This window comes from Bacillus sp. DX4.1, from assembly GCF_030348195.1.
Lineage (GTDB): Bacteria > Bacillota > Bacilli > Bacillales > Bacillaceae_G > Bacillus_A.
Map to the genome: position 1 here is coordinate 330,001 of NZ_JAUCFT010000008.1, position 115,343 is coordinate 445,343.

103 protein-coding genes, 2 rRNA genes, 6 pseudogenes and 2 riboswitches (1 of these 113 running past the window's edge) are annotated in these 115,343 nt (G+C 36.1%); of the genes and pseudogenes, 83 read left to right on the top strand and 28 right to left on the bottom strand.

The window, feature by feature from the left end; translation table 11 throughout:
* The 14 genes from QUF99_RS05115 to purD form a co-directional block, all read left to right on the top strand.
* Window positions 1-1,342, top strand: a 23S ribosomal RNA gene (locus QUF99_RS05115); it begins 1,580 nt to the left of the window's first position.
* Between the two features lie 50 nt (window positions 1,343-1,392).
* A 5S ribosomal RNA gene (gene rrf, locus QUF99_RS05120) occupies window positions 1,393-1,508 on the top strand.
* Window positions 1,509-2,011: 503 nt separating this feature from the next.
* Window positions 2,012-2,113, top strand: a riboswitch (purine riboswitch).
* A 110-nt stretch (window positions 2,114-2,223) separates the two neighbouring features.
* Window positions 2,224-2,709, top strand: a complete 486-nt coding sequence (gene purE, locus QUF99_RS05125) for a 5-(carboxyamino)imidazole ribonucleotide mutase (protein WP_286123259.1) — start codon at window positions 2,224-2,226, stop codon at window positions 2,707-2,709.
* Entirely contained in the window at window positions 2,706-3,857 is a 1,152-nt protein-coding gene (gene purK / locus QUF99_RS05130) for a 5-(carboxyamino)imidazole ribonucleotide synthase (protein ID WP_289368885.1), read from the top strand. The genes purE and purK overlap by 4 nt, the downstream gene beginning before the upstream one ends.
* Window positions 3,854-5,155 carry an adenylosuccinate lyase gene (purB, locus tag QUF99_RS05135; RefSeq protein ID WP_289368886.1) on the top strand — a complete coding sequence of 434 codons (1,302 nt, stop codon included), beginning with the start codon at window positions 3,854-3,856 and terminating at the stop codon, window positions 5,153-5,155. The genes purK and purB overlap by 4 nt, the downstream gene beginning before the upstream one ends.
* Window positions 5,156-5,244: 89 nt before the next feature.
* A complete protein-coding gene (purC, locus tag QUF99_RS05140) occupies window positions 5,245-5,964 on the top strand; it encodes a phosphoribosylaminoimidazolesuccinocarboxamide synthase (RefSeq protein ID WP_289368887.1) in 720 nt (239 codons plus the stop codon).
* The gene (purS, locus tag QUF99_RS05145; RefSeq protein WP_286123263.1) at window positions 5,957-6,211 is read left to right on the top strand and encodes a phosphoribosylformylglycinamidine synthase subunit PurS; all 255 of its coding nucleotides are present in this window, start codon (window positions 5,957-5,959) and stop codon (window positions 6,209-6,211) included. The genes purC and purS overlap by 8 nt, the downstream gene beginning before the upstream one ends.
* The gene (purQ, locus tag QUF99_RS05150; protein ID WP_286123264.1) at window positions 6,208-6,891 is read left to right on the top strand and encodes a phosphoribosylformylglycinamidine synthase subunit PurQ; all 684 of its coding nucleotides are present in this window, start codon (window positions 6,208-6,210) and stop codon (window positions 6,889-6,891) included. The genes purS and purQ overlap by 4 nt, the downstream gene beginning before the upstream one ends.
* A complete protein-coding gene (purL, locus tag QUF99_RS05155; RefSeq protein ID WP_289368888.1) occupies window positions 6,875-9,094 on the top strand; it encodes a phosphoribosylformylglycinamidine synthase II in 2,220 nt (739 codons plus the stop codon). The genes purQ and purL overlap by 17 nt, the downstream gene beginning before the upstream one ends.
* Window positions 9,079-10,494, top strand: a complete 1,416-nt coding sequence (purF, locus tag QUF99_RS05160) for an amidophosphoribosyltransferase (protein ID WP_289368889.1) — start codon at window positions 9,079-9,081, stop codon at window positions 10,492-10,494. The genes purL and purF overlap by 16 nt, the downstream gene beginning before the upstream one ends.
* 140 nt (window positions 10,495-10,634) lie before the next feature.
* A complete protein-coding gene (purM, locus tag QUF99_RS05165) occupies window positions 10,635-11,675 on the top strand; it encodes a phosphoribosylformylglycinamidine cyclo-ligase (RefSeq protein ID WP_289368890.1) in 1,041 nt (346 codons plus the stop codon).
* On the top strand, window positions 11,672-12,259 hold the full coding sequence (gene purN / locus QUF99_RS05170; RefSeq protein ID WP_289368891.1) for a phosphoribosylglycinamide formyltransferase: 588 nt from the start codon (window positions 11,672-11,674) through the stop codon (window positions 12,257-12,259). Before purM ends, purN begins: the two co-directional genes overlap by 4 nt.
* Window positions 12,260-12,283: 24 nt before the next feature.
* On the top strand, window positions 12,284-13,819 hold the full coding sequence (purH, locus tag QUF99_RS05175; protein ID WP_289368892.1) for a bifunctional phosphoribosylaminoimidazolecarboxamide formyltransferase/IMP cyclohydrolase: 1,536 nt from the start codon (window positions 12,284-12,286) through the stop codon (window positions 13,817-13,819).
* 376 nt (window positions 13,820-14,195) lie between these two features.
* Window positions 14,196-15,461, top strand: coding sequence for a phosphoribosylamine--glycine ligase (gene purD / locus QUF99_RS05180; protein ID WP_289368893.1), 1,266 nt, complete (start codon window positions 14,196-14,198; stop codon window positions 15,459-15,461).
* 611 nt (window positions 15,462-16,072) lie between these two features.
* Here purD and QUF99_RS05185 read toward each other — a convergent pair.
* Window positions 16,073-17,089 carry a LacI family DNA-binding transcriptional regulator gene (locus tag QUF99_RS05185; protein WP_289368894.1) on the bottom strand — a complete coding sequence of 339 codons (1,017 nt, stop codon included), beginning with the start codon at window positions 17,087-17,089 and terminating at the stop codon, window positions 16,073-16,075.
* A gap of 475 nt (window positions 17,090-17,564) precedes the next feature.
* Between QUF99_RS05185 and QUF99_RS05190 the strand changes: the two genes are divergently transcribed.
* The 13 genes from QUF99_RS05190 to QUF99_RS05250 all read left to right on the top strand — a co-directional run bounded on the left by QUF99_RS05190 (window position 17,565) and on the right by QUF99_RS05250 (window position 32,586).
* On the top strand, window positions 17,565-18,839 hold the full coding sequence (locus QUF99_RS05190; protein WP_289368895.1) for an ABC transporter substrate-binding protein: 1,275 nt from the start codon (window positions 17,565-17,567) through the stop codon (window positions 18,837-18,839).
* 58 nt (window positions 18,840-18,897) lie between these two features.
* On the top strand, window positions 18,898-19,833 hold the full coding sequence (locus QUF99_RS05195) for a carbohydrate ABC transporter permease (protein ID WP_289368896.1): 936 nt from the start codon (window positions 18,898-18,900) through the stop codon (window positions 19,831-19,833).
* 12 nt (window positions 19,834-19,845) lie between these two features.
* Window positions 19,846-20,757: a carbohydrate ABC transporter permease gene (locus QUF99_RS05200; protein ID WP_289368897.1), complete on the top strand. Its 912-nt coding sequence runs from the start codon at window positions 19,846-19,848 to the stop codon at window positions 20,755-20,757.
* A 12-nt stretch (window positions 20,758-20,769) separates the two neighbouring features.
* Window positions 20,770-21,510, top strand: a complete 741-nt coding sequence (locus QUF99_RS05205; protein ID WP_289368898.1) for a hypothetical protein — start codon at window positions 20,770-20,772, stop codon at window positions 21,508-21,510.
* Window positions 21,497-22,585 (top strand): ABC transporter ATP-binding protein, encoded by a 1,089-nt coding sequence (locus tag QUF99_RS05210; RefSeq protein WP_289368899.1) that lies wholly within the window; start codon window positions 21,497-21,499, stop codon window positions 22,583-22,585. Before QUF99_RS05205 ends, QUF99_RS05210 begins: the two co-directional genes overlap by 14 nt.
* Window positions 22,586-23,066: 481 nt before the next feature.
* On the top strand, window positions 23,067-24,011 hold the full coding sequence (locus QUF99_RS05215; RefSeq protein WP_289368900.1) for an MTP-1 family protein: 945 nt from the start codon (window positions 23,067-23,069) through the stop codon (window positions 24,009-24,011).
* Window positions 24,012-24,448: 437 nt separating this feature from the next.
* Entirely contained in the window at window positions 24,449-25,453 is a 1,005-nt protein-coding gene (locus QUF99_RS05220; protein WP_353958388.1) for an MFS transporter, read from the top strand.
* Window positions 25,454-25,482: 29 nt separating this feature from the next.
* Window positions 25,483-26,436 carry a mannose-6-phosphate isomerase, class I gene (gene manA, locus QUF99_RS05225; protein WP_289368901.1) on the top strand — a complete coding sequence of 318 codons (954 nt, stop codon included), beginning with the start codon at window positions 25,483-25,485 and terminating at the stop codon, window positions 26,434-26,436.
* 65 nt (window positions 26,437-26,501) lie between these two features.
* Window positions 26,502-27,563, top strand: coding sequence for a BtaManbiosPhlase (locus QUF99_RS05230; RefSeq protein ID WP_289368902.1), 1,062 nt, complete (start codon window positions 26,502-26,504; stop codon window positions 27,561-27,563).
* 78 nt (window positions 27,564-27,641) lie between these two features.
* Complete coding sequence (locus QUF99_RS05235) at window positions 27,642-30,149, top strand: beta-mannosidase (RefSeq protein WP_289368903.1); 2,508 nt, start codon at window positions 27,642-27,644, stop codon at window positions 30,147-30,149.
* A gap of 141 nt (window positions 30,150-30,290) precedes the next feature.
* Window positions 30,291-31,310: a zinc-dependent alcohol dehydrogenase family protein gene (locus QUF99_RS05240; protein ID WP_289368904.1), complete on the top strand. Its 1,020-nt coding sequence runs from the start codon at window positions 30,291-30,293 to the stop codon at window positions 31,308-31,310.
* A 38-nt stretch (window positions 31,311-31,348) separates the two neighbouring features.
* Window positions 31,349-32,224 (top strand): ROK family protein, encoded by an 876-nt coding sequence (locus QUF99_RS05245; RefSeq protein ID WP_289368905.1) that lies wholly within the window; start codon window positions 31,349-31,351, stop codon window positions 32,222-32,224.
* Between the two features lie 161 nt (window positions 32,225-32,385).
* Window positions 32,386-32,586, top strand: a complete 201-nt coding sequence (locus QUF99_RS05250; protein ID WP_289374783.1) for a hypothetical protein — start codon at window positions 32,386-32,388, stop codon at window positions 32,584-32,586.
* Between the two features lie 436 nt (window positions 32,587-33,022).
* On the opposite strand, the gene QUF99_RS05255 is transcribed toward QUF99_RS05250, so the two are convergent.
* The 3 genes from QUF99_RS05255 to QUF99_RS05265 all read right to left on the bottom strand — a co-directional run bounded on the left by QUF99_RS05255 (window position 33,023) and on the right by QUF99_RS05265 (window position 34,922).
* Window positions 33,023-33,757 (bottom strand): anti-sigma factor, encoded by a 735-nt coding sequence (locus QUF99_RS05255; RefSeq protein WP_289368906.1) that lies wholly within the window; start codon window positions 33,755-33,757, stop codon window positions 33,023-33,025.
* Between the two features lie 12 nt (window positions 33,758-33,769).
* On the bottom strand, window positions 33,770-34,321 hold the full coding sequence (locus tag QUF99_RS05260) for an RNA polymerase sigma factor (protein WP_286123284.1): 552 nt from the start codon (window positions 34,319-34,321) through the stop codon (window positions 33,770-33,772).
* Between the two features lie 121 nt (window positions 34,322-34,442).
* Window positions 34,443-34,922, bottom strand: a complete 480-nt coding sequence (locus tag QUF99_RS05265) for a COG4315 family predicted lipoprotein (RefSeq protein ID WP_289368907.1) — start codon at window positions 34,920-34,922, stop codon at window positions 34,443-34,445.
* 602 nt (window positions 34,923-35,524) lie between these two features.
* Between QUF99_RS05265 and QUF99_RS05270 the strand changes: the two genes are divergently transcribed.
* Complete coding sequence (locus QUF99_RS05270; protein WP_289368908.1) at window positions 35,525-36,892, top strand: beta-propeller fold lactonase family protein; 1,368 nt, start codon at window positions 35,525-35,527, stop codon at window positions 36,890-36,892.
* Window positions 36,893-37,159: 267 nt separating this feature from the next.
* Here QUF99_RS05270 and QUF99_RS28480 read toward each other — a convergent pair whose 3' ends face one another.
* On the bottom strand, window positions 37,160-37,315 hold the full coding sequence (locus tag QUF99_RS28480; RefSeq protein WP_353958389.1) for a helix-turn-helix domain-containing protein: 156 nt from the start codon (window positions 37,313-37,315) through the stop codon (window positions 37,160-37,162).
* 29 nt (window positions 37,316-37,344) lie between these two features.
* Window positions 37,345-38,541, bottom strand: a complete 1,197-nt coding sequence (locus QUF99_RS05275; protein ID WP_289368909.1) for a YbfB/YjiJ family MFS transporter — start codon at window positions 38,539-38,541, stop codon at window positions 37,345-37,347.
* A gap of 154 nt (window positions 38,542-38,695) precedes the next feature.
* Between QUF99_RS05275 and QUF99_RS05280 the strand changes: the two genes are divergently transcribed.
* A complete protein-coding gene (locus QUF99_RS05280) occupies window positions 38,696-39,580 on the top strand; it encodes a LysR family transcriptional regulator (protein ID WP_289368910.1) in 885 nt (294 codons plus the stop codon).
* Between the two features lie 314 nt (window positions 39,581-39,894).
* Here the strand turns inward: QUF99_RS05280 and QUF99_RS05285 are convergent.
* Window positions 39,895-40,515, bottom strand: a pseudogene (locus tag QUF99_RS05285) (DUF4003 family protein); the annotation flags it as partial.
* Here QUF99_RS05285 and QUF99_RS05290 point away from each other — a divergent pair.
* Both QUF99_RS05290 and QUF99_RS05295 read left to right on the top strand, forming a co-directional pair.
* Entirely contained in the window at window positions 40,487-40,996 is a 510-nt protein-coding gene (locus QUF99_RS05290; protein ID WP_289368911.1) for a hypothetical protein, read from the top strand. The pseudogene QUF99_RS05285 and the gene QUF99_RS05290 overlap by 29 nt on opposite strands.
* A gap of 2 nt (window positions 40,997-40,998) precedes the next feature.
* On the top strand, window positions 40,999-41,418 hold the full coding sequence (locus tag QUF99_RS05295) for a hypothetical protein (RefSeq protein WP_289368912.1): 420 nt from the start codon (window positions 40,999-41,001) through the stop codon (window positions 41,416-41,418).
* A 231-nt stretch (window positions 41,419-41,649) separates the two neighbouring features.
* Here the strand turns inward: QUF99_RS05295 and QUF99_RS05300 are convergent, their stop codons facing one another.
* Window positions 41,650-42,183: a helix-turn-helix transcriptional regulator gene (locus QUF99_RS05300; protein WP_289368913.1), complete on the bottom strand. Its 534-nt coding sequence runs from the start codon at window positions 42,181-42,183 to the stop codon at window positions 41,650-41,652.
* A 426-nt stretch (window positions 42,184-42,609) separates the two neighbouring features.
* On the opposite strand from QUF99_RS05300, the gene QUF99_RS05305 reads away from it, so the two are divergent.
* The 10 genes from QUF99_RS05305 to QUF99_RS05350 all read left to right on the top strand — a co-directional run bounded on the left by QUF99_RS05305 (window position 42,610) and on the right by QUF99_RS05350 (window position 48,832).
* Entirely contained in the window at window positions 42,610-43,089 is a 480-nt protein-coding gene (locus QUF99_RS05305; protein WP_289368914.1) for a DUF2247 family protein, read from the top strand.
* A 490-nt stretch (window positions 43,090-43,579) separates the two neighbouring features.
* A complete protein-coding gene (locus QUF99_RS05310; protein WP_289368915.1) occupies window positions 43,580-43,939 on the top strand; it encodes a hypothetical protein in 360 nt (119 codons plus the stop codon).
* Complete coding sequence (locus tag QUF99_RS05315; RefSeq protein ID WP_289368916.1) at window positions 43,932-44,489, top strand: RNA 2'-phosphotransferase; 558 nt, start codon at window positions 43,932-43,934, stop codon at window positions 44,487-44,489. The genes QUF99_RS05310 and QUF99_RS05315 overlap by 8 nt, the downstream gene beginning before the upstream one ends.
* Window positions 44,490-44,811: 322 nt before the next feature.
* Entirely contained in the window at window positions 44,812-45,174 is a 363-nt protein-coding gene (locus tag QUF99_RS05320) for a hypothetical protein (RefSeq protein WP_289368917.1), read from the top strand.
* Between the two features lie 254 nt (window positions 45,175-45,428).
* Window positions 45,429-45,740 carry a contact-dependent growth inhibition system immunity protein gene (locus tag QUF99_RS05325; RefSeq protein ID WP_289368918.1) on the top strand — a complete coding sequence of 104 codons (312 nt, stop codon included), beginning with the start codon at window positions 45,429-45,431 and terminating at the stop codon, window positions 45,738-45,740.
* A 106-nt stretch (window positions 45,741-45,846) separates the two neighbouring features.
* Window positions 45,847-46,203 (top strand): hypothetical protein, encoded by a 357-nt coding sequence (locus QUF99_RS05330; protein WP_289368919.1) that lies wholly within the window; start codon window positions 45,847-45,849, stop codon window positions 46,201-46,203.
* 286 nt (window positions 46,204-46,489) lie between these two features.
* Entirely contained in the window at window positions 46,490-46,900 is a 411-nt protein-coding gene (locus tag QUF99_RS05335; RefSeq protein WP_289368920.1) for an NUDIX hydrolase, read from the top strand.
* Window positions 46,901-47,040: 140 nt separating this feature from the next.
* Window positions 47,041-47,583 carry a DJ-1/PfpI family protein gene (locus QUF99_RS05340; RefSeq protein WP_289368921.1) on the top strand — a complete coding sequence of 181 codons (543 nt, stop codon included), beginning with the start codon at window positions 47,041-47,043 and terminating at the stop codon, window positions 47,581-47,583.
* Between the two features lie 221 nt (window positions 47,584-47,804).
* Window positions 47,805-48,332 (top strand): DUF3916 domain-containing protein, encoded by a 528-nt coding sequence (locus QUF99_RS05345; protein WP_289368922.1) that lies wholly within the window; start codon window positions 47,805-47,807, stop codon window positions 48,330-48,332.
* A 245-nt stretch (window positions 48,333-48,577) separates the two neighbouring features.
* A complete protein-coding gene (locus QUF99_RS05350; RefSeq protein WP_289368923.1) occupies window positions 48,578-48,832 on the top strand; it encodes a SunI/YnzG family protein in 255 nt (84 codons plus the stop codon).
* Window positions 48,833-49,187: 355 nt separating this feature from the next.
* On the opposite strand, the gene QUF99_RS05355 is transcribed toward QUF99_RS05350, so the two are convergent.
* From QUF99_RS05355 to QUF99_RS05365, 3 genes are all read right to left on the bottom strand, one after another.
* A complete protein-coding gene (locus QUF99_RS05355) occupies window positions 49,188-49,352 on the bottom strand; it encodes a type II toxin-antitoxin system antitoxin (protein WP_003194620.1) in 165 nt (54 codons plus the stop codon).
* A 15-nt stretch (window positions 49,353-49,367) separates the two neighbouring features.
* A complete protein-coding gene (locus QUF99_RS05360; protein ID WP_289368924.1) occupies window positions 49,368-50,213 on the bottom strand; it encodes an SPFH domain-containing protein in 846 nt (281 codons plus the stop codon).
* A 500-nt stretch (window positions 50,214-50,713) separates the two neighbouring features.
* Entirely contained in the window at window positions 50,714-51,094 is a 381-nt protein-coding gene (locus QUF99_RS05365; protein ID WP_289368925.1) for a YgaP family membrane protein, read from the bottom strand.
* A 254-nt stretch (window positions 51,095-51,348) separates the two neighbouring features.
* Here QUF99_RS05365 and pcrB point away from each other — a divergent pair, with 254 nt between their 5' ends.
* The 7 genes from pcrB (at window position 51,349) to QUF99_RS05400 (ending at window position 61,530) form a co-directional block, all read left to right on the top strand.
* The gene (gene pcrB, locus QUF99_RS05370; protein ID WP_289368926.1) at window positions 51,349-52,038 is read left to right on the top strand and encodes a heptaprenylglyceryl phosphate synthase; all 690 of its coding nucleotides are present in this window, start codon (window positions 51,349-51,351) and stop codon (window positions 52,036-52,038) included.
* A 12-nt stretch (window positions 52,039-52,050) separates the two neighbouring features.
* Window positions 52,051-54,276 (top strand): DNA helicase PcrA, encoded by a 2,226-nt coding sequence (pcrA, locus tag QUF99_RS05375; RefSeq protein ID WP_289368927.1) that lies wholly within the window; start codon window positions 52,051-52,053, stop codon window positions 54,274-54,276.
* A gap of 15 nt (window positions 54,277-54,291) precedes the next feature.
* Window positions 54,292-56,301, top strand: coding sequence for an NAD-dependent DNA ligase LigA (gene ligA / locus QUF99_RS05380; RefSeq protein WP_289368928.1), 2,010 nt, complete (start codon window positions 54,292-54,294; stop codon window positions 56,299-56,301).
* 16 nt (window positions 56,302-56,317) lie between these two features.
* Entirely contained in the window at window positions 56,318-57,520 is a 1,203-nt protein-coding gene (locus QUF99_RS05385) for a CamS family sex pheromone protein (protein WP_289368929.1), read from the top strand.
* 97 nt (window positions 57,521-57,617) lie between these two features.
* Window positions 57,618-58,388, top strand: a complete 771-nt coding sequence (locus QUF99_RS05390; protein ID WP_289368930.1) for a TSUP family transporter — start codon at window positions 57,618-57,620, stop codon at window positions 58,386-58,388.
* Between the two features lie 154 nt (window positions 58,389-58,542).
* Window positions 58,543-60,090 (top strand): L-glutamate gamma-semialdehyde dehydrogenase, encoded by a 1,548-nt coding sequence (pruA, locus tag QUF99_RS05395; protein WP_289368931.1) that lies wholly within the window; start codon window positions 58,543-58,545, stop codon window positions 60,088-60,090.
* Between the two features lie 429 nt (window positions 60,091-60,519).
* On the top strand, window positions 60,520-61,530 hold the full coding sequence (locus tag QUF99_RS05400; RefSeq protein ID WP_289368932.1) for a DUF4097 family beta strand repeat-containing protein: 1,011 nt from the start codon (window positions 60,520-60,522) through the stop codon (window positions 61,528-61,530).
* Between the two features lie 149 nt (window positions 61,531-61,679).
* Here the strand turns inward: QUF99_RS05400 and QUF99_RS05405 are convergent, their stop codons facing one another.
* Window positions 61,680-62,237: a cysteine hydrolase family protein gene (locus QUF99_RS05405; protein ID WP_289368933.1), complete on the bottom strand. Its 558-nt coding sequence runs from the start codon at window positions 62,235-62,237 to the stop codon at window positions 61,680-61,682.
* A gap of 103 nt (window positions 62,238-62,340) precedes the next feature.
* Between QUF99_RS05405 and QUF99_RS05410 the strand changes: the two are divergent.
* Window positions 62,341-62,445: pseudogene (locus tag QUF99_RS05410) on the top strand (MetQ/NlpA family ABC transporter substrate-binding protein); the annotation flags it as partial.
* Between the two features lie 71 nt (window positions 62,446-62,516).
* Here the strand turns inward: QUF99_RS05410 and QUF99_RS05415 are convergent.
* The 4 genes from QUF99_RS05415 to QUF99_RS05430 form a co-directional block, all read right to left on the bottom strand.
* The gene (locus QUF99_RS05415) at window positions 62,517-63,011 is read right to left on the bottom strand and encodes an HXXEE domain-containing protein (protein ID WP_483298621.1); all 495 of its coding nucleotides are present in this window, start codon (window positions 63,009-63,011) and stop codon (window positions 62,517-62,519) included.
* A 379-nt stretch (window positions 63,012-63,390) separates the two neighbouring features.
* Window positions 63,391-63,585, bottom strand: coding sequence for a DUF3926 domain-containing protein (locus tag QUF99_RS05420; protein WP_289368935.1), 195 nt, complete (start codon window positions 63,583-63,585; stop codon window positions 63,391-63,393).
* Window positions 63,578-64,756, bottom strand: coding sequence for an ArsA family ATPase (locus tag QUF99_RS05425; protein WP_289368936.1), 1,179 nt, complete (start codon window positions 64,754-64,756; stop codon window positions 63,578-63,580). The genes QUF99_RS05420 and QUF99_RS05425 overlap by 8 nt, the downstream gene beginning before the upstream one ends.
* Window positions 64,757-64,833: 77 nt before the next feature.
* Window positions 64,834-65,316, bottom strand: coding sequence for a MarR family winged helix-turn-helix transcriptional regulator (locus QUF99_RS05430; RefSeq protein WP_289368937.1), 483 nt, complete (start codon window positions 65,314-65,316; stop codon window positions 64,834-64,836).
* 364 nt (window positions 65,317-65,680) lie between these two features.
* Between QUF99_RS05430 and QUF99_RS05435 the strand changes: the two genes are divergently transcribed.
* From QUF99_RS05435 to QUF99_RS05490, 12 genes and pseudogenes are all read left to right on the top strand, one after another.
* Window positions 65,681-65,968: a hypothetical protein gene (locus QUF99_RS05435; RefSeq protein WP_289368938.1), complete on the top strand. Its 288-nt coding sequence runs from the start codon at window positions 65,681-65,683 to the stop codon at window positions 65,966-65,968.
* 284 nt (window positions 65,969-66,252) lie between these two features.
* Entirely contained in the window at window positions 66,253-67,239 is a 987-nt protein-coding gene (locus QUF99_RS05440; protein WP_289368939.1) for an LLM class flavin-dependent oxidoreductase, read from the top strand.
* Window positions 67,240-67,732: 493 nt separating this feature from the next.
* Window positions 67,733-67,969: a YiaA/YiaB family inner membrane protein gene (locus tag QUF99_RS05445; RefSeq protein WP_286123307.1), complete on the top strand. Its 237-nt coding sequence runs from the start codon at window positions 67,733-67,735 to the stop codon at window positions 67,967-67,969.
* 299 nt (window positions 67,970-68,268) lie between these two features.
* Entirely contained in the window at window positions 68,269-68,559 is a 291-nt protein-coding gene (gene gatC, locus QUF99_RS05450; protein ID WP_003194647.1) for an Asp-tRNA(Asn)/Glu-tRNA(Gln) amidotransferase subunit GatC, read from the top strand.
* 14 nt (window positions 68,560-68,573) lie between these two features.
* The gene (gene gatA, locus QUF99_RS05455; RefSeq protein WP_289368940.1) at window positions 68,574-70,031 is read left to right on the top strand and encodes an Asp-tRNA(Asn)/Glu-tRNA(Gln) amidotransferase subunit GatA; all 1,458 of its coding nucleotides are present in this window, start codon (window positions 68,574-68,576) and stop codon (window positions 70,029-70,031) included.
* Window positions 70,032-70,045: 14 nt separating this feature from the next.
* Window positions 70,046-71,476 carry an Asp-tRNA(Asn)/Glu-tRNA(Gln) amidotransferase subunit GatB gene (gene gatB, locus QUF99_RS05460; RefSeq protein ID WP_289368941.1) on the top strand — a complete coding sequence of 477 codons (1,431 nt, stop codon included), beginning with the start codon at window positions 70,046-70,048 and terminating at the stop codon, window positions 71,474-71,476.
* A 742-nt stretch (window positions 71,477-72,218) separates the two neighbouring features.
* Entirely contained in the window at window positions 72,219-73,130 is a 912-nt protein-coding gene (locus QUF99_RS05465) for a diacylglycerol kinase (RefSeq protein WP_289374572.1), read from the top strand.
* A 25-nt stretch (window positions 73,131-73,155) separates the two neighbouring features.
* Window positions 73,156-73,510, top strand: a pseudogene (locus QUF99_RS05470) (HAD family hydrolase); the annotation flags it as partial.
* A 150-nt stretch (window positions 73,511-73,660) separates the two neighbouring features.
* Window positions 73,661-75,022, top strand: a complete 1,362-nt coding sequence (gene gabT, locus QUF99_RS05475; protein WP_289368942.1) for a 4-aminobutyrate--2-oxoglutarate transaminase — start codon at window positions 73,661-73,663, stop codon at window positions 75,020-75,022.
* 198 nt (window positions 75,023-75,220) lie between these two features.
* The gene (locus QUF99_RS05480) at window positions 75,221-76,588 is read left to right on the top strand and encodes a sigma-54 interaction domain-containing protein (protein WP_289368943.1); all 1,368 of its coding nucleotides are present in this window, start codon (window positions 75,221-75,223) and stop codon (window positions 76,586-76,588) included.
* Window positions 76,581-78,032 (top strand): NAD-dependent succinate-semialdehyde dehydrogenase, encoded by a 1,452-nt coding sequence (locus QUF99_RS05485; RefSeq protein WP_289368944.1) that lies wholly within the window; start codon window positions 76,581-76,583, stop codon window positions 78,030-78,032. Before QUF99_RS05480 ends, QUF99_RS05485 begins: the two co-directional genes overlap by 8 nt.
* A gap of 307 nt (window positions 78,033-78,339) precedes the next feature.
* Window positions 78,340-78,663: a DMT family transporter gene (locus QUF99_RS05490; RefSeq protein ID WP_286123314.1), complete on the top strand. Its 324-nt coding sequence runs from the start codon at window positions 78,340-78,342 to the stop codon at window positions 78,661-78,663.
* A 104-nt stretch (window positions 78,664-78,767) separates the two neighbouring features.
* Here QUF99_RS05490 and QUF99_RS05495 read toward each other — a convergent pair whose 3' ends face one another.
* Window positions 78,768-80,027: a cation:dicarboxylate symporter family transporter gene (locus QUF99_RS05495; protein WP_289368945.1), complete on the bottom strand. Its 1,260-nt coding sequence runs from the start codon at window positions 80,025-80,027 to the stop codon at window positions 78,768-78,770.
* 317 nt (window positions 80,028-80,344) lie between these two features.
* Window positions 80,345-80,440: pseudogene (locus QUF99_RS05500) on the bottom strand (aminopeptidase); the annotation flags it as partial.
* 493 nt (window positions 80,441-80,933) lie between these two features.
* Here QUF99_RS05500 and QUF99_RS05505 point away from each other — a divergent pair.
* The 8 genes from QUF99_RS05505 (at window position 80,934) to QUF99_RS05540 (ending at window position 85,774) form a co-directional block, all read left to right on the top strand.
* Window positions 80,934-81,206, top strand: coding sequence for a TIGR04197 family type VII secretion effector (locus QUF99_RS05505; RefSeq protein ID WP_289368946.1), 273 nt, complete (start codon window positions 80,934-80,936; stop codon window positions 81,204-81,206).
* Window positions 81,207-81,250: 44 nt separating this feature from the next.
* The gene (locus tag QUF99_RS05510; protein ID WP_289368947.1) at window positions 81,251-81,613 is read left to right on the top strand and encodes a DUF3958 family protein; all 363 of its coding nucleotides are present in this window, start codon (window positions 81,251-81,253) and stop codon (window positions 81,611-81,613) included.
* A complete protein-coding gene (locus QUF99_RS05515; RefSeq protein WP_289368948.1) occupies window positions 81,610-83,061 on the top strand; it encodes a T7SS effector LXG polymorphic toxin in 1,452 nt (483 codons plus the stop codon). Before QUF99_RS05510 ends, QUF99_RS05515 begins: the two co-directional genes overlap by 4 nt.
* An 11-nt stretch (window positions 83,062-83,072) precedes the next feature.
* A complete protein-coding gene (locus QUF99_RS05520; protein WP_289368949.1) occupies window positions 83,073-83,435 on the top strand; it encodes a hypothetical protein in 363 nt (120 codons plus the stop codon).
* Between the two features lie 26 nt (window positions 83,436-83,461).
* Window positions 83,462-83,635, top strand: coding sequence for a YxiG family protein (locus tag QUF99_RS05525; RefSeq protein WP_289368950.1), 174 nt, complete (start codon window positions 83,462-83,464; stop codon window positions 83,633-83,635).
* Between the two features lie 718 nt (window positions 83,636-84,353).
* Window positions 84,354-84,725, top strand: coding sequence for a hypothetical protein (locus QUF99_RS05530; protein WP_289368951.1), 372 nt, complete (start codon window positions 84,354-84,356; stop codon window positions 84,723-84,725).
* A gap of 349 nt (window positions 84,726-85,074) precedes the next feature.
* On the top strand, window positions 85,075-85,359 hold the full coding sequence (locus QUF99_RS05535; protein WP_289368952.1) for a hypothetical protein: 285 nt from the start codon (window positions 85,075-85,077) through the stop codon (window positions 85,357-85,359).
* Window positions 85,360-85,369: 10 nt separating this feature from the next.
* Window positions 85,370-85,774, top strand: coding sequence for a hypothetical protein (locus QUF99_RS05540; RefSeq protein WP_289368953.1), 405 nt, complete (start codon window positions 85,370-85,372; stop codon window positions 85,772-85,774).
* 714 nt (window positions 85,775-86,488) lie between these two features.
* On the opposite strand, the gene QUF99_RS05545 is transcribed toward QUF99_RS05540, so the two are convergent.
* The 4 genes from QUF99_RS05545 to QUF99_RS05560 all read right to left on the bottom strand — a co-directional run bounded on the left by QUF99_RS05545 (window position 86,489) and on the right by QUF99_RS05560 (window position 92,098).
* A complete protein-coding gene (locus QUF99_RS05545) occupies window positions 86,489-87,718 on the bottom strand; it encodes an aminopeptidase (RefSeq protein WP_289368954.1) in 1,230 nt (409 codons plus the stop codon).
* 148 nt (window positions 87,719-87,866) lie between these two features.
* A complete protein-coding gene (locus tag QUF99_RS05550) occupies window positions 87,867-88,952 on the bottom strand; it encodes a polysaccharide deacetylase family protein (RefSeq protein WP_289368955.1) in 1,086 nt (361 codons plus the stop codon).
* 529 nt (window positions 88,953-89,481) lie between these two features.
* The gene (locus tag QUF99_RS05555; RefSeq protein ID WP_289368957.1) at window positions 89,482-90,600 is read right to left on the bottom strand and encodes a polysaccharide deacetylase family protein; all 1,119 of its coding nucleotides are present in this window, start codon (window positions 90,598-90,600) and stop codon (window positions 89,482-89,484) included.
* A gap of 301 nt (window positions 90,601-90,901) precedes the next feature.
* Complete coding sequence (locus tag QUF99_RS05560; protein WP_286123319.1) at window positions 90,902-92,098, bottom strand: NupC/NupG family nucleoside CNT transporter; 1,197 nt, start codon at window positions 92,096-92,098, stop codon at window positions 90,902-90,904.
* A gap of 207 nt (window positions 92,099-92,305) precedes the next feature.
* Window positions 92,306-92,407: riboswitch (purine riboswitch) on the bottom strand.
* A gap of 99 nt (window positions 92,408-92,506) precedes the next feature.
* Here QUF99_RS05560 and rlmD point away from each other — a divergent pair.
* From rlmD to QUF99_RS05575, 3 genes and pseudogenes are all read left to right on the top strand, one after another.
* Window positions 92,507-93,904 (top strand): 23S rRNA (uracil(1939)-C(5))-methyltransferase RlmD, encoded by a 1,398-nt coding sequence (rlmD, locus tag QUF99_RS05565; RefSeq protein WP_289368958.1) that lies wholly within the window; start codon window positions 92,507-92,509, stop codon window positions 93,902-93,904.
* 261 nt (window positions 93,905-94,165) lie between these two features.
* Window positions 94,166-95,128, top strand: coding sequence for a tRNA dihydrouridine synthase (locus QUF99_RS05570; RefSeq protein ID WP_028399801.1), 963 nt, complete (start codon window positions 94,166-94,168; stop codon window positions 95,126-95,128).
* 1,074 nt (window positions 95,129-96,202) lie between these two features.
* A pseudogene (locus QUF99_RS05575) lies at window positions 96,203-97,341 on the top strand (IS3 family transposase).
* A gap of 71 nt (window positions 97,342-97,412) precedes the next feature.
* Here QUF99_RS05575 and QUF99_RS05580 read toward each other — a convergent pair.
* Window positions 97,413-98,507: a YheC/YheD family endospore coat-associated protein gene (locus QUF99_RS05580; RefSeq protein ID WP_289368959.1), complete on the bottom strand. Its 1,095-nt coding sequence runs from the start codon at window positions 98,505-98,507 to the stop codon at window positions 97,413-97,415.
* A 157-nt stretch (window positions 98,508-98,664) separates the two neighbouring features.
* Here QUF99_RS05580 and QUF99_RS05585 point away from each other — a divergent pair, with 157 nt between their 5' ends.
* Window positions 98,665-98,988, top strand: a complete 324-nt coding sequence (locus QUF99_RS05585; RefSeq protein WP_289368960.1) for a hypothetical protein — start codon at window positions 98,665-98,667, stop codon at window positions 98,986-98,988.
* Window positions 98,989-99,169: 181 nt separating this feature from the next.
* Complete coding sequence (locus QUF99_RS05590; RefSeq protein ID WP_289368961.1) at window positions 99,170-100,075, top strand: recombinase family protein; 906 nt, start codon at window positions 99,170-99,172, stop codon at window positions 100,073-100,075.
* Window positions 100,076-100,733: 658 nt separating this feature from the next.
* On the opposite strand, the gene QUF99_RS05595 is transcribed toward QUF99_RS05590, so the two are convergent.
* Window positions 100,734-101,252, bottom strand: a complete 519-nt coding sequence (locus tag QUF99_RS05595; protein ID WP_286123327.1) for a general stress protein — start codon at window positions 101,250-101,252, stop codon at window positions 100,734-100,736.
* A 460-nt stretch (window positions 101,253-101,712) separates the two neighbouring features.
* Here QUF99_RS05595 and QUF99_RS05600 point away from each other — a divergent pair, with 460 nt between their 5' ends.
* Window positions 101,713-102,246 (top strand): YehS family protein, encoded by a 534-nt coding sequence (locus QUF99_RS05600; RefSeq protein ID WP_286123328.1) that lies wholly within the window; start codon window positions 101,713-101,715, stop codon window positions 102,244-102,246.
* Window positions 102,247-102,590: 344 nt separating this feature from the next.
* Complete coding sequence (locus tag QUF99_RS05605) at window positions 102,591-103,298, top strand: M48 family metallopeptidase (protein WP_289368962.1); 708 nt, start codon at window positions 102,591-102,593, stop codon at window positions 103,296-103,298.
* Between the two features lie 311 nt (window positions 103,299-103,609).
* Here the strand turns inward: QUF99_RS05605 and QUF99_RS05610 are convergent, their stop codons facing one another.
* Window positions 103,610-105,679: a peptidoglycan-binding protein gene (locus QUF99_RS05610; RefSeq protein WP_289368963.1), complete on the bottom strand. Its 2,070-nt coding sequence runs from the start codon at window positions 105,677-105,679 to the stop codon at window positions 103,610-103,612.
* Window positions 105,680-105,846: 167 nt separating this feature from the next.
* On the opposite strand from QUF99_RS05610, the pseudogene QUF99_RS05615 reads away from it, so the two are divergent.
* Both QUF99_RS05615 and QUF99_RS05620 read left to right on the top strand, forming a co-directional pair.
* Window positions 105,847-106,059, top strand: a pseudogene (locus QUF99_RS05615) (helix-turn-helix transcriptional regulator).
* Window positions 106,056-106,454 carry a hypothetical protein gene (locus tag QUF99_RS05620; protein ID WP_289368964.1) on the top strand — a complete coding sequence of 133 codons (399 nt, stop codon included), beginning with the start codon at window positions 106,056-106,058 and terminating at the stop codon, window positions 106,452-106,454. Before QUF99_RS05615 ends, QUF99_RS05620 begins: the two are co-directional and overlap by 4 nt.
* Window positions 106,455-106,914: 460 nt before the next feature.
* Here QUF99_RS05620 and QUF99_RS05625 read toward each other — a convergent pair whose 3' ends face one another.
* Together QUF99_RS05625 and QUF99_RS05630 are read right to left on the bottom strand one after the other, a co-directional pair.
* Complete coding sequence (locus QUF99_RS05625; protein WP_289368965.1) at window positions 106,915-107,619, bottom strand: GNAT family N-acetyltransferase family protein; 705 nt, start codon at window positions 107,617-107,619, stop codon at window positions 106,915-106,917.
* A 13-nt stretch (window positions 107,620-107,632) separates the two neighbouring features.
* On the bottom strand, window positions 107,633-108,742 hold the full coding sequence (locus QUF99_RS05630; RefSeq protein ID WP_289368966.1) for a mandelate racemase/muconate lactonizing enzyme family protein: 1,110 nt from the start codon (window positions 108,740-108,742) through the stop codon (window positions 107,633-107,635).
* Between the two features lie 339 nt (window positions 108,743-109,081).
* Between QUF99_RS05630 and QUF99_RS05635 the strand changes: the two genes are divergently transcribed.
* From QUF99_RS05635 to QUF99_RS05650, 4 genes are all read left to right on the top strand, one after another.
* Window positions 109,082-110,188 carry a M20 peptidase aminoacylase family protein gene (locus tag QUF99_RS05635; RefSeq protein WP_289368967.1) on the top strand — a complete coding sequence of 369 codons (1,107 nt, stop codon included), beginning with the start codon at window positions 109,082-109,084 and terminating at the stop codon, window positions 110,186-110,188.
* 179 nt (window positions 110,189-110,367) lie between these two features.
* Complete coding sequence (locus QUF99_RS05640) at window positions 110,368-111,303, top strand: DUF4145 domain-containing protein (RefSeq protein WP_289368968.1); 936 nt, start codon at window positions 110,368-110,370, stop codon at window positions 111,301-111,303.
* Between the two features lie 344 nt (window positions 111,304-111,647).
* The gene (locus tag QUF99_RS05645) at window positions 111,648-112,256 is read left to right on the top strand and encodes an SAM-dependent methyltransferase (protein ID WP_289368969.1); all 609 of its coding nucleotides are present in this window, start codon (window positions 111,648-111,650) and stop codon (window positions 112,254-112,256) included.
* A gap of 529 nt (window positions 112,257-112,785) precedes the next feature.
* On the top strand, window positions 112,786-113,370 hold the full coding sequence (locus QUF99_RS05650; protein WP_289368970.1) for a Crp/Fnr family transcriptional regulator: 585 nt from the start codon (window positions 112,786-112,788) through the stop codon (window positions 113,368-113,370).
* Between the two features lie 7 nt (window positions 113,371-113,377).
* On the opposite strand, the gene QUF99_RS05655 is transcribed toward QUF99_RS05650, so the two are convergent.
* Window positions 113,378-114,097 carry a DUF4386 domain-containing protein gene (locus tag QUF99_RS05655; protein WP_289368972.1) on the bottom strand — a complete coding sequence of 240 codons (720 nt, stop codon included), beginning with the start codon at window positions 114,095-114,097 and terminating at the stop codon, window positions 113,378-113,380.
* A 387-nt stretch (window positions 114,098-114,484) separates the two neighbouring features.
* On the opposite strand from QUF99_RS05655, the gene QUF99_RS05660 reads away from it, so the two are divergent.
* Window positions 114,485-115,339 carry a GIY-YIG nuclease family protein gene (locus tag QUF99_RS05660; RefSeq protein ID WP_289368973.1) on the top strand — a complete coding sequence of 285 codons (855 nt, stop codon included), beginning with the start codon at window positions 114,485-114,487 and terminating at the stop codon, window positions 115,337-115,339.
* The last annotated feature ends 4 nt before the right edge of the window (window positions 115,340-115,343 follow it).

Genomic DNA, 115,343 nt, shown 5'->3' on the forward strand with positions numbered 1-115,343 from the left:
AGCTCCTTATGGAGCGAAGTCTTTGATTCCCCGCTGCCAAGAAAAGCTTCTAGCGAGATAAAAGGTGCCTGTACCGCAAACCGACACAGGTAGGCGAGGAGAGAATCCTAAGGTGTGCGAGAGAACTCTGGTTAAGGAACTCGGCAAAATGACCCCGTAACTTCGGGAGAAGGGGTGCTTTCTTAACGGAAAGCCGCAGTGAATAGGCCCAAGCGACTGTTTAGCAAAAACACAGGTCTCTGCGAAGCCGTAAGGCGAAGTATAGGGGCTGACACCTGCCCGGTGCTGGAAGGTTAAGGAGAGGGGTTAGCGCAAGCGAAGCTCTGAACTGAAGCCCCAGTAAACGGCGGCCGTAACTATAACGGTCCTAAGGTAGCGAAATTCCTTGTCGGGTAAGTTCCGACCCGCACGAAAGGTGTAACGATTTGGGCACTGTCTCAACCAGAGACTCGGTGAAATTATAGTACCTGTGAAGATGCAGGTTACCCGCGACAGGACGGAAAGACCCCGTGGAGCTTTACTGTAGCCTGATATTGAATTTTGGTACAGTTTGTACAGGATAGGCGGGAGCCATTGAAACCGGAGCGCTAGCTTCGGTGGAGGCGCTGGTGGGATACCGCCCTGACTGTATTGAAATTCTAACCTACGGGTCTCATCGACCCGGGAGACAGTGTCAGGTGGGCAGTTTGACTGGGGCGGTCGCCTCCTAAAGTGTAACGGAGGCGCCCAAAGGTTCCCTCAGAATGGTTGGAAATCATTCGTAGAGTGCAAAGGCATAAGGGAGCTTGACTGCGAGACCTACAAGTCGAGCAGGGACGAAAGTCGGGCTTAGTGATCCGGTGGTTCCGCATGGAAGGGCCATCGCTCAACGGATAAAAGCTACCCCGGGGATAACAGGCTTATCTCCCCCAAGAGTCCACATCGACGGGGAGGTTTGGCACCTCGATGTCGGCTCATCGCATCCTGGGGCTGTAGTCGGTCCCAAGGGTTGGGCTGTTCGCCCATTAAAGCGGTACGCGAGCTGGGTTCAGAACGTCGTGAGACAGTTCGGTCCCTATCCGTCGTGGGCGCAGGAAATTTGAGAGGAGCTGTCCTTAGTACGAGAGGACCGGGATGGACGCACCGCTGGTGTACCAGTTGTTCTGCCAAGGGCATAGCTGGGTAGCTATGTGCGGAAGGGATAAGTGCTGAAAGCATCTAAGCATGAAGCCCCCCTCAAGATGAGATTTCCCATAGCGTAAGCTAGTAAGATCCCTGAAAGATGATCAGGTTGATAGGTTCGAGGTGGAAGCATGGTGACATGTGGAGCTGACGAATACTAATAGATCGAGGACTTAACCATATAAATATGAAGCAATGTTATCTAGTTTTGAAGGAATATACCTTCATCAGTTTGGTGATGATGGCAGAGAGGTCACACCCGTTCCCATACCGAACACGGAAGTTAAGCTCTCTAGCGCCGATGGTAGTTGGGACCTTGTCCCTGTGAGAGTAGGACGTCGCCAAGCAAAAACCTAAGTCGATTCGACTTAGGTTTTTTTGTGTATTTATTTTTATCCCGCTATTCGCAAGCAGCAATACTCCTACCTCAAAGTTCGGTAGGAAGTAAAGAAGTTAGGTGGGGGATGAAGAAAATCTATTACAAGTAGAAATTTCAAACTTGTTCTTTTTTCATTTAAGCTGTTTGTGCTAAACGTGTAGTCTCCTCTTTGTCCCACTCTAATGGATAGAAAAACTCATATTATTTCATCTTCTAACACCTGTAATTGAATATGAAAAGTATTAAAGCAGTCTATTGTTGCCATATTATTAAATCAAACAGTTGTAACACTGATTCAAGATACAGAATGCATATGTTCTCGTATTTTCAGCTGAATTTACTATTTTACCTGCATATATTTTCACTTCTTCTTTTGAATATAACTAAAACACGAACGTTATAGATTAGTAATAAAAAAACATTCGATTATTTGTTGACATTGTTTATGAAATATTGTTAATATAACCATAGAAACAATATTATATCGCACCTCATATAATCGCGGGGATATGGCCTGCAAGTCTCTACCTAACGACCGTTATTCGTTAGACTATGAGGGAAAGTCACTCGGTATTTTTCTATTCTCATGGGATACGTATGCCTGAGTAGAGCGCTTTCTCTCATAGTAAAAGAGAAAATGTTCTATTTCAGGCTTTTTTTATTTGAATCGGGGGGATTCTAATATGAAATCACTAGTTGGAGTCATAATGGGAAGCACGTCAGACTGGGAAACAATGAAATATGCTTGTGACATCTTAGATGAATTACACATTCCGTATGAGAAGAAAGTTGTATCCGCTCATCGGACTCCGGATTATATGTTTGAATATGCAGAAACAGCTCGTGAACGTGGGTTAAAAGTTATTATTGCTGGAGCTGGAGGAGCCGCTCATTTACCAGGTATGGTTGCCGCTAAGACAAATCTTCCTGTAATCGGCGTTCCTGTTCAGTCAAAAGCGTTAAATGGTCTAGATTCGTTACTATCCATTGTTCAAATGCCAGGGGGAGTTCCAGTTGCAACTGTTGCGATCGGCAAGGCTGGGTCAACAAATGCAGGACTACTTGCAGCGCAAATACTTGGGTCGTTTCATGATGATATACATGATGCATTAGAACTGAGACGAGAAGCTATCGAAAAAAATGTGCGCGAAGGTAGTGAACTGCTATGACGAAAATCATTTTACCTGGAAGAACGATTGGTATTATTGGCGGTGGCCAACTTGGAAGAATGATGGCACTTGCAGCTAAGGAAATGGGTTATAAAATTGCTGTGTTAGATCCGATAAAACATTCACCATGTGCACAAGTTGCTGATATTGAAATTGTTGCATCGTATGATGATTTGAAAGCGATTCAGCATTTAGCAGAAATAAGCGACGTTGTGACATATGAATTTGAGAATATTGATTATAACTGCTTACAATGGCTCGAAAAGCATGCATATTTACCGCAGGGCAGTCAGTTATTGCACAAAACGCAAAATCGTTATACAGAAAAAAATGCGATTGTAAAAGCTGGTTTACCAGTAGCACCGTACAAACTCATTCAGAAGCAAGAGGAGCTGTTAGAAGCAATTGCTGAGCTTTCCTTCCCTTGTGTGTTGAAGACAACAACAGGAGGGTATGACGGAAAAGGGCAAGTTGTTTTAAGAAGTGAAGCTGATATTGTGAGAGCGGTGGAGCTGGTAAATCAAGCTGAATGTATTTTAGAAAAGTGGGTACCGTTTGAAAAAGAAATCTCTGTCATTGTGACACGCAGTGTAAGCGGTGAAACAAAAGTCTTTCCAGTAGCTGAAAATATTCACGTAAATAACATTTTGCATGAATCCATCGTACCAGCTCGCATTACAGAAGAGCTATCACAAAAAGGAAATGGGTATGCAAAAGTGCTCGCGGATGAACTTCAGCTTGTGGGAACACTAGCGGTAGAGATGTTTGCTACGGCAGATGGTGAGATTTATATTAATGAATTAGCACCGAGACCTCATAATTCTGGGCACTATACAATCGATGCATGTGAAACGAGTCAATTTGGGCAACACATTCGAGCAATCTGTAATTTACCTCTTGGAGAAACAATTTTGTTAAAACCAGTTGTCATGGTGAACATTTTAGGCGAACATATAGAAGGGGTCCTAAAGCAAGTGAATAGATTAACCGGGTGCTATTTACACTTGTATGGAAAAGAAGAAGCAAAGCCGCAACGTAAAATGGGGCATGTAAATATTTTAAATCAAGATATTCATGTTGCTTTAGAAAAGGCGCGAGCATTGCATATTTGGGACCATCAAGAACAACTGTTGGAGGGAAAAAGATGATTAATCGTTATACACGCCCTGAGATGGGTGCAATTTGGACGGAAGAAAATAAATTTAAAGCGTGGTTAGAAGTTGAGATTTTAGCTTGTGAAGCATGGGCTGAACTTGGTGATATTCCGAAAGAAGATGTGAAGAAGATTCGTGAACATGCATCATTTGATATGGATCGTATTTATGAAATTGAAAAAGAAACACGTCATGATGTAGTTGCTTTCACTCGTGCTGTATCTGAAACACCAGCATTAGGTGAAGAACGTAAATGGGTTCACTATGGCTTAACATCTACAGACGTAGTAGATACAGCGTTATCTTACATCTTAAAACAAGCAAATGAAATCTTATTACAAGACTTAGAAAACTTTACTAACATTTTAGCTAATAAAGCAAAAGAGCATAAATACACAATTATGATGGGAAGAACGCACGGTGTTCATGCTGAACCAACAACATTTGGTTTAAAACTTGGTCTTTGGTATGAAGAAATGAAACGTAACTTAGAGCGTTTTAAACAAGCAGCTGATACAGTTCGCGTTGGAAAACTTTCTGGTGCGGTTGGTACATATGCAAATATCAATCCATTTGTAGAAAAATATGTTTGCGAACAATTAGGCCTAGAAGCAGCACCGATTTCAACACAAACATTGCAACGTGATCGTCATGCACATTACATGTCAACACTTGCATTAATTGCAACATCTATCGAGAAAATGGCAGTTGAAATTCGCGGTTTACAAAAGAGTGAAACACGTGAAGTAGAAGAGTCCTTTGCGAAAGGGCAAAAAGGTTCTTCTGCAATGCCACATAAACGTAATCCAATCGGTTCTGAAAATATGACTGGTTTGGCACGTGTCATTCGTGGTTATATGATGACTGCTTACGAAAACGTTCCATTATGGCATGAGCGTGATATCTCGCATTCATCTGCAGAACGTATTATCTTACCAGATGCAACAATCGCATTAAACTACATGCTAAACCGTTTCGGTAATATCGTGAAAAACTTAACGGTATTCCCAGAAAATATGAAACGTAATATGCAAAGAACATATGGTTTAATTTACTCTCAACGTGTAATGCTTACACTAATCGATAAAGGTATGGTACGCGAAGAAGCATACGATATCGTACAACCTAAAGCGATGGAAGCTTGGGAGACACAAGTACAATTTAAAGAACTTATAGAAGCTGACGAGCGTATTACAAGTAAATTATCACAAGAAGAAATTAATGAATGTTTCAACTATGAGCATCACCTGCAACATGTTGATACAATCTTTGAACGTCTTGGTTTAAACTGATAATTTTATATGGCACAGAATAGAGTCATTCTGTGCCATTCTTTATAAATACATTATTCATATTTTTCAAACTACAGGGGGCTTGCGAAATGCAAAAGCTAGAATTGCTGTATGAAGGTAAGGCAAAAAGAATTTATCGTACAGAAGCAGCAGATATGGTTTGGGTAGAGTACAAAGATAGTGCTACTGCTTTCAATGGGGAGAAAAAAGCGACGATTACAGGAAAAGGTCGTCTGAACAATGAGATTACAACTCTCTTATTCAGAAAGTTACAAGAAGTAGGAATCAATACACACTTTGTTGAGAAGTTATCTGAAACAGAACAAATTGTGAAAAAGGTAAGCATTATTCCATTAGAAGTTGTCACTAGAAACGTAATTGCAGGAAGCCTTTCGAAACGATTAGGAATGGAAGAAGGCACTGCACTTGCAGTACCAATCGTAGAACTTTACTACAAAGATGATGATTTAGGAGATCCACTTGTAACAGAAGATCATATTCGCGTGTTAAACGTTGCAACGCCAGAGCAAGTAAGTACATTACGAGAAAAAGCTCTACAAATCAATCAAGTATTGATTGAGCATTTCGCAAGCTGTCGTGTAAGACTAGTAGATTTTAAATTAGAGTTTGGTGTAACAGAAGAAGGCGAAATATTATTGGCAGATGAAATTTCACCAGATACTTGCCGCTTATGGGATGAAGCGAGCAATGAGAAATTTGATAAAGATGTATTTAGACGTGATCTTGGTAATTTAACAGATGCGTACGAAGAAATTTTAAAACGTTTAGGGGGAGCTTCACATGTATAAAGTAAAGGTATATGTAACGTTAAGAGAGAGCGTATTAGATCCACAAGGAACTGCAGTAAAAGGGGCTCTTCATAGTCTTGCTTTTACAGAAGTACAAGATGTTCGCATCGGTAAATATATGGAGTTAACAATTGATAAATCAGTATCTGATCTGGATAGCAAGATAAAAGAAATGTGTGAGAAACTATTAGCGAACGTTGTAATGGAAGATTATCGTTACGAGGTTGAGGAGGTTGTCGCACAGTGAAATTTGCAGTAATCGTTTTTCCAGGTTCGAACTGTGATGTCGATATGTTTCATGCGATTAAAGATGAGCTGGGCGAAGAAGTAGATTACGTTTGGCATGATACAGAGAATTTAGATGAATATGATGCGATTCTTTTACCAGGAGGTTTCTCTTACGGAGATTACCTTCGCTGTGGTGCAATTTCTCGTTTCGCTAATGCGATGAAGGCTGTACAAAAAGCTGCTCAGCAAGGAAAACCAATTTTAGGTATATGTAATGGATTTCAAATTTTAGTAGAGTCTGGATTGCTGCCAGGTGCATTAATGCGTAATAAAAACTTGAAATTTATGTGCCGTACTGTTCAGCTACGTGTTGAAAATAATGAAACGATGTTTACATCACAATATGAAAAAGGTGCAGTAATCAACATTCCAATCGCACATGGCGAAGGAAACTACTACTGTGATGAAGCAACACTCAAAGAATTAGAAGAAAAGAATCAAATTGCATTCCGTTATGTAGAAAATCCAAACGGAAGCGTTTCAGATATTGCTGGTATTGTAAATGAAAAAGGAAACGTACTTGGCATGATGCCGCATCCAGAGCGTGCTGTCGATGAACTTCTTGGCGGTGCTGAAGGTTTAAAAGTCTTTCAATCTATTTTGAAACATTGGAGGGAAACATATGTCGTTACTGCTTGAACCAAATCCAACACAAATTAAAGAAGAACGCATTTATGCGGAAATGGGATTAACAGACGAAGAGTTTGCCATGGTTGAAAAGATTTTAGGCCGTTTGCCAAACTATACAGAGACAGGATTATTCTCTGTTATGTGGTCAGAGCACTGTAGTTACAAAAACTCAAAACCAGTTCTTAGTAAGTTTCCAACAACAGGAGAACATGTACTGCAAGGACCTGGTGAAGGTGCAGGAATTGTAGACATTGGTGATAACCAAGCGGTTGTATTTAAGATGGAAAGTCATAACCATCCTTCTGCGATTGAACCATATCAAGGTGCTGCAACAGGTGTTGGCGGTATCATTCGTGATGTATTTTCTATGGGTGCACGCCCAGTCGCTCTATTAAACTCACTTCGTTTTGGTGAATTACAATCACCACGCGTGAAATATTTATTTGAAGAAGTTGTAGCTGGAATTGCAGGATACGGTAACTGCATCGGGATTCCAACTGTTGGTGGAGAAATACAATTTGATCCATGTTATGAAGGGAATCCGCTTGTAAATGCAATGTGCGTTGGCTTAATTAACCATGAAGATATTAAAAAAGGGCAAGCGCATGGTGCTGGCAATACTGTTATGTACGTTGGTGCTGCAACAGGTCGTGACGGCATTCACGGTGCAACTTTCGCATCTGAAGAGCTGTCTGAGAACTCAGAAGCAAAACGTCCAGCAGTGCAAGTAGGAGATCCATTTATGGAAAAACTTCTAATTGAAGCTTGCTTAGAGCTCATTAAATCTGATGCGCTTGTTGGGATTCAAGATATGGGAGCTGCAGGCTTAACATCATCTGCTGCGGAAATGGCAAGTAAAGCAGGTATGGGTATTGAAATGTACTTAGATGATGTACCGCAGCGTGAAACAGGCATGACACCATATGAAATGATGCTATCTGAATCACAAGAGCGTATGTTAATTGTCGTGAAAAAAGGTAGAGAACAAGAGATTGTAGATTTATTTGAAAAGTACGGTCTTGCAGCAGTTACGATGGGGAAAGTAACGGAAGATAAAATGCTTCGTTTATTCCATAAAGGTGAAATGGTTGCTGAAGCGCCAGCAGATGCGTTAGCAGAAGAAGCGCCAATCTACCATAAACCTTCAAAAGAAGCTGCATACTTTGCAGAGTTCCAACAAATGAAGATGGAAACACCAAAAGTGGATGATTATAAAGAAACATTGCTCGCTTTATTACAACAACCAACGATTGCAAGTAAAGAGTGGGTATATGATCAATATGATCACCAAGTACGCACAAGCACAGTTGTCAAACCAGGATCGGATGCAGCGGTTGTACGTGTACGTGGCACAGAAAAAGCATTAGCAATGACAACAGATTGTAACTCTCGCTATATTTACTTAGACCCTGAAATGGGCGGGAAAATTGCGGTAGCAGAAGCAGCACGTAACATCGTATGTTCTGGCGGAGAACCACTTGCGATCACAGATTGCTTAAACTTTGGAAATCCAGAAAAACCAGAGATTTTCTGGCAAATTGAAAAATCAGTGGATGGTATGAGTGAAGCATGCCGTAAATTACAAACTCCGGTTATTGGTGGAAACGTATCAATGTACAACGAACGCAGCGGCGAAGCTGTATATCCAACGCCAACTGTTGGTATGGTCGGTCTAGTTCATGATTTAAAACATGTTACAACACAAGAGTTTAAGCAAGCTGGAGATCTTGTTTATGTAATTGGCGAAACGAAGGCAGAATTTGGCGGAAGTGAATTGCAAAAAATGCTACATGGTAAAATTTTCGGTCAATCACCAAGTATTGATTTAGAAGTAGAATTAAAACGCCAAAAACAAGTGTTAGCAGCGATCCAGGCAGGGCTTGTTCAATCAGCACATGATGTTGCAGAAGGTGGCTTAGCGGTTGCGATTGCTGAAAGTGCAATGGGTGCAAAAGGCTTAGGCGCTACTGTGAAGTTAGATGGAGAAGCAACAGCAGTATTATTTGCAGAATCACAATCTCGCTTCGTTGTAACGGTAAAACGTGAACAAAAAGAAGCATTCGAGAACATGGTAGAAGCACTTCAAGTTGGGGAAGTAACAAATACGAATGAAGTAACAATTTTAGGTGAAGAAAGTGAAGTATTACTTACAGCAAATGTTGATGAAATGAGAACGGCTTGGAAAGGGGCAATTCCATGCTTGCTGAAATAAAGGGGCTAAATGAAGAATGTGGCGTTTTCGGAATTTGGGGGCATGAAAATGCAGCACAAGTTACGTATTACGGATTGCACAGTTTACAGCACCGTGGTCAAGAGGGCGCAGGCATTGTTGTAAATAATGGGGAGAAAATCGTTGGTCATAAGGGGCTTGGTTTAGTATCTGAAGTGTTTTCACGCGGTGAGTTAGATGGTTTAAATGGAAAATCAGCTATTGGGCACGTGCGTTATGCAACAGCAGGCGGAAATGAAGTTGCAAATGTTCAGCCACTTTTATTCCGATTTTCTGATCATAGTATGGCACTTGCACATAACGGTAACTTGATTAACGCGAAAATGCTTCGCCGTGAATTAGAAGCGGAAGGCAGTATTTTTCAAACAAGTTCAGATACAGAAGTATTGCTTCATTTAATTAAACGTAATACAAAAGGCTCACTTATCGAAAGTGTGAAAGACGCATTAAATAAAGTAAAAGGTGCATTTGCCTATTTGTTACTAACAGGAAACGAAATGATTGTTGCATTAGATCCAAACGGATTCCGTCCTCTTTCAATCGGAAAAATGGGGGATGCATATGTCGTAGCATCTGAAACATGTGCTTTCGATGTAGTTGGTGCAACCTATATTCGTGATGTAGAGCCTGGAGAATTACTTATCATTAATGATGAGGGTATCCAGGTAGATCGTTTTACAAATGAAGTAGATCACGCAATTTGTAGCATGGAGTACATTTACTTTGCTCGTCCTGATTCTAATATTGCTGGTATAAATGTCCATGCAGCACGTAAAAATATGGGGAAAACTTTAGCGAAAGAAGCTCCAATTGAAGCGGATGTTGTAACAGGTGTACCGGATTCTAGTATTTCCGCGGCAATCGGTTATGCAGAAGCAACAGGAATTCCATATGAATTAGGACTTATTAAAAATCGTTACGTCGGACGTACCTTTATTCAACCTTCTCAGGAATTGCGTGAGCAAGGGGTAAAAATGAAGCTCTCAGCAGTACGAGGTGTTGTAGAGGGAAAACGTGTAGTGATGATCGATGATTCCATTGTACGTGGTACAACAAGTAGACGAATTGTTCGTTTACTTCGAGAAGCGGGAGCGACGGAAGTACATGTACGAATTGCTTCACCACCACTTAAATATCCATGTTTTTATGGAATTGATATTCAAACGAGAAAAGAATTAATTGCAGCAAACAATTCGGTGGAAGAAATACGTCAAATCATCGGCGCAGATTCCTTAACGTTTTTAAGTGAAGATGGCTTAGTAGAAGCAATTGGACGTCCATATGAAGGAAAATACGGCGGTCTATGTATGGCTTACTTTAATGGAGATTATCCAACGGCTCTTTATGATTATGAACAAGAGCTTTTAGAGAGTATGAAATAAGAAAGCATAAAGGCTTCTACCACACGCTGTGTAGAAGCTAGCTTTTTTCTTAAAACATACAGTGCTGATAATGAGAGATAGTATGGGGTCTTACTGCCCGCTTGGGTGGGAGAAATTAAAAGACGAGGTGTATATAAACGATGGCGAATGCATATAAGCAAGCAGGAGTAGATATTGAAGCTGGATATGAAGCGGTATCTCGCATGAAAAAACACGTGCAAACAACAATGAGAAAAGAAGTACTAGGCGGTCTAGGCGGTTTTGGAGGTATGTTTGATCTATCAAAATTTGCACTTGAAGAGCCGGTATTAGTATCTGGAACAGATGGCGTGGGAACAAAATTGATGCTCGCTTTTATGATGGATCAACATGACACAATTGGTATTGATGCAGTTGCAATGTGTGTGAATGATATTGTTGTCCAAGGAGCAGAACCGCTTTTCTTCCTTGACTATATTGCTTGTGGTAAAGCAGAACCTAGTAAAATTGAAAACATCGTCAAAGGAATATCAGAAGGATGTCGTCAAGCTGGCTGTGCACTAATTGGTGGGGAAACAGCAGAGATGCCAGGCATGTATTCACAAGAAGAATATGATTTAGCTGGTTTTACAGTTGGTATTGTCGATAAAAAGAAGATTGTTACAGGTGGATCTATTGAAGCGGGTCATGTATTAATCGGATTAGCATCTAGCGGTATTCATAGTAATGGTTATTCTCTAGTACGAAAAGTGTTGTTAGAAGATGGACAGCTTTCTTTAGATCGTATACATGGTCGTTTGGAGCTACCTCTTGGTGAAGAGTTATTAAAACCAACGAAAATTTATGTCAAACCTATTTTAGAACTATTGAAGAAATTTGAAGTGTACGGCATGGCACATATTACTGGCGGCGGTTTTATTGAAAATATTCCACGCATGTTGCCAGAAGGAATTGGAGCAGAGATTGAGCTAGGGTCTTGGGAAATTAAGCCGATTTTCAGCTTACTTCAAGAGGTTGGACAGCTAGAAGAACAAGAAATGTTCAATATTTTTAACATGGGTATTGGTATGGTAGTAGCAGTGAAGGAAGAAGATGCACAATCTGCGATTAAACTTCTAGAAGAACAAGGAGAAAAAGCGCATATCATCGGGAAAACTGTACAAGGATCAGGTGTTACATTTCATGGAGGAGCTGGACTATGAGTAGATTGGCAGTCTTTGCTTCTGGAAGTGGGTCTAACTTTCAAGCGCTGATTAATGCAGTGGAAGAAAAAAGACTAGATGCTGATATCAGTTTACTAGTATGTGATCAGCCTGAGGCACGTGTTGTTGGACGAGCACATTATCATCATGTTCCTTGCTTTGCTTTCTCACCGAAAAAATATGAGTCAAAAGAAGTATTTGAACAAGAGATATTAAAGAAATTACAAGAATATGAGATTGATTGTATCATTTTAGCTGGTTATATGCGTCTAATTGGTCCGACTTTACTGAAGGCATACGGTGGAAAAATCATCAACATTCATCCGTCATTATTACCGAGTTTTCCAGGGAAAGATGCTATTGGTCAAGCGCTAGAAGCAGGTGTAAAAGTAACGGGAGTGACCATTCATTACGTGGATGCAGGCATGGATACAGGTCCAATTATTGCACAAGAAGCAGTAGCTGTTTCTAAAATGGATACAAGAGAGAGTTTACAAAAGAAAATTCAAAGCGTTGAACATAGATTGTACGTAGATACGGTGAACAAAATCGTTCAATCTATGGAAAATCCGACTGTTAAATAACATTCAACTAGGGGTGAAGGATAAATGAAAAAGCGTGCATTAGTAAGTGTTTCAAATAAAGCTGGAGTTGTAGAGTTTGTAAAAGGGTTACTTGAGCAAGGAATTGAAGTTATTTCAACAGGCGGAACGAAAAAATTATTAGAAGAAAACGGCTTACAGGTGATTGGTATTTCTGAAGTAACAGGTTTCCCGGAAATTATGGATGGTCGTGTAAAAACATTACATCCAAACATTCATGGTGGCTTGCTTGCAGTACGTGATAATGACACGCATGTAGCTCAAATGAACGAACTAGGTATTCAGCCAATTGATTTTGTTGTTGTAAACTTATATCCATTTAAAGAAACAATTGCAAAGCCAGACGTGACGTTTGCAGATGCAATTGAAAATATTGATATCGGCGGCCCAACAATGATCCGTTCTGCTGCAAAAAACCATAAGTTCGTATCAGTTATTGTTGATCCAGTAGACTATGATGTTGTATTAGCTGAGCTAAAAGAACATGGTGAAGTTGCAGTTGAAACAAAACGTAAATTAGCAGCAAAAGTATTCCGTCATACAGCAGCATATGATGCATTAATCTCAAATTACTTAACAGAACAAATGGGAGAAGAAAGCCCAGAAACACTGACGGTTACATTTGAGAAAAAACAAGATTTACGTTACGGAGAAAATCCACATCAAAAAGCAACATTTTATAAAGCGCCGTTTGCAGTAACTTCTTCTGTTGCATATGCAGAACAATTACATGGAAAAGAGTTATCTTACAATAATATTAACGATGCAGATGCAGCGCTTAGTATTGTCAAAGAATTTACAGAAGCAGCAGTTGTAGCAGTAAAACATATGAATCCATGCGGCGTTGGTGTGGGTGCTGATATTCATGAAGCATATACACGTGCTTATGAAGCAGATCCAGTATCAATCTTTGGCGGTATCATTGCGGCCAATCGTGAAATTGATAAAGCAACAGCAGAAAAGCTACATGAAATTTTCTTAGAAATCATCATTGCACCTTCCTTCTCAAAAGAAGCGTTAGAAGTGTTGCAAAGTAAGAAAAACTTACGTCTTTTAACTGTAAATATTGAAAAAGCAGTATCAGCAAGTAAAAAGTTAACTTCTGTACAAGGTGGTCTCCTTGTTCAAGAAGAAGATACATTATCATTAGATGAAGATACAATTACGATTCCAACAAAACGTGAACCAACAGAGCAAGAATGGAACGATTTAAAATTAGCTTGGAAAGTTGTAAAACACGTGAAATCGAACGCAATTGTACTAACGAAAGATAATATGACAGTTGGTGTTGGTGCAGGGCAAATGAACCGTGTGGGCTCTGCGAAAATTGCAATTACACAAGCTGGCGACAAAGCGCAAGGAAGTGCACTTGCATCTGATGCATTTTTCCCAATGCCAGATACGGTGGAAGAAGCAGCAAAAGCAGGTGTAACAGTTATTATTCAGCCAGGTGGATCGATTCGCGACGAAGATTCTATTAAAAAAGCAGACGAGTTTGGCATTGCTATGGTGTTCACTGGCGTACGTCATTTCAAACATTAATAGAGGAAGTTTAAAAAGTCCGGTCAAGATAACCTTCGCATTTCTTCGTTGCATTGCCAGTCCGGTACTCATGTAGTGCCAGCTACACTCCGTGTCCTCCTGGCTGCAGCGCCTCGAACTGTTCGGTTCTCTTGATCCTCCTTTTTGAACACGAACTAGAGGAAGTTCAAAAAGTCCGGTAAAGATAGCTGTCGCACTTCTTCGTTACGTTGCCAGTCCGGTACTCATGTAGTTCCAGCTACACTCCGTATCCTCCTGGCTTCTGCGCCTTGAACTGCTCGGCTCTCTTGATCCTCCTTTTTGAACACGAACTAATAGAAACAAAATAGGAGCCTTGCTCCTATTTTGTACTTACTTGAATAATGGAGGTTGAAATATGAATGTTTTAGTAATCGGCCGCGGTGGACGTGAGCATGCGTTAGCATGGAAGTTTGCACAATCAGAGCAAGTAGAAACAGTATATGTAGCGCCAGGAAATGAAGGAATGAAAGATGTCGCAACACCTGTTGCGATTGATGAAAATGATTTTGATGCACTTGTTGCATTCGCGAAAGAAAATCATATTGGCTTAACGTTTGTCGGTCCGGAAATTCCGCTTATGAATGGGATTGTTGATCGTTTTGAAGATGAGGGGCTTCGGGTGTTTGGTCCTAATAAAGCGGCAGCTGTGATTGAAGGAAGTAAAGCTTTTACGAAAGAGCTTATGGAAAAGTATGAGATTCCAACAGCAGCATATGAGACGTTCACAAACTATGAAGAAGCAGTAGCATATATTGAAAAAGTTGGTGCGCCAATTGTCATTAAAGCGGACGGATTAGCAGCTGGTAAAGGTGTAACGGTTGCGATGACATTAGAAGAGGCACTGCAAGCTGTAAAAGAAATGCTGCAAGATGTGAAGTTTGGCGACGCGAGTAAAAAAGTTGTCATTGAGGAATTTTTAGATGGACAAGAATTTTCTCTTATGGCATTCGTGAATGGAACAACTGTATATCCGATGGTGATTGCGCAAGATCATAAACGTGCTTTTGACGGTGATAAAGGTCCAAATACAGGTGGAATGGGTGCTTATTCTCCAGTGCCACAAATCCCAGGGGCGGCAGTGAAGCAAGCGATTGAAACAATTCTATATCCGACTGCTGAGGCAATGATACAAGAAGGACGCTTGTTCACAGGTATTTTATATGCAGGTCTTATTTTAACAAACGAAGGACCGAAAGTGATTGAGTTTAATGCTCGTTTTGGTGATCCAGAAACAGAAGTGGTACTACCTCGCCTAGAGAGTGACTTAGTAGACGTATGTAACGGTGTGTTAGATGGAGAGGAACTAACACTTGAGTGGTCTGAGGAAGCAGTGATTGGCGTTGTACTGGCTTCAAAGGGATATCCAGAAGCATATGAAAAAGGTGCTGTCATTCGCGGGCTAGATACATTAGAAGATGCAATTGTCTTTCATGCAGGTACAGCTGTGAAAGAGGGAGAGTTTGTTACAAACGGCGGCCGCGTCTTATTTGTTGCTTGCAAAGCGAAAGACTTACAAGAAGCGAAAGCTATAGTGTATAAAGAAATTACAAAAATCGAGAGTGATGGTTTATTTTATCGAAGTGATATTGGATATCGGGCGATTGCAAAAGTGGATTGTTAAGAGCTAACATACTTTATGTTAGCTTTTTTTGATTTCGCTATTTGGGATATATATAAATACAAATTAAAAAATCGACATAAAACCCTTCTTTTTAGGTGAGAGAGAGCATCCGGCCATGCATAGAAGCGGTCAGATCCTTTTCCTGCCCTATGCATGCCAAGTGAAAACAAAGAGAGAAAACAAGTGCAGGTCACCTTTTGTTATCCATAGCCGCGGCTTATATGTCGAAAAATCAAAATGGATTTATATAGTATACATTTTTGATTTTCACACAAGAAATAATTTCTCCTCATACTGGTGGGAATGTTGTAATTGGAGTAACTCCTAGTTGTATAAAGATTGTTTCAGTATTATGGACTTTATCGAAACCACTGTCCTCTAAATAGAGTTGAACTACTTTTCACTTAAATTTGCTACTATAACTCTTATAGATTTTCTTCATAAAAATATCCCTTTTAAGTAAACAGCATGGCTCTTTCTTTGAGCTGTCTACTTAAAAGGGAGGCAGTAATACCCCCACTGATAAAAGTTTCACTTTATATTTTCAAAAAATGTTTACGCCAAAACCAAAAGAATGATTAGCAGTCTTGAAACTCTAAAAATTCTTTTGTTTAAATGGGGGCTATTCCTGTTGAGTCTCTAACAATAAGTTTAGTAGATAGTAAAATTTCCTGAAAAGGCTCATCACGATGATTAAAACGCCAGAAAAGCTGTTCGACAGCTTTTTTTCCGTATAACTCTAAGTCAATATCTACGGTCGTGATTTTGGGATTGGCCATACGGGATAATAAACCATTATCAAAACTACAAATAGATGCTTGAGATGGGATTTTGATTCCTTTTCTTTGTAAACAAGAATTTACAAAAAATCCAAGTCCATCATTCACACAAAACCATGCAGTTGGTAACGAAGGTAAATTCGTTAGCTGTTCCCAAATTACTTCTTCAGATTCCTTTATATCCGTCAATAGGAACGCTGGATTAACTTCTATATTAGAATGGCTCAAAGCAAGAAGATATCCATCAAGTCGCTCTCTATAGCTTGGAGAATAGTTAATATTTCCTACGAAAGCTATATTTTTATGTCCTTGCTCTATTAAGTGGTGGACTGCTGTGTACGCTCCGAACCGGTTATTCGTTAATATAGCATCAGCATTAATAAAAGGATGGTGATGATCAATAAGTACAGTTGGAATATCCTGCTGGGTGACCTTTTGAATATAAGCTGTACTTAAATGAGAAAGAATGAGTACTCCATCAACGGATCTGTCTTCAATAAAACTTGGAAGCTCTAAATTATTAATGGCTTCTTTAGTTATAGGTTGTATAAAAAGATTTAGGTCACGCTTCCGCGCTTCTTTTTCTATACTCAAATAAATTTCCCCAAAAAAACTTTTAGCAGAGAACGTAAAATCAGAAGCAATGAGCGCTATATCCTTTTTCTGTTTTTCTGTTTTCAATACTTTTTTACTTTTAGGATATTTATATCCTAATTCTTCAGCTATTTGTTGAACACGTTTTCTCGTTTCTTCGCTTACACCAGGTTTTCCGGTCAATGCTTGCGAGACTGAGTTTTTAGATATGTTCAAATGATTAGCTATTTCTTGCATTGTTACTTTTCTAGTCATAGTATCACCTTTCAGTTTAATGGAAAATATTTTAAATTGTATTACCAAAAAGGTAACGTTTTTGATAATATAAATCAACTATTGACTTAAAACGCTTTCAATAGTATAAATATATTGTAACGTGACTCTTATAATTATAAAACATTTATTTTCAAGAAGTAACGTTACAAAATATTTATGTAATGTTACTTAGGCTGAGATTTTGTAGAATAATAGTTGAATGAGGTGAATGCAAATTTTTTTGCTGATACTAAAAATAAGGAGGGGACGAAGGGATAGTCGCTTTATTTATTAAGATAATTATAGGAAACGTTTTCATATTGGGGTAAGAGGATTGGAGAGAACATCGATCATCTTACACATAAATGTGGAAATTATCTTTTGTAATTTTTAGTAGTTACATATTTTTAACAAATGATATTAGTATCATTGTCAATAAAGTAGAGTGTAATGCTATAAGAGGAGGAGAATTTTGATGAAGAAAAAGCTTTTATCCAAGATAACTGTTCTTGTGGGAGTAAGTGTATTAACACTGGGAGGAATTGCTGGATGTTCAAGTAATAAAGCGGACACAGCAAAGAAAAATGGTCCAGTGGAGTTGAAAATTGCTACATGGGCAAATGAACGTGAAGCAAAGGAATTCGATGAAATTATTAATAAATTAAATGCTAAGCAACATGATTATAAGCTTAAACAGATGGTCATTCCAAAAGATTACTATGCTAAAGTTCAAACAATGATAGCTGGGAAACAAGCACCAGATTTGATGTGGTTAGCTCAGGAATATGTTCCAGCTTACGCTTCAAACAATGCACTTGTAGATATTTCAAGTCAACTTAAATCTCAGAAACAAATTAATATGGATGATTACTTTTCCGGTTCTTTAGATGCTGCCAAGTATGAAGGTAAAACATATGGATTGCCTTGGATTGGACAAACATATGTAGTTTATTATAATAAATCAATGTTTAAGGAATCAGGAATTCAGGATCCGAGCTTAACTTGGAATTGGAATGATTTTCATAATACAGCTAAAACGCTAACGAAAGACGACAAATATGGATTTGCTACAGCAGGAAGTCCACCACTTTCTGTATTTGCCTGGGGTGAAGGTGGAGACATTATTAATAAAAAAGGAAAAGTAGTGTTAGATTCACCAGAAACAATTAAAGGGCTAGAAGTAGGTAAAGACATAATTACTGATAAAAGTGCAACGATGCCATATGAAGATGTTAAATCTATGGGAACCGAACAAGCATTTGTCAATGGAACAGTTGGAATGATAATTGGTGGAGCAAACGATGATGTTGAGCGAAAAGTAAAAGAGGCGGGAAATAAATTTGAAGTAGGGATGGCGGTAATGCCAAGTGGTTCAAAAGAGCAAGTCACTTTTAACTGGACAGCTTCAACGGTGATTTCTTCCCAAACAAAAAATAAAGAAGCATCATTCAAAGCATTAGTTGATGTAACAAATGAAATGACGGAATGGAAAGTTCCAACACCATTAAAATCAAAATTACAAAATATTGCAGAAATTAATCCGTATAAAGCGTATGCATTAGAGGTTATTCAAAAATCTACTGAAATATCGCGTGGATTTAATAATACTGTACAACAAAATGAAATTGCGGCTACTGAAGGACAAGGATTAGATGAGGTTATTCTTTCTAACAATAATGGTAAAGGGAACGTGAATGTAAGTAATTTAGCAAAAGATGTTGCGAAAAAGTTGAGAAAAATAACAGAATAAAATAATCGAATTACTAATGTTTGTGAAGTCCTGGTAATTTTTTTAGGGGGAAGTGAACATGCAAAATCCATCTCAGTTTAATCGTGAAGAGAAGATAGATTTTTTGCTTGAAAATAGTCTCAAAAAGAAAAAACGGATAAGTCCTGGTTATTTCTATATTGCGCCTTGGTTTATCGGATTTATCTTATTTAATTTGATTCCAATGATTATGTCAATGGTAATGAGTTTTATGGATTGGCCAGTTATTGGTGAACCAAGGTTTGTTGGATTCGAAAATTTCACCAATATGTTTCATGATGACAATTTCTTAAACTCGTTATTAGTTACAGTAAGGTACGCAATTATTGCAGTTCCAATTGGAATGGTTGCATCATTTACCATTGCTTTAATTATGAATTCGAAAATAAAGGGTTTAAGTATTTATAGAACGGTTTATTATTTACCAGCTGTTGTATCAGGTGTAGCAGTAGGGATTATTTGGCGCTGGATTTTAGATCCATCTAACGGTTTAATAAACAACTTGTTACATATAGTGGGAATTCAAGGGCCTGGCTGGTTTACTGATCCAAACTGGGTACTTCCTTCATACATCATGATTAGTTTATGGGGTGCTGGAGCAGGAATGCTAACATACTTAGTTGCATTGAATGAAGTTCCTAAAGACCTATATGAATCAGCTTCTATTCAAGGAGCAAATGCTATGACCAGATTATTAAACATTACGTTACCTCTGATGAAACCAATCTTGTATTATAACTTGATTATGGGGATTATTGGAGCTTTTAAAAAGTTTAATGATGCATATATCTTGGGTGGAGCAGGAAATCAAGGACAATTTATCCTGCTTCAAATTTATGATACGGCATTTAAATATTTTAAAATGGGTTATGCTTCAGCGATGTCTTGGGTATTTTTAATTATTGTTCTATTAATAACAATGCTCGTACTCAAATTTACTGATTTTTGGACATATGGGTCAAAACAGGAAGAATAGGTGGTGGTTTAAGTGAGCTCTGCTGAAGCAAATAATACAGAGAAGATTAATGAAATACTTCGTTTAAGTAAAAAAAATAAAAATTACAAATCTATTGTGTCTACTGTTATAAAACATTTCTTACTTATTATAGTGGCAATCTCAATGATTGCACCGTTTTTTTGGATGATATCTACTTCTTTAAAAACAGGAAATAATGTATTTAGTGTACCCCCACAATGGATTCCAAATCCTGTTAATTGGGGTAACTATGCAGAAGTTTTTGTAAAGGTTCCTTTTTTACAATATATCTTGAACACTACATTTTACACTGTGTCTGTAACATTTCTAGAAGTTAGTGTATCACTAATTGTAGCTTACGGTTTTGCACGTTTTCAGTTTAAAGGAAAAAATCTTTTATTTATGTTTTTACTAATAACAATTATGCTTCCAGGTGAAATTACAATTGTGCCAGGATATATATATTGGGCAAAAATTGGAGAGGTTCTAGGTATTCCAACGATAAACACTTATATTCCTTTAATTTTGCCAGCACTTGGTGGGCAAGCTGTTCATGTGTTTTTTATGAGTCAATATTTTAGGACAATTCCAAAAGATTTTTCAGAAGCTGCATATATTAATGGAGCGAGTAGCTGGAAGATTTTATGGAGAGTGTATGTTCCAATGTCAATCCCAGCTATTATCACGATTGCTATATCATCATTTATGGGAACGTGGAATGCATTTTTAGGACCTCTTATCTATTTAAACGATATGGATAAATTTACGGTTCAAGTTGGTTTAGCGATGTTCCAAGGTATGTTTGAAGTAAACTGGCCATTATTAATGGCAGCAACAACTTTATCAATTATTCCGATATTAGTACTATTCTTCTCGGCCCAAAAATATTTTGTGGGATCGAATAAAGCAGATGGAGTTAAGTAGAGGGATGGTTATATGGTAATAATCAGAAGATTAAAATCGTTAATCCAAAAAACACCAGTTTATATTGGTATAATTTTGTTTTTGGTAGCTATTGCAAATATGTCGGCACCTTTTTTTGTGAATGCAATAAATCAAAAAAATGATCTAACACAAAAATTGCATTCTTATTTAAAGGAGTATGAAGGTACATTTATCATAGAAGACTCTAAATTCCAAATAACGAAAAAAGCAAAAATTGAAACGGGCGAATTTGGTGTTTATTTAAACTACCCAAGCAAAGAAATAAATGAATCGAATTATGTGTTATTCGAGAGAGATAAAGCAACTTTTAGTTATGGCAATCAAGTTCTTGAACAGAAGTATCAGGAAAATTCGATGAGTATCAGTCAATTCATTGCTGATTTTCAGGATACTATCTTTCAATTAAATACATTGAATATACTCATAATCCTTTTAAAGGTTGCAATGAAATTCTCCTTTATTTCATTCGTTTTATTACTTGTAATTCAAATGATGACTCGTAAAGCAATAAAATTTTTGCAAGGTTTCCGATATTTAAGTGCATCTGCAATAATATCAAGCTTTATTCTTGTAATTTCAAGATCTTTGATATCTATATCCGATGCACATTTAGAATTAATGAGTTTTCTTATGGTTTCAATAATACTATGCATTTTCATTGCAGATGAATTTAAGAAGTATATTACAAAAGACTATATGGGAGAGGGGTTGAACGAACGTGGCATTCGTTAAAATAGATAATATGTATAAAGTATACAGTAACAAGGCACTTGCAATAGATGATTTCAATCTTGAAATTAAAAAAAATGAATTTGTTGCCATTATTGGACCATCTGGATGTGGGAAATCAACACTCTTACGGATGATTGCAGGGCTTGAAGATATTACGTATGGAGAATTGGTTATTAATGGGAAAGTTATGACTCATGTACATGCTAAAGACCGTGATATATCTATGGTTTTTCAAAACTATGCACTATATCCACATATGACTATTTTTCAAAATATCGCTTTCGGTTTGAAACTTCGAAAAGAGAAAAAAGAAATTATTAATACTAAAGTACAAGAAGTAGCGGAGCTTTTAGGATTAACAGATTACTTAGAGAAAACACCAAGTGAATTATCTGGTGGACAACGACAACGTGTCGCTCTTGGACGTGCAATGGTTCAAGAATCATCTATATTTTTGATGGATGAGCCTCTTTCTAATTTAGATTCAAAATTAAGAAGTAAAATGCGTATAGAGCTTCTAAATCTTCATAAAAAATTAGGGATTACAACTATCTATGTAACACACGATCAAGTGGAAGCCATGACAATGGCGGATAAAATTGTAGTAATTAACAAAGGAGTAGTTCAACAAATCGGGACGCCTAAAGAACTTTACTACAAGCCAAAAAATGTATTTGTCGCAACTTTTATCGGTGATCCTGAAATTAATTTACTCCCTGCAAGAATTGAAGGAAACAAATTGCGGATCAATGAGCAGTGTTTCCCTTTAACAGATAAAATGAAAGACATTTTAGAAAACTACAGTGAGGATGAAGTTCTGCTAGGTATTCGGCCTGAGGATATTCGTACAGAAAATGTATATTTAGAAAATTATTCAGAGGGAATTATCAACTCAACTGTAGATTTAGTTGAGATGCGTGGAGATGTTTCAATTATCATTACCCGTGCATTAAATTACGATCTCTATTTAAAAATACCTTCATATCATGACTATGAAGTAAATTCAAAAATTGAATTTGTATTTAATATGAATAAAGCCCACTTATTTAATCCAAAAACAGGTGAAAGATTGTAGTAGAAAACTTTGAAAAGTTGAATGATTAGCATTCTATATTAAGCTACTATAGCATGTTGCTAGCTTTGCGAAAAAAAGAGAAGGCATTATGCGAAGGTGGCTATGAAGTTCTATATAAATCCGGATTAAAAAACCGACATAAAGCCCTTCTTTTTAGGAGGGAGAGAGCATCCGGCCATGCATAGAAGCGGTCAGATCCTTTTCCTGCCCAGACATAGTGAAAACAAAGAGAGAAAACGAGTGCAGGTCACCTTTTGTTATCCATAGCCGCGGCTTATATGTCGAAAAATCAAAATGGATTTATATGAAAATATTATTCACTTTATAAAGCTTTATAAGGATTAATAGATTTTAGTATTATTGAATTTCGGTAAGAAGGAAACTTTATTTTCTAGTGATATAGATTTGACTTCAAATTATAAGTTTTTGTTTTCCAATAAACGAAGTAATGATGTTGAAATGATAAAGGGGGAATAACAAAGTGAAGCTATCAAAAACAAATGTTAAGACATGTAAAGAATTAGTAAAAGAATTCAAAGTCAAAAAAGAGACGATTGCAAATACAGAAAAAATTGAGTTTGTAGGAGTTAATGATAACGACGTATACAATATTACTGCACCGTTTGAGGATCAAGGAGAACGTGTGATTGCGGGCCGTGTCGAATCTCGTGACAGTGAACATTCTCAAGTATATTTTTTCATTGAGAAAGATGGAAAGTGGGCTCCAAAAGAAGGAGCACCTGTTTTTGAGCTGCAAGATCCTTTTGTTACGAGAATTAATGATGATTTGGTATTTGGGGGAGTTCAAATTTTCCCACATCCAGAAAGACAAGGTAGCCTTGGGTGGAGAACGGTATTTTATAAGGGAAAAAACATTTCGGACTTGAAGGAATTTGCCAAAGGTCCAGATGGAATGAAAGACTTGCGTTTGGTTCAATTGCAAGATGGTTCAATAGGTGTGTTAACACGTCCACAAGGAGAAAAAGGAGGACGTGGGAAAATCGGATTTTCTCGTATTCCTTCTCTCGATCAATTCACTACAGACTTAGTTAATGAAATACCGCTATTAAAAGGACAGTTTATTGATGAAGAATGGGGTGGAGCGAATGAACCGCGTCTTTTATCGAATGGATTGGTAGGAGTTTTGGGTCACATTGCTTATTTTGATGAAGAAGAGAATCGTCATTATTACCCAATGGCATTTGCCTTGGATCCACATACAAGTGAAATAACAGATATTCAATTGATTTCAATGCGTTCAAACTTTTTACCAGGGCCAGCAAAACGTCCTGATCTAGAAGATGTAGTATTTAGTGGCGGTCTGATTCGTAAAGGTGATGGAACTGCTGACATTTATGCTGGTATAGGCGATGCAGAAGCACAAAAAATGACAATAGTAGATCCATTTATACAATACGAACAATAGAATGAATGGTATGAAAAAAATCTGCTTATTACACCAAATGATATAAGTCCATAACACGAATGATTTGAAGTGATGGTAGCTTTTCATGCAGGTGTTGTAGATGCTTTGACATATTATTAAAAATGAGAACAAAATACCTAAAAGCAATTAAGTTTTTAGGTATTTAGCTTTTTGGTTCTGAAAATTTGAAATATAATCAAAAAAACTCGGAGTATAAGATGAAGATATTCTCATTATTTTCCAAAGAAGTGAACTATTACTTGTATATGAGTGCTTTGTTTACATTTGGAAATAACTTATCTGCTGTATTTCTTACCATTTTTCTTTGGAAATTGGATTCTACGTACACATTGTTAGCTTATTATAGCTTCGTCTTGTCATTAATCATCATAATCAGCTTTTGGTTATGTGCGTGGCTTGCAAAAAAAATAACCCCGATGAATACATTGCGAATCGGGATTTTGTTTTATATTTTCGCTTATCTCATTACTCTTGTTTTTCGAGATTCGCTTTCAAACTATATTATTGTTTTAGGCATATTTATGGGACTGGCAGTTAGTTTATTTGCAGTAGGTTCCCATATGGTAGCGCTTGATATGATTGAAAATGAAAAAAGAGATAAGTTTCTTTATTTACAAGGAGTTATGACTACATTTGGAGGATTAGTTGCCCCCTTAGTAGCAGGTTTTTGCATTCAATTATTTCAAGGAATGACAGGATATTTCGTTGTTTTTTTCTTGACCTGTTTATTTTTGTGCCTGTCTATTTTTGTTTCTCTCCCTATAAAGGGAAAGAAACTTGAAGTGGAAAATAATATGCGTGAAGTTCTTATGCATCCAAGTAAAAAATGGAAATGGATGTATCCTGTAATGTTTATTGATGGTATTTTTTCAGGAGTGTATATGACTTTCTTAATATCTATCATGATATTTATGATTGCAGGTAACGAATTAAATTTAGGAATTTTTAATACGGGAGCAGAAGTTGTTTCTATTATTGCATTTTTATATCTTGCTAAAATTTCAAATCCAAACAATCGATTAGAAATTTTTACAATAGGCTCGTTAGTATTGTTTTTAAGTTCGGCTATACTTTCGACTTTTCCTGTTTTTAATACTTTAATAATCTATATGTTTGCGAAATCAATTTCCATGAATATGATTCAAACTTCTATGAACGCTCTCATTTATGACGCGATAGAGAGCGATCCAAATTATAAGAAAAAACGTTTAGATTACGTTATTATTCGGGAAATTCCATTAGGGTTGGGAAGGTTATTGGGAATAGTTATATTTATAAAAATTCAACAAATATTCCCCTTAAATGAAGTGATTCCTATTTCTTTTAGTATGTTTCCAGTTTCCTATGTGCTAATGATACCTTTGCTTTATTATATCTCGAATAAAATTGCTGAAAAACCGATAACATACAAATTTCAATAATATTAAAAACATAAATGGAGGTTTATGTCTTGAAAGAACCTATTTTTTTAACACCCGTTTTCAAAGAACGTATCTGGGGCGGAACAACATTGCATAATAAATTTGGGTATCAAATTCCTTCTGATCATACTGGGGAATGCTGGGCTATTTCTGCACATCAAAATGGTCAAAGTGTTGTAAGAGAAGGAAAATATAAAGGAATGAAATTGGAAGATTTGTATAAGGAACATCCAAGTTTGTTTGGAAATCCACAGTCTGAAGTTTTTCCACTTTTAACTAAAATTTTAGATGCAAATAAGGATTTATCAGTACAAGTGCATCCCGATGATGCCTATGCAAATGTGTATGAAAATGGTGAACTTGGAAAAACAGAATGCTGGTATATTATTGATTGCAAAGATGATGCGGAAATTATTTTTGGTCATAATGCTACAACAAAGGAAGAGTTTGTTCGAATGGTGGAAGAAAAAGATTGGAACAAGCTACTTCGCCGAGAAAAAATTCAACCTGGAGACTTTTTTTATGTCCCAAGCGGAACAATTCATGCTTTGTGTGAAGGAACGCTTGTTTTAGAAACACAACAAAGCTCTGATACTACATATCGTGTGTATGACTATGACCGGGTTGATGAGAATGGCAATACACGTGAACTTCATTTACAAAAAGCAATTGATGTAACAATGGTTCCTCATAAAAAAATTATAAGCGATCCAAAAATTGAAAAATTTCAAGGGGCAACTGTGACTACGTTTGTGGAAGAAACTTATTTTTCTGTTTATAAATGGGATGTAAGAGGAGAAGTTAAATTACGACAAGATAAAAATTATTTATTACTAAGTGTTGTTGATGGAGAAGCAGAACTGTTTAAGGATGATAAATCGTATTTCTTATCAAAAGGAGAAAATTTCATTTTACCAAGTGACTTTGGAGAATTTGAAATAAAAGGGAATATCACAATCATTGTATCAAATTCAAACCGGTGAATAGGAATGCTGGCTATTTCTTAGAAGACCCATTCATACAATTTGAAAAATAAGGAGAAATAATCATGAAAACATATCGCTATGAAAACAATCCCATTATTACCCCTTTAGATGTAAAACCTCATCGAGAAGACTTCGAAGTAATCGGAGCCTTTAATGCAGGTGTTGCAAAGTATAAAGATGAAACGCTTCTTCTGCTCCGTGTAGCAGAGCGTCCGATAAGTGAAGATCCTAAGATTGTTAAGGCACCGGTATTCTGTCCTGAAACAAATGAATTGGATATTATAGAATTCCATACAGAAGATGAACGGTATGATTTTTCCGATCCACGTGTGATTCGAAATGTATCAAATCCACAAGCATTTGAATATTTAACATCATTATCCTACATTCGTATCGCACGCAGTAAGGACGGTCATACGTTCACCATTGACGAAAAGCCGTTTGTTTACCCGACCAACAAATTTGAAACTTTTGGGATTGAAGATCCACGTGTAACACAAATTGAAGACACGTACTATATTTACTTCAGTGTTGTTTCTCCTTTAGGAATCGGAGAATCTATGGTGTCTACAAAGGATTTCGTTACTGTAGAACATCATGGAATGATTTTTGCTCCTGAAAATAAAGATGTACTTATTTTCCCTGAAAAAGTCAATGGAAAATACTACGCTCTTCATAGACCAAGCTTAAAAAGCATTGGCGATCCTGAAATTTGGATTGCAGAATCTAATAACCTATTATATTGGGGAAACCACCAGCATTTAATGGGGCTAAGAGATAACATGTGGGATAGTGGACGCATCGGTGGAGGTGCAGTTCCAATCAAAACAGAAAAAGGATGGTTAGAACTTTATCACGGTGCAACTCTAGAACATCGCTATTGTATGGGAGCTGTTTTACTAGATCTAGAAAACCCAGCAAAAGTTATTGCTCGTTCCGATAAGCCGGTTTTGGAACCAGAAGCTGACTATGAAAAAGAGGGATTCTTTGGAGATGTTGTTTTCTCATGCGGTGTACTGGTAGAAGGAGACATCGTAAAAATGTACTATGGCGTAGCAGATACTTCAATGGCATGTGCTGAATTAAGTCTTCAAGAAATCCTTGATTCACTCACATATTGCTAATCTAGAAATATACACTAAGATTTTTTCGTTCTTTTTTGTTTTTTAGCGCAAAATACAAATCATGTAAGGAGAAAGCATATGAAGCTGCATGATAACTGGAAAATTCGCGATTTTAATGTAGGAGAAATGAGAGATTTAGAGATTGCTTCTCCTGATTTTATCGATTATTTTTGGATTACCGCAAAAGTATCTGGAGATGTTCATTCTACGCTAATTGAACGTAACATCATTGAAAACCCTTTCTTCGGACATAATGACCAAAAGTGCAGATGGGTAGAAGAAAAAGTATGGTGGTATCGCACAACTTTTGAGTTTCAAGGAAACATACATGATGGGGAAATAATGGAACTTACATTTGAGGGGCTTGATACGTACGCAACCGTTTATCTCAACGGAGTCGAACTTGGTTCCACAGAAAATATGTTTATTAGCCACACATTCGATGTAACACGTGAACTGAAGATAGGAAAAAATGTACTAGCGGTAAAGTTTGATCCTATCCAAATGCGTATAAAAGATAAAGTACAGTATTATTGGTCTGGTTTCAGTAAGAAGCGTATCTGGACCCGTAAAGCTCAAAGTCATTTTGGATGGGACTGGGGACCACGTCTTGTTTGTGCAGGCATTTGGAAAGATGTACATTTGAAAAAAAGAAAGTATGCAAAGATTAATAACATTTTTTCTCGTACGACTGCTATTGAAAATAATAGAGCAACAGTTCAAATCGATGTGGAGATTGCTACTCATACTAAAACAAAAGAATATGAAGCAGAAATTATATTAGCATTTGATCAGAACATAATAGAAACGCAGCGGGTTAGATTACATAACAAAAAAGCTAGCATAACTTTTCATGTAGATAACCCTAATTTATGGTGGACTCATGATCTTGGGACCCCAAATTTGTACACGCTCACAACTAGACTATACGCGGATGGGGATATAGTTGATGAAGATAATCAGGACATTGGTATTCGCACTATTGAAGTACAACGGAGCAATCAAAATGGAGACCATAGCTTTACGTTTGTATTGAATGGAGTGCCGTTGTTTGCGAAAGGTGCAAACTGGATTCCGATTGATAGCTTTTTAGCCTCTGTACCGGACTCACATTACTGTCATCTGATTCAGATGGCAAAAGATGCAAACATGAACATGCTTCGAGTTTGGGGCGGCGGTATTTATGAAAAGGACGTCTTTTATGATGAATGCAACAAATTGGGAATTTTAGTTTGGCAAGATTTTATGTTTGCTTGTGCACTTTACCCGGACTATAACAAAAATTTCATGGAAAATGTATATCAAGAAGTTGTACATGTCGTGAAACGGTTACGAAACCATCCATGCTTGGCGCTATGGTGTGGGAATAACGAGAACGATTGGCTATATGAAGCTCTAAAGTCATCTGGTGAAATACCGCATCCTTTTTATGGAGAAAAAATCTATCATGAATTAATGCCGGAATTGTTGGAAGAGCTTGATCCGACCCGTCTATTTTGGCCAAGTTCCCCTTATGGTGGAAACGATCACAATTCGCGTGAACAAGGTGATTCTCACAATTGGCAAGTTTGGCATGGAAATATTGAGCCTCGTGTGTTTGGCGAACCACAGACAGTAGATTATAGCATCGAAGGGGTATCATTTAAGAACTTTAAGAAAGATACAACTACATTTGCGAGTGAGTTTGGGATGCACGCTTCATCCAATCGATACACTTTGCAGAAAAATATTCCAGATAACCAATTTTTCTGGGGAAGCAATGAAATGGCGTATCGTAACAAAGATATCCACCATCCAAAGGGAATTTTACTTATGGAAGGATACACAGGAGCCCCTGTTAACATTGAGGAATACATGAATTTTTCTATGTTAACACAAGCGGAAGGGCTGAAATATGGGATTGAACACTACAGAAGGAATAAGCCTAATACAAGCGGGGCTTTAGTTTGGCAGCTGAATGATTGTTGGCCTGGTACAAGTTGGTCTGTTATTGATTATTATCTTTTGCCAAAGGCCTCTTATCACTATGCGCGTAAATTTTTCAGCCCGGTCTTATTAACGATTGATCACGAGCCAGAGCAAGATATTAAGATTTGGGTGGTTAATGACACATTGAAACCTTTTGAAGATGATGTGGAGCTGTCTGTTTATGATTTCTATGGCACAAAACATTTTTCAAAAATATTTTCTGTCTGTGTTGAACCAAATGTTTCAGCTTACATCAATAGCATTTCAGAACAGCAAGCATTAAACGGAATGGATCCTCAAAAATCTTTCATTGTTATCCGTTCCTTGCGGCATGAACTAGAAGAAAATATATATTATTTCCGTGATCATAAAGAATTAGCGTTACCTTCATCCAACCTAAGCGTTATGGTAGAGGAAGAAAAGCAAGAGATATCTATTACCTCTAATACATTTGCACGTATGGTAAAACTAGAGATGGATATGGAACAGCTTGTATTTACTGATAATTTCTTTGATTTACAGCCAAATACAGTGAAGAAAGTGAAAGTAACACAAGCACAAGGAAAATGTATTCCTTGGGAATCTCTTTCCATTTCTGCAATCAATAGCATAAAGTGAAACTTCTATCAGTGGGGGGCTTCATCTCCCCACTGATTATTAGCCCTCACCTATCTTCTTTGGCTTCTTTAGAATCTTGAGGTGGAGATTTTACTGCTCGCGAATAGCGAGATAAATGAGTAAAGAAAAGAGGAAATACATATGAAAGCAGCTGTATTCCAAGGCAAAGGAAACATACACGTAGAGGATCAAGAGGAACGAGCATTGTACTCGAAAGAAGTGCGCATTCGAGTGAAAGCATGTGGAATTTGTGGAACGGACCAACACATTTTTCACGGACATCCTGGATCGGCAGAAGTGATTCCTCCCGTTATTCTTGGTCATGAATTGTCTGGGGAAGTTGTAGAGCTTGGCGGAAATGTTACGTCTTTGCAGGTAGGAGATAGAGTTTCTGTAGACCCTAATATTTACTGCGGAGGGTGCGGATATTGTAGGAATGGTCGTCCGCATTTATGTAATCATTTGCAAGCCATTGGGGTTACGAGAGATGGAGGAATGGGTGAGTACTGTATAGTTCCGGAAGAAAATTGTTACCGTTTCCCAGATGAAATAAGTTTTATTGAAGGAGCAATGGTAGAACCACTTGGATGCGTGCTTCATGGATTTAGAAAATTGGACATCCGATCTAATCAAACTGTGTTAATCATTGGTGGTGGTTTTATCGGACAATTGTTTTTACAGCTTGTCAAAAAGCAGGGCGTTTCATCTATCATGGTAAGCGAGCCGAGTGAAAACAAACATAAATTACTCCATGCACTGGGAGCAGATATCATCATCAATCCTTTATCCAATCAGTCAGAAGCTGTACTGCAAAATAAAGCAGACATTGTTATAGAGTGTGTCGGCCGGAAAGAGAGCATGGAACTTGCTTTTCAAGCGGCAAAAAAAGGCGGACAAATTTTATTATTCGGTGTTTCTTCACCGGAAACAAAAATTTCGGTTTCACCATTTGAAATCTTTGCAAAAGAATTAAAAATTATGGGTTCTTTTATTAATCCGTACACACACGAAGAGGCTATTTCACTTATTCATCAAAAGATAGTTGCGATTGAACCGTTAATCAGTCATTTCTTTAATTTAGACAATATCTCGGAAATTATGAAATCCTATCCTACCTTACAGGTATCAAAGGGAGTTATCGTACCACATGAGAATGTTTAATATATAAAACCTAGTTCAAAAATAGGAGGCGGAATAGAATGAGATTAGGCGGTATTGAAGCTGGAGGAACAAAATTTGTTTGTGGAATAGGGGACGAAACAGGAAATATACTCGAACGAATAAGCTTTCCTACTACAACACCTGAAGAAACGATGAAGCAAGCTATCTCTTTTTTTAAAGGTAAGAAGTTAGATGCGATTGGAGTAGGCTCATTCGGACCGGTAGATTTGGATGAAACAAGTGATACGTACGGGTATATTACAAGTACTCCTAAACCGCATTGGAACAATTACAATATATTAGGGAAATTGAAGGAGCACTTTTCGATCCCGATTGCCTTTGACACAGACGTTAACGCGGCGGCACTTGGTGAAATAGAGTGGGGTGCAGCGCAAGATGTAGACAGTTGTATTTACATTACAGTCGGAACGGGAATAGGGGTAGGTGCTATTGTAGAAGGAAAGCTTTTGCACGGAATGTCTCATCCCGAAATGGGGCACATTTTGGTCCGAACACATCCAGAAGATTCATTTACGGGAAATTGTCCATTTCATCAACATTGCTTAGAAGGAATGGCAGCTGGTCCTGCCATCGAAAAAAGATGGGGGAAACGCGCAGTAGAATTGGAACATGAGGAAAAGGTATGGAAAATGGAAGCCTTTTATCTGGCACAAGCTCTAATGAATTATATATTAATCCTGTCTCCTAAAAAAATCATTATGGGTGGCGGGGTTATGAAACAACGTCAATTATTCCCTTTAATCTATGAACAGTTACAAGATTTATTAAATAATTACATTAAAGTAAAACAGCTGGATCAGTATGTCGTTGCACCTAAATTGGGTGATAACGCGGGACTATGTGGGGCATTAGCACTTGCAAAACGAGAAGTGTTACTCACTTCGCATAAATAGGCAAGAACAAATGACTAAAGCTATATTGAAAAAGAATACGATAGATTAGAGTGTTGGGAAACCCTTTAGGGGTCTTGATACTCTGATCTATCGTATTTTCATATACGTTTAAATCCACTAAGTATTTTGCAGTTCAACACAGTGGATTTGTAACTGGAGGTATGAGTGGTATTATCGATCGTTTTGAAGCAGAGGGACTTCGCGTTTTTGGCCCGAATAAAGCAGCAGCTTTTGATGAGGGAAATGATTATAGGGATTTGAATGTAAACAAATATCTATTAGTTTACATTCGAATTTTCTTAGTTAAACTTCATATTTGTAAAAATTTTCTCAATATGGATATTCGGATTGATTGTAGTTAAAATATTCAAAATTAAAAATAAGTAGTATATAATACATATTGTGAACTATTACCCTGGTTTGCCCCTAATTATGCTAATTTTAAAGATCGAGGATCTCGATCTATTTTTTTGCTATAAATACGCAAAGTGTGTCCATAAAACTATAAACAATTAACGAACGTCCCTAAATTTCATACTAAAGATTTAGGGACGCTTTTTTATAGAAAATAATTTCTTCTTGAAAAGTACACTTTTACGAACATATTTAAGGAAGAGTGCAGAAATAAACAATTAATGAAGCGTACTATCCATTATGTTTTGCCTATAAAACTAGAAAAGACCTCTTTGGCTACAACAAAGCGGGTTTTCTTTATGACTTTCCATAAAATGAATAATTCTGGATTTAAAACCATTCCCAAAAACTAGTTGAGGAATATATCTACTAATTTTTGTTTATTTATGTTCCAACTATTTTTTCCCCTCTTGGCTGTACGCTATTTTGGTCTGGTTCCAACGTTATTCCAATGTTATCGAAGGTTTCATTCTCCTGAAGTTCAAATGTCAAAATACCTGAACCATAGTTATTGGGTTTAAAAATCCCAGCATTTTTCCGTACGCCATTGTTTAGTAACCAAACTTGGTAAACTTTTTCGCCCTCTGCTTTTTGTAAATTGTTTACTTGTACAACTAGCTTTTTTTCGTCTCCTTGCTGCACAATAAAAGCATGTCCATTAGCCTCCAATCTATTTTGATCGACGGAAGTTAAAGAAAGAGTAGATAAAATTTCAACTGGCTGACTGTTTAGTTCTTTACCAGTTAACGTTTGATTGCTCATTTGGATATTTGCAATAGTGAATATCGTTGTCGTAATTAATAATATTAAAACTAATACGGTGGCCAAAGGTGTAAACTGCTGTTTGAAATAAGTTAACCATTTTTTTAGGTTACTTACGAATGAATCTGGTTCCTTTTGCTGTGGTGCAAATACAAAATCAAGCACTTCAGATTTTAATGATTCCGGTACTTCCGTTTCCTCAAAGTCAAATTGGAGTGCTTCCCACGCTTCTTTTATCTGAATATAGTCTTTATCACATTTTGGACAGTTTTTTAAATGATCTTTAAAATCTTTTTGATCATCAACACTGAGTTCATTTGTAATATAAGAAAGTAAATGATTACAATTCCTCTCCATTACTTAACCTCCTCAATTCAAATACTTTCTTAATCGTTTAAGAGATTGATGAAGCCTATTCTTAACGGTTCCTAATGGCTCATTTTCCATTTTTGCAATTTCGTTAAGTGAATACCCTCTCCAGTAAAGTAAATCAATTAATCTTTTTTGTGGTTGAGATAATTTATTCTTTGCCTCTTGGATTTCAGTATTATTTATTTTATCTTCAATCTCATTACTTGGATCTTCTAATTCAAACTGTTTGTCAGAATTAAGAGATTCAGTCCATATCCTATTAAGATTTTCTTTACTATCTTTACGGATATAATCTATACAAATATTTCGAGTGATAGTAAGTAACCAATTTACATATTCACCTTTAGAGGTATCATATGTGCTTTTTGTCGTCCAAAGCCTCAAAAAAACTAGTTGAATAATTTCCTTCGTCTTTTCTTCATTCCTCTGAGTAAATTTAAAAACGAAACTATATATTAATTTAACATAACGTTCATATAGTTCTTCTAATGCAGGACGATGCTTTTTTTTGACTAAATTCATTAATTCATAATCACTTTTATCTTTCACTCGCTGCTACCCCTCCCCATGATTTATTTCCAAAAAGGTTTTTTACTTAAATTATATAATTGGAGGAGAAGAAAAGGAACAATCAACTAAGTTGATTGTTCCTTTATATGGAATGTTTATTTTAATTAAAGATAGTTTCAGTGTTCACAATATACCATACATCCTTAACTCCTTGTCCGTTCACATCTCCTTTTCCTTTATCATTAATGAAATAGTAAAGTGGGTAACCTTTATAGGTTACTTGCTTTTTTCCTGTATCTTTTCTTGTAATTGTTCCAAAATCAGCTTTATCAAAGCCTGATGGGACTTCAAATTCTTCCGCAGTAAATGGCGGCCAATTTTTTAAACATTCTCCACTACAATTACTTTTTTCAGATTTATCTTTCGTAAAATAATAAAGGGCCATTCCTTTTGAATCAGCTAAGTATTTTCCGGCTTTTTCGTTTTCTAATAATTGTAAAGTTGATGTATCCTGATTATTAGCGTTTTCATTACTAGAGGATTCCGTACTTGTTTGAGTACTTTCCTCTATTCCAATGTTACACGCAGCTAACAACAAGATTGTGGCGAAAGCTGATACGATAAACGACCATTTTCTCATCCTTATTCCTCCTCGAAAATTATTTACATTTAAGATAACGATCCTAGCTCTTAAAAGGTTTGAAAAAATTAAAATTTTTTCTTATTACTAAAATCACTTTTCAATCACAACATTATGTTGAACAGTATCAAATTGATCTTCTCCAACATCTTTTTTTAGTGAAAAATAGGTAGCTAAAATAGAGAAAGCCAAACCGAACCACTTGATTCGTTGGTATTATTTTCAATAATATTCGAACCGATCTGTTCATCTGTACGTTTACTTAGAACGAAGGGATAAAAATTCAGATATGATTACAAAAGGAGGGAATCAAAAATATGTGAGATATTTACAGAAACCCAAAGTTGTAAGCGGGAACTAAATTACGATCAGGGTAATAAAAGTAATCAATCGAAACCATCTACAAACAAGTATAAACCGTAATAGAATAATGAATAAATACTTTGTGCTGGGGTACGAATTCTTGGTTAAATGAAGATGTTTTGTCTATGGTTAGTGATTACCGATGTCTTGTTTACCTGTTGTGCTTGCGTGGTGCTATGGAACTTATTCGCGTGTCTTTAAGATCTGTTATATAAAAACTTTTCCATCGAGGTGAAGAAATGTTTAAAAAAATGAAATTTAAAAGTGTATTGATTGCAGCTTTGATATTTGTTGTTATTCTTCCGACTGCCATTTTTGCCTCATCTACTGAGCGCAAAAGCCCTGTGGAAGAGAAGAGCTTCGATGGCAGCATCACCAACAACTCCCTTGCCATAAGTCCCGATGAGCAGATTGCGATTGTTTCAGATAGTCGCAAACAATCCATCCGTATCTATGACCTTGCTAAAGGCACTTTACGTAAGGAAATCGATGGCTTTGTCACACCGAGGAACATCGTATTCGTTGATGGTGGCTCAGAGTTCGTCGTCTCGGACAGCACGCTCGGCACTTTGCGCTTCTACAACGCAAAAAGCCTAAACTTAAAGGATGAAGTCGTGGTCGGCCCAGGTGCATTCGGTACCGCCGTCAGCCCTGATGAAAAGACGCTGTACGTGAACAATCAGGCACACAGTTCTGTAACCATCGTGGATCTTGAGAAACGCAAACCGACTGCGGTCATCACCGGTTTCGCCCAACCGCGCCAAGGTATTAAAGTCTCTCCGGATGGACGATATGTGTTTGTGACGAACTTTAAGGGAGATAAGGTGTCCGTAGTTGATGCAGTCACTAAGAACATAGTACGTGAGATTACCGGTTTCTCTATGATTCGTGGAATCTCCGTGACTGCCGATGGTCGTACATTGTATGCCGCAAACAGCGATCGTGACAGCATTTCCGTGGTGGACACCTCTCTAGGACAAATCGTCAACGAGGTAAAAGTTGGACGTGAGCCATACGGTGCAGCCCTGTCGCCCGATGGTACCCTGCTTTTCGCAAGCAGCAAGGCGGACAATACTATCGATGTGATCAATGTCTCTGAGAACCGTGTGATTAAGACAATCAGCGGTTTCACAGAACCCCGGCAAGCCATTGTCTTTAGCCGGGATGGAGAACGCGCTTACGTCCTTAATCGCGATCTCTCCATCGCCCGTGTGAATGTAAAAAACTTTTCCATCACCGATACGATCCGTGATGAGTCAAACAAATACAAACTTCAAGTGTTAAAATCGGACGGAATCGGAAAATATTTAGCAGACGATCAAGGAATGACACTTTATTACTTCACAAAGGATGAGTCGGGAGTAAGTAATTGTAAAGATAAATGTCTTGAAATTTGGCCTCCATTTCATGCAGAAAATATAGTGGCTCCTAGTGGATTTAATAAAAGCGATTTTAGAACCATCACAAGAGAAGATGGACAGAAACAAACAACGTATAAAGGCCACCCTCTTTATTACTTTTTTAAAGATAAGCAAGTCGGTGATATAAATGGACAAGGCGTAAATAATGTCTGGTTTGTTTTGGACAAAAAGATTTTTGAGAAATAAGCAATAGCTCCAAGTGACATAATCCGTATAAGCAAAAACGGTTCTGGTGCAAAAAGAATCATATAGCAAAATCAAAGTGAATATTAACTAATCATCAGGTACATTTTATTCGTAATTAATAATTTTACAATGAATTTTTATGATGAAAAACAAATAGAGTGTTCGGTATTTACATTATATTTTTATTCATATTTTGACAAAATTCGAGGTTTGCACCAGAACCAAAATTTCTATTGAATGTTTTTTGAAAAATATGTGTTTATCAACTCAGGCCTCTTTGATGGGGCTATTTGTAATTAACACAGAATTTCTAAATTGGCTTGGTGTCATTCCTGTAATTGATTTAAATATCCTACTAAAATAACGAGGAGTTCTATAACCAACATCTTCTGCTATTTTATAAATAGTGTAATCTAAGTCCATCAAAAGAGATTTAGCTTTATCAATACGTATTATCTGTTTATATCGACATATTGTTCTGTTCTTTCGATTGGTTTACTTTTCAGTTCGCCAATCATTAAGAGAACAATAGAGATGACTAATGTAATGGCAGCGCCAATGAGTGGAAGATAGAAGCTTTGTGTTTGCTTTGCGATGATACCTGTAAAGATTGGACCGATAATTTGACCAATACCATAAATACCGGTTGTATAACCGATGATTTTATTGCTTTCATTTGGCTTGATTCGCTTTGCCTCTGTAGTTGTTAAAATAGTAATGCCTACGAAGGTAGCTCCGAGGAGGAAGGCGCTTAGAAATGCTCCGATTACGTTTGAAATAAGAATTGGAGAGACAACACTTATAATTTGTAGCAAGTAGGCTGAAATAAGTGCCCGAGTCGTCCCATATTTTTGAGCAACTTTCGACCAAATATAGCTGGATGGAATGACGGCGATACCAACAATAATCCAGCTGCAAGATGCATAAAAAGATGAAAGTGTTACTCTTTCTACAATTGTGACCAGAAATGTTCCGGTAATGATATAGCCGAAGCCTTCAAAGCCATAAGCTAAAATGAGCCAAAATAAATAATTTTTTCGTTGTTCGTTACTTGTTGGAGCGCTTTGACGAGCTTGCACAGCGTGTCTTGTTTCATCTTTTAACCATTTCCATACAAAAATTGCGAAACTAAAACTTATGATACCTAACCCGATCCAAGTACCTTGCCAGTTCCAAAATAAGTTCAATAAAGGAGCAAACAACCCTGATAGAATAATTCCGACTCCGACTCCTCCATATATCATCCCGCTCAGTACACTTTTATTACGCTGAAATAAATAATCTAACACAATGCTTGAAGCGAGGACAAACACAATTGCACTTGTAAATCCTCCAACAAATCGAAGCGAAAACCAGAAGAAGAGATTTGAAGTGACACCCATACAAAGGGTTGAACAAACGTTGATGAACAAACAATGATGTAATACTTTTTCACGATTTTTTAACGTAACGAATCCAATAAAAAAAGCGCCGAGTAAATAGCCGAAATAGTTGCTGGAAGCTAAATATCCAGCGAGATCTTCCTCCACGTGCGCTTGTTTTTCCATAAAAGAAAGAATGGGCGTGTAGGCGAAACGACTGATGCCCATTACGGCAGCTAATGCGAATATACCAGATAGAATCATTTTCCACGTTTTTGTTTCGTTCATGTGATCTCCCTCCTGAAACAAGATTATTTTTAACAGGGCTATAGGGGGACTGTATCTAATACATATGATAAGGAAATAAGTAGAGCGAGTAAAATACTGTTTTTTTATATGTGACATCAAAAATAATGATAGGAACGTAAAGGGAGGAGGAAATATGAACTTACAAGACTTCGTCGCTTTTTATATGGTAGCACAAGAGAAAAGTATTTCAAAAGCAGCAGCTAGGCTGAATTTTGTCCAATCGAACATAACAGCAAAAATAAAAAGGCTGGAAGCGGAATACGAGACGCAGTTATTTTATCGTCACCGAAATGGTATGACATTAACTCCTACAGGGGAAACACTGTTAACATACGCCAAAAAAATGATTCAATTATTAGATGAGTCAAAGAAAGAAATTAAATATACGACATCTCCAGGTGGAACGTTAAAAATTGGAGCGATGGAAACTGCGGCAGCTGTTAGATTGTCAGCTATTCTATGTAACTATCATACGCAATATCCAGAAGTCGAAATTATGCTACAAACGAACAGTACGGAGGAATTAATGAAAAAAATACTTCTACATGAACTAGAAGGTGCATTTGTAGCAAATAGTACAGAGGATCCAGCGTTAGAGAAAATAGAGGTATTTCAAGAAGAAATGATGTTACTATCGAAGAGAAATTTTTTATTGGATAGTAAATATGTTAAGGAACAGTCTTTCATCGTTTTTCAAACCGGTTGCTTTTATAGAAAAGTATTAGAAGAATGGTTATTATCGGAAGGGATTGTTCCAAGGAAAGTGATGGAGTTAAATTCTTTGGATGGTATTATTAGCTGTGTGAAGGCGGGGCTTGGGGTATCTATGCTTCCAAGAGAGGTGGCAGAGCAGTTTGATTCTCATCAAGAGCTTGTGCGCACGCCGTTATTAAATGAAAATAGATTTATTCCAACTTACTTTATTTATCGGAGAGATAGTGTAAAAACAGCAGCATTATGTGCGTTTATTAAATCGCTTTATAGCGTAGAAGAAAAGGGGAATTGTAAATATTCCTAGAACATATCAAAGGATTACCTATATAAATACAAATTAAAAAACCGACATAAACCCCTTCTTTTTAGGTAGGAGAGGGCATCCGGCCATGCATAGAAGCGGCCAGATCCTTTTCCTGCCCCATGCCAAATGAAAACAAAGAGAGAAAACGAGTAGATTATAATCCACTTAATCGAAAAGATTATTTATTGCATGTGCTTCGTGCTTATTAACTCAAAAGTCGATTGTCAGCAGACAATCGACTTTTGAGTTAAGCATGATATATGCAACTATTTTTGGAAAATTCTACATATAGCATTCATGCAGCAAATTGCACGTTATGAACTACTGGTGGCAGAAGCTGCTGCGGAGGAAGCGGTAATTGCTGCTATCATAGCTGCCTGCTGCGCCTGTATGAGAACCTCTATCATTGTTTGTAAGCCTGTGTTGGCAGCGTGACTTTCCGCACCTTTTTGACTTACGAATAGTTGAATAGCAATAAGAATATTTGCATCCGTATGCCAGCGGAATAGCTTGTCCCCCTGCAATTTTTCAATGAATGCCCAAACAGAAGGGACCTCTTTCTCTCCATCCTCAAGCAAAGCTAGTAGCCCGATAGCCGGATAATACATCTGTTTAACTTTTACCTTTTCTTGCTTTAGCAGGTTCCATATGTTTGTGCAGCGTGCTACTAAAATATCTTCACTGACATCCTTCTTTAGAGAAAGAATATGACTTAAAAATTGAAGATCATTCCCTTTGTGCATACCAGTTGCCGCCAGCTTGTGATAGAGACGTTCCACTCGATCCATAAGTGTCTCTACTTTCTCTGGTTGTCCTGCTAGCAAAACAGCGAGCGGGTAATCATTTGTGCTTGTAAGAAAGAAGTGATCCTCTTTCATGCGTTTATATACTTGCAGCGACCGCTGAATGCGTGTTTCATGCTGTCCATTGTCTTCTGGTGGGCGTGTTAATAAAGCTAAAGAGAATGGTAAAATTGATAAAGAGGGAAATGCTACTAAGGGGATAGATAATACTAGTAAGAAAGCCAGCGGAGCTGAGTCGGGTCTCGGTAAGTATTCAGTTCAAAAATTAACCAGAGATCAGACAAGAAAAGTTACTGAGAATCTACTAGATGGTGGAGAAATTAGTATTTCAGATTTAGAAAGTATAATACCACCAGGAACAAAAAGTACATTTCAACCTACAGAAACATTAAAAAATGGAGCTAAATATGAATTTCAACTGTCAGATAATCAAAAGGTAATAATTAGATGGCATGAAGCAGATCCGATAGCAGTGAGTAAATATCCCGATGCAGTTTCTGGTCAGAGGTGGACAGCGCAGATTAAAGTAGGAAATAAACAATTGAAAACAGATGGAACATGGACAAAAAATCAATCACTTAATGAAGTACATATTCCAATAAAGGGGAAATAGACATGAATATAGAAGACTATGAAAATTTACCAGATAGATTACCGAAAGAACAAGTCTATAGCTATTTTAAAGGAGCTATTGATGATTTTAAACAAAAAAAAATATCAAAAGATGAATTTTTAGAAATTCTAATTGCGTTAATGGAAAGGCAAATCATGACATACGAATTGTTGGAAGAACCTCTTCATGCAGAATTGGATGAGCTGATAAGTAGCTTATGGAATACAGAAAATTACAATGATGTGGATATAATTTTATCATTGATAGTTAATTTGGGCTTAGAAAAGAGCTTTGAGAAAGTAAAATCTTCCATTAGTGTGAATAAATCAATAACTCCTGAGATTTTAGCAGAAATAAAAGAAACAATAGAGGATGTTGGAGACCATATTGCTAATCCCTACTATGATTTAGAGCAAAAATAATTAAACAGTTTATTTTGATAGATTCCGAGGGTAAAGAAAGAATGTTTTAAAAGAACAAAATTAAATGCTACAGCAAACGGTGGGCATGTTAAGCTAGTTGTGTTCGAGGGACTGACTAAAGTATCAGCTATTTTGTGAGTTCCTCGGGCACTAACAAAGAGACATGCCCAATAAAGAAAGTCAACAGCGACGTTAGGAGAACGTAGTGGTCTGTTGACTTTTTTTATAGTGTTATTCGTTAAAATAATCCTCTTCCATTTTCTCGACAAGCCTATTTGATATTTTCTTTGATACGTTGTCTAAATCTTTTTTGATGTGTTTACGATATAGATAGTCTGCAATACCCCAATAATGCTCATTTTTCCAAGCAAACATGCCAATAATAAAATCTAGATGAATTCTTTCTTCTTTTTCGTTTCCCCTATTTTTAGCAAAAATTGCTTTGGCCCTTTGTTCTTTAACAGTTTTTATCGTTCCTACCAAATCTATAATGGAATCATCAAAAGAATCAAACACTTCTGCCTTAAACTCTTCATACTCTCTACCGTCCATCAGTAAATCATTTGGTGTTAGGTGTAAAATATCGCAAATCTCTAATAGTTTTTCTAAAGAAGGTGTGTAGACACCTCGTTCTAATTTAGAATAATTTTGGGGATTCATTTCTAAGAGACTGACAAAATCTTTTTGTGTCATACCTTCTTGTAATCTATAGTCTTTAAGATTTTTCGCGATGTTTGATATTTTTTTCTGTTTGAATAGTGCCATAATCTGGTTTCCCGCCCCGAGAAAGCCAGCGGAGCTAATCCAAAAGTAATTGAGGAATTAGAGGGACCTGTTATTGATTGAAAACGAGTTGGAAGTGGAACAAAGATTGATAAAGTAAAACCTATTTGGGGAAGAGATAAAAATGGAAAACCCATCATAGAAAAAGAGTTTCCTCATGTCCCTAAGGAACATGGATTTTCTGATATTGTTGATAATTACTCAAGATTTGCTGATGAATTTCCACTAGTAGGAGGAGATGGTATTAACAGAAAATCCTTCCAAATAGAGGGAAGTTACGCTGGTAAAAAAGGTGTCTTTGAGTGGATTGTTGAACCAAATGGAAATGTAAGTCATAGAAGATTTATTGAAAATGGAATTGCTACAGGGAAACCAAATCAAGTTCCAAAAAAATAAAAGGAGAATTATATGGATTTAATAGATTTTAAGAACAAAGGTCTTAAGTATGATTGGAAAACTATTTATACTGGTGTAAATAAAAAATATTTTGAACCGAATGTCATTTCTGATTATGCGGTGGAACTAATGGAAGCTGGTGATGATGATGCTTTTGTTAATGAACTAGCTTGGGGAATAGATTCTAATGATTTAGATAAAATTTTATTTGAAATTAAAGATTCCTATTTTCCTAATTTAGAAGAAAATAGTGAAGAATTACAGAATGAGAATAGGGAACTAAGATTCGTTTACTTATCTAAGTTAAAAGAAAAGATTACTGATGAAGATGAACTATTAAATAGAATTGCAGAGTTTTATGATAGACATGATTATCCTGAAGATATGACAAGTTTTATTACTTATATGCCCCAAGATACCCCAACTAAGAAGAAAGATTTATTAAATAGGTTTTATAAATTTTTAGATTCAGAGAAAAAATTTATTGACTAGCTATTCTGCTAGATTCTGAGGGCAAGAAAAGAACTTTTTGAAGAACAAGTCTTCTTTAGGATTGTATATTTCAATGAACCATGTTACCTAGCCTGGAGTAAGTGAAGAGAAAGTTACAGATGGAGAATAATCAATAAAAGAGACCTCACATTTGAGGTCTCTTTTGTTGATTCTAATTAAAATGAATCACCATTGTTACTCATTTTCTTCCCCTACATCACCTCTTAATAAGTGAACTGATTTTTAAAGTATTATATAAGTGAGATAATCTACCCTACCTCTGTTTTTGCGTTAGATACATTGAGAAATATTATAGCGACCCTCTTCCAGCAGATATGGTTGGTAGATTTACAACTCCTAAAGGTGTGCCTAAGACATGGGGAGAAGCTTTAGATTTAAGAATACAAAAACAAAAAGAAAGTTTTAGAAATAATAATCCAATGGGATCGTATGACCTAGAAAAATGAAGTAGAAAGAAATGGTGGTAACTATGAAGAATTTTTATATAGATGAATCTATTTATAAATACCCTGAATCTTATGAAAGATTAGTTGAATTAGATTTAGTTAATTTTGATATATGGTTTTTAATGGAATCAGAGCAGGCTACTAACATATACTATGGTATGAAGAAAAGATATCCTAATCGTAAATTGATTCCTTTTGCTAAAAGAGTTGATAATGATGATACTGCATGTTTTGAAATTGGCAAAGGAAGTAAAGTTCAACTTATTCATGATTTTGCTTCTGAAGGTTTTGAACAAAGAAAAGAATTTGATGACTTTTGGGAGTGGGTTGGATGTGCTGTAAACGAGATGATTTCTTATAATCGGAGTGAAGAAATTGAGTGAAGAAAAATTCTATACAAATTTAAGCAAAGAAATTTCATATGCTTTGCGTCATGCGCCGTGGGAATATGAATTAGAGTTAGACGAGAATGGGTGGGTCTCTATAGACCAATTACTAAATGCTCTTCGTCAGTCAAATGTATGGAAAAATGTAAATTTAGATGACTTGAAAATGATGATAGAAAAGTCGAAAAAAAAGAGACATGAGATAAAAGGAAATAAAATTCGTGCGATGTATGGACACTCTATTCCCATGAAAATAGTAAAAGAAGAAGCTATACCACCCAGATACCTTTATCATGGAACTTCTTCTCGATTTATAAATTCTATTGAATCGAATGGCTTATCTCCTATGTCTCGACAGTATGTTCATCTTTCTGAAGATGTTGAAACTGCAACCTTAGTAGGAAAAAGGAAAGACAATCATCCCATTATTTTGATGGTAGATACTGGAAAAGCTCGAGAGAAAAATATTAAGTTCTATTTAGGAAATGAAAAAGTTTGGTTAGCAGATAAGATTTCTAGTGAATTTATCGCAATTTATAAGAATTGATTTAGTCTATTTTGCTAGATTCTGAGGGAAAAGAAAGAATCTTTTAGAAGAACGAGATTTAATATTAATGTAAACGATGGGCATATTATGCTAAAAATACTCGAGGAACTAACTAAGGTATTAGCTATTTTGTGAGTTCCTCGGGCACTAACAAAGCCACATACCCAATAAAAGCAGTCAATAGCGACGTTAGGAGAACGTAGTAGTCTATTGGCTGCTTTTATAGTGTTATTTGATTATATTGTATTTGCTGGAGAAAGATTAAATAAATATTTAAAACAATTAGATTAAGTGACTAGAAATCGTGAAAGAGGTTATGATTATGAGAAAATATGTTAAGTTAGATGTTCCTGAAGTAAATATTCATCCCTTGAGGATAACAGAAGGATGGAAAGTGAACTATAACAATTTTGTTGAAATAGATCCGCGAAATTTGGAACCCGATGACGATTGCTGGTTTATGTTTACTGACAGTTTGTTGCAGCTTTATCATGAGAAATCATCGATCACATTAGATCTCGGTTGGAACCCTGATATTTTCCCCGATGGTAATTACCTAGTTTTAATTATCAAAAACATGGATTGGGAAAACCCTATTCACGAATTTACATCTGATAATTATAAAGAAGTTATTGAATATATTGAATTTCATTTAAAACAAATTACCTCTACATTGTGGAAATAAAATTATTATTAGTTGAAACTAGATAAGAAAATAAATAATTCTTAAATAACCTTGATTGGCTAAATGCCTTTCAAGCTTTCTAGGTAAATAAACATAACTATCTTGATAAAATGATTAAACAAGCAGTAAAAAATATATTATACAAAAGAGCATCCTTTAAGTGGATGCTCTTTTGCAACTCTTACTTTGCAAAAAAGATGGTAATGGAAGTTTTATTTTAACCGGATATCCATTTTGATAATAGGAGGAATATTATGTTATTAAAAAACAATTTCGATAATCTCGAAGATGATGAGGTATTTCAATTTCTAGCAGGTACTTTTCATCAAGATACTTTCTATGAAGAAGCACTTCAAGAATTACTAGAAGAGGCACCCAAAGAGTATTTGCAAGATGCTATTATTTTTCTAACTGAATTTATTCAAAGCGATTATAGTAATAAAGAGAAAAATGATTACATACGACATTCTGCAGATGGGATATATTTTGAAGGGTTAGAAATAACGCCATTAGAATGGCTTGAACAAACAGTTAAAACGTTAAAACAAGCATTAAAAAATAATTAGTAAAAATTGACCGCCCGTAATAGGCGGTCTTTTATATTGTTCTATCATACGTGCACATACGCATTGTTAGCTGTAAGGAAATTTATATGATCAACTTAATGTTAGTATGAATACTAAAAGATATGCTAATGATTTTATTAAAGCAGGATATATCATTGATAGTTACTCATTAAAAATGAATGGACGAGTTACCGAAATTTACATTAAGGGTGAGAAAGACATAAGCATAAGCGCTCCTAGCTATAATGAATTAAAAATAGCAACTTATTTAGAGAGGGATAAAAGCATAGCTCTGTTCACACGTTATAATTCATCCATGAAAAAAATATCATCAGATATTATTCGGAGTCATGAGAAAGAAAATGTTGTTGTTTCAGACGAAGAAATAAAAACATATGAAAAAGATGGCCTTAAAAAGGCTAATAAATTAACTAAAGATTTATATCAAAAGTTGTATAACTAAATATCTTCTTATCTTTTTAAGAGTAATGCCAAATGACTAACTCAACTTTCGCAGAGTGAAATTGGCAAATAAGCCTTAATAGGGGTACAGACTCATCACCATCAAGTTAAGAAATCAAGTCACCCCCAAAACGACAAAGCTAGCTTCTTATTTGAAAAAAGATAAGAAGCTAGCTTTTTTGTCTACTACGTTAATGATTGGTTATGTCAACTTCACATGAATATGATATACGTCATTTAATTGTGGTAAAATTTAGTTAATTAATTATTTTAAAGGGGATTTGAACATGTCTGTATGGAAAGGGTCATCAGCTATTTGTATAAACTCAAGAGGTGAAATACTAATGGTAGCACAGGAGAAACCAAATGAGCCTGAACTTTGGTCTGTTCCTTCAGGTGGAGTAGAAGAAAATGAAACATTTGAAGAGTGTTGTATTCGTGAAGTTTGGGAAGAAACAGGTTATCAAGTGCAAATTGTTCAAAAAGTACATGAGCGAGATGGAATTACATATGGCGTAGATGTTCATGTTGAATATTTTGAAGTTGAACTAGTTGGTGGAGAAAAGAAAATTCAGGATCCAGATGAGTTAATTCAAGATATTTGCTGGAAGCCAATATCTGAAATTAGTAAACTTAAAATGCTATTTGAAAAAGAGCGAGATATATTACTGGATTACATACAAGAAAGAAAAGGTTAGAATCTTACTTGGCTACCGCTAACGGGCGTTATGTTAAGTAATAGCCCGATTAGCTGTTCTGTTAATACGTGCATTTCAAAATTTTTAATACGTAGAATAACGAAACAAGAGATATAGAATTAGTTTTAGGAGGAGAAATCGTGTTAAAAAAAACAGCTGTTTTACTATATCCGCAATTCAGTGAATATGAGTTAAGTGTGGCTTTGTCTATTTTAATGCAAGGGAAAAAACCTGTTATTACTGTGGGATTAGATCATTTTCCTATTAAAGGTGAGTCAGGATTATCTTGTGTAACTGACACTACTGTTGATGAACTTAACCTTGAAGAAGTAGATAGCCTATTATTAACTGGTTGTATGGATATTATGGGTTTAATTAACGAAGAAAAATTATTTAATTTTATTAAGCGAGTAGCTACTAAAGAACGTGTTGTTGCAAGCATATCAAGTTCCCCCCTCCTTTTAGCAAAAGCAGGGGTTTTAAAAGGTAAAAAATATACAGTTGGACTTACAGAAGAAAATATGAACAAGTTAGGTGTATTTGAAAAAGAGAATTTTTCGGAAGAATTAGTCGTGCAAGATGGTAACGTAATTACAGCACGAGGCAGAGGATTTATTAGATTTGGAAAATACTTAGGGAATGCATTAAAACTTGAATTTGATGAAGGATGGTATCAAGAATAAAGAAATATTCTTGTTCAACTAACGGTGCAAATGTTCAGTAAAGTACGGTTGTCTATTTACCTTCGATAATCTGGGTTATATAAATGAAAAGTCCCTTTCAGATCTTCTGAAGGGATTTTTATAGGTTTCTAGATAGATTGACTGTTGATAAGTGGTGTTATGTAAACTTTATATTTTTGTGTTATACATAAAGAAAAAATTGATTTGGAGAGATTTTATACATGAGAAAAAAGAAAATAAGAGGTTTAAAAAGAAGATGTCGTACTTTTTTGAAGTGTATTACTGAAGATACGAATTCTTTACCTAACTATCATGATCATTCTGACTTAGGGTGTTGGCATCTTTATCTGCCATTTAATAAGTTTTTTATTGATTATATGAATACACCAAACTCTGTTAAAAAGTTCTTTATTCAAACGGCAATTAACCGAGTTCAATATTTAATCGATATAAAAACAGAGACAGAAAAAGAGTATCGTATCTATTTTGTCATTTCTTTGCCGAATTTACGAGTTTCCAACATTTTAGTTTTATCTAGTAAAAGAGGTATAGAAAGATTTTGGGAAGGGTTTTTAGGTAGAGATATGCAAGAACAATCATTTTATTCTTTACCGCAAGACGATAATATAAGAGCAAAATTGGGATTATATATTCCTAAAGGATTAGACATTAGAGGATATAAAGAAGTTGTTGGTAGTTATAACTATCCTCCTGAAGAAGAGGTATGGTTTGTTGGGGAATTAAATTAAATAGATTTTACTAACGAGATTATGTATCTAACTCTTTCTTTTTGTTTATGGGCTCCTTACCGCCTTTATTTATAGTGTTTTGAATGTAAACTAATATACTAAAGTTTATATTCAAAACAGATAAAAAATAATTTGTTATTCATATTATTTGTAAACATAAATATCCAATAAAGATATTTAATTACAAATATAATTATTTGATTTATAATTATATTTAGAAAACATTACAGGAAGGTCTTGGTAATATGCTAGGTATTGATGTTATAAAAACAACAGAGGAACTAATTATTAAATGGCAATTAGCAAACGTTAGTATTCCATTAAATGAAATTATTGAAGTTACTGAAGATGATACTTATGCTGGTGTTGAAAAAGTTGATGCAATTCGAATAGGAACAGCATATGGCACAACTGATCGCATCTTAATTAAAACTAAAAAACAGAATTATATATTATTTACTACTAATAAGGTTTCAATTTTAAATAAAATAAATGCTTAATTATTTAATTGATTTCATATGAATTTTTTAGAACAAAAGGCGACTAATGTAAAGTCGTTTTTTGTTCTTTTTATAATAAATCTGAATGTAAACTTCTATATAAAAGTTCACATTCAAAAAAAAGGAAATAACCCCAAATTATCAGATCGCCTTTTGATAATCGTATAAGTGGAAAGTTTTTAGTTTTTTAGTCTGTTTCTCGTATCGTTGCTGTATCCGTTATAAAACCTGTATTTCATAATCGGTGTTATATGGATATCACAAAGTTTATTGGTGATTTCATTTTCAATAATTAGAAAAAGCAACTAAATTTAGTTGCTTTTTTGTGTAGAGAAGAGAGCCATTTAACATAAATTTAAGACTCTTTCTCTTTTTTTAGTTTTCCTTTTTGCTTTGCCATTTCTCGCAGTAAATATTCGATGTGTGCGTTGACGCTGCGAAATTCATCATTCGCCCATTTTTCGATGACTGCGTGCAATTCAGGATCAATACGTAATGGAAAGCTTTTCTTTTTGGCCATAATTACCTACAACCTTTAATAGAGACTTCCTGTATTAATAACCGGTTGTGCACCCTTATCTGAAACAATTGCAACCAATAAGTTGTTGACCATGTTTGCTTTACGCTCGTCATCTAACTCTAGCGTATCTTCTTCAGCTAGCTTTTGGATAGAGTCTTTCGCGATTTGGACAGCACCTGCAACAATTTCTTTTCGGGCAGCTAAGACTGCTTTTGCTTGTTGACGCTGTAACATCGCATGAGCAATTTCTGTTGCGTATGCTAAATGTGTTAAGCGTGTTTCTAAGACTTCTACACCAGCAATTTCTAAGCGTGCTTCTAATTCACGTTTTAATTCCTCTGATATTTCTTCAGAATTTCCACGTAATGTTATGCAATTTTCATCTTGGAAATTGTCATACGGATATTTTGTTGCCACGTGGCGAATTGCCGTTTCACTTTGAATTTCTACGAATTCATCATAATGTTCAACGCCAAAGATTGCTTTTGCTGAGTCGACAACTTTATAGACAACAACGGCAGCAATTTCAATGGGGTTTCCCTCGACATCGTTTACTTTTAATTTTTTACTATTAAAGTTCTCTACGCGAAGGGAAACAGTTTGACGAAGTGCAAAAGGAATAGTTAAAAATAAACCATTTTCACGGATTGTTCCTAAATAGTTACCGAAAAATGTAATCACTTTTGCTTGGTTTGGCTGAACAATTCCAATGCCAGTTCCAAGAATCACAGCTAACGTAAGACAGATTACAGCTACTACAAATATTTCTTGTACAAGGAAAAATACGCCAATACCTGCTAAAACTAAAAGACCGATAACACCTAGAAAGCCATTTACGTAAAACACTTGTTTTTCTTTCATATGATCGCCTCCTATTGATATATAAATGATATCACTTTTATATCATCAGGTGCAAGAGATAAATACCTATTTTTCTAAAAATTTCAAAATAAAGGATATTTCTTGATTGATGTTGTTTGGGGAATAACTGTAAGTGACGAAGAATCGATAAATAAAAAGAAGGTGCTCCGTAAAAGATTGGTAAAACCGTACTTTTAGAACAACCTTCATTTTATCCCGCTATTCGTGAGCAGTAGGACCCCCACCTCAAGATTCAGAGAAAAATAAAGAAGATAGATGGGGGGATAAACTGCCTGTAAAAGCCCACTTGGTGAGGGCTAATTCTCAGTGAGGGATGAAGAAAACCCCACTGAGAAAAGTTTCATTTTATCATCCTTATAATCTAAAAAAGATAAATAAAAAGGAACGTTTGTTCTATTTTGTGGTAAAATAAAGAAGACTTAGCCGCCCACTGCAGCAGCTAAGTCCCTTTGAGAGCATCTTGCAACGTGACAAATGATTCAAAGCGGTTTGGTCAGGATTGCTTTTTCAAGCGCTGACTCAATTTCTTTGTCAGAAGCGTCATAACTTCCTTTTGATTCTGTTTTGTCGTGGTTGGAAGTATGAGTTGCTTCCTCTGTATTAGCATGTCCCTTTTTATTAAAATTCATGTCAGGCATTTTAAAATTGCCCATGTTCATGTATTTTCCAAGCTTACATACTTCAGTAATAGGACAGAAACGGACAATTCCCTCCGCAATTTTCATTGCACCAAGCCAAAGTAATATTTTTGACCACGTACACCATGGTTTTCGGGCAAGCTTAGCAGTGCTACAGCTCAGCACGACAAACCCAAATGTAATGCGGATTAGGGCGTTGATTATACCGATATTTGGTTTCATCAAGAGAAAACACTCCTTCTTCATCAGCTTAGAAATAAAAAAAGCTATTTCAATTGTTAGTATTCCATGTAAGTTTTCTGATATGTAATCCAACATTTGACGGTGAAAAAGATGTTGGATTGAACGTGTGTGTACGAGGTTTTTTTTGTTATAATGTAAGAATGCATAAAGAGGATGTTCAAAAAGTCCGGTAAAGATAGCCTCTTTTTTGAACACGCACATAAAGGCGATTAGACAAAAGGAAGGGTGTTTTCATGTACGAGATTTCCGAATGGAAACATGTATTTAAGCTTGATCCGAATAAGGAGTTAAGCGATGAACAATTAGAAATGATTTGTGAATCTGGAACGGACGCCGTTATTGTAGGCGGTAGTGATGGAGTTACAATTGATAATGTATTACATCTGCTAGCAAGTATTCGTAGATATACAGTCCCTTGTGTACTGGAGGTTTCTGATCTTGAAGCCCTTACACCGGGATTTGATTTTTATTACATCCCAAGCGTGTTGAATAGCCAAAAAGTAGAATGGGTAACGGGACTTCATCATGAGGCATTAAAAGAATTTGGGGATGTTATGAACTGGGATGAAATTTTCATGGAAGGATATTGCGTATTAAATCCGGAAGCGAAAGTAGCAAAGCTGACCGAAGCGAAGTGTGATTTAACAGAAGATGATGTAATTGCCTATGCACGTATGGCGGACAAGCTCCTTCATTTACCTATTTTTTATTTAGAATATAGTGGTATTTACGGGGATGCCCAGCTTGTTAAAAACGTAAAAGCAGAATTACAACAAGCTAAGCTGTATTATGGTGGCGGAATTTCAAGTGCAAAAGAAGCAAAGGAAATGGCACAGTATGCCGATACAGTTGTGGTTGGAAATGTAATTTATGATGATATGAAAGCAGCTTTACAAACAGTAAAAGCTGTAAAAGGAGAGTAGGTGACGGGACAAATGAGTACGACAAATAAATTATTAAATGGTTTAAATCCGGAGCAACAAAAGGCAGTAAGAACAACAGATGGCCCGCTTTTATTAATGGCAGGTGCTGGGAGTGGTAAGACGCGTGTACTAACGCATCGCATCGCTTACTTACTTGGTGAAAAGGGTGTGGCACCTTGGAATGTTTTAGCAATCACCTTCACAAACAAAGCGGCTCGTGAAATGCGTGAGCGTATTGATACGCTCGTTGGACCAGAAGCAGAAGATATTTGGATTTCTACGTTTCACTCGATGTGTGTGCGTATTTTACGTCGTGATATTGACCGTATTGGTATTAATCGTAACTTTACGATTCTAGATGCAAGCGATCAACTTACTGTTGTAAAAAAAATTATGAAAGAACGTAATATCGATCCGAAGAAATTTGATCCACGTTCTGTTCTTTCAGGTATTAGCAATGCGAAAAATGAATTGTTATCCGCTGACAAATATGCAAAACAGATAACAAATGCCGATCCATTTGAAAAATTAATCAGTGATGTGTATACAGAATATCAAAAGCGTCTGTTAAAAAATAATTCATTAGATTTTGATGATTTGATTATGACGACGATTCATTTATTTGAGCGTATTCCAGAAGTGTTGGAGTTTTATCAACGTAAGTTCCAATATATTCACGTGGATGAGTACCAAGATACGAACAGAGCACAATATATTCTCGTAAATAAATTGGCGTCTCGCTTTAAAAATCTTTGCGTTGTTGGTGATTCCGATCAGTCAATTTATCGCTGGCGCGGAGCGGATATTGCTAACATCTTGTCATTTGAGAAGGATTATAACAATGCGCAGGTCATTTTATTAGAACAAAACTACCGCTCATCGCAAAATATTTTAAATGCAGCGAACGCTGTAATTGAAAATAATTCAAATCGTAAGCCGAAGAAATTATGGACGGATAATCAAGTTGGAAGTAAAATTTCGTATTATCGTGCTGCAACTGAAAAGGATGAAGCCTATTTTGTTGCGAAAAAAATTCGTGATGAAATTCAGATGGGAAATCGAAAGTATACAGATTTTGCGGTGCTTTACCGTACAAATGCCCAGTCTCGTATGGTTGAGGAAATTTTCTTAAAGTCCAACATTCCATATAAAATTATTGGCGGGATTAAGTTCTACGATCGTAAAGAGATTAAAGATATTTTGGCATACTTACGTTTAATTGCGAATCCGGATGATGAACTTAGTTTTGCACGTATTATTAACATGCCGAAGCGCGGAATCGGTGCCACGTCTATTGATAAAATTATTAACTACGGCGTACAAAATGGACTTTCATTAACAGCTGTAATGGATGAAATCGAACATGTCGGTGTAAGTGCAAAAATCACGAAAGCTGTAAAGGAATTTGCGAATCAATTATACAATTGGGTCAATATGCAAGAATATTTATCCGTTACCGAGCTTGTAAAAGAAGTAATTGAGAAAACCGGTTACCGTGAGATGCTACACAATGAGCGTTCTTTAGAAGCAGAAGGACGTCTTGAAAACTTAGAAGAGTTTTTATCTGTTACGCAAACGTTTGAATCACAGAGTGAAGATAAGAGTCTTGTTGCGTTCTTAACAGATTTAGCGCTTGTTGCGGATATCGATCGCGTGGATGAAGATCCAACTGCTGGAGAAGAAGTCATTTTAATGACAATGCACTCCGCAAAAGGGTTAGAATTCCCGGTTGTCTTTATTGTTGGGTTAGAAGAAGGCGTCTTCCCACATACTCGTTCTCTTATGGAAGAAGATGAGATGCAAGAGGAGCGTCGCCTTGCGTATGTTGGGATTACACGTGCGGAAGAAGAGTTGTACTTATCAAATGCCCAAATGCGTACTTTATTTGGTAGAACAAACATGAATGCAACGTCTCGTTTTATTTCAGAAATTCCTGCAGAATTAGTTGAAAATCTTAATGAGACAGCGCCGAAGCGTGAAACATTCGGTGCAAAAGCAAGAACGGCGGCAACGACAACTCGTTCTCGTTCGGCGATTGTGCATCCAACTGTTAAAACAACAGGAGGAGAGCAGATTGGCTGGGCTGTCGGTGATAAAGCGTCCCATCAAAAGTGGGGAGTTGGTACGGTTGTAAGTGTAAAAGGTGAAGGCGATGCAAAAGAGTTAGATATTGCATTTCCAAGTCCAATTGGAATAAAACGCTTATTAGCAAAATTTGCACCTGTGACGAAACAATAGGAAAGGAATGAGGATATGTCAAAAGAAGCAGTAAAGCAGCGCATAGAAGAACTTCATGATATTTTGAATGCATTCAATTACGAATATCACGTACTAGACAATCCTTCTGTTTCTGATGCGGAATATGATCGCCACATGCAGGAGCTCATTAAGCTAGAAGCAGAAAACCCAGAATTTTTAACAGAAGACTCTCCCTCCATTCGTGTTGGGGGAGAGGTGCTTGATATATTTGAAAAAGTAACGCACCAATCACCGATGTTAAGTTTAGGAAACGCCTTTAATGAAGGTGATTTACGCGACTTTGATCGCAGAGTACGTCAAGGAATTGATGGTTCAAATGTAAGATATATATGCGAACTAAAAATTGACGGTCTTGCTGTTTCCCTTCATTATGAAAAAGGACGCTTCGTGCAAGGGGCAACACGCGGTGATGGTGTAACCGGCGAAGATATTACACAAAACTTAAAAACGATTAAAGCAATTCCACTTCGTTTGAAAGAAGAAGTAACATTAGAAGCACGCGGTGAGGCGTATATGCCAAAACGTTCGTTTGTAAAGTTAAATGAAGAGAAAGAGCAAAACGGTGAAGCTGTATTTGCAAACCCGCGTAACGCAGCGGCCGGATCATTGCGTCAGCTTGATCCAAAAATTGCGGCAAAGCGTAATTTATCTATGTTTGTATACGGCCTTGCTGATGTGAAAGAAAAAACGATTGCAGCTCATAGTGAAGCATTGAATTTGTTAGGAGAACTTGGATTCAAAACAAATCCAAATCGTCGCACATGTGAAACGATTGAAGATGTGATTGCTTATGTAGAAGAGTGGCAAGAAAAACGTCCAAATCTTGATTATGAGATTGATGGTATTGTAATTAAAGCAGATGATGTAGCTCTTCAGGAAAGTTTAGGAACAACCGCAAAAAGTCCGCGCTGGGCAATTGCGTATAAGTTTCCAGCGGAAGAAGTTGTAACGCAGTTAACGGGCATTGAACTAAGCGTGGGACGTACAGGTGTTGTGACGCCAACTGCTGAATTAGAGCCAGTGCGAGTAGCGGGAACGATTGTCCGTCGTGCATCTCTACATAATGAAGATCTAATTCGTGAAAAAGACATTCGAATTGGTGACTACGTTGTTGTGAAAAAAGCTGGAGACATTATTCCAGAGGTGGTTAACGTAATTTTTGATAAGCGTACGGGTGAAGAAGAAGAATTTCATATGCCAACGCATTGTCCAACATGTGAGAGTGAGCTTGTTCGTTTAGAAGAAGAAGTAGCACTGCGCTGTATTAATCCAGCTTGTCCAGCACAAATTCGTGAAGGACTGATTCATTTCGTATCACGAAATGCAATGAATATTGATGGATTAGGTGAACGTGTTATTACACAGCTGTTTGATGCTGATTATATTCGTACATTTGCAGATCTTTATCCGTTAACCGAAGAACAGTTGTTACAATTAGAACGTTTTGGCGAGAGGTCAGCTTCGAAATTAGTGCAAGCGATTGAAGCTTCTAAGGAAAATTCATTAGAGCGACTATTGTTTGGGCTTGGCATTCGTCATGTTGGAGCAAAAGCTGCGCGCACATTAGCGGAGCATTTTGAAACGATGGATCATCTCGTAAAAGCAACAGAAGAAGAGTTAAAAGCGATTAATGAAATTGGTGAGAAGATGGCGCAATCGATTGTCACGTACTTTGATAATGAGGACGTACTAGGATTGTTACAACAATTTAAAGAGTACGGCGTTAACATGACTTATAAAGGTATGAAACGTGCTGATCTACAAAATATTGCATCGTACTTTGCTGGTAAAACGATTGTTTTGACAGGAAAACTTGAAGTAATGGGACGTAGTGAAGCAAAGAAAAAGATTGAAGAATTAGGTGGAAAAGTAACAGGAAGTGTAAGTAAGAGTACAGATTTAGTTGTTGCTGGTGAAGCAGCAGGATCAAAACTAGCGCAAGCAGAGAAGCATAACGTTGAGGTTTGGAATGAAGAGAGGTTCTTACAAGAGCTGAATAAGTAAGAGGTGCAAACTTACCATGAAAAAAATAGCATTAGCAGTATTGAGTCTGGGACTACTCGTAAGTGGATGTAGCACAGGCATAAAAAAAGAAGAAAAAGTTGTCGAGAAATCTGGTAACTCAAAAGAGCAAGCAATTGTTCCGAAGTACGCCATTTCTGATGAATATTACAAAACGACGGTACCATTCGAAAAAGGTTCTGCTCGTGGTTTAGTCGTACAACAATTAAATAGTCGCTTAGATATTGACGAGTTTGAAACAGGATTAATGCGTATTGCAAAAGAAACGTTTAGTACGAAAGATTATTTATTCCAAGGTGGTCAATTTTTAGATAAAGAAACGGTTCAAATGCTTGTGAAGAGAAAACGAACAGACCAAGAACAAGCAGAGTTAGACGAGTCGTTGAAAAAACAAACTGGCGCCCAAAAGGTTCCAAATATTGGACTGAATCCAATGTTAGAACCAGGACCTCCAGAAACATTAGAAGCGAGAAATAAAAAATCCCCAATTTATCTTTCTAATATTTTAGAGCACGATTATTATGCTCGAAAAGGCGATAAGGAAGTTGAATTAGGCGGGGTTGTTATTGGTCTTGCGATGAATTCGGTTCATTATTTTAATGAGGAGCATGGATACCCTCGTGAAGAAAAAATTGATCCAGCAAAGCTGTTGGAAGAAGGACAGCGTATGGCGAAAGAAATTTTACCTATCTTACAACAGAAAGATGCAAGGCTTAAAAATGTTCCAATTACATTTGCTATTTACAGTCAAGAAGGGAAATCATCGCTCGTGCCAGGATCGTTTGTATCATATGCCCAAGTAGATAAAGGCAGTGATAAAATAGGAAGTTGGAAAGCGATTGATGAAAAGTATTACTTATTCCCGTCTCAAGCAGGACTAGAAAATCAACGTGAAGATTATACGACTATTCAAAACTTCACGGCAAAGCTGAGTGAGTATTTTAAAGGTGATTACACAGCTGTTGTGGGTAGAGGATTCTATAAAGATGGTCAATTAAAAGAGATGAAGATTGAAATTCCTGTTCAATTTAATGGGAAAGCAGAAGTAATTGGGTTTACGCAGTATGTAGCTGGACTTGTTATGGAATATTTCCCGAACTATATTAAGGCGCAAGTAACGATTAAATCTGTCGATCGTCCAGAAGCGGTTATTATTCGTGATGTGAAGCAGGATGAACCGTTTGTGAAAATTTTAGATTAAGAATAAAAAAGCTGTTCCTTTAAGGAACGGCTTTTTTTATTTTGAAATTTTGTTATAATTTCTAATGTTGCGAACAAAAAAGGTGAGGGGAAAAGGTATGGATGAATTAAGTTTACAGGTTATTGTATTACTGGTTGCTTTTGGATTTTTAGCCGCATTTATCGATTCGGTTGTTGGAGGAGGAGGGTTAATTTCCCTTCCGGCACTTATGTTTGTAGGTTTGCCATCAGCTTCGGCAATTGCGACAAATAAGTTAGCGGCAACGATGGGCACATTTACAAGTACGATGTATTTTATTCGTTCGAAAAAGGTTGATTTCCGTATAGTAGGAAAGTTAATCCCGTTAACTATTATTGGAGCAATTGCTGGAGCATTAGTGGTGAAATTTATTCCGCCAGATATTTTACGTCCGCTTGTACTAGTCATGCTTGTTTTCATTGCTATTTATATTATTATAAAAAAAGATTGGGGTAGTGTTTCCAACTATAAAAAGATGACAAAAGGAAAAGCATTAATGTTTTACTTCGCTATTTTAATTGTCGGATTTTATGATGGGTTTTTCGGCCCAGGGACAGGGTCCTTTTTAATTTTTGCATTTCTATTAATTGGTTTGGATTTTATTCGAGCCGCTGCATCTGGAAAAGTTTTGAATTTTGTTAGTAATATTGTATCTTTAATTACATTTTTATTTTTAGACGTTATTCATTTTGAATACGGCATTATTATGGGGTTATCTATGATTGCAGGAGCTTATTTAGGTTCAAGATTTGCTGTGCAAAAAGGGGTAGGATATGTTCGTACTTTATTTTTATGGGTGACAATTTTACTAATTGGAAAAAATGTTTTGGAATATATTCATATTTTATAAGCTTCATACATATGTATGAAGCTCTTTTTTTATTATATTTCAAAAATTAATTAATTTTTAAAATATAAGTCTAGGAATATTTGAATTAATCTAAATTATCGTGTAGAATAATATTGTAAAATGTAAACGTTTTTTTAAGGGGAGGCTAAAAGTAATGGTAGTAGCATACAAACATGAGCCATTTACAGATTTCACAGTAGAGGCAAACAAAGTGGCATTTGAAGAAGGCTTAAAGACGGTAGAATCTTATCTTGGACAAGACTATCCATTAATTATTGGGGGAGAAAAAATCACTACAGACGATAAAATCGTTTCTGTGAACCCTGCAAATAAAGAAGAAGTCGTTGGCCGTGTTTCAAAAGCAAGCCGTGAATTAGCAGAAAAGGCGATGCAAGTGGCGGATGAAACATTCCAAACTTGGAGAAAGTCAAAACCAGAAATGCGTGCAGACATTTTATTCCGCGCTGCAGCAATCGTTCGTCGTAGAAAACATGAGTTTTCTGCTATTCTTGTAAAAGAAGCAGGTAAACCATGGAATGAAGCAGATGCTGATACAGCAGAAGCAATCGACTTTATGGAATATTATGGTCGTCAAATGTTAAAATTAAAAGACGGTATTCCAGTAGAAAGCCGTCCAATTGAATATAACCGTTTCTCTTACATTCCATTAGGAGTAGGTGTTATCATTTCTCCTTGGAATTTCCCATTTGCAATTATGGCAGGTATGACAACAGCTGCATTAGTTTCTGGTAATACAGTATTACTGAAGCCAGCTAGTACAACACCTGTAGTAGCTGCGAAATTTATGGAAGTATTAGAAGAAGCAGGATTACCTGCAGGCGTAGTAAACTTCATTCCTGGTAGCGGTTCTGAAGTTGGTGACTACTTAGTAGACCACCCACGTACACGCTTCGTGAGCTTCACTGGATCAAGAGAAGTAGGTATTCGTATTTACGAACGTGCAGCAAAAGTACAACCAGGTCAAATCTGGTTAAAACGTGTTATCGCTGAAATGGGCGGTAAAGATACAATCGTTGTTGATAAAGAAGCTGATCTTGAATTAGCAGCAAAATCTATCGTTGCATCTGCATTCGGATTCTCAGGACAAAAATGTTCTGCTTGCTCTCGTGCAGTAATCCACGAAGATGTATATGATCATGTATTAAATCGTGCTGTTGAATTAACAAAAGAATTAACAGTAGGAAACCCAGCTGAACTAGGCTTAAACATGGGACCAGTTAACGACCAAGCAGCATTTGATAAAGTAATGAGCTATGTTGCAATTGGTAAAGAAGAAGGTAAAATTGTAGCAGGTGGCGAAGGTGATGATTCTAAAGGTTGGTTCATTCAACCAACAATCGTTGCTGATGTTGCAGAAGATGCTCGCTTAATGAAAGAAGAAATCTTCGGACCAGTAGTAGCATTCTGCAAAGCAAAAGACTTTGATCATGCGCTTGCAATTGCAAACAATACAGAATACGGTTTAACAGGAGCTGTTGTTTCTAACAACCGTGAACATATCGAAAAAGCACGTGAAGACTTCCACGTTGGTAACTTATACTTCAACCGTGGATGCACAGGTGCAATCGTAGGTTACCAACCATTCGGTGGCTTTAATATGTCTGGTACAGACTCTAAAGCAGGTGGACCTGATTACCTAGCACTACACATGCAAGCAAAAACTACTTCTGAAACACTGTAAGGAGTATAAGAAAGACCTTCCCGGTAATGGAGAAGGTCTTTTCTTATACATAGAAACAAAAATCATTAGAAAATTCTATCCGTGCGTCATATTTTTTAGTATGAATTTTTTAAATTTCCTGTATAATACAATTTGAAAGAAAATCTATGGTTTGACAAAAGGACATCACCGTCAGTGTTGCTCACTGGCGGTGATGTTTCTTTTTTTTTTTAGAAATTTTTACCTTGAAAGTATCTTGTAACAAATTATGGTAAATGTTAGAATAAATGTATAAAATTCTGAAAAGACAATCAACTATTGGGCGGTACTGAATAATATATGGTATTAAATAATAAAAGCTATATAAATATGAATTTTTTAGAGGAGTCTTTTCAAGTACTTTTGTTGTACGGAGTAAGAATAATAAACGAAATGGAGGATTTTTTATTTATGAAAAAGGTCGTTTTGATTGCAATGTCTTTATTGGTTATAGGGATTATTGGTGTAGGAGCAATGACGGTTTTAGGAGTGTCGTTTAATGATGCTGAAATCCATAAAAAAGAAATGGTAGCTAGTGAGAAAATTGATGACATTCAAGTGGAGGCTCTTGCAGCTGATGTTGAAATCGTTCCAACTGATTTGAAAGAAATTGAGGTTTCATTAGATGGAAGTATTAAGGAAAATATGGAAGATAGGTATACATTTACGGTGAAGGAGATGAATAATAAGTTAAATGTTGATTTTGTAATAAATGATAATTTATTTGGGCTGCAATTTGGAAAAGTTGCAGATGTTAAACTGCAAATTAAAATTCCGAAGAAAATGTATGAAAATATACAAGCTACAACATCATCTGGAGATGCTGTAGCAAGAGGAGTAGAGGCAAGAGAGTTAACGATGAAAACTTCATCGGGGGACCTATCTCTATTAGATTCCAAAATAAATGACAAATTAACAGCTACAACATCATCTGGAGATGCTGTAGCAAGAGGGGTAGAGGCAAGAGCGTTAACAATAAAGACCTCATCGGGAGACTTATCTCTATTAGATTCCAAAATAGATGATAAATTAACAGCTAAAACGTCTAGTGGTGCTATTGAAAGTAAGAAAAATGACATTGAGATGGCCGATTTTAATACAAGTAGTGGGAAAATTCAAGTAGATGGTCTTCATTCTAAAAATGTAGTATTTAAAACTTCATCCGGTAATATTGAATATAATGATAGTAATTTAAAGGGTGATGTAGAATGCAGTACATCAAGCGGAGATATTAGTATGAGATTTGAGACGCTACCCGATTCTTTAAAAGTGGATTTTGATGGCAGTTCTGGAAAAGCAGATGTAAACGTAGATGGTCTATCGTATAAAGATAAATCGAAGAATACATTAATTGGAGTAAAGGGATTAGGGAAAAATACTATTAAAGTGAGAACAAGTTCAGGTGACTTTAAATTAAGATAGTTTGTGTGTGAAAGTTTCTGTATTCATAAAAAAACATGTCCCACTGCTCATAGGGGCATGTTTTTTTATGAATAGTGAATTCTTCAACTAAAGAGGTAAGAAAGACAGAAAATAGATCAGAGCATAACTGTTTGTCAAAAAGCGATTGATTAGATAGTTCTTTCACAATTCAAAAATTCTTCTATATTCATAACATCCGCATATACATCATTTAAACTTGCCAAAATCGTGTTATGAATATACACAGCAGGAATCATCGCATTTTTAAACATGAGGTCTTTTGTTGTACACGCATCATGTACAACTGTACAATGAAAACCAAAATCAAATGCAGCTCTTACTGTGGCATCAATACACATGTGGGTCATCATTCCACAAATAACGAGTTTCTCAATTCCTATTTCTTGTAAATTTTTTAGTAGTGTTGTTTCTCGAAAACTGTTTGGATAGTGTTTTAAAATGACAGTTTCATCTCGCAGTGGACGAACATTTTCATGAATGTGGACGCCTTCGGTATTAGGGAGAAAAAATGAAGCAGTTTCTTTTGTGGATACATGTTGGATATGAAAGATCGATTGGTTTGTTTCTCGAAAATGTTGAAGAAGTTGACTGGCATATTCGCTAGTTTCTACTGCATTACGCAGTTCCATCCTTCCGTTTGGAAAATAATCATTTTGAATATCGACAAGTAAAAGAGCTGTTTTCATATTATTTATCGTCCTCCGTTTTCATTTCGTATTCATGTAATGATATTCAATTAGAGGAAGATATTTTCCTTTTAGAAAGAGACGGATTTATATGAAATTATTGTTTTCTAATATCTTTGCAGCACTTACGAAAGATAGATACAATCCAACGCTCCAAAAAATCATTGAATTGTATCATTCCAAAGAAGTAATAGATGTAATCAATAAATCTTTCACTTAATAGGCTTAAAAAATTGTAAAATAATCGTGAAAAGATCAGGAGTATTCCTGTTTTTTTGATTAAGCAAATAAACTAGCTAAAAATAAGGTAATCCAAATAATAATCGGATAGGAGAATAAACTAGAAACTAGTGTAAGGGCCAGTTTCTTTTTTGGGATTATTAATTGTATTAAGGAAAATAAATAGAGGGAAAACAGGACAATTACAAATGCTGATATCGTACCGGGATTGTAAGAGCGATAAATTAAGAATAAAACAATATGTTGAACGGCGTTAAAGAAAATAGCTCCTTGTATGAAAATAATCCAGTAAACAGACGATATAATCTGAAGTTGATATAGGATAATGAAGAGTAGAACAATAGTTGTTAATATACAAATCGCTATTATAAATTGATGATTGCTTATGAAATTGATAGAGAATTGATTAGAAAGATACTGTGGCATTTTTGTAGCCTCTTCAAGATTGTGTATCAGAAATAATAAGGGAATGCACCAAATTATAATAGGGGTAGACACATTTTTATTTCCAAGAGTTTTAAGCAAATGAATCATCTCCAATAAAGTGAAACTTTAATCGGTGAGGTTTTTTTCATCCCCACTGATTATTAGCCCTCACCAATCCGGCCTTTACGGGCAGTTGATCTCCCACCTAACTTCTTTGCTTTCGCCAAGCTCTGAGGTGGGAGTGTTACTGCTCACGAATAGCAGGATAAAAGAATAGAAAGCCCATAAGAAGAGAGCTTCCTATGTGATTCTATATAAATCCATTTTGATTTTTCGGCATAAAAGGTGACCTGCACTCGTTTTCTCTCTTTGTTTTCACTTGGTATGGGGCAGGAAAAGGATCTGACCGCTTCTATGCATGGCTGGATGCTCTCTCCCACCTAAAAGGAAGGGTTTTATGCCGGTTTTTTAATTTGTATTTATATCGTTATTCAATCGTAATGCTTTTTAAGTTACTTTCTGTAGACTGTGTTTTTTCCTCTATACAAGAAGAAAGCTCTTCTTGTAAAATGTTGATCACCTTTTTAGCTTGCTGTCCAATAGGAGTAGGTAATTCATTCATGATATACATCCCAACCTCAATCTTCGTCCGAATGATTTTTCGTAGTAAATCTTCACGCATGAACAACACCTCCAAAGCGAATGTTTAGCACATCCCCTTCAAATTTTGCACCTTGAATGGATAAATGCGTTAATGTTTTCGGTAATGTAATGTTTCGTTTTACAGAGCCAGCGCGAATGATGAGTTCATCCCCTTTTTGGTTTAAAGCTAGTTCATTTTTATCAGAGAATGGGATGGAAAGTACAAAAATGTACTCGTCTCCGTCCTTTGTTACATATTGCGTCCGTCCGTTAAATTTTACAGCAGTTGGATCGGGGTCATCATTAAACAAGGCATCTCCAACACGCTCTAACATGGATAAGCCAACTACTTCCTGCTCAAACATTGGAGCTTCATAAATCGGAAGTGGTTGAAAACTATCTTGAATTAATGCTTTATATTTCTTTTGTGCATCTTTCCAAGCTTGAAAGTAGGAATCTGTGACAGTATCAGGAATGACGCGGTTAATCATAATGGCATCTACGTTGTAATCATATAAGTTTAAATAGGTAAAACTACGCTGTGCTTCTTTAATGACCATTTTTTCTGGATTTACAACAACGCGAATACTTGTTACTTCCCGGTTTGATAAAATATCTCTCATTTCACCGAGTTGTTCAAGTGTATTTGTTAGTTCACCCATTACATCATCGGTAGGAAGAGGGATTCCAAGAAGTGGTTGTGCAACAGGCCGTGCAATTTTTAATATTTTTCGTTTAATTGGGAATAGTTTTTCCATCCACCAGCCGAGCATATCGGGAAAACTTAACATGGCAAGTGTTTCTCCAGTTGGTGCACAGTCAATAATGATAACATCGTATGTTTTTTGTTTATAGTAATCTAGCACACGAAGCAAACTAATTAAGTCTTCCATGCCAGGAAACATCGTTAATTCTTCTGTGGTAATATCATCGGCCGCTTTCGATGTGAATAATAGGGTAATATATTTTTGAAGTTTTCCCCAGCCTTTTTCCATTTCATAAATCGTATTAATTTCTTGTGCCCATAAGTTTTCGCGAATTTCTTGCGGCTCCGATGAAAGTTTAATTCCGAATGAATCTCCTAAACTATGTGCAGGATCTGTACTCATTACTAATGTTTTTAAACCTTGTTTTGCACTTTGGATTGCTGTTGCTGCTGAAATACTTGTTTTTCCTACGCCGCCTTTACCTGTGTATAAAATAATTCTCATATCCATATCCCCTTTGTTTCGGTAGTCGAATATTACGAGTGTCGAAATATTATTTTGAATAAAAACCCATAAAGGGCCTATTCAATCGGAATGTTTTTTATTTTAGATGTAGGAAGCTTTTCTTCTGGTTTCTGTTGTGACGTAGCCATATGGTTCATAATCTTTTGGAAGATTTGCAGTAAAAATGCTTTTTCTTCTTCTGATAATGCTTCTGTCACAAGATTAAAGTAATGAGCAGCATTTTGTTTCACTTCTTTAACAAGTTGTATTCCAGCTTCTGTTAATCGAATTAATACAATGCGTCGATCACTTTCATTACGATAACGCTCAATATATCCTTTTTTCACGAGGCGATTGACGACGCCTGTCGTTGTACTCATTGGAATATCAAGAAGTTCGGTAATTTTAGTCATCGTAATATCTGTATTTCGCTCCATCCACAGTAGGCAGAACACTTCTGTTTTAGAAAGTGATAAATCGAGGCTTACCCATTCTTCGGGATAGAAAAGCTTCTTGGCGTTATCTAGAAGTAATTCTAAAAAATGTTCGTATTGCAACAATTATTTCCACTCCCGTATATTTCGAGGTTCGTAATATTTATTTTATGTTTCATTGTAATAAATGTCAAATGTTTATTTCGATTCTTCTGTCTGTTTATATTTCGTTCTTTATGAAGAATTGTATATGCTAAAGCAATACAAACGAAAAGGATATTTTGCATGGCATTTCATAGTAAGTGGATTAACTTCAATGGGAAGTTCTTAATTATGTTCGATTAGGTTTTTAAGGGGGATGATATACCGAAAAAAATATATTTTGTTAAAACGCTAATAAAATAATTGACAACATGTGTGACATTGATAAAATGGTACAATGTTATATAGGTAACAAGATGGTGATTTTGAACAAAAAGGATGGGGAATTATGAAACAACATAACGATCAAACTAGTGGAAAAGATCAAAAAATTAAAGTTGAACGTGTGCAAACTGGTATTAGGATGGAAAAAAGAATGGTAAAAGTTTTGAAAGCGATGGCAGAGTATCACGATATTTCACTAGGCGTTCTTCTTGAAAGAATTGTTCTTCATGCTTTTGAAAATAAATCTGTGTTTAGCCAAGAGAGTCTTGAAAAGGTTAAAGCTATAAAAGAAGTTTACGACATGGATTATGGATTAGAAATGAGTCGCCGCTGGAATGATTCGGAAAACTAGAACGATTATTTTTAAATACAGTATCATTTTGATTTTTTGTAATCTATCAGTGAAGTAAAGAAGTTATATAAATCCAAATTTAAAACCGACATAAAGCCTTCTTTTTAGGCGGGAGAGAGCATCCGGCCATGCATAGAAACGGTCAGATCCTTTTCCTGCCCAGACATAGTGAAAACAAAGAAAGAAAACGAGTACAGGTCATCTGTTGTTATCCATAGCCGCGGCTTATATGTCGAAAAATCAAAATGGATTTATATAAATAAAATTCCCAGGAGCGATATTACATGAAATTTAGTACATTAACGATATTTGACCATTATCCCAATCAATTATCCCGCACACCTAGACAATTCTACAACGAGGTATTGGAGCAAGCCGTTCGGGCTGAAGAAATGAATTTTGATGGGGTATGGTTTACAGAGCATCATTTCTCGGATTTTGGTATTAGCCCCTCTCCAGCAGTTCTGCTCGCTGCGGTATCTCAAAGGACGAATAGAATTCGTCTTGGTGTGGGTGTTTCAGTACTTCCATTACATAATCCTTTACGAATTGCTGAGGATTATGCGGTGGTTGACCTTTTATCAAACGGAAGATTAGATTTGGGGTTAGGTAGTGGATATGAACAGAAGGAATTTGATGGTTATAATATTTCATTGGAGGATAAAGCTCAACGTTTTAACGAGTCTCTAGAAGTGTTACGTAAGGCATGGTCAGGCAAGCCTTTTTCTCATCAAGGGAACTTTTTTCAATACAAAGATCTTAGGCTTAGTGTTCAGCCAATACAAGCTCCGTTTCCGCCTCACTGGATTGCAACCTCTAGTGAAAAAGGTGCTACTCATGTTGCTAGTATGGGAAGCAATTTCATGGGGCTTGGATTTAGCAAATCACGAGATGAATTAGCAAAGCTGATTGATACATACAAAAATGTGTATCTGAGATCAGGACACGGTAATCCAGATGAATTAGAAATCCCTGTTGCATTTCATGTTCATGTTGGTGAAACAATTACAGATGCTGAATCAAATGCAAAAGGTCCTTATCAATTATTTATGAATACTCCCCATGGGACAAATATCCCGTATGAAGTGCTTAAACAGAAGTTTAATCCAGTAATCGGAAGTCCTGATGAAGTTATCAAACAAATTCAGTCCTACCGTGAAATAGGTGTTACGAACTTTATGGCAGTAATGAATTTTGGTGGATTAGAAAATCATAAAGTGCTTTCATCCTTGGACTTATTTGGTAAGTATGTAATACCTGCTTGTAAGTGAAAAATGTATAGGGCAAATTGCACTTCAAAATAGATCGTTTTATTTACTCCCGCTGGGAATCAATAGTTCAATAAATGAAAAATCGCTTAGCGTACAAAATTCGCGTTTTGTTGGTGAGAACCCATAAAAAAATGATGAACCATTTATAGAAAGCGGAATCCTTTTCCTCATAAATCAAGGATTCCCTATTCTTCTGGATAAAAAAGCTTTTGGGCGTTATCTAGTAGAAAATCTAAAGATGTTCATAATGTAACAATTATTTCCGGCCCCTATGTATATTTCGAGATTTGTAATATTTATTTTTATCCTATGCTCAGTTGAAATAAATGTAAAATTATTTCTGTTTTTTTAGATTATATAAAAAATACGCTTTATAATAGAAAATGTGTGTGATAGAGTAATAAATGGAGAGGGTTATTTTACATAAAAATCCATAATAGAAATAGTAATATATGTGTCTATAATGGATGGAGATCTGATAAGGGGGAGAACAATGAGAAGGAGAAATACCCAAGCGTTCACATTTTTAGCATGGACTTCTTTTGTTTGTGCACTTTCCGGTATGTTAATTGGTATTTATACATTAGATGAAACACTTAGTGTAAAAGGATATTATTTAATCGGAACATTATTTTTAACTATGTCTTGTTTTGTATTACAAAAAACAATTCGTGATAATGAGGAAGATAATGAACATCTTCCTAAAAAAGAACCAGTAGATAAATCATAAAGTGAAACTTTGATCAGTGGGGGTTTTTCTTCATCCCCACTGATCATTAGCCCTCACGAATCGGGCGTTTCCGGGCAGTTTACCCACCACCTAACTTCTTTGCTTTTTGCTGAACTTTGAGGTGGGGGAGTCTTACTTCCCAAGAATAGCGGGATAAAATGATAGGAAAGGCACAAGCCTTTCTTTTTTTTGTGTAAAAATGCTGTAAGTGCCGTGTGTTGACTTGCTTGAAGTACTGAAAATTTGGTATCATCAATAGTATTGTAGATTGAACGAAATATTATGGAGGTGGCCTAGCCGTGTCAAGAATTTCCGTTGAAAATGTAAAGCATGTTGCGCATTTAGCACGTCTTGCAATTACAGATCAAGAAGCAGAAAAATTCCAAAAACAACTCGATGCAATTGTTACATTTGCTGAGCAGTTAAATGAATTAGATACAACAGGTGTTAAACCAACAACTCATGTGTTAGATATGAAAAATATTATGCGTGAAGATGTACCAGAAAAAGGTTTACCAGTTGAAGAAGTATTAAAAAATGCACCGGATCACAAAGATAATCAAATCCGTGTTCCAGCAGTATTAGAATAGAGGAGGGAATTTCGATGTCATTATTTGATCATTCTATATCACAGTTACATAAGAAATTAAACAGCAAAGAAATTTCCGTTACGGATTTAGTAGAAGAATCATACAAACGTATTGCGGATGTTGAAGACAACGTAAAAGCTTTTCTTACATTAGATGAAGAAAATGCACGTGCAAAAGCGAAAGAGTTAGATGCGAAGATTGGTGCTGAAGACAATGGTCTACTATTCGGTATGCCAATCGGTGTAAAAGATAACATCGTAACAAACGGCTTACGTACAACTTGTGCGAGCAAAATGTTAGCAAATTTTGATCCGATTTATGATGCAACAGTTGTGCAAAAGCTAAAAGCTGCTGACACAATTACAATCGGTAAATTAAACATGGACGAGTTTGCGATGGGGTCTTCTAATGAAAACTCTGGATTCTATGCAACGAAAAACCCTTGGAACTTAGACTACGTACCAGGTGGATCTAGTGGTGGTTCTGCAGCAGCAGTAGCAGCAGGAGAAGTATTATTCTCATTAGGCTCTGATACTGGTGGTTCTATCCGCCAACCAGCTGCATATTGCGGCGTTGTTGGTTTAAAACCAACATACGGTCGTGTATCTCGCTTTGGTTTAGTTGCGTTCGCATCTTCTCTTGACCAAATCGGACCGATTACACGTACAGTAGAAGACAATGCATACTTATTACAAGCCATTTCAGGTGTTGACCGTATGGATACAACTTCTGCAAACATTGAAGTAGGCAACTATTTAGCTGGTTTAACAGGCGACGTAAAAGGCTTACGCATTGCTGTGCCAAAAGAATACTTAGGCGAAGGTGTTGGCGAAGAAGCTCGTGAATCCGTACTAGCGGCTTTAAAAGTGTTAGAAGGTATGGGAGCAACTTGGGAAGAAGTATCTCTTCCGCACTCTAAATATGCACTAGCAACTTACTACCTATTATCTTCTTCTGAAGCATCTGCTAACCTTTCACGCTTTGATGGCGTTCGTTACGGCGTTCGTTCTGATAATGTGAATAACTTGCTAGACCTTTACAAGAATACGCGTAGCGAAGGCTTCGGTGACGAAGTAAAACGCCGCATTATGCTTGGTACATTTGCACTTAGCTCTGGTTACTATGATGCATATTACAAAAAGGCACAACAAGTACGTACATTAATCAAAAACGACTTTGAAAATGTATTTGCAAACTATGACGTTATTATTGGACCAACAACGCCAACTCCAGCATTTAAAGTGGGCGAAAAAATGGACGATCCAATGACGATGTATGCAAATGACATTTTAACAATTCCAGTAAACTTAGCGGGTGTTCCAGCGATTTCTGTTCCATGTGGATTCGGTGCAAACAACATGCCACTTGGTTTACAAATTATCGGTAAGCATTTCGATGAATCAACAATTTATCGCGTTGCACATGCGTTCGAGCAAGCAACAGATTATCATACAAAAAAAGCAAGTTTGTAAGGAGGCGAGCATAGATGAATTTAGAAACAATTATTGGTTTAGAGGTTCACGTTGAGTTAAAAACAAACTCTAAAATTTTCTCTGCAAGTCCAACAGAATTCGGAGCAGCTCCAAATACACAAACAAGTGTAATTGACTTAGGATATCCTGGGGTGCTTCCAACTCTAAATAAAGAAGCAGTAAACTTTGCGATGAAAGCAGCAATGGCATTAAACTGTGAAATCGCAACAGAAACAAAGTTTGACCGTAAGAACTATTTCTATCCAGATAACCCGAAAGCGTACCAAATTTCTCAATATGATAAGCCAATTGGGGAAAATGGTTGGATTGAAATCGAAGTAGACGGCAAAAAGAAACGCATCGGTATTACACGTCTTCACTTAGAAGAAGATGCGGGTAAATCTACGCATACAGACGAAGGCTATTCATTAGTAGACTACAACCGTCAAGGTATGCCGTTAATCGAAATCGTATCTGAGCCAGATATGCGTACGCCAGAAGAAGCATATGCATACTTAGAAAAATTAAAATCAATCATTCAATATACAGGTGTATCTGATTGTAAGATGGAAGAGGGTTCTCTTCGTTGTGATGCGAACATTTCTCTTCGTCCAGTTGGAAGAGAGAAATTCGGTACAAAAGCAGAACTGAAAAACTTAAACTCTTTCGCTTACGTACAAAAAGGCCTTGAGCACGAACAAGTGCGTCAAGAAAAAGAATTATTATCTGGTGGCATTATCCAACAAGAAACACGCCGTTATGATGAAGCAACGAAGAAAACAATCTTAATGCGTGTGAAAGAAGGATCTGACGATTACCGTTACTTCCCAGAGCCAGACTTAGTTGAACTTTACATCGATGATGAGTGGAAAGAACGTGTTCGTGCTTCTATTCCTGAGCTTCCAGATGCTCGTAAAGTACGCTATGTTGAAGAGCTTGGGCTACCAGCTTACGATGCGCACGTATTAACATTAACGAAAGAGATGTCTGATTTCTTTGAAGCAACAGTTGCAAATGGTGCAGATGCGAAATTAACATCAAACTGGTTAATGGGTGAAGTACTAGCATACTTAAATAAACAACAAAAAGAATTAAAAGAAGTGGCATTAACGCCAGCTAGCTTAGCAAAAATGGTTCAATTAATTGAAAAAGGTACAATTTCGTCTAAAATTGCGAAAAAAGTATTTAACGAATTAATTGAAAAAGGCGGAGAGCCAGAAGAAATCGTAAAAGCAAAAGGTCTTGTTCAAATTTCTGATGAAGGCACACTTCGTAAGATCGTAACAGACATTCTTGATAATAACGAACAATCTATTGAAGACTTCAAAAACGGTAAAGACCGTGCAATTGGCTTCTTAGTTGGTCAAATCATGAAAGCAACAAAAGGACAAGCAAATCCGCCACTTGTTAACAAAATCTTATTAGAAGAAATTAATAAGCGATAATAACGAAAAGCGGAGCCGACTGTTTAGGCCTGGCGGCTAAGGTTCTTTCACACAGAAAGTGTTTGTTACTTTCTTGTGTGAAAGGTTCTTAGACGTGAAGGGCTAGGAGGCGGAGCTAGACAATAACGAAAAGCGAAGGTGGCTCGTTTAGCATTGGAGCTTCTGACAGAGAAGCGTTTTTTGCCTCGTAGGAAGAAGTGAAATGACCGAGTATTCGAGCCGTTAGAACTATCAAACATCAAAGATTAAACAGAAAAAACACCCATATTTGGGTGTTTTTTCTGAGTTAAACAAACATTTGTTTAAATAAGGGCTATTTAATCAAACGTTTGTTTAACTGACAAATGGCAAAAATGTTTATATAGCAACTATGGTATGATAGTTGCAAAAAGGTGGGAATAATGATAAATCTAGACATAGAGAGTTTTTCATCTCATGTAGGAATAGGGAATCAGTATTTAATAGATCCGGTTTTTTATGAAAGAAATAGGATGAAATAGAACGCAGTATGAATCATGGAACGTCATATATTTCTTGGTAACATAAAGTGAAACTTCCATCAGTGGGAGGTTCCTTATCTGGAAATGATGGTTAGCCCTTATTAATTGGGCTTTTGCTGCCCGCTAGAGCGGGATAAAAGAAGGATATGGAGATGAGAGGAGGTAGGCATAGGAATACTTGGATAAAGGTTTGGTATATTCTTTTTCCTTGAGGATGAATGAGGGTTTTCCTGTGCTAACGAATTATGAAGCGAGCGAGAATAATTTATAATCCTACTTCTGGTCGTGAGTTATTTAAAAAGAGTTTGCCAGAAGTACTGCAAAAATTAGAACAAGCTGGATACGAAGCGTCATGTCACGCGACAACTGGCCCTGGAGATGCGACCGTAGCGGCGAGGCAAGCTGCGGATCGTAAGTTTGACGTTGTGATTGCAGCAGGTGGTGATGGGACGCTAAATGAAGTTGTAAATGGTTTAGTAGGACATGAACATTGTCCGAAGTTCGGTATTATCCCAGTTGGCACAACAAATGATTTTGCACGTGCAATTGGTGTACCGCGTTCCATTGAAGATGCAGCTGATATTATTTGTGCGGGTCAAACGGTTCCGCTTGATCTTGGGAGAGCGAACGGTACATACTTCATCAACATCGCTGGAGGCGGCCGTATTACAGAATTAACATATGAAGTGCCAAGTAAGTTAAAAACGGTACTTGGACAGCTTGCATACTATTTAAAAGGGATTGAAATGCTGCCATCACTACATCCGACATATGTTGAAATTGAGTATGATGGAAAGTTATTGCAAGAAGAGATTACGATGTTTTTAATTACGAATACGCGCTCTGTTGGTGGTTTTGAAAAAGTTGCACCATATGCGTCGATTAACGATGGCTTATTTGATTTATTAGTGCTGAAAAAAGGTTCCATTGCTGATTTAATTAAAGCAGCAACACAAGCACAGCGCGGTGAGCATATTAATAATCCAAAAGTATTATATACACAGGCGAATCGCATTAAAGTTCATTCGCCAGATAAATTGATGATTAACCTCGATGGTGAATATGGTGGGGATGCACCGATGGAGTTTGAAAACATATACCACTGTCTTGAGTTATTCATTCCAGAACGAGAACATGACGAGGATGCTTTATAAGGCATCCTTTTTTTATTACGTGCTGTCTCACGATTTTGCACCAATAGAACTATTTTTAAAGCAACATCAATTAGAATCCTTTTTTTGATTGTATTGTAGCTTCAGATACATTTCCAGCACAAAAACCGGATAAACAAATCGTAGAAGCATTCTGTGAGAGGTTTAGGCTTGATCCGTGTGAAATAGCAGTGATTGGAGATGCGCCGACAGATTTGTATTTAGCAAAAAATAGTGATGTGAGGTATGCGATTGGGGTTCTTTCTGGGACTGGCAATCGTCAAACGTTAACACCACTTACTGATATCGTATTAGATTCTGTAGCTGATTTGATTTCTGAATCCAGTGAGTCTATTTGGGAGCAAGAGAAGTCTAATATGTAAGTAAAATAAGTCTATACGGACTTGCAATAAGTCCGTATAGACTTATTTTTTATGTCGTAATTCTCAACGGATTAGAGTGTTATCGTATTTATAAGTTGGCATGCATTTTGCAATATAAATAGAAAATCATAGAAAAGGATGGAAGATACGATGAATACAAAATTTGCTAAAGTAAATGAACAAATTCCAGGACCAAAAGCGGCTTCTTTATTTGAGCGCCGTCAAAATATCGTTCCAAGAGGGGTTAGCAATGGCATTCAAACATTCGTACAGTCAGCTGATGGCGCACTTGTGACAGATGTAGATGGAAATCAATTTATTGATTTCGCTGGAGCAATTGGAACAATTAATGTTGGACATTGTCACCCTGCTGTTACAGAAGCGATCCATAAGCAAGTAGATCAATATATTCATACTGGTTTTAATGTAATGATGTATGAACCATATATTGAACTAGCAGAGAAGCTCGCAGCGTTAGCACCTGGGGAGTTTGATAAGCAAGTACTATTTCTAAATAGCGGTGCAGAAGCAGTTGAAAATGCAGTGAAAATCGCTCGTAAATATACGAAACGACCTGGTATTATTGCTTTTTCAAAAGGGTTTCACGGCCGTACATTGATGACAATGACGATGACAAGTAAAGTAAAGCCTTATAAATATGGATTTGGCCCATTTGCACCAGAAGTATACAAAGCGCCATTCCCATATGAATATCGTCGTCCAGAAGGGCTAACAGAAGAACAATACGATAACTTTATTATTGAAGAATTTAAGAGCTTTTTAATATCAGAAGTTGCGCCAGAAAGTATAGCGGCTGTTGTGATGGAGCCTGTTCAAGGCGAAGGTGGTTTCATTGTCCCAAGTAAAAAATTTGTACAGGAAGTACGTCGTCTTTGCTCTGAACATGGCATTTTATTCGTCGCTGATGAAATTCAAACTGGCTTTAGCCGTACAGGAAAATATTTTGCGATTGAACATTATGATGTGGTTCCAGATTTAATTACTGTATCGAAATCATTAGGAGCAGGAGTGCCGATTAGTGGCGTAATTGGTCGCAAAGAAGTTATGAATGAATCCGCTCCAGGTGAGTTAGGCGGAACATATGCTGGAAGTCCATTAGGCTGTAGTGCAGCATTAGCTGTTCTTGATGTAATCGAGAAAGAAAAATTAAATGAACGAGCTGTACAGATAGGAAAAGTCGTTATGAATCGATTTGAAGAAATGAAGAAAACATATAACTGTATTGGTGATGTTCGTGGTTTAGGAGCAATGTGTGCATTTGAAATTGTTAAAGATCGTACAACGAAAGAGCCAGATAAAGTATTAACAGCAAACTTATGTACAGAAGCAAATAAACGAGGCTTACTCCTTTTATCTGCAGGAACATATGGGAATGTAGTTCGCGTTTTAATGCCACTGGTTATTACTGATGAGCAATTAGAAGAAGGACTGACAATTATTGAGGATTCTCTTCAAGCTTGTTATGAGCAAGCTGATATAGCTCGGGTGTAAATCATGTAATATATTAAAATCTTGTTTGCGACCATTCTAGTTTTCTCTGGTTGATTCGAAAAGAGGGCGAATCATTAAAGTGAATGAATAAAATCCCCACGAATGGAAATTTCACTTTATAATAAGGATAAATGTAAACGGTGTAGTAAAGTGAAACAATGGACTTGAAAAACTTTCATACTTCGGGGAGTGGCTGGAATGGTTGCAGAAAAGGAACGAGCGCTTATGGATTTAAGAGATGTATTTGAATATGCGTTTGATGAAATTTTTGTTACGGATGAGCAAGGTATGGTTGTCCGTGTAAATAGTACATGTGAAAGGCACTACCAGTTACCGGCTGGGAAGTTGATTGGCAAGCATGTAAAAGAGTTGCAAAAAGAAGGTATTTTTTATCCATCTGCAACATTGGAAGTTATTGAGAAGCAGAAGCCGATTGAACTTGTTCAAACAACAAAATCAGGAGAATATTTGCATGTTCGTACAAGACCAGTGTTTGATGAACAAGGAAATTTGCGACGAGTCATTAGCTATTCACGTGATTTAACGGAACTCTATCAATTACGAAAAAAAGTCGAGGAGATGGATGACCAGTTAAAAACGTATAAAAAAGAATTGCGAGAAACGTATGAGCACGAAGGTCTTATTTTTAAAAGCGTAGCTATGCAGAAAATAGTCAAAACAATCAAAAAAGTATCCGTGGTAGACAGTACGGTTCTTGTCTTAGGAGAGACGGGAGTAGGGAAAAGTAGATTAGTACGTCATTTGCATGAAGTGAGTCATCGTAAAAATGAGATGTTTTATGAGATAAATTGTGCAGCCTTGCCAACAAATTTAATTGAATCAGAGTTGTTTGGGTATGCAGGCGGTACATTTACGGGGGCAAATCGTGAAGGGAAAAAAGGGATTTTGGAACTAGCTCATAAAGGAACTCTTTTTTTAGATGAAATTGGTGAAATGCCGCTTGAAATTCAAGCGAAGCTTTTACAAGTATTACAGGAAAAAACATTTCGCCCGGTAGGGGGAAGAGAGTTAAAAAAAGTAGACGTGCGTATTGTGGCAGCAACGAATCGAGATTTAGCGGAAATGGTGAAACAAGGAACATTTCGAAAAGATTTATACTATCGCTTGAATGTTATACCGATTCATATTCCACCACTCCGTGAAAGGACGGAAGATATTTTACCTTTAGTCTATCATTACTTGGATCATTCTAATGAAAGATATGGACGCAGTGTAAAATTATCTCCGAGTGTATTGCAAGTTCTTGTAGGATATCCTTGGGAAGGAAACAATCGGGAAATAGAAAATGTGATAGAACGGATTGTTATTACCGCAGATGACCTTGTTACAACAGAAGATTTACCATTATCTATGCAAAAATCTACAATCGAACAATCTGGTAAAAGTCTTTACGAAATGTTAGAAGAAGTGGAAGGAAATATCATTCTTAAAGCGTACAAAACACATGGATCGAGTTATAAAGTAGCAGAGTCTTTAAAAATAAGTCAATCAGCAGCGACTAGGAAAATTAAGAAGTTTATAGGGGAGGAAGAAAACATTGGATAAGAAAGCAGCGTATATTAATTTAGATCAGAAGGCGATGTATATAAACGGGGAATGGATTCAACTGCAGGAACAAATTGAAATTAATAATCCGGCGACACAAGAAGTTTTTGCGGCCGTTCCGAAAGGTGGAGTAACTGAGGCGAAGCAAGCAGTTGATGCTGCGTACGAAGCTTTTAAAAGTTGGTCAAAGTTAACGGCAGCTGATCGTGCCCAAAAGTTGAGAAAGTGGTTTACATTAATTGATGAAAACAAAGAAGAAATTGCAGCGATTATGACGAGAGAGCAAGGAAAGCCATTTGCAGAAGCGCTTGGCGAAGTGAATTATGCAAATAGCTTTGTAGAATGGTATGCGGAGGAAGGTAAACGCGTATATGGTGAAATGATTCCAGCTTCTCATCCGGACAAGCGCATCCTTGTAACGAAGCAACCTGTTGGTGTTATCGCGGCTATTACACCGTGGAATTTTCCAGCTGCTATGATTACGAGAAAAGTAGCACCAGCACTAGCAGCAGGTTGTACAGCAGTCGTGAAGCCCGCAAGTCAAACACCGCTAACAGCGTTAAAGCTAGCAGAACTTGCACATGAAGCTGAAATTCCAAAAGGTGTTTTGAACATTGTAACGGGTAGTGCAAAAGCAATCGCTGATACGTGGATGAACGATGGGCGCGTGAGAAAGGTTTCTTTTACAGGATCAACTGAAATTGGGAAAGAATTAATGTGCAGTGCTGCGAAAACAATGAAAAAAGTTTCACTTGAACTAGGTGGGCATGCCCCATTTATCGTAATGAACGATGCAGATTTAGATAAAGCGGTAGAAGCAGTGATTGGATCAAAATTCCGTAACGCTGGGCAAACATGTATATGTACAAACCGAGTGTTTGTTCAAGAAGCAGTGTATGACAAATTTGTAGAGAAGTTTCAAAAAGCTGTAGGCGAGCTTAAGGTAGGGGACGGATTCGGAGAAGGAACGACTGTAGGGCCACTTATTGATGGAGCTGCTGTTGAAAAAGTGCAGGAACATATAGAAGATGCCATCCAAAAAGGTGGAGAATTACTTTACGGAGGACAAAAAATCGCAGAGTTGAATGGTCACTTTATTCAGCCGACTGTAATTGGCGGGGCCAATGATACGATGTTATGCATGAATGAGGAAACATTTGGACCGGTTGCACCTGTCGCAAAATTTGAAACAGCTGAAGAAGTAATTGAACGTGCCAATAACACGCCGTACGGTTTAGCAGCATATGTATTTACAAAAGACATTAGCCAAGCATTTCAAATTAGCGAAGCATTAGAATACGGCATTATCGGTTTAAATGACGGTCTTCCATCTGTTGCACAAGCTCCATTTGGTGGGTATAAAGAAAGTGGTATTGGTCGTGAAGGTGGTCACTTTGGAATTGAGGAGTATTTAGAAATTAAATATATTTCGTTAGGATTGTGAAAAGAAGTAACTATATAAATACAAATTAAAAACCGACAGAAAACCCTTCTTTTTAGGTGGGAGAGAGCGTCCGGCCATGCATAGAAGCGGTCAGATCCTTTTTTTGCCCCATGCCAAGTGAAAACAAAGAGAGAAAACGAATGCAGGTCACCTTATGTTAACCATAGCCGCGGCTTATATGTTGAAAAATCAAAATGGATTTATATAAGTTACAAGCAGATGTTATTTCGAATGAAGGAAATCTTGTTTGGGATAAAAAGAACATAGTATACTAGAATTCCAAATGATGAAAAATAAGGAGTTCTATATGGTCTATTGGTTATTACTACTTGTAACGATTGTATTTGAAGTAGCTGGAACAGTCGCAATGAAATTATCAAATGGCTTAACAAAGCTTGTTCCGAGTGTTCTTATTTTTGTATGTTACGGTATTTGTTTTAGCATATTTGCAGTGGTTGTAAAGAAGATTCATTTAAGTATTGCATACGCAATTTGGTCCGGTTTAGGGACATTATTTATTACAATCATTAGTGTATACTTTTTTAAAGAGCATATTAGCTTATTTCAAGCGTTCTGTATCCTTTGCATTGTGCTTGGTGTAATTGGATTAAAAGTATCATCAGCATCATAAAGTGAAATGGCTGTCTTCCCATAGGAAGACAGCCATTTTATTGTTTTCTATTTATACTACTGAGTCGTTTACCATGAGGAAAATAAATCAGTTATTTTCCTTCATCAAGAAATTTTCTGCAAGGAAACTTTCGCTTGTTTTTCATCAAACTTTCCTTCCCATTTAGATATAACGATAGTAGCTAACGCGTTTCCTACTACATTCACTGCTACTCGAATCATATCTAAAATCCGATCAATTCCTGCAATAAATGCTAAACCCTCTAAAGGAACGCCTATTGTTCCAAGTGTTGCGAGCAGTACAACTAGTGAGGCTCCTGGTACGGCTGCTATTCCTTTAGATGTAAGCATAAGAACTAACAACAAAGAAATTTGCCCCCAAATAGATAGATTTATTCCATATGCTTGTGCTAAAAACATAGCTGCAATCGCTTGGTATAGTGAAGATCCATCCAGATTAAAAGAGTAACCTGTAGGAACTACAAAAGACGTAATAAATTTAGGACAACCTATTTTTTCTAATTTTTTCATAAGCATTGGTAAAACTGTTTCGGAACTTGCGGTTGAATATGCAAGTAATATCTCATCCTTTAAATATTTCATAAGACTAAAGATATTTATTTTTACAAAACTAGCAATAGTACCTAGTACGAATAATACAAAGAAGATCATACTTCCATATACTAATACAACTAATTTAAATAGAGGAATAAGGGACTGAATACCAAAGGTAGAAACCGTCATTCCGATTAATGAGAATACCCCTATAGGAGCAACCTTCATAATTTGATTTGTAACATAAAACATAGCGTCAGCTACACCTTCAAAGAATTTTAATACAGGTTTTCCTTTCTCTCCAATGGCTGCAATTCCTAGTCCAAATAAAACAGAGAAGAAAATAATAGCAAGTAAGTCTCCTCTTGCCATGGCGTCGATGATATTAGTAGGAACGATATTTACTAAAGTATCAACCATAGAATGCTGTTGTGCTTGATGAGTAGTTTCGACATATGAACTGATATCACTTTTATGCAATGTATTCAAATTGATCCCATTTCCTATTGGGAAAATTGTAATGACCACAATACCAATGATAAGAGCAAGAGTTGTAACAACCTCAAAATATAAAAGCGCTTTCAATCCTAAGGTTCCTAATTTTTTTACATCGCCGACCCCGGCAACACCGATGATAATAGAGGAAATGACAATAGGGACTACAATCATTTTAATGAGGTGAATGAATATATCACCTGCAGGCTTTAAATAAGTAATTATTTCTTTCTCTCCATAAAAAATTGCCCCTACTATAATTCCTGTAATAAGTCCTATTAATATTTGCCAAGCGAGTCCTAATTTCCATTTCATTTGCATTACTCCTTCCAATGTACATTTTGATTTTTACAATTTTCCTTGATTGAGAGAACTTTTTCACCTAAATATGAACAATAAGTTAAAAAGTATAGAGAGTCATTATGTAATAAAAATATAAATTCAGAAAATTTACAGTAATTAAAATATAACATTTTCTATAATAAAAGAAAAATATATAATCGATAATGGGGGTTCAAAAAATCAGTGTAATGAGGAAGTTAGTATCCAAAAGCGGTTTAAAGTGGCAAGTCAATCTAAAAAGTGCTGTCTCCATTACGAAGACAGCACTTTTCATTTAGTAATTTTCTTTCTTAAAATGCCCAGTTACCTTTACGGAAAATTGGCTCGTGTGTTCCATCGGCAATAATGCCGTCGATGTCTATTTTTTCAGAAGTAATCAGGAAGTCTTATTTCATTATTACATATAACCTCTTTTTCATCGGAATCCCTACACTTTATTTTTGGAAAACTCGATAAAAAATAAATTCATAGAATAATCAAATCTACCATTATGGTATAATTTTCCTAATTGATAAAATAATGTAAAAAAAGAAGGAGGTATGGGAACTCAAATAAAATTAACACCCAAACGATGAAACATGAGATGAAAATACAGTTGAACGGAAAAGAATTTGTGCTGGATGAAATAAGCATTGCAGAACTATTTCTTCTCATGAATCAAGACAGAATGAAGCGTTAGTTGAAGTCATTTAAAAAAATTCACAAGATTTTGTAAAAGAATTAAAACAGATTAGTGATGAATTAGAAATGAGGTAACTGTATGGCGTATGTCAATGGTACCAGACCAAGCCCGAAAGAGAACGGGAGGATAAAGAGTTGACATACTTGCTATGCAACCCTCTTGATGTGTCCAGAAAAATACGGAAAGGATTTTAAGCAATGGGACAATTTCAAAGTAATTTTCAAACGGCAGAACAAATCGCTACGCAAATGGGGAAGGCTTCTGACACGATTCAAAGTGCAACAAGTAAATCTATAACGAAATCGAAACGTACTACGTTATCTATTAACTCGAAAGCACAAGAAGCCAATCAACAAGCTTTAGATTTAACTAAACAATTTTGTGCCGCTTTTCAACAAGCAGTTAACAATATTCATTCTGTAGCTAAAGAGTTTGAGAGAATGGATAACGAACTTCAAAAGAATTTTTAAGTCGACATGACAACCTACATAAACATGAAAAAGTAGGAGGGAAAATGAATCAAGATATCGAAAAACAAATCAATCAATTGAATCAAAAATTAAGAAGTTTATCTGAGGAACAATACCAAAATCAATGTGCTATTCAAAAACAAGAACAAGCGGAAGTAGATTTTCATGAATGGAGAGGTCGAAACCGTCGTTTGTTTGATCGAATTTTAGGAACTTGGCATGGTGATAGAGAGCTGTCTCAGTTTTTTATGAATACGTATCAGGATGCACAACATATTGAACGAAAAGTTACATTTGAATTGGAAAACAAAAAAGAAACGTTATTTAAAGAGAGGAAAAACTTGAGTGATCTAGAAAATGACCTTTCCTATCAACAGAAAAGTTTAGCACGGGAGGTCAATTCATGAATTTAAACATGTATCTAGGGGAAGTACAAACCCAAACACAGAGTATGAATGCTTTGTGTAAGACTACTATTCAAGGTATGGAACAAGCTATCCAGTCGATTGATACTTTTGTAGGTGATGCTGTTCTACAAGGAAAAACTTATGACAGTGCAAAAATATTCTTTGCACAAACTTTTCGTCCTTTAGCTCAAGGAATCATTTACTTGTGTGAAGAATTGATTTGTCAAAATGATGCTTTTCCGAGTGATTTTCAATCAAAGGTTGCTTCGACAGATGTTATTGAACAAGAAATATTAGAACAAATTCGAGAAATTGAACGAATGAATACTGGTATAGTAGGAATCATTCAAAACATGCCAGGTATGCAGGCCATGACACACATTTTTGATTCCATGAAACGGAAGCTCCAAAAAAAATTAGAACATCTGTATGAATTCAATCAAACTTCCAGTAGTAACTATGATATAGCCATTCAACTAGCTGCTAGCATTGCTAAGGGTCTTGCGGAAGTCCAAAGTGGAAAAGGTTTTAATGCCGCAAGTGGTACATTTAGTACGCAAGGGTTGAATATGGAGTGGACGGCTTCTATTCAAGAAACTATGGAAGAGCGAGCTCGTCAAGCTGAAATTAAAGAAATGGCTTTAAAAGAACAAGAAGCTGCTTTAAAAGAAAAAGAAGACAATAGACCATGGTATCAAAAAACAGCCATCGGTGCTTGGGGATTTTTTCAAGGCGTTTGTAATTCAGTTGCAGAAGCCAATGTAGGACAAGAATTACCTATGAATGATGAATTAGAAAATAAGAAAACCTATCAAGTTGGAAACCTTGTAGGAAATATTGTAACCGGAGGACAAACCGTTTTAGAAGTTCTAGGAGGCTGGGCCATCATAGGAGGTTCTAATATTGGAACCGTAATCTTGGAAGGCGCAACTGCTGGATTAGCATCACCAATTGTTCTCCCAGCTGATGTAGCCCTTACTGCTGCTGGAGCTGGTGTTGTTACACATGGCGGATATATTTGGTATAATACAATTCAAAATGGTATTGATAACCTTCAAAAATTCCAATCTTCTTCGTCTTCTGGTGGGCGTGTTAATAAAGTTAAAGAGAATGGTAAAATTGATAAAGAGGGAAATGCTACTAAGGGTACGGGTAATGCTGTTAAGGGAGCTAGTGTACCTAAGGCTTTAAAAAATAGTGATATCCCTAACATGAATAGAGAAAAAATAATTGATTCTGTACCTGACAATTGGACTATTAATGATAATAATGGATTTGCACATATAAAGGATGAAAATGGTGTTATGAGAATGAGAATAGACCCACCAGATAAAATAACAAAATATGACCATGTTCATGTATACGATAAAGATGGAAATCCATTAGATATCAATGGAAATATTGTCGATAGAAAAAGCCCAGATGCACATATCCCATATAAGAAATGAGGTAGAGAGAAATGAATGCTCAACAAATACAAGAAAAAATGGACCAATTACATTATTGGGATGCTCAAGTGTTAAGGCTGAGTAGTGATTATTTTACTGATGAAGTGATTTTAGCTTATGATGATGAAGATATGATAGTAACCTACAGGTTTATTTGCTGTTATAAATCAAACTTTTTTCATTGGCTAGGCTATGAGAAGGAGAAGCCGTATAGAGATTTAACACAGGGTCAGATACCATACTTTCTTCAAGATGTAGAGGTAAAAGAAATTGAAGAGGAAAAAAGAAAACTTTATTCTTGTAAAATACTTATGCCACCTATGGAACTAGAAATATGGTGCAAGGATATTGAGGTATCTAGTGAAGCAAGATAGCAAATTTTTTCTAGTTAGAAGGTTAAATGATTACGGTTCGAAAACGTAGTCTCATTGAAAAGAGAGACCCTCTTAGTAAACTGACAGAAGTAAATCTCAATAACATTAAAGAAAAATGGATTGAACAGTACTCTGGTGAAGGAAATATTGTGATAGAAATTTGGAGCAAATTGCTGGTTTTAGAGGCTGAAAAAATATAATGGTCAAGAATATGGAATTTAGTAAGCAATAAGATTAAAGACTATTTTGCTAGATTCTGAGGGCAAAAAAAGAACTCTTTGAAGAACAAGTCTTTTTTAGGATCGTATATTTCAATGAACAATATTACATGGTTTGGAGTAAGTGAAGAGAAAGTTACAGATGAAGAAAAATCAACAAAAGAGACCTCACATTTGAGGTCCCTTTTGTTGATTCTAATTAAAATGAATCACCATTGTTTCTTCTTTCCTTCCCCCAAATCACTTTTAATAAGTGAAATAATTTTTAAAGTATATATAAACAAGAGAATCTAATCTACCTCTGTTTTTTGTGTCCGATGCATCGAGAGATATTATACCTATAACTCCTTTCTCTTCTCATTTAACATGCACTACTTCAAATCCTCCCTTTCACCTTCGTTACTCCTCTTTCTAAATACATACTGTTTAGCAACAATCCCTCTGCCTCCCCTACGATACAGCGATAATACTTCTAAGCCACTAGCATCACCCAAGGCCTTGCCGAAGTCCAAAGCGGAAAAGGTGAACCTAATTCATCTGTGGATTTATTAAATCCTGATGGAAGTGTTAAACACAGAAGATATTACGATGAAAACGGAAGGGCGAAAGAGGATATAGATTTCAATCATTCCCTCATAGACATAAATGGGATTGGACTAAAAAACCACCTAGACAAAAGCCGGAATAAGGAGTTGGAAAAATGAAAAAAATTCATGACGGTAGAATATTGTCTTATCAAGTAAATTTTGAAAACTTAAAAATAGGCCTGGAAATTGAAGACGATAGAGAAGAAAAAATTAAAATTACTTTTGAAAATTTTTTTTCTTTTCACTTTGAAAGCCAACTGCCAGATAGCATACTTTTGGATATTATAGAAGAATCAGTGGATAATTTTATATCTGAAAATGAAGAATTGCTATCTGAAGGGAAAAATTATTATTGGCCAATGGACTATGATAAAAATGAAGAGCTGATTGATTATATCAAAGATAATAATTATCATTATTATAAAATACAATCATCATATGGTTTAAATGGTTGGGTAGTTTGTGAAAGATTTTATTTCAATTGATATTTGGAATAGTTAAATTAAAGCGATTAAATCAAAATTTTGGTTTAATCGCTTATTTTGCATGCGTGCCCAGCTAAGCTGGGCACTGCTTACTGATGAAAGTCCAGTCTAGGTAAGAACCAAGTCGCCTAGTAGCTGACAGGCAACTGGAGCTGATGTTGTTATACATGGCGGATATATTTGGTAGAATACAATTCAAAATGGTATTGATAACCTTCAAAAATTCCAATCTTCTTCGTCTTCTGGTGGACGTGTTAATAAAGTTAAAGAGACCGATAAGCTTGATAAAGAAGTAAATGCTACTAAGGGTACGGGTAATTTAATAAAGGATAGTGCAAGTTATAAGGATTTGGCAAAAAATAATAGTGCAAAAGATTTAATAAATAATTTAGAGAATAATGGATGGTCTAAAGTAGTTGACCCACCAAGAAGCGCTAAAAGTGGAGAAGCAATAAAATTTACCAATCCAGAGAACGGAGACATAATTCGTATTATGCCGAACCTAGATAATGGAAAACCATATTTTAAAGTGCAAAATAAAGGTGGGGGATGGCTTGATGAATTTGGAAACTTCCCATCTAATGCAACAAAACAAGAATTACGAGATTCGACCCATTTTTATTTTAAGAAGTAGAGGTGCTCAAATGTTGATAGCAAATGGATTTGAAGAAATTTACAACAATTTAGATTTTACTGATAGTATTATCGAATGTATTAATTGGGAAAATGATTTGTTAGACTTAGTTTTAACCATTGACTATTACAATAGTGATGAGGAGGAATTGTTAAAATTAAGGTTTAAGGATTGTTTAAAAGCAGATTTTTCCTTAACAACAAATCTGTTAAGTGTACCAGAAGAGGAAAAACGCTCTTACAGTATGAGTTGGTACACAATCCAAAACTATAAGTTATTAAGAGATAGCGAACTATTGAAACAGTACAACCAAAATGAGTTATTCCATTTTCAAATTTTTACTACCGACCAAGTGATACCTTGGTTGTCAGTTGTTAGTAGGGGAATACAAGTAGAGAGAGTTATGAATATCTAAGTTATATTTTGTAAAAAAATTTGATTGGCTAAATGCCTTTCAAGTTTTTTTAATTAGAACAGTTTTATGGTTACAAATAGCCACATATCTGAAACAAGAGCTCATAATGGTAAAAAGACGTACGAGATTGGTTGCAGTGACATTTAAATCTTACTACTCGATTTATATTTGCACACGAGAATCACAAAAATCGTGGCGATAAACAAAGGATATTAAGTGAAATGTTCACCTTTGTTTTGTACATGGTTAAAAAAATAGCCGTTTATGAATTCAGAGCTCATGAAGGCACACAGACATATAAAAATGGGTACTGTGAATTTTTATGAAAACACCCACATTTACTACTTGATTTACTTTTACGTACGAGAATGACAAAGCTTTTAGTGCTAAAGTTGGAAACAAACAGGTACATAAGACAAGTGAACAAAAAAGAAATAAAGGATTTTTGAATGGGACAAAATGAACGATGATACTTTGAAAATCGAAAACTCATGACGGTTGTACTATCACGAGTTACTATAACAATAGAATAAGACGAGAAATACGAGATTAGGCAAGATGACATTTTACTAGGTGACAACTATAATGACATGGGCATGTGGCAGGAAGCTAATGAGGAAGTTAGCACCCAAAAGCGGTTTAGAGTGACAAGTCAATCTAAAAAGTGCTGTCTCCATTACGAAGACAGCACTTTTCATTTAGTAATTTTCTTTCTTAAAATGCCCAGTTACCTTTACGGAAAATTGGCTCATGTGTTCCGTCGGCTGTAACACCATCAATGTCCAATGCTTCATTACCAATCATGAAATCTACATGTGTAATACTAGCGTTTGCTCCATTTTCAGCAAGCTCTTCTTTTGTCATTGTTTTCCCGCCATCTAAGTTAAATGCATAGGCATTTCCAATTGCTAAGTGGCAAGATGCGTTTTCATCAAATAATGTATTGTAGAACAAAATATTTGTGTTAGAAATTGGTGAATCGTGAGGGACTAATGCAACTTCTCCTAAGAAGTGCGATCCTTCATCTGTTTCTACTAAGTGTTTTAAAGTTTCTGCTCCAACTTCAGCTTTATAATCGACAATGCGTCCGTTTTCGAATGTAAGTGTAAATTTATCAATTACATTACCTGCAAATACTAGAGGTTTCGAACTTGATACATAACCACTTACGCCTGTTTTTAATGGCATTGTAAATACTTCTTCTGTTGGAATATTAGCCATGAACGGTATATTCTTTTCATTCAGGCTACCAGCACCAGCCCATATGTGTTTTTCGGGAAGTTCAATTGTTAAATCTGTTCCAGGAGCTGTATAGTGAAGAGCTTTATAACGTTTTTCATTTAAGTAGTCTACCTTTGTATGTAGCGTTGCGTCATGTTCTTTCCATGCTTCTACAGGATTTTCTAAGTCAGCACGAGTCGCTTGGAAAATAGCATCCCATAGTTTTTCTACTTGCTCATCAGGAGCGGCATCAGGGAACACTTTTGCAGCCCACTCTTTCGTAGGAACAGAGATAACACACCAGCTGACTTTATCTGCTTGCACATAATCACGGTACACTTTCATCGCTTCGCCAGCAACTTTCTGAGCAGTGGCAATACGTTTAGAGTCTACACCTTTTAATAAATCTGGATTTTCTGCGTAAATTGAGAGGAAAGCAGCATCTTCTTTTGCTAATTCTTCACGTGCATGAGCTTTCCAAGCAGGAAATTCAGAAAATGCTTCTTCAGGAGCTAAATCAAATTTTAAACGTGTTAATGTTTCATCGTTCCAATCTACATATACATGCTTTGCACCTGATTTATATGCTTTTTCTGTAACAAGGCGTACAAATGGAGCAGCTTCAAGTGGAGCGTTAATAGATAGTGTTTGCCCAGGTTGAATATTGACACCGACATTCACTGCAAGAGCAGCATATTTTTCTAACGTTTGTTCAAATGACATAGGTATAATCTCCTTTATTTGAAAAATTTATCCCGCAGCAACGGGCGGTAATACTTCTAGCTCAAAGTTTCACTTTACTATATACATAATACTAGAAAATTCAAAAAATATAAATAGAGCTCAATCAACATTGAGCTCTATTTTCCCATTATTTGATAGAAAGTCCAAATTGTTCAACGGTTGTCGAGTTATGCATACGAACACGTTTCATTTTTAACAGTTCATCAGGTTCGCCTTTTGTAATAAACTGTCCTGATTTTGTCGTTGTTGCAAACTGATAATATTTTCTCGTTTCTTCTACAACTTTATCATTTACATGACCGAACGGGTACGCAATTGCAATAACGGGTTTGCCTGTTATTTTTTCGAGTTTCTCTTTTGAGGCTTTTAATTCTTCTTCATAGTTTTTGATTTTTGGTAAATCAGCATGTGTTGCAGTATGAGATTGTACAGAGAAAATACCAGAATCAACCATTTCTTTTACATCCGCTGTTGATAAAGAACCTTCTACATCAACGTTATCAACAATCATATATTCAGTTGCTGCCGGTTTAAATGTATCATCCTTTAGCTTTTGTAAAATACGAAAGGCATTCATATTATTTTTCATACCGTCATCAAATGTAACAAAAATTGGCTTGCTTACTTTATTCATATCATTCCATCGTTCGAACGTTAACAGTGTATAGCCATTTTCTTTTAAATACTTCATTTGTGCCTCAAAGTTAGCTGGAGACACAAATAAATCTTTGATCCCTTGTCCATGATAATCATCAATCGCGTGATACATTAAAACAGGAACATGCTGCTGAAACGTAATAGCAGATGTCGCGAGTGGAATGGTTTTTCCATCTTCTTTTATACCAACTGCCTCAATTTGGTACTCGCCGCGTTTTCCTTCAAACTCTTTTACATCGAAAGGAAGAGAAAATTGCTTGCCTTTTTCTTTAGAAGAAAATGATTTTGCACTTTCTTTTCCATCGGCCGTACGCCAAATTTTATATTGTACCTCTGTTAAAGAATCTTTTATATCCGTTATATGAATAGATGTGTTTGTTGATTCATGCGTAATGGAATTCCAAGAGATTTTACCCTGTGGTTGAACCTTTACCTCTTGCCTTTTCGGTTGTTCTTGAACCGTTTTCTCTTTTTTCGGCTCTTGATGTGCAGTGCTCGTGTTACACCCTGCTAGAATAACAGATGTACATAAAGCGATCGCTGTGTATTTTTTCATAACAATCATCCTTCTATTGTGTATTATCCTTTATCACCATAGTAAAACGCCCACCTCTGTGAAAAAGTGGTGGGGAATGTTTCAAACTTCTGTAATGATGATAAGTACTTCTTTACCCTTGTTCATCATATCGTTAGGGGAAATGTTTTGGGGGGGAGAATATATTATAGAAAGATCGGCCTATCTACTTCGAGCTACTTTTCTTTTTGTAGATTTGTTACAAGAAATAATAATATAACCTAGCGCAAAAATTGTAGGAATTAAAAATACATAACTAGGTATGCCAAAAACGTAATAACTTTTCATACTCAAAAATAATAAATGTAAAAAGTCAAAAAGAGCATGTAATTTCATAAGAGCCTCCTGCACAAATATTTAACAAATTATAACATTTTTGTATGGGATATATATATCCAGGGTTGTGATTTAAGCTGAATTTAAGGTAGGGAAAGAAATTTAGCATTTATTATTTATAGAAAACAGGCAAGAAAAAAAGGCTGCTTTTGAAATGAAACAGCCTGAAAAACTATTAATATTTTTCTTTTACAAGAGATATAAATTGTCCCATTGTTGTATAAGGACCGACAAAGTGTCGTTTAATTAAGTATTGTTCGTTCGGTGTACCTTTTGTAATATGAGTTCCGTGATCTGTTGTGACCGCAAATTCATAATGTTTCTTTGTTTCTTCCACGGCTTGATCATTATAAGAACCTACCGGATAGGCAAGAGCAATAATTTTTTTACCTGTAATACTTTCAATTTTTTCTTTAGATGTATGTAATTCTTCATCGTAATTGTTTGTATGGGCCATCATTGTATGATTAGCAGTATGAGATTGAATGGAAAAAATACCGGAATCAAGCATTTGTTTTACCTCATCTGTTGTGAGACGATTTGGTTTATCAAGGTCATTTGAAACAACAAATTCTGTGGCTGCCGGTTGGAACTTATCATCTTTTAATTTTTGTAAAATATGAAGAGCATTCATATTGTTTTTTCGGCCATCATCTAATGTGATAAAGATCGGTTTGTTCACACGGTTCACATCGCCCCAGCGTTCAAACGTTAACATCGTATAACCGTTATCTTTTAAATATTGCATATGTTTTTCAAATTGTTCTGGTGGCACGTACAAACCTAATTCACCATCAGCTGGTCCTGGGTATTTCTCAATGGCATGATACATGAGAAATGGTACATGTTGTTGGAATGTAATCGTAGATTTAGCAAGAGGTACTTCTTTGTTGTCTTCTTTCAAACCTATCGTTTCAATTTGATATTCTCCGCGCTTTAAATTGAATGCTGTTAAATGAAACGGGAGCGCGAAATTATGATCTTTTTCCTGAGATACAAATGTTTGTTTACTTTCAGGTCCATCAGCCGTACGCCAAATATTGTAACGTACTTGTGTAAACGAATCTCGTAGGTCTTTTGTGTAAAGTGTGGTGTTCTTTGCGTTGTATTCAAACGGGTCCCACGCCACTATTCCTTGTGTCAAAGGTACTTCTACTGTTTTTACTTCTACCTTTTTCTTTTCTTTTTGACTCTCGGCAATTGCTGGTTTTGTCTGTTTATCACTAGATGTACTAGTGTTGCAACCTACGAGAATGGTAGAAGAAAGTACAGCAATACATGCATATTTCTTCATCAAATCATCCTTCTATTGTGTTTTTTATCTGTCCCTCATGTACAATAAAATCCCTCGCCTCGATCTCCTAGAAAGGCGGGGGATAACTGTTCATAAGAGCCAATTCATTCAACCGTCCTTGCGTGAAGGAAGTTGAATGATACCCTTGTCCCATCATATCACTATGAAATATAGAGGGGAATATCCTTTTTTGGATGAATTCGGAAAAAACACTATTTATTCGCAGTCTATAGGTCATATGTAAAATTTTTGTGAAGCAAGAAAAAAAGCAGCTTTCTGTTTGGAGAAAGCTACTTTTTGACTAAATAAATAATCCGGCAATCGTTGCGGATAAAATAGAAGCAAGTGTAGATGCAAATAGCATTTTCCAACCGAAGCGAGATACGACGCTTCCTTGTTTTTCAGAAAGTGCACGAATCGTACCGACGATCGCACCGATTTGACTAATGCTTGCAAAGCTAATTAAGAATACTGTTACAATCCCAACTGTACGTGGAGATAATGTTTTGGCAACTTCTTTTAAATCAAGAATCGCTACAAATTCATTTAGGACAATTTTTGTACCCATAATGCCCCCAGCCGGAATGATATCATGTGCTGGAATCCCCATTAAGAATGCAAATGGTGCAAGAATGTAACCGAAAATTTGTTGTAGTGTAATTGCATATCCCATTGCTCCTGAAGCGGCGCTAATGACATAGTTTACAACTTCCATAACACCGATAAAGGCGATCATTAAAGCCGCAACAATACCAGCTACTTTTAAGCCATCTAACGCACCATTAATCATGGCACCGATTAAGCTATCACCAAATAGGTTTTTATCGAATTTCTGGATTGTTTCATCTTCCTTTGCTGTATCAACCGGAGTTAATAATGAACAAACGATTAAGCTAGAGAATAAGTTCAGCGGCAGAGCTGCTAGTACATACTTTGCATCTAACATCATGACATAAGATGCTGTTACAGAAGCTGAAACAGAACTCATTGCTGAACAGCAAATAATGAACATACGGTTTTTATTAAAATGCTTTAAATCATTTTTAATAACAATTAATGCTTCACTTGAACCGAAGAATACGGAGTTTACCGCATGGAATGATTCAACACGTGGCAGACCAGTAATTTTAGAAATTGCACCGCCAACAATGCGAACGATGAATGGTAAAATGCCTAAATAACTAAAAATAGAAAGTAGTGCAGAGAAAAAGACGATAATTAATAGGACATTTAAGAAAAAGACAAAGTCTCGTTGGATTCCGTTGAAGAGAAAATCCACACCTGTTGTACCAAGTTTAATGAGTTTATTGAAGACCTTACTAATTACAATAATGATTTGCTGCCCAATTTTTGTACCAAACATAAACCAACCAATTAAAATTTGGAAAACAATCATAATAGCAATTGCACGGAAATTGATTTTGCTTTTGTTGTTTGAGAAAGCAAAACATAGACCTAGTACGGCAAGAATACCGATAACACTCATCACATATTGCATGTAGTTGCCCCTTTCAGCAGTTCGTATAAAGTTTTCACATAAAACCTTCGTTATATAACTAATAAATAAAGTAACAGAGGTTTCATGTCATACGTAAGATGTCTGACCTTTTAGAAAAATAAAAAATAAAAAAAGACCCATATGGATTCACTTTCATCTATGCGAGAAAGCTAATCCATATGAGTCTTTGTATACACAAAAAAGCTAATATTTATTAGTTTTCCCCATAGTCCAGCAATTTCCGGTTGCCAGGTAGAAACTCTCGATCCATATTATCGAGTATATATGAGGTAACACCATCCGTATTAAATTAGTAGTAGCGTATCATTAATCGACAAAATTCGTCAATAGCTTTTTTTCTTCCAATAGCTAAAGGGTAAAGGAATATGGTAAAATGTAACGCAGTGTATGGAAAAGAGAGGTCGGAAAATGAGTAATAAAATGACGCCACCAGTTGAAAAAAACGAGTTTATAGATGTAGTGTTTGAAGATTTAACACATGATGGTGCCGGGGTTGCGAAAGTAGAGGGTTATCCTATTTTCGTGAAAAACGGATTACCAGGTGAAGAAGCACAAATTAAAATTATTAAAGTGAAAAAGAACTTTGCTTTCGGGCGTTTAATGAAGCTTCATAAAGAAAGCCCATATCGCAAAGACGCAGAATGTCCAGTATATAACCAATGCGGCGGTTGCCAGCTTCAGCACTTAACGTATGAAGGGCAACTACAAGCAAAAGAAAAACAAGTGCGTGATGTAATGCAGCGCATTGGCGGACTACATGATGTACCCGTTCATCCCGTTCTTGGTATGAAGAATCCATGGGTATACCGAAATAAAGCACAAGTACCAATTGGAGAACGTGAAGGCGGACTTGTTGCTGGTTTCTATCGCCAAGGAACGCATGACATCATTAATATGGAGACATGCTTAATCCAGGCGGAAGAAAACGATACATTAATTCAAGAAGTAAAACGTATTTGTGAAAAGCATGATGTAACAGCGTACAACGAAGAGCGTCATAAAGGAACGCTTCGTCATGTGATGGCTCGCTACGGACAAGTAACAGGGGAAATCATGCTTGTCTTTATTACGCGCAGCGCAGAAATTCCAAATAAAAAGGCAATCATTGAAGAAATTACAGCGAAGTTCCCAAATGTAAAATCCATCGTCCAAAACGTAAATACGAAACGTACAAACGTTATTTTCGGAGACAAAACAACAGTACTATATGGATCAGAATATATTTATGACTTTATCGGTGACATTAAATTTGCTATCTCAGCACGTTCTTTCTATCAAGTAAACCCAGAACAAACGAAAGTGCTGTATGACAAAGCATTAGAGTACGCAAAACTAGATGGAAACGAAACAGTCATCGACGCCTACTGCGGTATCGGATCAATCTCACTATTCCTAGCGCAAAAAGCGAAGAAGGTATATGGCGTTGAAATCGTTCCAGAAGCAATTGAAGACGCAAATCGCAACGCTGTCTTAAACAACATGACAAACGTTGAATTTGGCGTAGGCGAAGCAGAAGTAGTCATTCCAAACTGGTACAAACAAGGCGTGATCGCCGATACAATCGTAGTCGATCCACCACGTAAAGGATGCGACGAAGCACTACTAAACACAATTATCGACATGAAACCAAAGCGTGTCGTATACGTATCATGTAACCCAGCAACGCTTGCACGTGACTTAAAAGTACTTGAAGAAGACGGATATAAAACGCAGGAAGTACAGCCTGTTGATATGTTCCCGCATACTACTCATTGTGAAGCGGTCGCGTGGTTGGAGTTGGTATAATAGAAAAGCAGTTGATATAGAAAAAATCTATACCATCTGCTTTTTTGTTTATAAAAATACCATTCAGGACCGATTTTAGTTAAAATAAACATTGCCGATTTTCACAATAGTTTTTCACAAATTATAAATGTCCAAATGTACTTGTGTTTGATAATAAGTTATTAAGCATGATATAAGTGTAAAAGAAGTGGAACATTTGGCTTTATATTTTTTGACCGAGAGTTTGAAGTTGTATCCATAGTGAGAGGATTTGAGTTTGAAATGATAGATAATTTTTGGCGTGATTTACCACGACCATTTTTTGTACTTGCACCAATGGAAGATGTGACAGATGTTGTTTTTCGTCACGTAGTAAGTGAAGCCGGTCGACCGGATGTATTTTTCACAGAGTTTACAAACTCGGATAGCTATTGTCATCCAGAGGGTATGAAAAGTGTGCGTGGCCGTTTGATTTTTACAGAAGATGAACAGCCAATGGTGGCACATATTTGGGGGGATAATCCCGAATATTTTCGTCAAATGAGTATTGGCATGGCAGAGTTAGGATTTAAAGGCATCGATATTAATATGGGCTGCCCTGTACCGAATGTGGCATCGAGAGGGAAAGGTAGTGGCCTTATTCTGCGTCCAGACGTTGCGGCAGAACTTATTCAAGCAGCAAAAGCGGGCGGACTGCCTGTCAGCGTGAAAACACGACTTGGCTATAAGGATGTAAATGAGTGGGAGGAGTGGCTAACGCATATTTTAAAACAGGATATTGCGAACCTTTCTATTCATTTACGTACAAGAAAGGAAATGAGCCAAGTAGATGCGCATTGGGAGCTAATTCCGGAAATCAAAAAATTACGTGACCGTATCGCACCAAATACGCTACTAACAATCAATGGAGACATTCCTGACCGTCAAACTGGGCTGCAGCTTGCTGAACAATATGGTATTGATGGCGTTATGATCGGGCGAGGTATTTTTAAAAATCCTTTTGCTTTTGAAAAAGAGCCAAAAGAGCATAGCAGTAAAGAATACCTTGATCTTTTAAGACTGCAGCTTGATCTTCAAGATCAATATGCGGAAGCACTGCCACGTTCAATCACAGGGCTTCATCGCTTTTTCAAAATTTATGTCAAAGGATTCCGTGGAGCTGGTGAATTAAGAAATCAATTGATGAACACGAAATCAACAGATGAAGTGCGTGCATTGCTTGATAACTTTGGAAAAGAATGTTGATGGGACGGGGACAGTGAAATGATGTAACTCTCAAAAAGTTAGAGAAAAAATGAATCACATCAACTCATGTGTACTTATTTTATTCAGTTTCAAGTTCCTTTGCAGCCGGCAACTTTTGTTTTGATAAAGTCTGTTTTCTGAAAGAAAAAGGTCTTAAGAATGTAATAAACCCACCAGCACCCTTGTGTTGCGACATACACTCTGCACATGTGGAGTGCTGTTCACTACTCGAATTAAAACAATGATTAATGATGTAATAGTGAGTAAAGAGCCTTCCAATCCGGAAAGGCTCTTAGTTTTTATATAGAAAAAATAAGGCATATTGACATCTACGCTGCCAGAGATAGACATTGTTTCGGATTATAACAGATTAAGTTTGAAAAGGCTGATACAGCGAGCTTGATTTTTTAATGTATAGGATTTAGTAGGAGGTGATTGGGGACAGTTTGTTTATGTGTGTCCCCAAGTTGTCCCCAATATGTTGAACGGTTAATACCTATTAACCGAATAAATGTTGATGTGTTGAAAGATCAACAAAAATGGCTGAGGAGAAATTTTAAAGCAGATTTATTTAGGATTAATCGAAGTGAACCTTACCATAAGTAGGGGCGGTTTTTCTCGAATTAAATAAAAGACCTTATTATATTTTTCTAATATTATCTTTTTTTAAAGTAATGCTACTTAGAAGCATTCGTTCTAAACCATTTCAATTGGATGATTAACACAAACCATATGCTAATGGTTTTGCATTACGATGATTTAAAAAAGAAAATCGTTTCTCCCCAGTTGTATTATAGAGACTGTCACTAATCAATGATCTCCTAAGAGACAGTCCCATTCAACTATTTCGTATCCATAAAACCTCATTTACTTATGGTCAGGCTCACTCAACAATTATACTTGCGGGTTTTTGTCTAAACATAAAAGAATAGTATAATTATGATAGAACATTTATCAAGGAAATAAAAAATAATCTCATTCACATGGAAGAAGTTAAGAGCTAGAGTTAGTATAGTTTCATGGACACACCTTAGTTAAGTCTTTACAATGTATCTCAAGGAAGGATGTGTCCGTATGGAACGTAAAAATACAGGCAAAAAATACAATGACGAGTTTAAGAAAACGGTGGTGGACTTATATCATTCAGGTACCTCTGTGGAAGAATTAAGTAACGAATATGACGTTTCTGATATGACGATCTACAAATGGATCAAAGATTTTACTCCTATTGGAACGGAGGAGGAATCCCTCACCCCCAAAGAGCTGGCTGCTATTCAAAAGGAGAATCTGCGTTTAAAACAGGAGATTGAAATCTTAAAAAAGGCTATGGTCATATTCGCGAAAAAGTAACCGATACAGAGCTGATCGATTTTATTAATGAGCAGAAAGAACAGCACTTGGTTCAGATGATGTGTGAGGTACTGGCTGTTCCTAGAAGTACGTACTATTATTCCTTACACCAAACAGAGCGTGAAAACCAGGATTTAACCAAGAAAATCATCCAGATCCACCAAGAAAGTAAAGAACGATATGGAGCTCCGAAAATTCATCAAACACTACTTAAAGACGGATGTTCCGTGAGTTTGAAGCGTGTGCAGCGTCTCATGGCAAAAGCAGAGATTCGTTCGATTACCAGGAAAAAATACCGGCCGCACTCCAGCTGGGAAAAAGTACTTGAACGTAAAAACCTGTTGGAAAGAGACTTCTCTACTACTACCATCAATGAGAAATGGGTAGCCGATATCACCTACATCCATACGTTAAAAGATGGCTGGGGTTATTTGGCTTCCGTTTTGGATTTACACTCTAAGAAATTTGTGAGCTATTCATTTTCACGCACTATGACAACAGACTTGGCAATGAAAGCTTTAGAAAACTCTTACTCCGTTCAAAAACCAGCCAAGGATTTACTCTTGCATACAGATTTAGGTTCACAATATACAAGCTCTGAGTTTAGATAACGCGTTCAATCTCACGGCATCATTCGATCATTTAGCCAAAAAGGCTGCCCTTATGACAATACTTGTATCGACTCCTTTCACGCCATATTAAAGAAAGAAGAAGTCAACCATGTACAATATCTAGACTACCATTCAGCCAAATTAGCTATGTTTCAGTTTATTGAAGGTTGGTACAACAGAAAAAGAATACATAGCAGTTTGGGGTACCAAACTCCCCAAATTGTCGAGGATCAAATCAAACGATCAGCATAACACTTAACTTTTTTGTGTCCAAAATATTGACTCAAATCCAATCCTTATTAGGATGGATAAAAGATAATAAATTAACTATTTTTATAAAGATATTTACTATACTCTAATGGATTAAGAAAAGCTTTGAATATCATTTTTTTATCATAGACCCAGAAAGAGTTTTTCCCAGGTTTTGCATTACTCTCAATAAACCAAATTTTCCCCTTACTATCAATTCCAATATCAATTCCCATCTCACCGAAATGTCCGTAAGAAAGTTCTAACTCTTCATAAATTATCTTTAATAGATTTTCAATACGTAATCTTAAGGATCTCACTTGTTCGTCAGAATATTGAAGTTTATTTTTGAAGAAATTCTTAAACTGATAAATGTTAGGCTTAGATTTTGTATTTGTAATGGGAGAATTTCTGCTAGAAACTCGAATGGAATGTGCTACAAATTCTAATTCACCTTTCCCATTTCTTTGAACATCACTTCGAATATCGGAAATGTTTCCATCTATACTTAGTAGGTCAATGGCATGTTGAATAATAAATTTTCTACTTTTAAAAAAATTCATAATCACATTAAGAAGCTGATAGAAACTATTAACTTTATTCGCTACAAGTTTTCCTTTTTTTACATAACTGTATTTGTAGTGATTGTCCGTCTTCAGCTTCTCAACACATAGGACACCTATACCGTTATTTTGTTTAAATGACTTTAAATAAACTTTATTCACATCACTAAACATGTTATTTAAATCATCAGGATGTTTGTATAATTTGGTAAAAGGTAGATGTGGCCTAATTTGATCATTTTTCATAAGTTTTGTATATACATCCCACTTATCAAAATAATATTGATTATTGACACGCTTTATCTTTTTGATTTGTTCATTGTTACGAAACTTTTTAGCGGAATCTCGTCTTCTACTATAAATAATATCAGGATAAGGAAAGCGTTTTCTTTCCCATAGATTCGTTGTTTCATTATAATAAACACCATCAATTTGTTGATTGCTATAGTCAATACTGTTTAAAGAAAAATAATAAAGAGTGGTTTTCGCCTTACGGTTCGCTTTTCGGAGCATAGATCCATTACGCCTATTTTTTTGATTCAATAATCTATTGATTAGTTTTTTAAATACAAATACACCAATAATTGGTCTTTGAAATGAATTCATACTTTTCTCTCCTTAAATTATATTTCCTATACATACTATGAAAGTAAGAAAATGCTCGTATAGACACGAGTACTATGGTGACCAAATAAACCTATATGTCGGATTGAATGGGATAAACAATGGGAATGCAGTTTCAGAGTTAGCGAAGCGTATCGGATTGTCAAGAAAAAAGCTGACCAAAGAGCAAAAAGTAGAGGTCAGTAAACGGCGGGAAGATAGAATGATTGAAAAACGGTTTGAACAGGAATATAAACGATTGTTTTATTATCTTTGCAACTTACGGGATTCCATGAAAGCCAAAGGTAAAAATTACAAAGACATAGACCAGGTAGAGCAAGATCCTCTTTTAATCCGTTATTATCACGAAATTGCCTACCATGAGTTTTTACTCGATGGATTATTAGCTGGGCTTTTGGAGGAAATTGACTTTGACCAGCAGATTGATTTTTTCGAATCTGCTATTGGAGTTGTTAATAATTAGAAAGTGTTGCTAAAAAAACAAAAGCTGAAAGGCTTCGAGAGCGTGGCACAGATAAGCTATTAGGAGAAGTTAACACAAAACAAAAAAAGGAGCAGTCCTTTAATTATACTGATTTAGGTAATGCCGAGCGTTTGATGTATGAACATGGGGAGAATTTTCGGTATCATATCGAGCGAAAAAAATGGATGAAGCGTGGTATCCTACTCCTGCATATGTTGCAGGAAAGAAAAATGCGGGACAGTATTGGCACGGCTCTACGATTAAAAACATTTTAAAAAACCCTCATTATGTAGGTGATTTAGTACAAGGTCGGACAAAAGTGCGAAGTGTAGTGGATAAAACTCGAGATGAAGTTGCTCAAGAAAATTGGATTATAGTAAAAAATTCACATGAGCCAATAATAACAAGAGAAGAATTTGAAGCAGTACAAAATATAATGGAAAGCAGATATATGAAGCGTCCAAAAGCCCAAATTCATCTTTTTACAAATGTAATCTATTGTGCTGATTGTGGTACAGGGTTATGGTTTTTGAAAAATCGTAATGGTTATGTATGCGGTAGATTTAAAAAACATGGTGTAAATGCATGTAGCAGTCATAGTGTGAAAGAACAATATATTAAGGAAAAAATATTGGGCGATGTAAAAAAGCTTATTTCTGCTTCGGTCGATGAAAAAGATTTACTTAAAAAGGTTCGCCCCCAAATCAAGAAGCAAGAACAAACATTATATAAAGAAATAGAAATTAAGGAAAACAAAATTGCTGAGCTGAAAATGGAAAATAAGAAATTTTTAAAGTTGTTGGCGAATGAGGTAATAGAAAAAGTTGATTATGATGAAGCGGTTAATGAAAATAGAAATGAAATAAAAAAGCTACAATCGGAAGTTTTACAAAAAAAGGATATGTTAAAACGGTATACAAAAAGTACAGAGATGGTTCAAAAAGTCCAAAATGAGCTAAAAAAGCTTATAAATATAAATGATATAACACCAGAGTTACTTCATAAGCTTATTCATAAAATTGAGGTAAAGGAAAACAAGGATCTTATTATCCATTATCGTTTTTTTAACCCTTTTTTTGTCAATTAAAGTAGTGACCAGTACTCCTCACATGTGGAGTGCGTGGCGCAACTCATTTTAAAAGAAGGCAAATAACAGCGCGGAGTATCGCAAGAGCGTAGTCATACAATCCAGATATTATCACTGATGGGCCGACGGGAAACTTTGATGATACCATCAAAGAAAGTATCATGAATATACTATCGCGATTAGTCATGATGACGACATTATGTGTAATTGCCGTCAACCTTTCAAAACTGTTTCAGCCTATGTCAGTGAACCGTGGAGGTTGAATGCGGGAAAGCCGTCTTTCTTAAAATAAGTTTGGGGCAGGAAACGGGCAGTGTTTTTGAGAAATCAAAGCACTGTTTTTTCTTTTAGTCAACGCTGCGGGCTATTTTTACTGCAAGCATGATTTATGGAGATGTACTTGAATTCATGGTACCGAGGCAATGTCTATGGTTGCTATCTCCAGTTCTGTACAAATGGCAGCATGGGGCTGTGTAGAAGTAATAAAGTTCTTTAATTTTACTCTTAAAAACACAAAGGAGGTACTACTAAGAATGTAGCATCTCCTTTTAAAGTTATTTAAAATATCCTCTATTTCATAATTAGATTAATAAAAACAAATAATGGAGTTGTTTAATTTTTCTTATTCTTAAAGCTTCATAAGTTCAACATAATATTTTTATAAAATACGTTTAAAATCTTTGTTTATACTTGCTTGTTTTAGTCTTTTTGATTTCACCAGGTATTTAATATCAGAGATATTATCATATGAAAGTTGAACATAATAATAGTTAATATACTCAAGCAATGCAAAAACATAAATAAATCCTGCAATTGATAATCCTCCTAAAGGTAATAAAGGATACCAATAAAAAAAATCGATAACAAACATAATAAGTCCGGCGATAATCATTCCAATATTCACTTTCTGTAAATTTTTTAATCGTTGAACAATCCAAACGGGAGTAATAGATGTCTTTTCCTTTTTTAGTCTTTTCCATTTTACGTACCAGTAAACAGTCCCTTGTAGTAAGAGAAACTCCAAAAGAAGAAATGAAATCCAAAAAGAATATAGCGAGTATAAATGTAATTTAGGATAAACATAATTAATTAAATAACTTAGAAAAACAAAACTAATTATTGAAAATAATTCACCTGTATATAAATAGAATAGCCTCTTTTCTATATTTCTTCTCATAGTTCTCACCTTTTATCATTATTATTAGGTTTTAAACATCTTTATTATTTTTTTACTGACTTTATTATTTTTTCAACAACTTTATTGTTCGCGAACAGCGGCGGAAAGAGTCTTATAAGCGTACTTCCGGGTTTAATAAATATGGACCAGATCCACAGGCGCAATGAAAGAGACAAGAATGAATCAAAACATCATTTTAATCTTTCCTCAGACTCAAGGTCTTCTTGGGGTTTTTGGTATAACCTTCACAAATATTAATTCGGGTAAAACTATAAAACATGTCTTTAAAGTGTTAAAGTATTAATTTAGCGGGCATTAGCTTAAAAGTGTTGGGTGATCCAATCTTAAGGACGATTCTTGGTGATACGATTATATTTAACATGATAATTTGGAATTTAGAGCATGTTAGAGGATACGCTTTGACTGCTGTGCAATAGTCAATATTTTAGGAGGGTTAACGATGAGTATGAGCAATAATGATATATTAATTAGATTAAGATATGCTCTGGATATAAAAGATATAGATATGGTGGAGATATTTAAACTTGGTGGCATTGAATTAACAAAAGAAGAAGTGCTGGAGATGCTTACAAAATCAAAAAACAGTTACCATAATGAAGCTGACAATGATGATGATATAGTTGAAAATGATTACGTAATAAAATGCAATAATATTATGTTAGAGTCATTTTTGAATGGTTTTATTACTTTTAAAAGAGGAAAACAAGATCCAAAACCAGGGCAACCGGATAGACAAGCGATGTCTTTAAAGAATAAAGGAAGTGTCAATAATCTCATTCTAAAGAAATTGAAAATAGCACTAGCATTAACAAGTGAGGATATGCTTGATATATTAGAAGACGTAGGAGTCATGGTAACAAAAGGAGAATTAAGCGCTCTATTAAGAAAAGAAGGCCATAAGAATTATAAAGAGTGCGGTGATAGATACGCAAGGAATTTCTTAAAGGGATTAACTGTAAAATATAGAGGATAAGGAATCACCAATTAATTCTTTAATATAAATTATAATTAGGACACATCTTTTACGTATAAATGATGCAGGGGAAAACTATCCCGAAGCAACAAGCGTTGTAACTAATTAACGTTCCATGTATTTCCATAAACGCTCGCTGCATGGTGAGCGCGCATGTATATTCATGTTAAGAAGCTAAACGATACAATGGATGGAGTAGGAATCTTTATCCTGCTCTCATTTTTTTCATCATTTTTGATGTTAATTTTATCATTTGTAGTTTTGAAACAATGCATTTTTCTCAACCAAATACCACGCATAGTCATAATGCGAAAATAACATGAACGAATACTCTAGGTGATGAAATGATACATACATACTCAGGTGAGACAATTAGTTTTGATATAAATTACAAAAAGCGGAAATCCATAGGCATATATATAGATTCTTACGGAAATGTTGAAGTGCAGGCTCCTAAAGGGACGCCTGTTGAATACGTGCTCCAATTGTTAGAGGAAAAATGGGATTGGATTCAGAAAACATCCAAGGAAATGAAGGATAGAATGCTTGGGCCACAGGAGAAGGTCTATGATCATGGAGAGAGCTTTCTGTATTTAGGGAACACATATCCTATACAGATTTCTCAAGATGCAAGTATTCAACAAGACCATGCAGTGTTTGAAGGGGATAAGCTGCATATATATGTGAAACAGCTTGAGGATGAGAAAATAAAACAAGCCTTAAAACGATTTTATTATCAGCAGTGTAAAGCGTTAGTAGAGAAGAGTATCCAATCTTATCAAAGCAACTTTAAAACAAAGCCGCGTTCAATCCGTATTTCAGATAGTAACCGTACCTGGGGAACCTGTGATTCAAAGCTGCAGTTAACATTTAATTGGAAGCTGGCAATGGCACCGCTGAGAGTAATCGACTATGTAGTTGTTCACGAAATGTGCCATATGGTCCATCTAAATCATGATCGATCCTTTTGGCGCCTTGTTGGGAAAATAATGCCTGATTATAAGGAACTGGAGAACTGGTTAGCATTATCAAGCTGGAAAATGACTGTTTAGCAGTGATATCGTTGGAGCGATTACCATTGCACTACAGTTTTAGTTTATAATTGCTTCTTCTCTTATAACTAAACTCACAAACATCTCATTGTATTGCCGCATACACTCTGGACATGTGGAGTGCGTGGCTTAGCTTAGTTTGAATGAAGGCAACTAACCCTTATGGGTGTTGCCTTTTTACGTTTCTTGTAAAGGGTTTACAAAACTGTATTGAATATGAACAGTGCCCTCGTGATTACAAGTGATCTTCTTAACCAGTGAATGAAGGATTGGCGGTGTTAATTCCTTTAAGTTTAGTACATCCTTATAGCCTAAATTTTAGACCATTCATTCGTAATTGCATTCCAAGTCATTTTGCCTATCGTTCCGTCTTGGGTTAAGCCAAACAATCTTTGAAACGTGTTGACCGCGCTTTGTGTTGCATTACCAAAAACACCATCAGCTGTAAGTTCGGGAAAGGACGTATAAACGTTTGAGATGTCATTAAGATAACTTTGCATTAATTCCACATTATTACCCACGGAGCCTACGCGCAGCACAGTTCCCGGATACTCAGGTAGAAGTCTTGAGGTAGTAATTTTTTTGTACTCTGCTACAATACTATTCCACGTAGATGGACCTATAATTCCATCAGGTGTCAAACCAAATTGGTTTTGAAAGGTGATGACCGCGCTTTGTGTTCCATTGCCAAAAATACCATCAGCTATAAGCTTGGGAATAGTTGTATAAACATTTGAAATTGCATTTAGATATTGTTGCATTAATAAAACGTTGTCACCTCTGGAACCTATTCGCAGAAGCATTCCTGGGTAAGGCGGTGTCGTTTCGGGCGGTTGAACGGGCTCCGGTGGCGGAACGGTCCCGGGCAGGGGTTTAGGAATTACCACATTATGGTTAATGCCCTTATAAACCTTATAAAGCATATCCCAAGTGGCGGGACCAACAGCTCCATCAGGAGTCAAATTAAATGTTTTTTGGAACTCTATAACCGATGTTTTTGTTGTAGCTCCAAATGTTCCATCGCGTATTACAGAAGGCACAGAGGGATAAAACTCTGAAATAGTACTTAGAATAAATTGCAGTTGAGCGACGTTAGAACCTTTTGAGCCTTCTCTTAAAACTACGCTTGGCGGAGTTTCTCCTATATCGATCCATTCGCCTTCACTTTCAAGCTCTCCAAGTTTCTTAACCACTATATATAAATAAGATATTTTATACCATGTATCTTTACCGATTACACCGTCCTGCGGTAAAGCAAAAATACTTTGAAATGTTTTGACTGCTTCGGTAGTATCACCTCCAAATACTCCGTTTGGATTTGATATTTGTAGAATAAGCGGATAGTTTGCTCTTATTCTATTCAAATACCTTTGCATTGATTGAACAGGGTATCCCTGACTTCCTTCCCGTAATGGTGTACCGGGATATGACTCGGTTACACTGATCGTATTATTGGTTTCTACCACTTCAATGTCATCAGGGTAGTAATATTTAAGTATTTGAACAGAAGACATACCTTGTTCTGCGAGCGGAACTGTACCCCACTGCGAAAGTCCCCCTGGACAGGTTGACGTTGTTCCATTACAGAATTGTGTAAAAAATGGTTCTTTTCGCCCCTTTCTTCGAACAAATTCGTTAAATATTCCATCAACAATACTACTTATGTTTTCAAATATATCTCTGCCGTCCACAAAAGCTTGATCAACACTTGTGGAATTTGATATATCAAAATCATAGCCTCTTGACCTATACCATTCAGTGTACACTCTGTTTAGTGCAAAAGTGATTTGAGCATATATGTTCGCTTCGAGTGAGGCTTGTGGCCAGGTTGGATAGATCTCGCTGGATGCTACGTTTTTGATGTAGTCAATAAATTTAACTCGAACATTTCTTGCTCCTGAGTCAGGGTGGGCAAGATGTACTGTAATATAATCGGGAATGGCTACATCGCGAAGCACTTTAAGTTGTACTAAAGGTCCCTGTTGTTTCCGATTTACTTGAGTTAGAAGTCCGTGTGACGGAATGTTTACTTCCTTTACCAATTTGCTTTTTTCAAATGTTTTCGGTACAGGCGACATATTCACAGGTAGTGTAGATGTTACAGTGTCAAATATCTGCACGCCACGAATAACATTCGAGATAAATTTTTCGTGTCTAATCTCCACATCATATATAGAATAATAAGGACCTGGATTGTTATGTCTTAACGTCTGTGCTTTATCTGGAGCGTATAATGCTACTGCTTCAGTATTTCCGCTCTCATCCGTTTTCAATTGGTAAATAATTTTTCCACTGCTGTCTTTGATTACAACATTTGCCCCGCGTACCGGTAAAGCGCCATCTCCGGTACGTGCTTCTATTTTTAAATAGCCTAAACCCATAATAAACCTCCATTTATTGAGTTTATTTAATATTCGTCTTCATAATTCATTATATTTTACGATTGACATTTTATTATTTGAAGTTCTATAAAACTAATGTTTTGTGGATTTTTAGTTAATGGTATTATTAATATGGAATTTTCTTTACATATTTGTGGGTGAGTATTTTGAAAAATTTAATTCAAATTCAAAGGAAGACTAGGGGATTGTCACAAGAAGAACCTACTAGGAAATGTAAAGTATCAAGACAAACAATTAATGCCATTGAAAATGACAAGTAAGACCCTAGTTTACAATTGGCATTTATTTTGTCTAATGTTTTAGGTCTACCTATCGAAAAATTATTTATTTTTAATTACGAAAGGGAGGAGCAAAAATGACAATTCTAAAAAAAGTTAGTGTAATTTGTTCTCTTACTCTTATTATTGCTGTTGGTGGATTTGGTATATATGAGTGGATAAGTAAGGACGTAATTAATGCGTCCACTCTTTTCTTTTTATTTTTGGGTATCGGTTATTTCTTTCAATCTATCACATGGGGTGAAATGAAAGGAAAACATGAGGGGGAAAAAGATGAATTAGAAAAACATATAACACTCTTAAGTTCAAAAATAAGTTATTATCTATTGCTTGTATTGATGTTAATTGTTTTAATTTTATCGGAGAGAGTAACTGCAATGAATGACATAAGAAATATTCCTCTTGTTATTGTAATCGGATTAACTTTTATAACACTTCCTATTACGGAATTTGTTGTTTCAAAAAAATATCGTTAGAATAATAGTATAGGTTGGAGAGGTTTATATTCTTTTATATAAATACAAATTAAAAAACCGACATAAAACCCTTCTTTTTAGGTGGGAGAGAGCATCCGGTCATGCATAGAAGCGGTCAGATCCTTTTCCTGCCCAGACATAGTGAAAACAAAGAGAGAAAACGAGTGCAGGTCACCTTTTGTGATCCATAGCCGCGGTTTATATGTAGAAAAATCAAAATGTATTTATATAGTATTTTAAACGTTTAAATCAGTATATCTTGTCATCCGTTCCGATATGGTCAAGGTACATAGTCACTCGATGCGCTCGTGCTCCTTTATTAGAGAGGGTATAGCCTACTTAAGGAGGTATAGTTGCATTTAATGATCAATACAAAATAAGGTATCCCTAACAGTGATACCTTATCTTTCTTTTATATAGCAATGAATAAAACAGGAGAACAGACATAGTTGCCTTACATCTACATCATTTTCCTCCCAAACGTCATCCAATACTCCCCATCTCGTTCTTTCATCTCATACCCACAATAACCTTCTACTAATAACCTCTGTTGACCAGCAATATCACTCATTGGAAGTTCTTCTACGTTCGTCCATTCTTTTTTTCTCTCACTCTGTAATTCTTTCACAAACACATACCGCAATCGGTCGCTATATTTTTCTTTTAGCGCAGCAACTTCCATTCCTTGAGCGAACTTATCTTTTAAACTAGGGATATTGAATGGTGCAACAGTGCAACACACGTAATCGTATTTGTTATCTAACTGCTTTAATTGCTCCATAATAAGGTTCGCTAATGTTTTCTGAATCCCGTTTCCACGGTAGGCTGGATGAACGTTTGAGATTTCTTGATAGATGACACGGTCTAATTCTTTATCTGTTAAGCCAATATCAAATCCTAAATGCTCTTCATCAATAGGTGGAACTAAGAGCCCGCGAAACGCAATGAGTTGTTCGTCCACAAACGCACCAATCATCAATCCATTTCCGTTTAATATATATTGATATTCTTCTAACGTAAGAGGTTGCAAGCTTTCCTTGTTTTCTAATGCTTCAATCACAGCATCCTGTAAGGATAAAATTTGCTGGATGTGATCTAAAGATAATGGTGCGACCTTGAATATTTGCTCGTTTTGTTTCAACGCTCCTTCATAAAGAATGTTCATATTTTGGCCTCCTTTAGCAAATAACATCTTGAAAAACAGTTAATTCATTGAGTACATCTTCATTAACATCAACACCTAATCCAGGTTTATCTGTTAAGCGAATAAAAGGTACATCATAGGAGAGGTTCCCGATATCTTTTGTGAATTTTAATGGTCCTGTTAGTTCGACACTTGTAATAATTTTTTTGGAAAAAGCAACATGAAATCCTGCGGAAGATGCAACAGATGATTCAACCATCGAACCAATTTGACATTCAATTCCAGCCATTTCTGCTTGATGAGCTAGTTTGACGGCTGGATAGATTCCACCACATTTCATTAATTTAATGTTCACTTTATCAGCTGCCTGCTTTTGAATAATTTGGCGCATTTCACGTGACCCTTTCAAGCCTTCGTCAATCATAAGCGAAAGATCTGTTTTTGATCTAATATAGGCCATTGCGTCGATATCATCGGCTATAACAGGCTGTTCAATCCAATCAATGTCCAAATGTCTAAGTGAACGTAATGCAGTTAACGTTGTAGCACTGTTTTTCCAACCTTGGTTCACATCAACGCGAATAGCTATATCATTTCCTACTCGTTCACGTACAGCTTCAATTCTCTCAACATCTTTTTTGACGTCTGTTCCGACCTTCATTTTAAAGGATTGATAACCTTTGTTCATCATGGAAGCAGCTTCTTCCGCCATGTTTTCTGGGGAAGCAATGCTTAAAACATGGGTAATTGGGAATTCTTCATGATAGCGACCACCAATCAATTGATACACAGGTTGCCCGAATTTTTTCCCCATTAAGTCAAAGCAAGCAATATCAATCGCGGCTTTTGCAGTAGGTACCCCGTAGATGGTTTGATTCATTATGTCATGTATCTTCTCAATATTCATTGGATTTACACCTAGTAAGGCCGGAGCTAATGTATGTTTTAAAACATGGAAGGTGCTTTCCCATGTTTCACCTGTGACATGATCATCGGCTACTCCTTCACCATAACCGACAATGCCTTCATCCGTTTCGATTTTCACAATAATAGAGGGCATATCATGATAAGTGCCGTAACTGATAATAAATGGATGACGAAGTGGTAAACGAATCGCATAAAGATGGATTGCTGTGATTTTCATTGAGTGAACCCCTTCCTGTTTACAATGTTTTTATCCGTTTAATAGATTTGGTATTAAATGTTCATAAGGAGTTTGAGCAAATGATGACTACTAAATGGAAAATCTGGATAATTAATATTTTGTTTATTTGTTCGAAAAAGAATTTTCAGAAATTAATCATTGTTTCCCTTATTATATTTCAAAAGAAATACGAGAACAATCGCTTGACATTTGAGTGAATATTCAATATGTTTTCGGGATAGGGCTGTTATAAATAAAAAAGCTGTTTTGTATCGAATAAATGTTATTTCAAAACAGTCTTAAGAGAACTGCTTCGAGTCTAGGAAGGAGAATGGAAAATTGAAAACAGTAGAGTTACAGGATCGTTTAAATGAAATTTTTCAGTATTTGCATGAGAACCCTGAAATAAGTTGGAAAGAATATAATACAACGGCCTATATTACTAAATTTCTAGAAGAAGAAGGAATTTCATATAAAGTATTTGATGATTGTCCTGGAGTTGTAGCGGAAATAGGAAGCGGGAAACCAGTTATCGCTATTCGAGCTGATATGGATGCATTATGGCAAGAAGTAGATGGGGAATTTAAAGCAAATCATTCATGTGGTCATGATGCTCACATGACGATTGTGATGGGGCTTATTTTACGGTTAAAAAATGTAGAGTGGCAAAAAGGAACAGTCCGCTTTATCTTTCAGCCTGCAGAAGAAAAAGGAAGTGGCGCTTTGAAGATGGTGGAGAAGGGAGCTATAGATGATGCAGATTTCTTATTCGGTGTTCATTTACGACCAATAGAGGAATTATCCTTGAAGCAAGCGGCACCATCTATTCGACATGGAGCTGCTGACTTTTTAGAAGCTGAAATATATGGGACTGATGCTCATGGCGCGCGGCCACACCAAGGTGTGAACGCAATTGATGTCATTTCAATGATTAATATTGGGTTGAAAAATATATGGCTTTCACCGCAACATTCATACTCCGTCAAAATGACGAGATGCCAAGCGGGTGGTGAAAGTTTAAATATTATTCCAGGGAATGGCCAATTTGCTTTAGATGTAAGGGCAGAAAGCAATCCGCTGTTGGATGAATTAAAGAACAAGATAGAAAAGGTTATCCAATCTACTGAATCGATGGGTGTGAAGATTTCTTATAAATGGGTCGATTTCGTACCTGGAGCAGAGGTATCAGAGGAAGCAGAGCAGTTCCTTCGTAAAGGAATTCTCCCAACATACGGAGAAGAGGGTTGTACCGGATCGCTTCTCACAGCAGGAAGTGATGATTTTCATTATTATACGGTCAAAAGGCCCCATTTAAAAGCTGCTATGCTAGGGTTAGGTGCAAATCTAAAACCAGGATTACATCACCCCCATATGAAGTTTGATCAATCTTGTGTGCTAGATGGAGTGCAAATATTGAAGCAAACCATAATGGAAGTTTTAAAATAATATTGTTTTTCCTTAAATTAAGAGATGATAGCTATCCTAAAAGGTCAAATTTACTTTTCCTTTTAGGATAGCTTTTTAATATGGTGCAGGTTCGAAACTTATATATGATAAAATTGAATGATATGTCATTGGAAAACTATAAGATTTGATAAATACATAGTTATTAAGGAGATATGATAATGCCTAATCATTCTTTATTTGAATTTGTTGGCCAATTTTCAAGTGAGTTAGCTGAACTTGCTCATCGTATTGAAAATCAGCTGTTGGATCAACCTCATGCGTCAATGATGCAGGCTCGTTTATATAGTGAACAACTAGTGAAGATTATTAGTAAAGAAGAAGAGCTTGAGGATATCTATCCGCTTAAGCACTCGGAGAAAATACATAAATTATATCGTCAAAATTTGATTGAAGAAGATATTTATATGAAATTGGAATGGATTAGAAAGAAAGGAAATAAAGCAGTACATGATGTAAAAGAAGTGGATATTCATGATGTGCTACAAGCTCACAAGTTTCTATTTGAGATTAGCGTCTGGTATATGCAAGTATATGTGAGCTACGATTTTGAACCTCCTATTTACAAGCTCCCTATTAAGAATGCTCAGGAAACGAATCCATTAGGAGTAAATGATATAGATGGTTTGATCAAGCCGTATTTAGATCAAACGTTGCAAAAAATTGATGATATGTGGTCAGAAGTTCATCAACAACTTGAAGCGATTAGGGAGGAGAAGGGACAAGGCCCAGAAAGTGTAGTAGTTAATGAAGCAGCAAATAAAATAAGTAAAGTACCGGAGAATCTATCTAATGTTTTTCTGAAAAATAATTTTCACTTAACAAATAAAACTGTTAAGGCTACTGAATTTGAAAATATTAACAATAAAGAAGTCATATACTTACTACCTAATCAAGAAATAACCATTGTTATAAACCCTATTACTGTTGAAAATGATTCAAGTTTTAAAAGTGAACATGACCGTAATAGTACTGCATTCAAAAAATTTCCGAAGCAAATGAAAAATGGGAAAAAGCCAATAAATTATGGATATTCTTTTAAATTCCAAACAGAAGCTGAGCTAGATTTCTTTTTAAATCGTTTAGGTAATATTTAATTTATCCCGCTATTCGCGGGCAGTAATATCCCCGCCCAAAAATTCAGCAAAACCAAGGAAGATAGGTAGGGGATAAACTGCCCGTAAAAGCCCGATTCGTTCAACTAATGATCAGTGGGAGGATGAAGAAACCCCCACTGATCATTAGTTGAACTTTATATACAGAGTTTAAAAAGAGTATTTGAAGGAGCCCGAGTGCTTCTAGGTTGGTTCTGCAGTTTTTACCAGCATCACATATTTTGTCGCATATACTTTGGACATATGGCATGTGGCTTGGTTAGAAAAGAATGATAAGTAGAACCCTGATTTTTATTAGGGTTCTTTTTAGAGAGAAGGAAAAATGGATGAACGAACAATATTATGATGCAGTGCTAAATATAAAAACAGTCGGAGACCAAAAGGGATTCAACAAATCTTTGCACTATCATCGTTATGAGCCGACGCCATATAGTGCATTAGAAACGCTATTTAATCAATATAACTTAAAAAGTAGTGATCGAGTTGTGGACTTTGGATGCGGAAAAGGGCGATTAAATTTCTATATCCATCATGCATGCGGTGCTTCAGCTGTTGGAATAGAAATGAACGAGACTTTCTACGAAGAAGCAATGGGAAATCGAGAACGTTATGCGAAGAAAGCGAGAAGTAGTAAAGATCAAATTCAATTTCAATGTTGCTTAGCGCAGGAATATGAGATTGATCCGCGCGACAATCGATTTTATTTCTTTAATCCATTTTCGGTACAAGTGTTTATGAATGTTATAAATAATATATTGCTTTCAGTGGAGGAAGTAGAGCGAGATATTGAAATTATTTTATATTATCCGTCGGAAGATTATATCTATTTCTTGGAGAATCAAACGGCATTTGAGTTGAAAGAGGAAGTTAGGTTGCCTGGGGTGTATGAACGGAATGCGAATGAGAGGTTTTTGATTTATGGGTCGGGGTGTTAGAAGGAGTAAAAAGATAAATAGGAAATGTCAGTGAGTATTTAAGATTACTAAGTTATGGCTTAGGATTAACTACGGTGAACCGTATCACAAGTGATAGTAAAGCGGAAGTTTGAAATAATAGTTGATAATGAGATATTACAAAGGCTCATATAATTGAATGACAGTTTACAATGACTATTTTGATGCTAGTGGCGCAATGTAACGGGATTAATTTATACTTGGAGCTGTTATCCAAGTATTCTTTTAATCCTAATCAATATTTCGGCGAATCAGATCATGAGTAAACCATTTTCAAATAATGCAAAAACTCTTGCTCAACCTATGTAAATGATCATCCTCATTTGTTATAAATAATCCATAATAAGTCGTAGCGAAGAACCATTATTTTTTCAACTAATATATTAAAGTAGGTTTATAATGAAAAAAGAAAGTTCAAAGCTATTTATTGAATAGCTTGCTAAGAAGTTTTGTAATACAAAGATGATGTTGATCATAATGACTTAATCAAAGGAGTTGAATGGAGAGAAAAATGAAAAAAATATTAATGAAGTATATAACTAGATTTACAACACTAAACGAAGAAGAACAACAGGCAATCGTTGAAGATGTAAAAATTGAAGAATATAAAAAAGGAACAATACTCCTTAGACAAGGAGATGTTCCGACTAAATGTTATTTTGTATTGAAGGGATGTGTTAGGCAGTATTCTATAGATGAAACGGGAAAAGAGGTCACATCCAATTTCTACACAGAAGAACAAGCCATTTCGAATTTCAATCATCATAAACAGGATAAGTCATCCGCGTACTCTTTAACTTGTCTAGAAGACTGTATATTGGTCGTTGGTGACCTTGACTCCGAAAAGGACATGTATAACAAATACTCACAATTGGAAACAATGACACGCAAGATGATCGAGCACAACTTTGGTGAGGTACAAGATGAATTGGCTTCATTTATTGCATCTACACCAGAAGAACGCTACAAAGCACTATTACGGAAACGACCTCATTTAATCGATCGTGTACCCCAACATCAATTGGCGAGTTATCTTGGTATTACCCCAGAATCATTAAGTAGAATCAAGAAGCGAATCAATAAAGATAAATTTTAGGAAGTTGTCATACACCTTTAGGGACTTTTCCTCCTCTGAATAGCAGCCATATACCAAAGCCCAATTCTCCTACAATCATTGGTACATTAAATACAATTTTAAGAATTGAAATTACCACATCATATTGTGAAAAAATCGTGTTAAATAAGTTAATGACAATATAGCCTATTGAAGCAAGCAACAATAAGATGCTAATGACTTTAGGTATTCTATCTGATTTGAAAGCCAAATAGCCTACAATCATGAGATGCCCGCCAAAAATGATCAATCCTATAGACCAAATAGATTCAAATGCTTCAAGAAACAACATCATATGTGCCTGAAGTTGATCGATTTTAAATAATGATAAATAGTCTGTACTTTTCGAGAGAAGCAATACAAAGATCAAATTCAGTATGGCAATTCCCAATATAGTCGCATAAGTAAGACGGAACCATGCACCGAGCAATGAAAGGCTTTTATTAATTGGCTTGAGAAAGATATAGAAAGCCCAGGCGACCACAATGTCAGTGATCAGGATGATGACCCAACCAAAGATTTCAGCTTTGAAAAGCATATTTGATGACTTAATGTTATTAAAAGTTGCGCTGGCATCCCCTTGCACCACAAGGCTTCCATGGACAAAGCCATAGGAAAAAAATGCAGCAAGTGCCATGATGATAAGTGATGTGCCAGCAATCAGAGCAGATTTTCGTTGATACGATTGTTCTCTTACTGAGGTAACCATAATATACCCTCCTATATTACAATGTTGGTTTCATTTTAATAGGAAGATTACGACTGGTCATTGACTTAAATCAAGGGTCCAAATTATTTTGACATTTTACAATTATATACAGTGTTTGGTGTGGTGAACCGTATTATAAGTAAAATCTAAGCGACTTTTTTAGCCGAATTTCTATTGCTTTGAGAATTTTATAATTAATGTACTATTACGGATCCGCTTACAATTATAGGATCCCTTCGATGTATTGAAATAGTGTTAGGTTTGCTTGTTTAAACATGACATATTGTATACGACATACTACTTGCTTCTTTAAAATGACTTTTATCAGAAATGGAGAGGTATATAATTAGAATATATTTTAGGGAATCTATTCGCGGAGGTACATATATGCTAACTATTAATAAAGTGCTAGAATTTGCAGGTCTAGATATGTCAAAAAATATTAAGATTGCAAGGCATCAGGATACTCGAGATATAGACGTACACGAATTGTATGCTACTGATCATTTTGAATTGTATCAATCATATCAAGAGAAAAATCAATTTAAGGACTGTGAGTATCTTGTTTCCTGTCTGGGGATTGAGAACAATCAAGCTCTGTTTATAGGGGTGTATGCAATTAAAAACATAACTCCGGTAAATGGTTTCCCGGATCATTATGATGTCCCTTATAGAGGAAAGGCTAAACTTCAAAGTAGATATATGTATGATTTAGAAAAGCTACCTGGATTTGAGGAACTAGAAAACAGGCTTGTTATCAGTTGGCAGAATATAGCTCAAGCGTGGTGTATGAAAATTGATACAAATGAAAAAGAGGTTGTTCAATTACTACCTAAGGGATATGTAAGGGATTTCCCAGGATATTTAGAAATCAATTTATTATATAGAGAACTTCAGGGGATTATGGGTGATCCAACTGCGAATGGAGTTTGGCATAAAATGCTTTCTTCAGTAGGTGGGATATATCTTATTCTAGACACAACAGATGGAATGCAATATATTGGTTCTGCTTCTGGAAAAGAAGGGATACTTGGACGCTGGAAGGAATATGCCAAGAATGGACACGGTGGAAATAAAAAACTAAAGGAACTTCTTGAGAATGACCCTAATCGAGTTCAGAAATTTAAATTTACTATTCTTCAGACATTACCGAGGACATTAACTAAAAATGAGGTCTTATTTGAAGAGAATAAGTACAAAGATAAACTTGGTTCAAGGGCATATGGTTTAAACTTGAATTAAAACC

Coding starts and splice junctions, on each gene's coding strand:
- QUF99_RS05520 (WP_289368949.1), top strand. CDS start 83,073: ATGAATGCTCAACAAATACAAGAAAAAATGGACCAATTACATTATTGG.
- purE (WP_286123259.1), top strand. CDS start 2,224: ATGAAATCACTAGTTGGAGTCATAATGGGAAGCACGTCAGACTGGGAA.
- QUF99_RS05445 (WP_286123307.1), top strand. CDS start 67,733: ATGAGAAGGAGAAATACCCAAGCGTTCACATTTTTAGCATGGACTTCT.
- QUF99_RS05540 (WP_289368953.1), top strand. CDS start 85,370: ATGTTGATAGCAAATGGATTTGAAGAAATTTACAACAATTTAGATTTT.
- QUF99_RS05495 (WP_289368945.1), bottom strand. CDS start 80,027: ATGAAATGGAAATTAGGACTCGCTTGGCAAATATTAATAGGACTTATT.
- gabT (WP_289368942.1), top strand. CDS start 73,661: ATGAATACAAAATTTGCTAAAGTAAATGAACAAATTCCAGGACCAAAA.
- QUF99_RS05415 (WP_483298621.1), bottom strand. CDS start 63,011: ATGATTCATTTGCTTAAAACTCTTGGAAATAAAAATGTGTCTACCCCT.
- QUF99_RS05610 (WP_289368963.1), bottom strand. CDS start 105,679: ATGGGTTTAGGCTATTTAAAAATAGAAGCACGTACCGGAGATGGCGCT.
- QUF99_RS28480 (WP_353958389.1), bottom strand. CDS start 37,315: ATGGACTTAGATTACACTATTTATAAAATAGCAGAAGATGTTGGTTAT.
- purB (WP_289368886.1), top strand. CDS start 3,854: ATGATTAATCGTTATACACGCCCTGAGATGGGTGCAATTTGGACGGAA.
- purS (WP_286123263.1), top strand. CDS start 5,957: ATGTATAAAGTAAAGGTATATGTAACGTTAAGAGAGAGCGTATTAGAT.
- QUF99_RS05440 (WP_289368939.1), top strand. CDS start 66,253: ATGAAATTTAGTACATTAACGATATTTGACCATTATCCCAATCAATTA.
- QUF99_RS05195 (WP_289368896.1), top strand. CDS start 18,898: ATGCAAAATCCATCTCAGTTTAATCGTGAAGAGAAGATAGATTTTTTG.
- QUF99_RS05265 (WP_289368907.1), bottom strand. CDS start 34,922: ATGAGAAAATGGTCGTTTATCGTATCAGCTTTCGCCACAATCTTGTTG.
- pcrA (WP_289368927.1), top strand. CDS start 52,051: ATGAGTACGACAAATAAATTATTAAATGGTTTAAATCCGGAGCAACAA.
- QUF99_RS05275 (WP_289368909.1), bottom strand. CDS start 38,541: ATGAACGAAACAAAAACGTGGAAAATGATTCTATCTGGTATATTCGCA.
- QUF99_RS05365 (WP_289368925.1), bottom strand. CDS start 51,094: ATGAAACCAAATATCGGTATAATCAACGCCCTAATCCGCATTACATTT.
- rlmD (WP_289368958.1), top strand. CDS start 92,507: ATGGAAAAGAGAGGTCGGAAAATGAGTAATAAAATGACGCCACCAGTT.
- QUF99_RS05605 (WP_289368962.1), top strand. CDS start 102,591: ATGATACATACATACTCAGGTGAGACAATTAGTTTTGATATAAATTAC.
- QUF99_RS05235 (WP_289368903.1), top strand. CDS start 27,642: ATGAAGCTGCATGATAACTGGAAAATTCGCGATTTTAATGTAGGAGAA.
- QUF99_RS05250 (WP_289374783.1), top strand. CDS start 32,386: ATGAGTGGTATTATCGATCGTTTTGAAGCAGAGGGACTTCGCGTTTTT.
- QUF99_RS05355 (WP_003194620.1), bottom strand. CDS start 49,352: ATGGCCAAAAAGAAAAGCTTTCCATTACGTATTGATCCTGAATTGCAC.
- QUF99_RS05190 (WP_289368895.1), top strand. CDS start 17,565: ATGAAGAAAAAGCTTTTATCCAAGATAACTGTTCTTGTGGGAGTAAGT.
- QUF99_RS05630 (WP_289368966.1), bottom strand. CDS start 108,742: ATGAAAATCACAGCAATCCATCTTTATGCGATTCGTTTACCACTTCGT.
- QUF99_RS05555 (WP_289368957.1), bottom strand. CDS start 90,600: ATGAAGAAATATGCATGTATTGCTGTACTTTCTTCTACCATTCTCGTA.
- QUF99_RS05335 (WP_289368920.1), top strand. CDS start 46,490: ATGTCTGTATGGAAAGGGTCATCAGCTATTTGTATAAACTCAAGAGGT.
- QUF99_RS05295 (WP_289368912.1), top strand. CDS start 40,999: ATGAATATAGAAGACTATGAAAATTTACCAGATAGATTACCGAAAGAA.
- QUF99_RS05660 (WP_289368973.1), top strand. CDS start 114,485: ATGCTAACTATTAATAAAGTGCTAGAATTTGCAGGTCTAGATATGTCA.
- QUF99_RS05290 (WP_289368911.1), top strand. CDS start 40,487: ATGCGTGTTTCATGCTGTCCATTGTCTTCTGGTGGGCGTGTTAATAAA.
- QUF99_RS05655 (WP_289368972.1), bottom strand. CDS start 114,097: ATGGTTACCTCAGTAAGAGAACAATCGTATCAACGAAAATCTGCTCTG.
- QUF99_RS05300 (WP_289368913.1), bottom strand. CDS start 42,183: ATGGCACTATTCAAACAGAAAAAAATATCAAACATCGCGAAAAATCTT.
- QUF99_RS05425 (WP_289368936.1), bottom strand. CDS start 64,756: ATGAGAATTATTTTATACACAGGTAAAGGCGGCGTAGGAAAAACAAGT.
- QUF99_RS05510 (WP_289368947.1), top strand. CDS start 81,251: ATGAATCAAGATATCGAAAAACAAATCAATCAATTGAATCAAAAATTA.
- pruA (WP_289368931.1), top strand. CDS start 58,543: ATGGTAGTAGCATACAAACATGAGCCATTTACAGATTTCACAGTAGAG.
- QUF99_RS05625 (WP_289368965.1), bottom strand. CDS start 107,619: ATGAACATTCTTTATGAAGGAGCGTTGAAACAAAACGAGCAAATATTC.
- QUF99_RS05310 (WP_289368915.1), top strand. CDS start 43,580: ATGAAGAATTTTTATATAGATGAATCTATTTATAAATACCCTGAATCT.
- QUF99_RS05400 (WP_289368932.1), top strand. CDS start 60,520: ATGAAAAAGGTCGTTTTGATTGCAATGTCTTTATTGGTTATAGGGATT.
- QUF99_RS05305 (WP_289368914.1), top strand. CDS start 42,610: ATGGATTTAATAGATTTTAAGAACAAAGGTCTTAAGTATGATTGGAAA.
- QUF99_RS05650 (WP_289368970.1), top strand. CDS start 112,786: ATGAAAAAAATATTAATGAAGTATATAACTAGATTTACAACACTAAAC.
- QUF99_RS05515 (WP_289368948.1), top strand. CDS start 81,610: ATGAATTTAAACATGTATCTAGGGGAAGTACAAACCCAAACACAGAGT.
- gatB (WP_289368941.1), top strand. CDS start 70,046: ATGAATTTAGAAACAATTATTGGTTTAGAGGTTCACGTTGAGTTAAAA.
- QUF99_RS05245 (WP_289368905.1), top strand. CDS start 31,349: ATGAGATTAGGCGGTATTGAAGCTGGAGGAACAAAATTTGTTTGTGGA.
- QUF99_RS05595 (WP_286123327.1), bottom strand. CDS start 101,252: ATGAGAAGAAATATAGAAAAGAGGCTATTCTATTTATATACAGGTGAA.
- QUF99_RS05405 (WP_289368933.1), bottom strand. CDS start 62,237: ATGAAAACAGCTCTTTTACTTGTCGATATTCAAAATGATTATTTTCCA.
- QUF99_RS05590 (WP_289368961.1), top strand. CDS start 99,170: ATGGATGAAGCGTGGTATCCTACTCCTGCATATGTTGCAGGAAAGAAA.
- QUF99_RS05480 (WP_289368943.1), top strand. CDS start 75,221: ATGGTTGCAGAAAAGGAACGAGCGCTTATGGATTTAAGAGATGTATTT.
- pcrB (WP_289368926.1), top strand. CDS start 51,349: ATGTACGAGATTTCCGAATGGAAACATGTATTTAAGCTTGATCCGAAT.
- purC (WP_289368887.1), top strand. CDS start 5,245: ATGCAAAAGCTAGAATTGCTGTATGAAGGTAAGGCAAAAAGAATTTAT.
- gatA (WP_289368940.1), top strand. CDS start 68,574: ATGTCATTATTTGATCATTCTATATCACAGTTACATAAGAAATTAAAC.
- QUF99_RS05280 (WP_289368910.1), top strand. CDS start 38,696: ATGAACTTACAAGACTTCGTCGCTTTTTATATGGTAGCACAAGAGAAA.
- QUF99_RS05360 (WP_289368924.1), bottom strand. CDS start 50,213: ATGAAAGAAAAACAAGTGTTTTACGTAAATGGCTTTCTAGGTGTTATC.
- purK (WP_289368885.1), top strand. CDS start 2,706: ATGACGAAAATCATTTTACCTGGAAGAACGATTGGTATTATTGGCGGT.
- QUF99_RS05185 (WP_289368894.1), bottom strand. CDS start 17,089: ATGACTAGAAAAGTAACAATGCAAGAAATAGCTAATCATTTGAACATA.
- purN (WP_289368891.1), top strand. CDS start 11,672: ATGAGTAGATTGGCAGTCTTTGCTTCTGGAAGTGGGTCTAACTTTCAA.
- purF (WP_289368889.1), top strand. CDS start 9,079: ATGCTTGCTGAAATAAAGGGGCTAAATGAAGAATGTGGCGTTTTCGGA.
- QUF99_RS05205 (WP_289368898.1), top strand. CDS start 20,770: ATGGTAATAATCAGAAGATTAAAATCGTTAATCCAAAAAACACCAGTT.
- QUF99_RS05240 (WP_289368904.1), top strand. CDS start 30,291: ATGAAAGCAGCTGTATTCCAAGGCAAAGGAAACATACACGTAGAGGAT.
- purM (WP_289368890.1), top strand. CDS start 10,635: ATGGCGAATGCATATAAGCAAGCAGGAGTAGATATTGAAGCTGGATAT.
- QUF99_RS05420 (WP_289368935.1), bottom strand. CDS start 63,585: ATGCGTGAAGATTTACTACGAAAAATCATTCGGACGAAGATTGAGGTT.
- ligA (WP_289368928.1), top strand. CDS start 54,292: ATGTCAAAAGAAGCAGTAAAGCAGCGCATAGAAGAACTTCATGATATT.
- purL (WP_289368888.1), top strand. CDS start 6,875: ATGTCGTTACTGCTTGAACCAAATCCAACACAAATTAAAGAAGAACGC.
- QUF99_RS05330 (WP_289368919.1), top strand. CDS start 45,847: ATGAATACTAAAAGATATGCTAATGATTTTATTAAAGCAGGATATATC.
- QUF99_RS05600 (WP_286123328.1), top strand. CDS start 101,713: ATGAGTATGAGCAATAATGATATATTAATTAGATTAAGATATGCTCTG.
- QUF99_RS05385 (WP_289368929.1), top strand. CDS start 56,318: ATGAAAAAAATAGCATTAGCAGTATTGAGTCTGGGACTACTCGTAAGT.
- QUF99_RS05390 (WP_289368930.1), top strand. CDS start 57,618: ATGGATGAATTAAGTTTACAGGTTATTGTATTACTGGTTGCTTTTGGA.
- QUF99_RS05270 (WP_289368908.1), top strand. CDS start 35,525: ATGTTTAAAAAAATGAAATTTAAAAGTGTATTGATTGCAGCTTTGATA.
- QUF99_RS05620 (WP_289368964.1), top strand. CDS start 106,056: ATGACAATTCTAAAAAAAGTTAGTGTAATTTGTTCTCTTACTCTTATT.
- QUF99_RS05525 (WP_289368950.1), top strand. CDS start 83,462: ATGATTACGGTTCGAAAACGTAGTCTCATTGAAAAGAGAGACCCTCTT.
- QUF99_RS05255 (WP_289368906.1), bottom strand. CDS start 33,757: ATGGAGAGGAATTGTAATCATTTACTTTCTTATATTACAAATGAACTC.
- QUF99_RS05530 (WP_289368951.1), top strand. CDS start 84,354: ATGAAAAAAATTCATGACGGTAGAATATTGTCTTATCAAGTAAATTTT.
- QUF99_RS05490 (WP_286123314.1), top strand. CDS start 78,340: ATGGTCTATTGGTTATTACTACTTGTAACGATTGTATTTGAAGTAGCT.
- QUF99_RS05345 (WP_289368922.1), top strand. CDS start 47,805: ATGAGAAAAAAGAAAATAAGAGGTTTAAAAAGAAGATGTCGTACTTTT.
- QUF99_RS05435 (WP_289368938.1), top strand. CDS start 65,681: ATGAAACAACATAACGATCAAACTAGTGGAAAAGATCAAAAAATTAAA.
- QUF99_RS05220 (WP_353958388.1), top strand. CDS start 24,449: ATGAATACATTGCGAATCGGGATTTTGTTTTATATTTTCGCTTATCTC.
- QUF99_RS05325 (WP_289368918.1), top strand. CDS start 45,429: ATGTTATTAAAAAACAATTTCGATAATCTCGAAGATGATGAGGTATTT.
- purD (WP_289368893.1), top strand. CDS start 14,196: ATGAATGTTTTAGTAATCGGCCGCGGTGGACGTGAGCATGCGTTAGCA.
- QUF99_RS05320 (WP_289368917.1), top strand. CDS start 44,812: ATGAGAAAATATGTTAAGTTAGATGTTCCTGAAGTAAATATTCATCCC.
- QUF99_RS05580 (WP_289368959.1), bottom strand. CDS start 98,507: ATGAATTCATTTCAAAGACCAATTATTGGTGTATTTGTATTTAAAAAA.
- QUF99_RS05560 (WP_286123319.1), bottom strand. CDS start 92,098: ATGCAATATGTGATGAGTGTTATCGGTATTCTTGCCGTACTAGGTCTA.
- QUF99_RS05550 (WP_289368955.1), bottom strand. CDS start 88,952: ATGAAAAAATACACAGCGATCGCTTTATGTACATCTGTTATTCTAGCA.
- QUF99_RS05640 (WP_289368968.1), top strand. CDS start 110,368: ATGCCTAATCATTCTTTATTTGAATTTGTTGGCCAATTTTCAAGTGAG.
- purH (WP_289368892.1), top strand. CDS start 12,284: ATGAAAAAGCGTGCATTAGTAAGTGTTTCAAATAAAGCTGGAGTTGTA.
- QUF99_RS05230 (WP_289368902.1), top strand. CDS start 26,502: ATGAAAACATATCGCTATGAAAACAATCCCATTATTACCCCTTTAGAT.
- QUF99_RS05505 (WP_289368946.1), top strand. CDS start 80,934: ATGGGACAATTTCAAAGTAATTTTCAAACGGCAGAACAAATCGCTACG.
- QUF99_RS05350 (WP_289368923.1), top strand. CDS start 48,578: ATGCTAGGTATTGATGTTATAAAAACAACAGAGGAACTAATTATTAAA.
- QUF99_RS05545 (WP_289368954.1), bottom strand. CDS start 87,718: ATGTCATTTGAACAAACGTTAGAAAAATATGCTGCTCTTGCAGTGAAT.
- QUF99_RS05645 (WP_289368969.1), top strand. CDS start 111,648: ATGAACGAACAATATTATGATGCAGTGCTAAATATAAAAACAGTCGGA.
- QUF99_RS05570 (WP_028399801.1), top strand. CDS start 94,166: ATGATAGATAATTTTTGGCGTGATTTACCACGACCATTTTTTGTACTT.